Below are 114,592 nucleotides of genomic sequence, written 5' to 3'. Positions count from 1 at the left end.
CATATTTCAGCAATTTTATCAATATTTTGAATAACGCCACACTCATTATTTGCATGCATTACAGAAATTAGCGATGGGGCTTGGGTTTTTATCAAATTTTCCATTGCGATATAGTCAATTTCACCATTTTGCAATACCGGAATTTCACAGGATTTATCGGCATTTTTACCCATCATAATTGGCTTTTTGATAGATTTGTGTTCAAGGCTTGAATATAGAATTGTTTTACTTGAAAAAGAATTAATCGCAAGATTATTTGCCTCAGTGCCGCTTGATGTGAAAATAAGTCGATATTTACTATGGTTTTTAGGGAAAATTGCCTGCAAAATCCCATGACGCGCATCTTCAATTACAGTTCGTGCCATACGTCCATAATAATGTGTGCTTGAGGCATTAAGTGGCAAATTTTGAAACTTTTTCATTTCATCTAAAATTTCTGGCAAAACTGGCGTTGTTGCGTTGTAATCCATGTAAATTTTTGCCATAAATACGAGTTTTATTATAAAAATCTATAACCAGCACCTATTGAAATTATATTTCCGCCGTTTGCTATACCTTCATATTTTAATGTTTGTTTTCTGATTTCAAATTTAGCAAATAAATTATTTCCGTGATCAACCATTACACCTATTCCGTATTCTGGGGCAAAGTCATATCCGCCTTGTTTAAATCTACTATCTATAGTAGTTGAAGAAGATTGGATGCTTGCTGTGTTAAACCCTTGTGCCATACCAAGGATAAATAGGAATTTTACATCAAGAAAAAGTGGTATTTTCCCTATAAAATCATATCTTGTTGTATTTAATTTTCCAGAAGTGTGGGTAATTCCATATTCACCGCTTGTATTTTTGCCGCTTCTTGAAATGTTTTGATCGTAATTGAATTCAAAACTTATATATGGATTTATATCAAGTCCAAAGAAAAATCCATACATGTTGTAATTTGAATTTAACATATTGTTGTAATTTACGCCATTATTTGTTACATAATCTATTGAATATCTTGACAAAGAGCCACCGGCATAAGGTGTAACAATAGTAACTGCAGATGAAGATTCAACAAAGAATAAAAAAGATAACGCAAATAAAAATGACCGCATCTAAAAAATAAAAAATACATACTATGTTACATACTAAAAAATAAAAATCAAGTTCTTTATAATTAAATTTATAAAAAAATATATCTTGCTTTTTAAAAAAAGACATGTAAAGTTCTGTTGGAGGAATGGCCGAGCGGTCAAAGGCGGCTGACTGTAAATCAGCTCTCGTACGAGTTCGTAGGTTCGATTCCTACTTCCTCCACCACTTCGCTTTCCTATTTTTTATTACTATGTTAGAAAAAAAGAAATACAATATAGCTGTTGTTGGTGCAAGTGGTAATGTTGGTAGAGAGATTTTAGAAATACTTCATGAAGAAAAATTTCCATTTAATGATGTTTACGCTCTTGCTTCGCAAAATTCTTTTGGCAAGCAAATGTCATTTGGTGAAAAGATAATAACAGTTGACTTACTTGAAAACTTTGATTTTTCAAAAGTTGATATTGCATTTTTTTCAGCAGGATCGGCGGTTTCTGAAGTTTATGTTCCAATTGCAACTTCAAAAGGTTGCTATGTGATAGATAATACATCATTTTTTCGAATGCAAGATGGCGTTCCTTTGATAATTCCAGAGGTTAATCCAAAAGATATAAAATTGGCAGAAAAAACTAAAATTATTGCAAATCCGAATTGCTCTACTATACAAATGCTTGTTGCACTTGCAAAATTGCATAAAGATTATAAAATAAAAAGAATTGTAGCAAGTACATATCAAGCTGTGTCTGGAAAGGGTAGGGCAGCAATGGATGAGCTTTATTATCAAACTAAGGCGATTTACGAGACATCATCTGTTGCTCCGGAGCAATTTACTCGCCAGATTGCTTTTAATTGTATACCGCATATTGACGAATTTTTAGAAGATGGTAAAACAAAAGAGGAGTGGAAAATGGAAGTTGAAACAAAGAAAATTTTAGATAATTCTATAGAAGTTTCAGCAACTTGTGTAAGAGTTCCTGTATTTAATTGTCATGCGGTATCTGTAAATGTTGAGTTTTTGGAAGACTTTGACATGGACGATATAAATATGATTTTTTCCGATTCTGATGATTTAATACTTCTTGACAGAGTTAGTGAAAATATTTACGCAACGCAAGTTGAATGCAGTAAAAGTGATGCTGTTTTTGTCTCGCGCCTTCGTCGTGATACATCTGTTAAAAGTGGACTAAATATGTGGGTAGTTGCTGATAATTTAAGAAAAGGTGCGGCCTTAAATGCGGTTCAAATAGCATTTTTAATGATAGAAAGTAAAATAATATAAAATAGATTACTGCATTTTTGTCATTTCAAGCCAATCGTCTTCGCTTAAAATTTTTACACCAAGATTTTGTGCATCTTTTAATTTTGACCCACAATCCATGCCGGCAACTAAAAAATTTGTATTCTTAGATACAGCGGAAGAGACCTCAAAACCAAGTTTTAATGCGGTATTTTTGGCTTCCTGCCTTGTCATTTTTGTAAGCGTTCCGGTAAAAACTATTTTCATTCCAGAATATTTTGTGCTATTTTTCTCGATATAATCTGCGATATTTAATATTTCACAAAGCTTTTTTATCATTTCTACATTTGATTCAATTTTTATAAAATTACATAGCTCAATAACCATTTTTTCACCTATTCCATCTACGTTTTTTAATTTTTCATACATTTCTTTGTGGTTTGTGATTTGATTTAAAAAATTGTTTATATTTTGAAAATATTTTGCTAAAATCTCAGACACAGTTTCGCCAATATGACGAATGGAAAGGCTATAAAAAAACTTTGCAAGTGATGTATTTTTTGCCTTATCTATTGAGTTTATCATGTTTGAAAAAGATTTTTCACCCGTTCTATCAAGGCTTAAAATTGTCTCTTTTTTTTCAAAAAGCCTAAAAATACTTGGTAAATCTGTTATAATTTTTAAATCATAAAAGCGTTCAATTTGTTTTTTTCCAAGTCCTTCAATGTTTAGTGCATCTTTGCTTGCAAAGTGAATGATTTTTTGAATAATTTGCTCATCACAGCTAGGATTTTCGCATTTTATCGCAACTAAATCTTCGTCTTTTACTAAAACACTATTGCAACATGGGCAGTTTTGTGGAATTTGCGTTATTTTATCGGACTTTTTTTCAATTACCTCTACCACTCTTGGAACAACATCGCCGGCTCTAGTGACCTTCACTAAATCGCCATCAGAAACGCCAAGTCTTGCGATTTCATCGTAGTTATGCAGGGTTGCGCGCGATACAACGACTCCGCCTATGTTAATTGGCGTAAGATTTGCAACGGGAGTTATATTTCCAAGTCTTCCAACTTGGTTTGTTATCGATAAAATCTGAGAAATTGCGTAGTTTCCAGCGAATTTATGAGCAATTGCCCATCTTGGACTTTTACTGGTATTACCAAGTCTATTTTGTAATATAAATTCATCAACTTTATACACTATTCCATCAATATCATAGTCAATTTCATATCGTTTTTTATTTATTTCATCGTAAAATTTTAAACATTCATCAATTTTTGCTTTACCTAAAAATACATCATTTACTCTAAAGCCTAATTTTTTTAATAATTCAAGGGATTCTGACTGCGATTGAATAGCAAAATCATCCGATATTTGTGCGATATTATAAGCAAAATAGCTGAGATTTCTGTTTTTTGTAATTTGACTATCCAAGACCCTAAGTGATCCGGATGCTGCATTTCTGCTGTTTGCAAAAGGCTTTTCTCCATTTTCAATTTGCGTTTGTATGAGTTTTTCAAAGTTTGATCGTGATAAATAAATTTCGCCACGAATTTCTAAAAATTCTGGAGGGTTATCAAGTTTTTGCGGAAAATTATCGATTGTGATTGCATTTTTTGTAATATCTTCGCCAATTTTTCCATCACCACGAGTGGAAACTTTATCTAAAATTCCATTTTTATAAATTGCACAAAACGAAAGACCGTCTATTTTAAGCTCAGCTGTATAGAATAAATCTTCGTCGTGGCCTAAGAATTTTCGTATTTTTTTCTCAAATTCCATAACATCATTTTCGTCAAATGCGTTGTCTAGCGAAAGCATTGGAATTTTATGCTCAATTTTTGCAAAATTATTCGATGGAGTATAGCCAATTTCCATGTATGTCTTTCCAAATAAATCTTCATCACCTGCCAGTAAATTTTCAAGCTTTTTTTTAAGTAAATCGTAGTCATAATCTGATATTTCTGGGCTATTTTCGCTGTAATAAAGTCTGTTATGTTTTTCAATTTCCGCCTTTAATTTGCTAATTTCTTTATTTTTTTGCTTCATAAATATCAAATTTAATGCTGTTTTTTTATATTTTAAAAAAAATAACTTGCAAATAGTTTTTTTTGTTTTAGTGATTTTTAAATTTTTGTTTTTATTTATGGCGAAAGCTGAAACAAGTAAATCTGAATTTAAGGGTTTACGGGCACTTTTGTGGCCAATTCATAACTACGAGCTGAAGAAATTCATTCCGCTTGCTTTGTTAATGTTTTGTATTTTGTTTAACTACACTGCGTTTCGAAACACGAAAGATACGCTGATTTTGACAGCTGCTGACGCTGGAACTATCACTTTCTTAAAGACTTATTGCGTAACTCCAATGGCGATTTTATTCGTTGTTCTTTATGTAAAAATGAGTAATGTGTTTAATGCGGAAAAGATTTTTTACGCAACAATGATACCATTTTTGGCATTTTTTGGTCTTTTTGCTTTTGTTTTGAATCCAAATTTATCAGCAATTCAACCATCTGCTGAAAGCGTTGAAGTTTTAATCGCATCTTATCCAAGGCTTGCTGGATTTATTAAAATCTATCAAAACTGGGCATATTCATTATTCTTTATAATGTCTGAACTTTGGGGATCTATGCTTTTATCTCTTTCATTTTGGCAATTTGCCAACTATATAGTTAGAATGAACGAAGCTAAAAGATTTTACGGCTTATTCGTTGTTGTTGCAAATATTTCAACAATTTTGTCTGGAATTACAGTAAAATATTCTGCTGAGCTTGCAAGAAATTTTACTCCAGCAGGAAGCGATCAATGGGACTGGTCACTTAAAACTTTAATATCTATCGCAATTGTTATGGGTGTTATTTGTATGGGTATATTCAGATGGATGCACACTAGCGTTTTAACTGATCCAAAATATTTCGAACCACCAAAGGAAACCAAAGGTAAAAAGAAAAAACCTGGTCTTGTTGAAAGTGCGAAAATCGTTTTCACTTCACCAGAACTTGGTCTTATCGCATCGCTTATTATCTGTTATGGTATAACAATTAATTTAGTTGAGGTTCAATGGAAAAACCAAGTAAAACTATTCTTTGGAACTGATAAAAACGCAATGAATGCATTCATGGGAAGCTACTCTGCATGGACTGGCGTTGCAACTATTATATTTGCATTATTCTTTGGTTCAAACATCTTAAGAAGACTTGGATGGTTCTTTAGTGCTGCATTTACTCCAGTTGTAATACTTGCTCTTGGCGGTTTATTCTTTGGATTTATATTTGCAAAAGGTGCAATGGAACACTTGATTTCAAATCCAATTTACGCAGCAGCTTTAGTTGGTGCTGGTGTTATTATTGCTTCAAAAGCAGCAAAATACTGCCTATTTGATCCAACAAAGGAAATGGCTTATATTCCACTTGACCCTGAGCTTAAATCAAAAGGTAAAGCAGCAGTTGATGTTATAGGTGGACGCCTTGGAAAATCTGGTGGCGCATTAACTCAGACTATACTTCTTATGGTAATGGGAACAACAAATGTTCTTTCAATTGCACCTATTGCATCTGGAGTTTTTGTTGTAATGTGTATAGTTTGGCTATATGCTGTAAAAGGGCTTTCAAATAAACTAAAAGTTCTTGATAAAAATATATAGCAATATATTAAATATTGGGCAAGGTGATATAATTTTATATTGCCTTGCTTAAAAAATAAAACACTTGACTTTTATTTGTTTTATTTTAAGGTAAAAATACATAAAGGGTGACTAGCTCAGCTGGTTAGAGCGCTTCCCTTACAAGGAAGATGTCGGGGGTTCGAATCCCTCGTCACCCACCATTCTAATTTGCAAATTAATAAAAATTACCAAAGTTTATTTTTGAGATTGGAACTTTGACATTTAATAAAAAATTCACGATATCGAATTCCTTGGTAAGTATTTTTATTATTACACTTCAAAATAGCATGCTTTAACGTAAGCTCTTGATTCGTATATTTGGGAAAAATCTTATGCAATTTTTAAAATTTCTTTAAAATATTCTATAGTCCTGAAAATGCCATCTTCAAAAGAAACTAAAGGCTTCCAATTCAATAAATTTTTCGCAAGTGTTATATCTGGTTTTCTTTGAACTGGGTCGTCCCCTCTTTTTTCTTTAAAAATAATTTTTGATTTTGACGATGTTTTTTCTACTATCATGGTTGCAAAATATAATATATTTCTTTCGTTTGTGTTTCCAAGATTTACAGGCCCTGTTATTGTTTTATCTGAAGACATTAATTTTATAAATCCATCAATCATATCGTCAACATAGCACACGCTTCTTGTTGCCTTGCCGTCTCCATATATTTCAATATCGTCATTTTGTAAAGATTTTACAACAAAATTACTAATCATTCTGCCATCTTTGATATTCATTTTTGGCCCATATGTATTAAAAATTCTAGCGACTTTTATTTCAAGTCCATCATTTCTGTGATAGTCAAAAAGTATTGATTCTGCACATCTTTTACCTTCGTCGTAACACGATCTAATTCCACATGGATTTACATTTCCAAAATATGTTTCTTTTTGAGGATGTTCTTTTGGGTCTCCGTATACCTCTGATGTGCTGGTTTGAAGTATTTTCGATCCATGTTTTTTGGCAAGTTCGCATAAATTTAAAACACCGATAACATTTGTTTTTGTTGTAAATATTGCGTTTTTAAATTGATAATGATCTGGCGAAGCAGGGCATGCAAGGTTGTATATTTCGTCAATCTTGAAATCAAAATCTATTGGATTTATTATATCGTGATTTATAAAAGTAAATCTTTCCTTGTTTAGTAAATCTTTAACATTTATTATATCCCCTGTAAAATTGCAATCGACACAGATTATATTGTTTTCTTTGTTTTGATATAATTTGTGGCACAAATGCGAACCAAGAAAGCCTGTTCCACCAGTAATTAGAATATTTTTTTTCATTTAACTTGCAAATTATTTTTAAATGTAAATTGATATTTTATGAAAGTCAAATATTTTTTATGCTAAATATTGTTGTCATTGGTTGTGGATATGTGGGCTTGCCATCTGGTTTTGCATTTGCAAGCTTTGGTCATAATGTAACATTTATTGAAAAAGATACAAAAAAATTGGACGATCTTAAAAACGGAAAAATGCCAATTTACGAGCCAAAACTTGATGATTTATTTAGTAAAAATAAGAAAAATATAGCATTTATAGAGAAATTTTCAGATATTACAGATCCAAAAGTGATAGATATATATGTAATAGCCGTTGGCACACCAACTTTAAATGACTGCCAAAATGCAGACTTAAGTTATGTTTTTAAAGCTGTTGATGAAATTGCATCTATTGCTCATAATAATGCGATAGTGATTACAAAATCCACAGTTCCAGTTGGAACAAATGCAAAAATAAAAGAAAAAATTCCACATTTAACCGTTGTTTCCAGTCCTGAATTTTTAAGAGAGGGTAGTGCGGTTGATGATTTTTTATACCCAGATAGAGTTGTTATTGGCTGCGATTCTCTTGAGTTTGATAAGAGTAAATTAATTAATCTTTACGGTGGTATATTAAGTGAAAAAATTGTTTTTATGGATACTAAAGGTGCGGAGCTTGTAAAATATGCATCAAATACATTTCTTGCTGCAAAAATTGCATTTGCAAACGAAATATCTAGATTTTGCGATAAAGAAGGAATTTTTTCACAAGGCGTTTTAAAGGCCGTTGGAATGGATAAAAGAATTGGAGATAAATTTTTAAACCCAGGTCCTGGATTTGGTGGCTCTTGTTTTCCAAAAGACATTGATGCAATGGAATATCAGGTGGAACAATCCGGTCTTGATTTAAAAATTATAAAGAATATTAAAAAATCTAATGACGATCAAAAGAAATTTGTTTTAGATAAAATTGAAGATGAATTAAAAAATAAAAACGCAAAAAACATTGCATTACTAGGTCTTGCGTTTAAGGCAAATACTTCAGATATTAGATGTTCTATCGCTATTGATGTTGTAAAGAAATTAACCGACAATAAGAATATTACAATAACAGCTTACGATCCAGAGGCGATGGATGAAATGCGTCACTTAATAGGTAGCGATAGGGTAAAATATTCAGATAATGCCAAAGATTGCATTAAAGATGCTCGAATTGTTGTTGTTTTAACAGAATGGGCTGAATTTCATGAAATAAAATGGTCTAGTCTGCCTGATTGTAAAATTGTTCTTGATTTTAGAAATATTTGCAATAAAAATGAGATTATAAATAATAAAATTGAATATTATCACTTATGAAAACAAAGATTAATACAGTTGTTATACCGGCAGCAGGAACTGGGTCAAGGCTTGATCCATTTACGAGATTTTTGCCAAAAGAGTTGCTTGGCATAAATGGTAAGCCAATATTGCAAATTATAATTGATGAATGCTTGGAAGCTGGTATTGAGAGATTTATTTTTGTAACAAACTCGAAAAAAGGCTTAATAACAAGAGATTTAATTAAATGTGATAAAAAAAATGTTGAATTTATATATGTTATACAAGACGAGAGTAACGGTCTTGGTGATGCAGTTTTAAGAGCAAAATCATTAATAAATGATGATTTTTTTGCTATTTGTCTGCCAGATGAATTTTTATTTAATCAAAATGGAATGAAATTGGTTGTAGATGAGTTTTATAAAAATGGTAAAAATATTATACTTACAACAAAAGAAGACGCTCAAGATATATCAAAATATGGCGTTGTAACGGGAAATGATGTACTCAGTAGTGATGAAAAAATGTCAATATATAAAGCAGTTTCGGTTATAGAAAAGCCAAAAAATTTGGAAGAAAGCCGCAGCTCTGATCGTTGTATTATTGGAAGATATGTTTTAAGTAGAAAAATATTTGACCTTCTTTCATCTGGAAATGTAGGTAAAAACGGCGAAATTCAATTAACAGATTCCATTGCTTCATTACTTAAAGAAGAAGATATTTTAAATATAGATATTAAATCAAGTAGACTTGACTGCGGTAATTATATGGGTTTTATACTCGCAAATGCAGCTTGCTATATCAAAGATGAAAATCAAGATTTTATAAAGAAAATTAATGTAATATTAAATGATGGAAAAAATACTAACAAATAAAAATAAGTCATTTTTCTGGCTACTTTTATATATTTTATTTTGGAGCTTAGTTCCATGTATTTTGAGAAATTCCTTACCACTTGATACCGTTGAGGCTATATCTTGGGGTCATGAATGGCAAATGAGTTACAATAAACATCCACCTTTATCGGCATGGATTGCAGAGATATTCTTTCTTGCAATGGGAAGCTTTGGATTGTATTTTCTTTCAACATTATGTATTACAATTGCGTTATATTTTGTAAAAAAAACTTCCGATTTATTGTTTTTTAATTCCAAAAATAATATACCTTATTATCTTTTTTTACTTTCTCCGGTTTTTAGCATTTATGCAGTTGAATTTAATGTAAATATATTACTTATTCCACTAATTAGCGCATCTATTTACTTTTATCTGTTATCAATTACAAAAAATGAAGCTAAATATTGGATTTTACTTGCAGTGTTTTCAACTTTGTGTGTTTTGGCAAAATATACCAGCATTCTTTTTATCGGTATATTTTTCATACATTCAATATTTTACGCAAATGCTATAAAAAACTGGAAATTTTATTTAAGCGGTGCTATTTTTTTAATGTTACTTACTCCGCACTTAATATGGCTATATAATAATGATTTTATAACAATTAAATATGCAATGGCAAGATCTGTAAATACACAAAACAATAGAATATATCAGGCTTTATTGACATTTTGTGGTGAAATGTTTTTATTATTGCCAATTTTGCCACTATTGATTGTTAAAAGATTAAAATTTAATAAAGAAGCTTTGTCGCTAAATTTTGTAAAGTTTATATGCGTTTTGCCACTTTTTGTATTTCCATTATACGCACTTGTAACTGGAAATTCAACTAAAACAATGTGGTCGATTATTTGTTGTATTTTTATTGGATTGATTTTTCAGGAAAGGAAAAATATTGTAAATATAATTATTATACTTAATATAATATATGCAGGAATGTATTCTTTGATTACAGCATTTAGACCATTTACAAGAAGTGATTTTGATTCAGAGAAATTTGTTGAAATCGTAAACAGTGATGCTAAATTAACATATGAAAATGACAGCAAAAATATATACGTTGCAGGTGAAATTTGGCTTGGATCTATTATAAATGTATATCACAAGAAAAGACCATCATTTTTTATTAATGCAAATGAAGAGGAAAATGCATGGTTTACCTTAGATAAACAAAATGATTTTCCAAAAAGTGCAATTATAGTTGTTGCAAATTCTGAAAGTGAAATGAATAAGTTTATTAAAAAAGTATCAAAATATAAATCAATATCTAGTGTTGAAATTAAAGATTATAACTATTGCAAAGTACAGGAAAAAGATTTTGTATTCAAGTTTAAAAAATGTAAGCCAGAAAAAGTTTTATATACAGTTTTATGAAAAAAGAATCACTTGCAATTGTTGTTCCGTTTTATAATGAAAATCAAGACGGCGTTATAGATAATTTTTTTAAACAAGCGATAAAAACAGCCAATGATATAACTGATGATTGGGAAATTATCTGTGTAGATGATGGAAGCCGTGACGAAACTTACGGAGAATTGTTAAAATATGCAAAAACAGATTCACGCATCAAAACTATACAGCTTGCAAGGAACTTTGGTAAAGAAATTGCTTTATCATGCGGATTATGTCATGTAACAAAAGATTATGCAGTTCCAATTGACTGTGATTTACAAGATCCACTAGAGTTAATACCCATAATGCTTACTGAGATAAAAACAGGAGACTTTGATAGCATTGTTGCGGTAAGGTCTGCGCGTGATGAATCTTTTGTTAAAAGATTTTTTTGTAAAATATTTTATAAATTAATGAATTTCTTTTCAGATAGGCCAATAATAGAAAATGCAGGAGATTTTAGGCTTGTAAATAGAAAAATGCTCGATACTTTTAAGCAAATGAGTGAAACAAATCGCTATGTTAGAGGTATTTGGGGGTGGATGGGCTTTAAGGTGAAAAAAATCTATTTTAAAAGACCTGATCGCTTATCTGGAAATCCAACTCAGAGTTACAAAAAACTCTTTACTCTTGGCTTTGACGCAATTATTTCATCATCATCAAAGCCCCTGCGTCTTAGCCTTGTAAGTGGATTTTTATTATCACTATTTGCGATGATATTCCTTGTTTTTGTTGTTATTAAGACATTATTGTATGGCTTTTCTGAAACAAAAGGTCTTGCAACTATACTCTCAATTGTATTATTTTTTAATGGCTTTATACTAATTCACATTGGAATTTTAAGTGAATATGTAGGTAGAATTTATACAGAAACAAAAGATAGAATGTTGTATGTTGTTAAAAATAAAGAAAATATATAGTCTTTTATCGCTTTTAATGAAAAGTGAAAAAATAAGATTTATCATAGGTGGGGCTTTTAATTCATTTTGCAATGTATTAATTTTTAATGTTATTTATTTTTCTAAATTAACTCTTAACATTGATTTAATATTTTATATATCATCTCTTTTATCAATATTGATAAGTATTTTTGTAATAAGATTTTTTGTTTTTAGAAAACATTTTGAAATTTTTGCACTTTGTAAGATTTTTATAACTCAAATTTTTATAATGTTTATTGGATCTTATTTGTTTGATATGTTTCTTGTTAGTGTAAAAAATCCATCAATATCTCAAATTTGCAGTATTATTATTTGTGCCTTCTTGAGTTTTTTTATAAATAGATTTATTAACAAATAGAGAAAATAGTATTTGCAAATAAAAAAAATATTTTTACAGTAAAAGAAACTTTTTTTATGCAGTACACAAATCGAAATACAGTTGTCGAAATTGACAAAATACTTGGCGAAAAAAAACAAGTTCTAGACCACGGGTTCGTCTGCGTCGTAGATTACATGGGTTGCGACAGCGATATAGCAAATGCAGCAAGGGTTTCCTATGGGCAAGGCACAAAAACAGTCAACCAAGACGAGGGATTGATAAGATATTTAATGCGTCATCACCACACAACACCTTTTGAAATGTGCGAAATAAAGCTGCATTTAAAGATGCCAATTTTTATCGCTCGTCAGTGGATGCGTCATAGAACGGCAAATATAAACGAGATTTCGGCGCGATATTCAATTATTAAAGACGAATTTTATGTTCCCGAGCTTGATAGAATGGCTATGCAATCTGCAATTAATAATCAAGGCAGTGGTGAAAAATTGTCAGATGATATAGCCCAAAAATGCCAAAATATAATACAAGAAAACTGCCTTAATGCTTTTGAAAGTTACGATGATTTAATTAATAAAAAACTACTTGCAAGAGAGCTTTCAAGAACAATTTTGCCACAAAATACATATACTGAGTTTTTTTGGAAGATAGATCTTCATAACCTTCTTCACTTCCTTCGCCTCAGAGCAGATAGCCATGCACAAAAGGAAATTCAGCAATTCGCCTTTGCAATTTTGGATATAGTTAAAATCTGGGTTCCGGTTGTTTATCAAGCATTTATGGACTATAGAGTAAAGTCTGAAAACATGTCAGCAATAGATCTTGAGGTGATAAAATCTTGCTTAAATATAGACAAAGTCAAAGATTACATCGAGCAAAATAAAGACTCAAAAAAGGGCGATATTAAAGAATTAATTACAAAGCTTGAAAAATTTATTCGGTAGTTTTTGGTGAATTAAAAATTATTTTTTCAATAACATTCTTCGTTATATGGAAATAAAGATTTTCATTATTTAATATATACTTAAAAAATATAATTGTTAAAAAAGAAAAAGAATTTAAAATTTTATAAGAATTAAATAATAAAAAAAACTTGACAAATAAAAATAATACTCTCTGATGTAGTGAATTACGATTTTGTTTTTGTTTGAAAATGAGTTCTTCTGCTGAAAAAATATACTCTTTTGAGGATGTTGTTAAAATGTTTAAGCGTCATGAAAATGATTCCGGTTCTTCTGAAATCCAGATAGTTATGATGACTTATCAAATATCATATCTTACTAGACACCTTCGTGAATTTCCAATGGATCATGACGCAAAAAGAAGGCTTATACAAATTGTTCATCGTAGAAGAAAGTTGTTAAAGTATCTAAGGAATTCTGGTGAAATTGCCCAATTCCAAAAGTTAATTGATGTTCTAAATATAAGATATAGTAGTAAAGTTTAATTAATAATATGTCGACGACTTATAAAAAATCCGCAAATGAAACTAAGCACGCAAATAACTCCGAGCACAGGAGGTTTGTTTTAATTGACGCATCTGGAATTGTTGTTGGTAGATTGGCGGCTTATGTTGCATCTCTTTTGCGTGGTAAAAATAAAACAGTTTTTACGACACATTGTATAACTGGTGATTTTGTAATTATTACAAATGCTTCAAAGGCTATTTTTACGTCAGATAAGTATAACACAAAAAAATACCATAGACATACAGGATTTCCTGGTGGACTAAAAACTCTAACTCCAAAACAACTTTGTTATAAAAATCAAGCTTACAAGATTTTGGAAGATGCTATAAGAGGAATGTTGCCACATAATACGCTTGGTAGGGAAATGTTTAGAAATCTCAGAGTTTTCAATGAAAGCAATCATGGTCATGATGCGCAAAATCCAATTCTTATAGATTTTGCAACTTTAAATAGAAAAAATTCGGTAAAATAATTTTATATCTATATGCCAAAAACAGTAAAAACAGAAGACAATGCATCACAAGTTGTTGCAACCAAACCAGCAAAAAAAACTCCTACATCTTCAAACTCTGTAGCAACAAAAAAAATTGCAACATCGACTAAAACGGCAAAAGCCACACTTCTTGCAAAGCCTTCACAAAAGGTTAGTTCTGTATCCGAAAAATCTATTTCTTCAGACAATATAAGTGTTAAAAACAAGACGGTTGTCAAAAAAACAATTAAAAATTCATTTTCTTCCTTTCATGCTGTTGGCAAAAGAAAAGCTTGCGTTGCAAGGGTATGGTTGTCTATCGCAGATCAAAAGGGTTCTGGTGTTATAACTATTAATGGAAGAAATTTTGTTGACTTTTTTGGTCCTAGGTCTGTTTATAGTAAAAAACTTGAGATACCTTTTGCCACTTCTCTTTTAAATATATCCGATTTTAATCTCTCGATCTCAACAAACGGCGGAGGAATGACTGGATGTATAGATGCTATATCTCTTGGTTTGTCAAGGGCTTTAATTTTATTTGATGCAAAGTTATCTATGGATTTAAAACATGCTGGACTTCTTACAAGAGACTCAAGGGTTGTTGAGTCAAAGAAGTATGGTCTTCGCAAGGCGAGAAAAAGAGAACAATATTCAAAGAGGTAATATGTTTTTTGTATATAAGAATAATAAAAATTTTTTAATCTTTTCTTTTTATTTAACACTATGAGACATATGGTAAAATCTAGGAAGCTTGGTAGAAATACGCCGCATAGAATGTCTATGCTTAGAAATTTAGCTTCATCTCTTTTTGAACATGGAACTATATCAACAACACTTGGTAGAGCGAAGGAGTTGAGATCTTTTGCTGAAAAAATGATAACAATTGCAAAAACAAAAGACAAGTTGAATGCAATTAGATTGTTAAAGTCAAAGCTTTATACAAAAGTTGCCATACAAAAGTGTATCGAAATGGCTGAAAAAGACTTCAAAGAAAGAAATGGTGGTTACACTAGGGTTGTAAAAAATGGCTTTAGATATGGTGACTGTGCTCCAGTTGGGGTTATACAATTTGTTCTTGAAAGTAAAACGAAAAAACAGTCCAGCAAAATTAGTTAGTAATATTTTGTAGATTTTTTCCTTATTTTTATGTCAAATCCAGCTATTTCTGATTTTCTAAAAATTGTTGAAAATTCAATTTCATCTTTTAATAAACTTGATGATTTAGAGGAGTCTGGAGAGGTTCTTTCTGTATCCGATGGAATTGTTAATATTTTTGGATTAAATAAAGTTGCAATTGGTGAAATGATTTCTTTTTCATCTGGTGCAAAGGGCATGGTTTTAAATATTGAATCTGACAAAATATCAGCGGTTTTGTTTGGGAAAGACTCGGATGTTTCCCAGTCTGATATCGTCAAAAGATCTGGTTCTCAACTATCCGTAAAGGTTGGATTTGATTTACTTGGAAGAATTGTGGATGCAATAGGAAATCCAATAGATGGCTTGGGTGAGATAAAATCAAATATATTTTCCAATGTTGAAATAAAAGCACCTGGTATAATAGATAGAAAGTCAGTACACGAACCTTTGCAAACAGGAATTAAGCTAATAGATGCGTTAATACCAATAGGAAGAGGGCAGAGAGAGCTTGTAATAGGCGACAGAAAAACAGGAAGAACTGCAATTGCAATAGACACTATTATAAATCAAGCAAAAATTAATAAAAATCTTCCGGAAAAAGAAAGAATGTATTGCGTTTATGTTGCAATAGGGCAAAAAATGTCAAATGTTGCAAGAATAGCTGAGATTTTAAAAGAAAATGATGCTATGCAATATACAACTATAGTATTTGCAAGTGCTTCCGATGTTGCTTCTATGCAATTTATATCACCATACACTGGATGCTCTATTGCTGAATATTTCAGGGATAACGGAATGCATTCATTGATTGTATATGATGATTTAACAAAGCATGCCATTGCATATAGACAAATGTCTTTGCTTTTGAAAAGACCGCCGGCGCGCGAAGCTTATCCAGGGGATGTGTTTTATTTGCATTCAAGATTACTTGAAAGGGCAGCTAAAATGTGTGATAATAAAGGTTCTGGATCGCTTACAGCACTTCCAATGATTGAAACTCAAGCAAACGATGTTTCCGCTTATATACCAACGAATGTAATTTCAATTACAGATGGTCAAATTTTCCTTGAAACGGATTTGTTTTTAAAGGGTGTGAGACCTGCTGTAAATATCGGGCTTTCTGTTTCAAGAGTTGGCTCGGCAGCTCAAACGAAAGCTATGAAAAAAGTTTCTGGTAGGTTAAAAATAGATCTTGCGCAGTTTAGAGAATTGGAGGCATTTGCCCAATTTTCATCAGACTTAGATGATGTTACAAAAAAGACAATTGAAAATGGTCAAAAATTAGTTCAAATTTTAAAACAAGATCAATTAAGTCCTTTACAGATGGCTGAGCAAGTGTGTCTTTTGTATGCAACTAAAGATGAATTTATATCAAAAATTCCTATTGATAAAATTAGGATTTTTGAACAAAAACTGTTGGATAATTTCCAAAATAATCAAGATCTTTTTGCTTCAATTACAAAAGAATTAGACATAACAAAAGATATTGAATTAAAAATAGTTAATTTAATAAATACAACAATCAATGATATATAGAGCAATTATTTTAACATTTATTATATCATCTTGCTCATTTTTTAATCGCTACGAAGATGATAAAATGAAAGATATTGCAGGTGAGGTCTCATCTATTGTTAAAAATAAGTATATAAAACCTGTAAATCAAGAAAAAATATCACATGCAATGGTTAGAGCTATTACATCTGAACTTGATGAGTATTCTGATTTTTTTGATGTAGATGATTATAAATATTTTTCCGACAGTGTAACAAATTCAATAGGCGGTATAGGCGTTGAAATAAATAAACATCAAGATGGGGCGATGATTATGTCAGTTTTGCAAGATTCACCAGCTCAGAAATCTGGATTAAAAACAAATGACATTATAATAAATATTAATGGTAAAGAAATTAGCAGTTTTAATTTACTTGAAATATCAAAATTAATGAAAGGAGAAGTTGGTGCAAAAATAACTTTGACTGTCATGAATAACGATGTAAATAGAATAATATCGATCAGAAGAGACAAGATATCTCATCAAACAGTGGAAATTGATAAAATGAGCAGAATGCCAATAATAAAAATTAAATCTTTTACCGCTTCAACATCTTTTCAAATGAAAGAAGTGTTGGATAAATTAAAAAAATATAAACCCCTTGGATTGATAATTGATTTACAGGGAAATCCAGGTGGCCTTATGGAGCCAGCTTTGGATTTGGCTTCATTTTTTTTACATAATAATGAAGTAATCGCTCAAATACTTTATAAAAATCGTAAAATGGATAAAATTTTTTCAGATAGTGAATTTTTTGATCCATTTTATTCAAAAATACCAATTGTTATAATATCTGACGAAGGAACGGCTTCCGCAAGTGAGTTGTTTATAGCAGCCATGATGGATAATAATCGTGCAGTTTTAATAGGGTCAAAAACTTTTGGTAAGGGGGTTATTCAGGATATTATACCGCTAAATTCAATACCTGGAACAGCAATTAAGCTTACAATTGCCGAGTATTTAACGCCAAATGGAAATAAAATTAATAAAGTTGGAATTAATCCGGCTGTTATATGTAGTCGGGACTCATGTAATCAAAAAGAGGTTGCAGAGAAAATAATAACATCTTATTATTAGATTGTAAATTTATTTTATATAAGTTGGTTAATCTATTTTCACTTGACTTTTATTTTTTATAGTTAGAGATTTAATCATTATTTTTTTTTACATGAAAAAAATTTTTCTGTTACTTGCATTTCTATTAATTATTTGTGCATATTTTATTTTTACAATAAGGATAGAAATTGGAAAAAAAATTCACAATATTGAACCTGAAAAACACGGTAATGCTGGCTGCATAATTGCAAATAAAGATGGCTATATTCTAATGTCAAAGGGGGTAAAAACAAAAAAATATCATATACCTGGCGGAACTGCTATGGGATATGAATCTCCAGAAGATACAGCAATGCGTGAAACTTTTGAAGAAATCGGTATAAAGCCAACAATAGTGAAGCTTTTTGCTCTGAAAGAAAATAATTTTTATATATTTTTTTGCAAGATTAACGAAGAATATTTAGACCATGAGCATGTTTTTGAAGATGAAATTTCCGGTAATGAATGGGTTGATGTAAAAAATATTGATAGCAAATTATTAAGATATCCTAGCGAGTATAAATCAATAGTAGAAAGTGAAGAATTTAAATCTTTTGTTTTGGAAAATGATTAATTTAAAAAACTTAATAAACAAAATTAAAAATACAAAATATATACAAAATATACTTCACAGTTTTTTATACGCATTTAATATTTTTTATAAAGTACCTTTTGTTGGTACATTGTTGCTAAAATTTATCAATTTAATTAAGTTTTTTTACAAAGCAATATACAATAAATTATCAAAATTTATAAAATTCTTTCAAATTAGTAAAAATAATACAATTCCATTGTTAAATACTGATCCAAATATAGTTTCCGTTTTGATAAACACGTCTCAAGAAAATCAAAAATTTAAAAAACTTTTCACCATTTCTTTTATACTAATTGTGATACTTTTATGTCTAATTGGTTTTAAAAAATTTCACTTTTATAATTCATCATCAATGCCGGATATAAAAATATCAAAGGGCTTCGTTGCACATATTGCAATTGAAGGCGTTATACACAAAGATAAAGATATATACGATTCACTTGTAAAAATAGAAAGCAATGATAGCATAAAAGCTGTTATTTTAAGCATAAATTCCCCAGGTGGATCGGTTGAGCCTAGTGAAAGAATTTTTCAATTGATTAGAAAAATTGATGAAAAAAAACCGGTTGTTGTATGCATGGAAAGCGTTGCTGCATCTGGTGGTTACATGATTGCTGTGGCTGGAAGGCATATTTTTGCAATGAATAGTACCATAACAGGCTCAATTGGGGTTTATACTCAGTCTCTTGAAATAGTTGAGCTTGCTCAAAAACTTGGCATAAAAATGAACTATATAAAGACAAGTCCAATTAAAGGATCTCCGCATATGTTTGAGAAAATATCAGATGATGTAATAAAAATGGAGCAAGATTTAATAACGCAAATGCATGATTTATTTAAAAATATCGTTGCCGAAAGAAGAGGTATGACAAAGCAGGAGGTTGATTTTATTTCCCAGGGTCAGATTTTCACTGGAATGTCAGCTTTAAAATATAGGCTAATAGATGAAATAGGAAACGAAAATGATGCGTTAAAGTGGTTAATTGATCAAAAATTGGTATCAAAAGATATTAAAATGTCTGAAATTCATTTAAAACCAGAAAAAGATAGTACAAAATTTTTCTCATTTGCAAAACACATTGGTCAAAATTTTACAGAAGGACTTCTTTTGTCATTTAAAGAAAAAGAATTTAAAGAATTTATGTATTAAGTATGCAAAAACAACATTTAAAACTTCCAAAATTAATAATATACGACTGGGATAATACACTTGCAGACACTGCAGATGTTATAACACGAGTTATCAATAGATTAAGAGCTGATTGCTCAAAATCACCACTTTCAACAAGTGAAATTTTAAGCTCAACTGGCGATCCAGATTGTGATTGGGTAATTGAATTATTCGGTAAATATTCTAATGAAAATGCTGATAAATATATAGAATATTATAATGAGGAAAATTTTGGCTTTGAAGCACAATTGCTACTTGGGGCAAAAGATTTGGTTGAAAAAGCAGCAAAATTAAACATAAAACAGGGGGTTGTAACGAATAAAGAGTCTGTCATAGCTCATGGGGAATGTGCCGAGCTTGGAATGAGAGATAATTTTTTAGATTTCGTTGGAAGATGTGATGTTGAAAATAAAAAACCAAGCCCAGATGGTGTAATTAAGATTGTTGATCAATATAAAAAAATGTTCAATGATTTTATAGAAAAAGATGATATTTGGTTTGTTGGTGATACAATGATAGACATGGCATGTGCTGGAAATTACGGCTGCCCAGGTCTTTTTGTTGGAATGCCGGAGTGGATAACCGATAAATACAAAGATTATATATATTTTATTGGAAATTTACACAATATATCAGATTTACTTGATGAGCTAAGTAGATAAATGCCATAAGTAAAGAGAGTAGGGCGATGATTTTATTGTATTTACAGGGTTGCCGAATTTTTAAACTTCTTATCTATTTTGACCTTCAATTTTAACAAAAGCGGCATCTTCTTTTTTATCTTTTCATATTCTTTTTCAAGGATTTCAAAATATTTACTTGGAAATTTATCACTAGAAATATTTTTACCATTATAATAGCACATATTTATATTCTTGCCGCTTACAAAATGAGCAACTTTTTCAATATCATCGCTCCAGATTCCAATTTTGGTATTAATGCTTTTTTCATTGATAAAATATTTTGTCATTCCGGAAAAATGTTTCATAATTTTACCATCTTTATTTTTTAGACCATGGCCGAGGTAATATTCAATGCTATTATGATTGCTTTTTTTAACAGAAACTAAAAAACCTTTTTCAAGAGATTCATTTGTCATGCCGTTTGAAATAAAAATACGCAACTCTTGGTTGTATTTTTGCAATATAACTTTATTTTCCTCTTTTGGATTGGAATCGTAAGCTCGGGCAGGGCTATCTTTTATCACATTATGCAACTTTTGTAGTTTTTGCATTTTATTAAAATGCTCAGATACCGAAAAGGTGAATCTTTCTTCATTTTCTGGGTAGTTATTTTTAAAAAATATTTTATCATCATCTATTTTATCAAGATATCTATTTCTATAAAAGATATTTTTATCAATTTTTGCTATATCAAATAAAGTATCTTCGTGCATTTTTGACCTATATCGCATGTTATTTATCTGCATTTCTATTTTTGATAATTGATTTATTTTTGTAAAATCAATGTAGTCTTTTTTGATACCTTTATATTGAAAATATTGAATTTTTCCGGTTTCTAGATTTTTCTCTCTTACGATGCCGTACATATTAGAACCCCAATGGATACCTTGGTAAATTATAAATTGATTATTCTCAGATTTTGAGATTTTAAAGCAAATGCCAGATGGATAAATTAAATCCAATGTCTGTCCGTAAAAAGGTCCAAAATATACTTGATCATACGATCTTATTACGCCAGAAAAATTGTTATTTTCTCCAATAAAACAAGTGAAATGAAACCCATAATCTATGTATTGAGTTATTTCATTTGAAGTAGTTAAATTCATTACAGCATAACAAAGACAACTGATTATATGAAGTAAAAAATATTTTTCAAGTTTTTTTTATATAAAGGTAGTGAAATTTTAGTTAAGGCTTGACAATAAAAAAAATATACTTATAATAAAATGTTAATTTTTATTTTATTTACCAAAATATGCAAAAAAATGAAGTTCAAAAAACAAAAGAAAAACTATTGTTACTATCAGATGCACAACGAAGAGAAAATATTATTACAGGAAACAATGACCTGATATCGACTTTCCGAACACAAAAGGAAGAAAAAATACAAAAGACAGCGATTGTAATGGAAAAAATTAAAGCATTGGATGATAGGATTAGCATGAAAATTGTAGACAATAAACAAATTCAAATATGTTGTGGCGGATTAGATCAACGATTTCACGCTCTTAATATGAAGAATCTTGATCTTCATATACAAGGTAATCAAGATAAAATACGTGCTTTGACTAAAGAAGATTTTAATTATTACGAAGGACAAATAAATACACACGGAGAAAAATGTCAATACTTCAAGATATTTATCTTATGTGCAGCACTCCTGATGATAATACAGCATTAAAGATTATTGATTTTATTAATGATAATAAACACAATATTATTTTCAATGATGCTTTTGTTGATAAAATAGTTGAATTGGAAAAAATAAGGAAAGAAATAATTGAAAGTGAAAGAAAAAGTATTCTTGATAGAAATGAGATAGAAGAGTTGACAAAAAAAATAATAAGTTGACAAAAAAAAATAATGATTTAAATAATAGGTTAAATAAGGAGTTGACTGAACGTATGTCAATATACCTTGTTAATAATTTAGAAGCAAATAGATCAATGTATGATAGATTTAGAGATTTCCTATGTTGTGGAGGAAATCAACCTGAAGTAGTAGTAGTACAAAGAAAAGAAAATGAAGGCAATACAAAAGATATTTTTCTTATAACAGCGTCACATTCAGTTCTTTCTCGCGTATTTCAAGAATTACAAGGAGGACAAGGAAGACAACAAGTGTCAACATTGCATCGTAATGCAGTAAATATAGAATTAACGCAAGATCAACTGTTGCATTATTTACTCAATAATAATCAATCCAATTATAATTATGATACTATCAAACAAGAGATTATCGAAAACAAAGATGAAGAGAGTAAAAACAATAAAAATATTGAAAAATTGACAGAAGATTTGAAAGCCAGTGAAAAGGCATTATCGGAGAAAAAAAATAGTTTTGGTATTATGCTATCGAAATTATCATCAGTTAATAACCACAATACAGCAGTATCAGATAGAGATATCCAAATCAAGATGAAGAATAATAGTTACCAACAACAAATTCTTCAAAAAAAAACAACAAAAACAACAACATTCTCCAGATTGATAATTTGAAACAGAGAGAAGCGGAATTATCGGAGAGAAAAAAGCAGTTTATTTATCATAATATTTATTATGCGATAATTTGCCAGATCTTTATTGATGTCAAGTTGATTCGCTATTGATTGTCATTGTCTTGATTAAATAGGATCTTTACAAAAGATTCATTTGTTCATTTATTGGTGGATTTTGTTTTATTTTTTCTTGATTAAATAGCTTTATATTATATTTTTTGCAAAAATTGATAAATTTTTCACTATTTTTATTAAATTTTCCAAAATAATCTATATTTTTATCAATACCCTCTTCTTCTATTATAATCAAACTTGCCAGTTTTTTTGACAAAAATGCATTATCTCTATCATTTATTAGTGCTAACTTGATTACATTATTATCAATTTCATCAATTTTTTCATAAATTTCCTCTATATTTTTGTATTTATTAAGCAAAAATTGAGCTTTTTTCCTTCCTATGCCATTTACACCTGGTATATTATCAGATGTATCGCCAATTAATGCAAGGTAATCAACAATTTGAGAAGGTTTAACTCCAAAATTGTCAAATACTTGCTCTGTATGAATAAACCCCCTATCCTTCTGACTGTAAACCGAAACCCCATCTCCTACAAGCTGCATTAAATCTTTATCGCTTGTTGAAATCACAACATTAGCATTATTTTCCTTTCCAATTTTTGTATAAGTTGCAATTATATCATCGGCCTCGTAACCATTTATCCGTAATGATTTTAGGTCAGATGAAGCTATAAATTCATCTAAAATTGCAAATTGCGGAATTAAATCTTCTGGGCATTTAATCCTATTTGCTTTATATTCAGAAAACATTTCATGCCTAATGCCCTTTCCAGATCCATCTAGGGCAAGAATTACCCAATCATGGCTGACATAATCAAATAAACTTATAAGAGATTTTATGACGCCATAAACGGCATTTATATTTATTCCAGATTCAGTTGGCATATAGCTTAAAGCGTAGTAAGATCTAAAAAGTAGACCGTATAAATCAATTATTAATAAAGTTTTCTTGTTCATTTTAGTTTATAATAAAACCTATCTTTTATTCTTGCATCAAGATATTCGACACCTGCATTATCTGAAAATAAATTTAATTTTGTACTTCCAATTTCGCAAATATTTGCAATATAATCATTGTCTAAATTTGATGGCAACATAATGGTTGCACCATTTTGCAAAACTAAATCCCATCTACGATTTCCAACATTAATATACTCTTTTATTTTGATTTTATCGCAATTTTGTATTTTTTTATACATATCCATGTAAAAGTCAATTTCTTCAATGGAAAAATTTGTAATTTGGGCAAATTTATAACTTTCAATTTTTTGATTTTCATAGTAGACGTATTTTCCAATATTGTCTATTAAATATTTTTCACCAGAAAATTTGTCTTGCGCAAAAGAAACAACGTTAATTTCCTCGATATATATTAATAAAGATCGAAATGGCATTCTTTTTATGTAAATTGATTTTACAAAAGGATTTTTTAATATTTGATATGAGATTTCTTGAATTTTTGATTTATTTGTATCTGAGTTAATAATATTTACTATCAAGTTTTTTATATCTTCATTTTCTATATAATTTAAGTTGTTTATTCTTATTTTTACTCCATTTAATAGGTAATTATCAAAAATATTAACAACGTATATTAAATTTATTGCATTTTTTTGTAATAATGATGAGACTTTTGCTAAATTATCTTCTTTAGATTTTATAACAAATAAAGAAAATAATATAGACGTAATTAGCATGAAAAATTTAATGTAGTAATACAATATTCTAATTTTTCGCTGCAATTTGATACTTTTTGCAGAAATTTTGTAATTATCCGCAATGTGCATCATATTTTATAAATTTAATATTATGTATTAAAAATAATGGCAAAAAAACCAGTTTTAATCTGTGTTTTAAATAATTGAAAAGTTCATATTCATTGTTAAATTTTGCATATCTAATAACAAATGTTAAAAAAAATAACAAAAAAAGCTTTATATAAAAGGCTTTTGCAATGTAAGAAAGGTGATTTTTATTCACAATATGCATCATAAACCATTAACTTTAACAAAGTTTCAAATTCAATTCCGTTTTTAGCCGCAACTTCTGGGAAGATTGACAGTTTTGTAAAACCTGGGTGGGTATTTGTCTCTAAGATTATAATTTTTCCCGTGCTAAGTTCAACTTTAAAGTCCGATCTAGACAGTGTTTTACAACCCAAAGCAAGATGTGCAGTTTCGGCAAAACCAAGAAGTTTGTTATAAATATCACTTGGAAGCTCAGCTGGGTAAATATGCTCGGTTTTATTGTCTGTGTATTTATTTTCGTAGTTATAAAAGCCATTTTTTGGGTTTAATTGCAAAATTCCAAGTGCTTTTCCAAGTAAAACCGGAACTGAAACCTCAAGCCCTCCAACAAATTCCTGAACGAAAAAGTTTTGAGATTTACATTTTAAAGACTCGCTAATATCAAAACCACCCCCCTGCTCTATTATCGAAACGCCTATTGAAGACCCGCCATCTACAGGCTTAATGACTAGCTTTTTTGCGTCAAAATCTAAGAATAGTTTTGAGATTTTGTCGAAGTCTTTAATTTCGCTTCGTGTGGCAACAATTCCTTTTGCAATAGGTATATTATGTTTTACAAAAATGCTTTCTGCAAGGGGTTTTTGCATGGCTATAATGGATGCCAAATAGCCGCTGTGAGTATATTTTATGTCCAAAAAATCAAGTATCGCAGGCAGTCTTCCATCTTCACCAAACTCCCCGTGCATAGCGTTTAAAACAACGTCTGGCTTAATTTTTTTAAGATTGTCTATTAAATTTTCATCACATTCAAGTGCATCAATGCTTAAAAAGTCGCTTTTTTGTAGGTTTTCAAGAATTGAACGAGCAGACGACCTTGAGACCTCAGATTCCTCAAAATTTCCACCATAAACAACAGCAAGCTTAATTTTTGTAAAATCAAATTTTTTTACTTTACTAATAATTTCTTCAAAAAGCATATAAATTTTACAAGTTATGTGATGCACGAAATATCAAAAAGAATTATTTAAAAATCAAGACTTTTTTATCAATATTTTCGTGTTTATTAAGAAAATTTCAACTCAACTCACGGTAATAATATTTTTTATATTTTGTATATTAATTATACCTTCTTTAATGGAAATTATATCTCTTGAATCAACGAATAAAAAACCATTTTTATCTATATTTCCGCGTGAAAAATTTTTATCGCATAATTCAATTTTTAACATTTTTGTAGATTTAAAATGCAAAAATTCAACTAATTTACCAATTTTAACAGAGTTTTCAACAATATCGTAGCCAATAACTTCAAATTCATAAAATTCATTGTTTTTTAATTTTGGAAAATCACTTTGATAGCAAAAAATTTCTGTTTTTACTAATTTTTCAATATCATTTCTTGATGCAAAACCTTCTATTTGAGAAATCCATATATCATTTTTATGTTTTTTACAAGATTTTAGCTCAAAAATATCTCCATTTGCAAATTTTGTCAGTTTTGAAAATTGATCTAAATCGTTCACCTCTGAGTAAATTTTAACTTGACCTTTAATACCAAAGGCAGATATAATCGTTCCTATTTTTACCAATTTCGTCATATATTATTGTATAATTACAAATGGTGGATGATATTGGGCTCGAACCAACGACCTCTACGATGTCAACGTAACGCTCTAACCAACTGAGCTAATCATCCAATATCAAATTTTGGTATGCCCGATAGGATTCGAACCTATGACCCACGGTTTAGAAAACCGTTGCTCTATCCAGCTGAGCTACGGGCACTCCTAATGAGTGCAATCCATTTTATTTTCAAAAGTCAAGTATTTTTTTGTTGCATATAAAAAATATTACTTTTTAATGATTCAAATTTTTATTTAAGCTTGAAAAATCCTACGCATATATCTTTTATAATGGATGGAAATAGGAGATGGGCGAAAAAAAGATTTTTACCAGACATTGCAGGTCATAGATCTGGTGCATTAAATATTGAAAAAATATTAATATGTGCAAGCGAGCTTGAAATACCTTATGTAACTTTTTATACTTTTTCTACGGAAAATTGGTCCAGGAATGAAGTAGAGGTTAGCGATCTTTTTAATTTAATGAGAGAGTATGTATTATCAAATTTATCAAAATTTCAGGAAGATGAAAGATTTATATTTAAAATAATTGGCGATGTAGAAAAACTCCCAATTGACTTGCAAGATAGCTTAAAAAAGCTCGAATCTATATCAAAAGAAAAAAAGCAATATACAACAACTGCAATTTTTGCAATAAATTATGGCGGAAGGGATGAAATTGTTAGATCTGTAAATAAAATACTTAGTCAAAAATCTGAGAATAATTATCAAATTTCTGAAGATGATATATTAGATAATCTCGATACAAAAGGCATTCCAGATGTTGATATTATGATAAGAACCGGTGGAAATCAAAGAATTAGCAATTTTCTAATATTTCAGTCAATTTACGCTGAGTTATTTTTCACAGACACGCTTTGGCCTGATTTTTCAAAAAACGAATTACATTTAATAATTGATGAATATAAAAAAAGAGTTAGAAAATATGGAAAATAATTTTTTACTTGAATATTAAGAAGAATGTATTTTAATTAAATTAATTAAACTTGTTTTATGAGTAATTATATTAAAACTTTTCTTGGCATATTGGCTGCGTTATGTATTAAATTTGTTAATTTTGTAAAGGAAATATCAATTATTTTGCAAAAAACTATAGCAGCAGATGAAAACATGCAAAAAAGAATTTATAGCGGAGGAGTTTTTGGATTAATCTTTGTTATATGTATATTAGTTGGGGGAATAGCGTTTAACTGCTTAATGCTTCTTTTGACCTTGGTAGCTTATCATGAATGGCTTGAAATTATATCTATACTAAAAAATAATGTAAAAAAATATCAAACATGGCTTTTCATGGGCGTTGCATATATTGGAATTCCAGTAGCCTGCCTTGTTACAATATCTGGTTATACCAAAGGTTCATCGATAATATTTTGGTATTTTTGTGTTATTTGGGCTACAGATTGCGGTGCTTATTTTGTTGGCAAAAGATTTGGAGGTAGAAAACTTGCACCAAAAATTAGCCCAGGAAAAACCTTGTCAGGTGCAATTGGTGGTTTGATATCAGGTATTGTGGTTGGTGTGTTTATGTATTTTACTCTAATAAAAACCCCGTTTAATATAGGAATTTTTAATGCTGGAGTTGCAGCCTTATTTATATCAATTTTTGCCCAAATGAGTGATTTACTTGAGTCTTATATTAAAAGGAAATTTAACATCAAAGACAGTGGAAATATTATACCAGGTCATGGCGGAATAATGGATAGAATGGATAGCATTACACTATCGGCTCCATTTCTATTTATAATACTAAATAATGTTGGTGCTCAGTATTTTTAATTTTTTTAAAATATTTACTTGAAAAATAAAAAAATACTTTTACGCTAGTTTTTAAGTATTATTATTTTGTATAATGTCTTTCATAAGTAACGTCAAAAATGAGCTTTTAAAAATTAAAACTCCTACAAAAAGCGAGGTTATTCAGTCAAGTATTATGCTTATTGTGGTATTATTTGTAACTGCAATTTTACTTTCATTGTTAGATTATTTATTGTCATTTATTTCATTATTATTTAGTTAATATGTCGCAAGATTTTAATTGGTACACAATATGCGTTCAGCCTAAAACTGAAGACTTGGTTGTAAAAAAAATTGAAACCATACTTGGAAAATCACTTGGTGAAGAGTATCAGTCATATGTTGAAGAATTATTTGTTCCAAAAACAACATCTATGATTATACAAGATGGAGAAAAGAAAGAAGTTCAAACTAATGCATACCCTGGCTATATTTTTGCCAAATTACGCATGTCGGACTTTTTAAAAATGATGCTTTTGGGTGTAGACGGAGTGCGTAATTTTCTTGTTGGGAGTGATAAAGAGCCAAAGAAAATTTCTCAACGCGAATACCAAGATATTATAACTTCAGTGCAAAATATATCTAAATCCGAGTCTGCAAATAGAATATTTGTAATAGGAGATAAAATTAAAGTTAAAGAAGGGTCCTTTCAGGAATTTGATGGAATTGTATCAGGTGTTGACTTAGAAAATTCAATTGCTGAAATTAAGGTTTCGGTTTTTGGAAAAGAGGTTGATGTAAATATTCCATTTTCTGGAATAGTTAAAATTTAATACGATTTTTTATATCCAAAATAACTTTAATATTTAACGATATTTATAGTAATTCTCGGAAGCTAGTATTTTTAATTAATAATTTTATTATCAGATTTGTTGGTGAAGCTGATTGTATTTTTTGATTCAACTTCTGACAAACTTTCTGATATTAATTCCTTTTGAATTGTTTTTATTTCGTCCTGTTTGAGATTGGTCATTAATGTGTCAATATCTTTTTTACGATTAACATAATATTCGTCCATTTTACTCAATTCCGTTTTTAAGAATTCATCAGCTTTCTTTCTAGTTTTTTTAATTTCATCTATTGATTTTTTGTTTTTTTCAGACAACAAATCCTTTGCTGTTTTTAATTTTTTTTCTAGATTTTCTATCTTGTTATCAATTTCAATTCTATCATTTTCAATTTGCAAAATATTATTATTCAAAAACTTGGAAATAATTTTTGTAACAATAAAACCAAATAAGCAAATACCAATAAAAGAAGAAAAATGGGCAATATGATCAATATGCATAAACTCAACATTTATTGCTTATGGTAATTTAATAAAAATTATATGCAAGTTTTTATTTACTTTTATAAAATATATGATATAAGGTAGAAGTTCTTATAGATAATATGAACCAATTGGTTACAGTTTTTTGCAATTCAGACGAGTTAAGTAAGTATATTGTATGGGAATTTGCTAATAACGGATACAATGTAAATGTTGTTGTTGATGATATAAAAAAAGCAAATTATATGAAATCTTATGGACTTCCAGGTAGAATATCGATAGTTACAGGGGATATAGTAAATTATACACAAATCACATCCTTTATAAAAATATCTGACATTGTCGTCAATTGCTTTGATTTAAAAATTGGTAATAAAAAATATTTAAATCTTGTCAACTCTTTTTTTCCTGACTTTTTAGCGGAATGCGCGGCAAAATATAATATTAAGAAGTATATACATATATCTTCAATATCTGCTGAGCTAGACTCAAAATCAAGCTATGGAGCTATGAAGAAGAATGCAGAAAATAACATTATTGAAAAAGCAAAACATTGTTCAACAATTTTAAGAATTGGAAATTTAATTTCAAATGAGTCAAAATATATTTCATGTATATGTCAATTTGCAAATTTACCATTTATTGTGCTGCCAAAATCTATAAAAAATAATTTTTTATATCTAACAAATGCAATTGATATTGCAAAAAGTATAATAAATACAGTAAATGATAACAAAACAAATGGTAAAATTTACAACTTAGTAAATCAGGAAATAAATCAATTAGATTTTGTAAAATCAATTTTAACAACAGTAAATAAAAATCCAAAAATTGTTTTCATACCAAACAAATTATCAAAAATTAAATATTCATTTATGCAAAAAATACCAAGTGATTTTTTGTGCTTTGCGTCTCAGATTTTATATTCAAGTGATATAGTGAATTCAAATAAAATTAATGTAAATATGTTTGAAAAATTAGGAATTAAGTCTTTAAACTGGAACGAATATTCAGAAAAAATATGCCTTAGAAACGAAGATTTTGGAATTTACGATGAAAATATTGATATAAAAAATTACTACTAATTTGCTTTTTATATGGCAGAAATTGAAAAACCAGACTGGATAAGGGTAAAAGCGCCAATTTCTGGTGGTTTTAACGACACAAACGAGCTAATGCGCAAAAAAGGGCTTCACACAGTTTGCGAAGAGGCGGCATGCCCAAACATAGGCCAGTGCTGGGAAAAAAAGCATGCAACCTTCATGATTTTAGGCTCAATTTGCACCCGTGCATGTAAATTTTGCAATGTTGCAACTGGAACGCCACTTAAAATTGACCCACATGAACCGCAGAAAGTCGCAGAATCTGTGCAGGTTTTGGGACTAAAACACGTCGTGATAACGTCGGTTGACAGAGACGATTTGGACGACGGCGGGGCTGATCATTTTGCAAAAACCATCGATTGTATAAGGAATTTATCGCCCCAGACGACTATTGAAATTTTGACGCCAGATTTTTTACGCAAGGACGAAAAAATCACGCTAAATAAACTGGCAATTGATTTTCCGCCAGATGTTTTTAACCACAATATAGAAACCGTTCCATCGCTTTATCAATCAATTCGCCCTGGAAGTCGTTATTTTAACTCGTTATTTTTACTTCGGCGGGTCAAGGAATTAAACGAAAATTTATTCACAAAATCGGGAATTATGGTTGGACTTGGCGAAGAAAAAGAGGAAATTTTACAGGTTATGGACGATTTACGCTCGGCAAATGTTGATTTTATAACTATTGGTCAGTATTTGCGACCAACTCAAAAACACGCTGAAGTGAAAAAATATTACACACCGGACGAGTTTCGCTACCTTGAAAGAATGGCTTATATAAAGGGATTTTTGATGGTTTCAAGCTCACCACTAACGCGTTCATCATTTCATGCTGGAGATGATTTTGAGAAGTTAAAAGCAAATAAGTTAAAAAATAACAAAATACTTAAAAACTAGATTATATTCATTTCGGAATTCTAAAGAAACTTAATAGATATGAAACTTTATGGAATTGCAATTATAAAAAAGACTAAATATAGATAAATATCTTATAATTTTAAGATATTATATTGATTATATAGCTATACTGTGTCTACCTTTTCTTCTTCTATTTGACAAAACTTTTCTTCCACCTTTTGTAGACATTCTAGCCCTAAATCCGTGAGAGTTTCTCCTCTTTCTTTTACTAGGTTGATAAGTTCTAAGCATACATTTTAATCAAAGCTTACTTCATCCTTACAACTTTTTTTTAATAGTCAAGAAAAAAATAATAATTGTTTCTAAATTAATTATTGGCATTTAAGAGTTATAATTTTGAGTAAAAAATATATAATTTTTATAAAATGATTTTTAATTTTTTATTTTTGTAATTTCGTATTCATTTTTATCTATATCTCGTATTATATATCCATAGTCTTTAATTTTGCTCTTTATTTCGTCTGCAAGTTGAAAATTTTTCTCATTTTTAGCAGATTTTCTCATTTTTGCAAGCTCTAAAACCTCACTTGGAATGTCAATTTTTTCATTATAACTGGACAAAAAATCAGACGGCTTGGAAGAAAAAAGACCTATCAAACGCCCCATAGAATAAAGCTGAAATGCTGTTTTTTTTGCTCCATCTTCGCTACGATTATATATTATGTCATGTGTCAAAGAGTGCATAATTGCTATGTATTTTGCAGTATTTAGGTTTTCCAAAATCGCATCAACGGCAAGAGGCGGGATGTCAAAATTATCGTCCGTAAAATCGTATTTTTCAAGAAGTGTATAAAATCGTTTCATAGCAATTTCACTGTCTACAATTAGTTTTTTTGTAAAATCAAGCGGCTTTGAATAAGACGCGGAAAGAAGGGAAAAGCGTATAATCTCAGGGTGAACACCATTTTCCATTAAATTATACGGCGTTATGAAATTTCCTAGCGATTTACTCATTTTTTCACCGTCAACAAGCAAAAAGCCATTATGTATCCAGTATTTTGCAAAATTTTTGCCACTTGCACACACGCTTTGAGCAATTTCGTTGTCGTGATGCGGGAATTTTAAGTCCGCGCCGCCGCCGTGAATGTCGAATTCGTCGCCCAAATATTTTGCCGCCATGGCCGAACATTCTATATGCCAACCCGGTCTTCCATAACCAAATTTTGTGTCAAATCCATTGGCATCAACCGGTTTCCAAAGCACAAAATCTCCATCGTCTATCTTGTAATTTTCAACTTCAACTCTTGCACCAGCTATTAAATCTTCTTGATTTTTTTTAGATAAAATGCAGTATTTATCGAAGGTTTTTACTGAAAATAAAACATGTCCGTCTTTTATATAGGCATACCCTTTTTCAAGTAATTTGTCTATTATTTTTATCATTTCGTCGATATGCTGGGTTGCTTTTGGCTCAACGGTTGGCGAAAGGCAACCAAGTTTTTCAGTGTCTTGATGAAATTGAGATATAGTATTTTTTGTAATTTCGGCAATACTGATGCTGGTTTTTTCACTTTCCGCTATAATTTTGTCATCAACATCTGTGATATTGCGAACATATGTAACATTTGGATAAATGTGCTTTAAAATACGATATAAAACATCGTAAAAAATAAAACTTCTTGCATTACCAAGGTGTGGACGAGAATAAACTGTTGGACCGCAAACATACATGCGAATATTTTCTTTGTCAATCGGCTCAAAATCAACCATTTTCGCAGACAAGGAGTCGTAAAACTTTAAAACCTTACCTGCGAAAATCATATATTAAATAGAGAAGCGAATAAAAGCTTTAACTTTAATTTCACCGCCATTTTCTTTGCCAAATTTTTCAACAAATTCCTTGACTTTAATTGAGGAATCTATTGCAAATGCTTGTTCAAGTAATACATTTTCTTGTAGTGATTTTTGAAGCTTACCATCTACAATTTTAGCAATTATATCAGCAGGTTTTCCAGAATCTTTCATTTGGTTCGTAAAGATTTCTCTTTCAGATTTTATAAATTCCTCGGAAACATCGTCAGTTGATAAAAATGCAGGATTGAAAGCTGCTATATGCATGCCAATTTGTCTTCCGCATTCCTCAAGTTTGTCTTTTGCAATTGAAGATTCAAGTGCAACTGCAACTGCGATTTTACCAAAATTTTCACAAGCTTTAGTGTGTATGTAACTTGCAACAACGCCGTTTGAAACTGATAATTTGCTGTAAGCAAGGAATAAAACATTTTCGCCAACATTTCCAACACTTGCGGAAATTTCATCTGCAATTGTTAGACCTGAACTAATCATCTTAACGTTTTTTGCCGATTCAAAATCTACTGGTTTTTCCTTGGCAAGGGTATTTAAAATAGTTGAAACAAGAGATTGAAATTTTTCGTTTCTTGCGACAAAATCAGTTTCGCATGCAATTTTTACTAATACAGCTTCATTTCCTAAAGAAATAACGCCAGCAAGACCTTCTTTTGCATCTCTATCTGCTTTTTTCGAGGCTTGGGCTATACCCTTTTCACGCAAAAGCTTCATTGCTGCATCGATATCGTTATTAGTTTGAGCAAGAGCGTCTTTACATGCAGAAAGACCAGCACCACTTATATCTCTTAATTTTTTTAAATTTTCCATATATTTATATATAATTATGCCTCAACATTAACAACTGTTTTTCCAGCTTTGTTTTGAAATGCTATCTTTCCGTCAATTAGTGAAAAAATAGTGTGATCTTTTCCAAGTCCAACATTTTTTCCTGGGTGCCATTTTGTACCACGCTGTCTAACAATAATATTTCCAGCCACAACGCTTTCACCACCAAATTTCTTAACGCCAAGCCTTCTGCCTGCTGAATCTCTTCCATTTCGTGAACTACCACCAGCTTTTTTCGATGCCATAAAAGAATAAAATTGTAGACTAGTGAAACATAATTTTTTTAATAGTCAACTATTTTTTTTTATTGACTTTTATTTTTTAATCCCAGCCTCTTATATTAATAGGGGTGTGGCTCAATTGGTAGAGTAGCGGTCTCCAAAACCGCGGGTTGCAGGTTCGAGTCCTGTCGCCCCTGCCACAAAAATTGCCTTTTATTTAAATTCTATCACTGCATGCTATTTCGTAAAATCTATTCATACAAGAATTATTTTTTTGCTTAGATTTTTAGCAGTTTTGTTCATTTTTTTGATTATAGTATTTCAATTATACAAATCTTTGAAAACAAGCTTACAAGCGTGATAGAGAAATATGTATAGTTTTGTCAATTATTTCATGCTCTCTATAAGATTTTAAATTTTCAAGCGGGACGATTTCAAAGCTATCCGCAAGACATTGCTCCATAAGAGTTGTTTTATGTAGATTTAAAGCGTTTACTATTTCATCACAATGAGTTGCTATTTGAATTGAAATTCTATCAGTTACATTATAACCATTTGCCTTTCTATCTTGTTGAATTAGCCTATTAATATCACGCATTATGCCTTCAGAAATCAAGTCTTGAGTAAGCTCGACATCAAGTTTTACCGCAACATCGGCACCTTTTGAAAACTGCGTTGCAATCTTATCATTTGGCAAGAAAGACAAGTCAAAATCGCATTTTTCAATTTCAATATCGGCGATTTTAACATTACCACTGGGCATTTTTTCATATTCACCATTTTTTTGAGCATTTAAAACTTTTTGGATATCTTTTCCAATTTTTGGGCCAAGGGTTTTAAAGTTTATCTGTAAAACCTCTTTACCTATGCTTGAAATATCGCTTGAAAGCTCGATTGATTTTACATTAATTTCATCCAAAATAATGTCTCTATATTTACCTATAAAATCGACATTTTTTCCATAAATCCACATTTTTGCAAGAGGAAGGCGAACACGAAGATTTGCCTCTTTTCTAATGGAAAGCGCCGTACTACAAATATGCCTAATTTTCGCGATTTCATCAATTAAAGCCGAGTCAATTTTTGCATTTATTTGCGGGAAATTTTGAAGATGTATAGAGTTCATATTAAAATCAAAATGCAAAAATCTACTTAAAACTGTTAAATTTTTTCAAAATATTTCCGCCGTTATACTCAAAAAATCCGTTACTTTCTATGCGAATTAAAGAGTTATATTTTGCGGTTCTGTCTGTTCTGCAAAGTGAGCCAGTTTTAATTTGACCAGCATTTACGCCAACTGCAAGGTGTGATATAAAATCATCTTCAGTTTCACCTGAGCGATGAGAAATAATTGTTTGATAGCCTGTGTTTTTTGCAATATTTATCGCCTTTAAAGTCTGGGAGAAGGTTCCAATTTGATTCGGCTTTACAAGAAGTGCATTCGCCATTTTTTTCTCTATTCCATTTGATAAAATGTCAGGATTTGTGCAAAATAGATCGTCACCGACAATCTGCAATTTATTTCCCAAGACCTGCGTCATTTTAACAAAACCATCATGATCATGTTCACAAAGTGCGTCTTCTATTGAAAAAATTGGGTATTTTGATATTAATTTAGTGTATTTTTCGATCATTTCGTCAGATGTAAGCTGCACCCCCTCCCCTATCAAATTGTATTTTTTGCTTTTTTCGTCATAAAATTCACTTGCCGCGCAGTCAAGTGCCAAAAGAAAGTCAATACCAGGTTTAAATCCAGATTTCTCAATAGCAGTCAGTAATAATTCAATTGCCTCGTCAGTGGACCCAATTTGGGGTGCAAACCCGCCCTCGTCACCAACATTTGTCGAAAGTCCTTTATCGACAAGAATTTTCTTTAAAGTGTGAAATACAGTTGCACCGTTCATTATAGCCTGTTTCATATTTTCCGCACCAACTGGCATTATCATAAATTCCTGAATATCAAGCTTATTATCGGCATGTTTTCCGCCATTAATCACATTCATCATAGGGCATGGCATTAAATTTGCGTTTGCGCCGCCTATATATTCAAACAATTCAAGCCCACTTTGAAGAGCAAACAATTTGCTTGCCGCAAGAGATGTCGCAAGCACGGCATTAGCACCAAGTTTTGACTTATTTTCCGTTCCATCAAGCTCTATTAGGCATTCATCAATGTCTTTAATTGACGAAGTTTCAAGCCCTAAAAGCTCTTCTGCAATTATAGTATTTACATTTTCGACAGCTTTTAAAACACCTTTTCCGTGGCAGTAATTTTTATCGCCATCACGAAGCTCGCAAGCCTCTTTTTCGCCAGTTGATGCACCAGATGGCACAGATGCTCTTGCTGTATTTCCATCTGAATCGCCAATTTCAACTTCAACAGTTGGAAAGCCTCTGGAATCTAAAATTTCTATTGCTTTAATCGATGTTATAAACATATTGAATTGACATTTTAACTAACAATAAATATCTGATTTTTAAAAATGCAAGAAAAATATTACAAATATCTTTATTAAGATAATTATTTAAAAAATATTGATGCAATTGATAGAAACATTAAAAATCCAAGGAAATCTGTCATTGTTGTAAGGAAAATGGACGAAGTTGGGGCTGGGTCTATGTTTAGCCTTCTTACCGTCATTGGTATTGCAAAGCCAAGAATTGAAGAAAGTAGTATATTACATGCAAGGGCAACGGCAAAAACCTGTGCAACATGTAAGTCGTGAGACACAAAATAGCCAAAAACAAGCCCAACAATAAGAAATAATAGCGAATTTACAACACCAATCATAATTTCTCGTGTCATTATATATCTTGCATTCAGCTTGTTTATTGTCTTTAAAGCTATCATGCGTATTATCAAAATAACGGTTTGATTACCAGAATTCCCACCAATTGAGGCAACAACTGGCAAAAATATCGCAAGAATTGAATATTTTGAAATTGTATGGCTAAATTTTCCTATCACGCTTGCAGAAATGAAGGCTGCACACAAATTAAAAAACAGCCATATAAACCTTGAATAAGCCTTTTTAAAGATGTTTATATCCTCGTAATTTTCCGCAACCCCTCCAAGTTTAAGTAAGTCTTCATCGCTTTCGCTTTGCAAAATTTCCAAAGCGGAATCAGATGATATAGAGCCGATAATCCTTTGATCTCTTGCAATAACCGGAAGTGACGTAAGATTATATTTACGAAATGTATATGCAACCTCAGATTTATCGTCTGTATCGTATACAGTTTTAAAATCGTGATTTAAAACAGACATTACTGATTGCTCTTCATCTGTTGTTAAAATTGAAAAAAGGCTTACCATTCCAATTAAAACATCATCATCGCCAACTATAAAAACATCGCGAGTATCTTCCGAAAGATCGTCACCAATGTTATTTAAATGAACTTTAATATCTAAAATTGTAGCGTCTTTTTTAAATTTAAGTATATCAACATCCATCAAACGCCCAACTTGATCTTTTGTGTATGTAAGAGCAAGGCGGATTAATTTTCGCTCAGATCTTGGCAGTGCATTTACTATACTTTCGCAGTATTCATGAGGAAGGGCTGAAACAAAATATACAATATCGTCATTTTCAAGACGAGAAAGAGACGCTGCAATGCCATCTGTTCCAACTTCCTCAACAACCATTAATCTTTTATGCTCTGAAAGCTCAACCAAAGCCTCAGCCTCAACTAAATCATATACGCTTTTTATAACCAAAATAAAGTCGTCATTTGATATACTGTTGAAAATTTCTGCTTTATCGTATGGGTTTAAAGATGTTATAAGATGGCGAAATTTTTCAATATCACTTTCACGAATTGCATGTAAAATATCGTGCATGTTGTAGTTATGCTCTTTTATATGATTCATTCCTTTGCGTTTAAAAACGTTTTTTAAAGATGAATAAGATGACATAAACGCAATGAAATCTATATAACACTAATGAGGCAAAAAAAAATGTCAAGTTATTTATTACAAAATATTTGTTCCACTTGCAATATTGATAATCTCTCCTGTTATTGATGTATTATTTTCAAGAAATTCTATAGCATTTATAATTTGCGTAAAACTTGCAAGGCTTGTTGTTAATTTCAATTTTTCCATGGCATTTTTACCATTTGCAATGTGATCAAGCGGCTTGTAGTCTTCTATCCAAGTTGGCGATATTCCGTTTACTCTTGATTGATTTTTTAAATGAAATGAAGAATATTTAACACTTTCTATAAGCATTTTTTTGCCAAAATTATAAGATAGATATTCGCTGCGATATTTCAAATTTGCATCTATAATTGCTATCATATTTGTTTTAGCGTCAATTTTTTTAATATATTGAGCCATTTGTAAAAAGGAAAAAGCATGTATATTTAGTGATTTTTGAAGCTCATTTATATCAAAATTTTCCAAATTATCTTCAATAATCCTCGATGCACAATGTATAATCAGAGAAATAGAGCCATTTTCAAACACTTTTTCGATAAAGCCTTGAATTTTGTCAGTTTTAGATAAATCTTCCTGTATAACAATACATCTTTCATTATATAAATTTGCAAAAGCCTTAGCCTTATCAAAAGATGAATTGCAGTGCAGCACAACATCATGCCCAAGGTTTAAAAAATGTTTTGCAATATCAGACCCAAGTCTATCTGCTCCGCCAGTAATTAATATCTTTTTTTTATCTTGCATTTTATTTATTTACATCTATAATTTACATAGGTCTGTTTATTTTTTAAATGTCAAGAGAAGTATATTTACAAGGACCATCCGGTATCATCGAGGGAAAAGTCCAAGATGGTATGCAAAATGGCATTATAGATCCATCTGCTCCAACCGTATTGGTGTTGCATCCAGATCCACTTGCTGGGGGAACTATGAATAATAAGGTTTCATATACTATATTTAAGGCATTTGCCGACACTGGGTTTAATACACTGCGAATAAATTTTCGTGGAGTTGGCAAGTCAAAAGGAAACATAAATGATTTTATAAAATATCCAGAGCAATCTGGAATAGCAGATGCAAGTGCAGCTCTAGATTGGTTGCATGATCAATATCCAAGCACTTCACATTATTGGATAGCAGGATTTTCATTTGGCTCATGGATTGCAATGCATATGTTAATGCGCAGACCAGAAATTGAAGGCTTTATATCAGTTGCGCCGCCTGCTACAAACAGAAATTTTAACTTTGTTGATCCATGTCCTGTATCTGGAATGTTTGTGCAACCTGAAAAAGATTCAATAGCTAAACTTGAAGACGTTGATAAGATGGTTAGAAGTCTTGATTATAGCGATGTAGAAGTAGATTATAGAATTGTTCCTGATGCAGATCACTTCTTTCAAAATTGGAAAAATCCATCTGTAAATTACTTAAATCAATTATATGATATAGTTTACGAATTTATAAATATTCGCCTTGCTACAAGAATATCAAAGCCAATTCGTAAAAAACGTAGAAGAAGGAAGAAAAAAGATGACTATGATAATGATTAAAAATTAATTTTTTACATTATTTCCTTTTTACAAAACTCTTCTGATCCAATACAATATATCTGTCCATTTTCGCCTATTTGGTAGTATTCTCTTGAGCCTACTTCTTCTTCAGAAAATGTTATATGTATATCTTTTTCCTGTTTTGCAATTTTTCTAGCAATTTCAAAACATTTTTTTTCATTTGAAGAGCAAAGTATATTTATCATATCACTATTTTTATTGTAATTAGCATCATTTTGCTTAACATACTCAATTGCACAATAAACAAAATACAAGGCAACAAAGGCAATTGCTAAAAGGCTAAATAGCTTATTTTTTTGCATATAAAAAAATTATTTACAATTAAAATAAATATGAAATAGTTTTTTGCAAGCATTTTTTTTCAATTTATGAAAGAAGTTAATATACACCTAATTTCAGACTTTACATGCGACATGTTAATGAATATCTCAAGCGTCCTTGGAAGTCAATTTCCAAATGTAAAAATTAATAGATTTTTCCATCAATTTATAAGAAGTATTGACCAAGCAGATGACATCATATTATCATTAAAGGCAAATCCAGGTATAATTTTATTTTCTGTTTTATCAGATGAAATCGAAGAGGTAATATCAAAAGCTTCAAGTGAAATTCAAAATTGCAAAATAATACCTCTTATGGATTATATGCTATCTGAAATGTCATCACATATAGGAATTAAAAGTGAAAAAATCTCAAGAAGTGCTGCAATATCTCAAGACTATTTCGCACGCATGAATGCCATGAGTTTTACAATAAATCACGACGATGGAAGGCTTGCAGAAGAATCTGACGAGGCGGATATTGTATTAATTGGTGTATCACGAACATCAAAATCTCCAACAAGTATATACCTTGCCCATAAAGGTTATAAAGTTGCAAATATACCTTTTGTTGCTGAAAATCTTATGCCAAAAAATTTACTACTTGCAAAAAATCCTCTGATAATAGGGTTAAATATAGATCATGAAAGATTAATCTGGCTTCGTGAAAGCAGAATGCAAACAGACGGAACATTTGGAATGAGTATGCAGTACAACGACACTGAAAGTGTAATAGATGAGTTAAGAGAATTTCGAAGATATTGCGGCAAGCTTGGTTGTGTAACTATAGATGTAACAAAAAAATCAATAGAGGAAGTTGCGGCTTATATAATCAAAATATATCAAACTCATAAAGAATAATCTGATAATTATTGTAATACATTTTTGAGTTTTTTTAACAATATTTCTAAACTATATTCTAGAAAATAAACCATCTTTACAAAGCAATGAATAAATTGGAGTGCGGAGGTTAAATTCATTTATAATCTCTTCTGGCAATCTATTTTCAACATAAAATTCCAATACTTCGTCATTTTTGTCTGTTATTATTACCTCGATCTCTTTTCTTCCTATGCAGCAACCTATTTGACATTTTATGTAGTCTTTATTACTTGATTTTAAATAATCTAATGCCTTTTTTCTTGCGTAGAGATTTAGGGTTAAATCTGCCTTGGTTCCATCTTTTGTCCATGGAGATCCACCACCTATATTGCAGCCACTTCCGTAAAAATCAACTACAAGTTTTCTTCCTGTTATCCCGCAATCAGCTATACTTGAATGCGAAATGTAACTTCCTGTTCCATTAACTATTAATTCATAATTACCTTTATAATTTTGTCTTACAAATTCCTCAACATTTTTGGTGTCATTGTTTAAAAGAGGTATTGCAACGATGATTTTTGTAATATCATTACCCTTTGTAACAACTTGAGTTTTTATATCAAGCCCTCCAAGATTGGATGCAAAAAGTTTTTTATTTATGTCCTTTGCAAGAAAGTAATCAAATGGCATATAATCTGTACTTTCATTTCTAACTGCCATTCCAAAGAAAATTCCTTGATCTCCCCAGCCACTTAAACCTTGTGCTATAGTTTGACTTTGCTTTGAAATAAAAGTATTTACATGAATTTCTTCGTAGTTTATAACATTTTCACCACCCCATTTTGCTATATAATCTTTGTTATATCCAATATCAATTAATGCTTTTTGACACAAAGCTTTGTAGTCAATATCTTCACATTTAGACGACACTTCTCCAGCAAGATTAATGGTATTATCTTTTACCTGAACCTCTAGGGCATATTTTGTATAAGGGTCTTGTTTTATAAATTCATCTAAAATATAACAAGATATGTAATCAGCAATTTTATCTGGATGACCAAGAGAAACGCATTCGCTAATTTTAACTGACATAAAATACAAAATTTTGACTATAAAAAGATCTATAAAATAAAAAAGTAAAGATATTTTTACAAAATTATAAAAAAATAAAAAAATAATGCTTGACATTGTTTCAAAAATCAGTATATTGATTTTACATTATATTATAAATATATGGCAAAAACAGGAAAAATCCAAAAATTATGTATCTTTAACACAGGTGAATTTGTTGTACTTCCCGCTCACGGCGTTGGCAAATTTGTTGACTATGTTGAGCTTGAAACGTCAGCAGGTTTGCAATATTTTTATAAAATCCACTTTGAAAAAAATAAATCCGATGTTTTAATTCCAGAAAGCAATCTTACAAATTCTGGTCTTAGAAAAATAGCATCAAAAGAAATTGCTGATAAAGTTTTCGATGTTATTGTAAAAGCACCAAGAAATCAGCGCGGTATATGGAACAAAAGAATGCAAGAATATGATGCAAAAATATATTCTGGAGTTTTAATGAATCTTGCAGAAGTTGTTCGTGATGGATTTATTTGTTCAATCGATCCAAATAAATCTTATACAGAAAGATCAAAATACAAAACTGCCCTTGATAGAGTTTGCAGCGAACTTTCTGTTGTATTTAATGAAAGCTATGAAGATGTTGAAAAAAGGCTTCTATCTGTATTAAAAAGCAAGCATGCCAAATTACCTGAAAACGACTCATTTGATTTGGAATTTGATGCAGGTGATGCATCTGAAGACAGTAGATCTTTAGACGAAGATTTTGCAATTGAAGAGGAAAAAAGTAACGTTAAAAAAGTTGCATTTTAATCTTGTGTTAGGATATTTTTGTGTAGATAGAGTCTCCAGATAAAATTTTAGATAGTGGGCTTTCCTTATCTTTGATGGAAAAAATGTAAATTGGCATGTTATTATCCCTTGCCATAGAAACTGCAGATATATCCATTACTTTAAGATTTTTTCCAATAACTTCTTCGTAGGAAACTGCGTCGTATCTTGTTGCATCTGGGTTTTTCTTTGGATCTGCCGAATAGACACCATCTACACTTGTACCTTTGAAAACTCCGTCACAGTTCATTTCAATCGCGCGAAGAACAGCTCCGGTGTCAGTTGTAAAAAATGGATTTCCAGTTCCCGCAGCAAAGATAATAATACGCCCTTTTGATAAGTGTCTCATGGCTTTTCTTCTGATGTAAACCTCACACATTGCAGAAATGTTAATTCCCGACATAACGCGGGTGTCAATTCCAAGGTTTTCAATAGCACTTTGAAGGGCAAGTGCGTTCATGACAGTTGCAAGCATTCCTATATAATCACCAGTTACTCTATCAATTCCAGCTTCCGCACATTTTATTCCACGAAAAATATTACCACCACCAACGGTTATGCAAACTTCAACTCCGCTGTCATAAACAGCCTTGATGTCTTTTGCAATTGAGCAGATTTTAACTGCATCTTGACCATATTCACGGCTGCCCATTAAAACCTCTCCTGAAATCTTATACAAAACACGCTTCATTATAATAATAAAAAATTAATATACATTCTAGCTAACCTTCTTTGCGTTTTAAAATCATATTCAATTGGTGTTGATGTTGATGGTATTATATAATTTGAAATTTTTCTATCATAATCTGTAATAGAGTATTCAACTCCAATCAACATACTATCTTCAAAAACATTTGCGGCAAGTCCTGCTCCAATTTTTTTATAATTATCATCACCCTTATATAAATCATAAAATATGGTTTTCCCAGATGTATCAATTGATTGCAAACTGGATTGCGTTAAACTTGAATTTACCACACCAAATGTTCCGTATAGCATAACCTTGTCGCCAAATCCAATACCAATTTTACCACCAATATAATATTTATCTTTAATTGCCTGATTCAACTGCTCATTCATTGTAACTTCTATTTGACTGGGATTTGTATATATTGTTGCAACTCTATTATACCCAGTGTCATTTTTATTACCCCTGCCCTGAAATACACTTACCTCTGGACCAAAAACAAAAGATATTAAAGATTGCCGTACTTTTACATTAATTAGATAGCTAAAATTAAGATCATAGTAAAAAGCTTGAGAATTTGATATACCAATAACGTTTCTATAGTATGTATATTTTGATCCAGTTTGAGGACCTGTGGTAGAGCCATCAGTTGTAATTATGGTTATAGGAACATCACCAACATAACCACCTTTCAATTCCATTGCTGTATTACTAGATCCAAGCCCAAATCCAAGGTATAATCCTCCAAGTTTAGCTTTTGCGTCAAGTGTAAATACTGCAATAAAATAAAAACATAAAAATATCTTAATCAATAGAGCCATTGTTATAAAATTTTCCATTTCTCAATATAATATCGAGAAGTGAAAAATATAAAATTCCAGTTTTTTTTATAAAAAAATATTTTTTATATAAAGCATTAATTCTTGACATTTAGAATTATCTGTTTAAACATGAGGTATTGAATACAGTATTATGATATTTGGCACTAGTATATCTGAAAATTTAGGAAGAAAGCTTGGGCTTTTTGTGAGAAATTCTTTTCAAAATTTTTTTAAAATAATTTTAAATATATCATTTAGTGAAAAAATAAATCGTAAAAATATAGTGATATTTTTAATTTTTGTTGTAATGTTTTTTGTTGCAGGAATAATTTACAATATGCATAAAAACTCCAAAATACAAGACCAGATTGTAAAATATTATTACATTCAAAATGAAATTACCGATAGCAAAGCAATGAGTTTACAGGATATAAAATCAAACTTTTTAACTAATTTTGATAGTATTTTAAGGGTAAATAACGGTTTTAAAGTTGTAAATGAATTATATCTATCTGAAACAAGGTATAAAGATGCGATAGATATTTTAAAATTTATTCAAAATCGCTCAAATTTAAAACATATAAATCAAATTATAGATATCGATATACTTACTATTGAGCTTTTGCATAAAGTTGAAAATCCAAAAATAGAAAAGGTTAAAAAAATAGCAAATAGTCAAAGTTTTTTATCTCCAATTGCAAAGGAATTGATTGCCGAAATTGAACTTGGTAGAAAAAATTACGAAGAATATTATAAAATGATGAGAAATATGTATGAATACGCAAACATAGAGTCTCGATATATGAAAGATAGAGTTGAAGAAGCAACATATATTGGATCTTATTATTAAAAAATGATAAAAAAAATTTATATAATAATTGCTTTTATATTATTTACATCGTGCTCTAAAAAGCTTCCATTAAAAAAAGACCGAAATAATATTTTTAACTCAGGTGATGAGAAAAATTATGTAACAGAGTCAAGAATTGCAAATCTTGCAAATCAAAACAGTGACGCATTTTCAAGATTTTATAATACAAAACTTGAATCTTCGATGCATCATTTTTCATATGAAGGAAAATATAAATTAAACATTGCTAAGATAATTGATATTTTGCCTAAATTTTCTTACTTTAATTCTGAAAATGGAATTATATCTTATAAAGATATGCTATTTTTAGCAGATTTAAAAGGAAATGTGTGGAAAATTGAAAATAATAAAAAAATAAAGATTTTTCGCTCAAAAAGCAAAAAAGATATTTTATTTGCAAACTTAACACTATACGGGGATAAATTAATATTATCAGACAGCAATGGTCTTCTTGTTTCAATTGATACAAGTGATAATAATAAAATCATATGGAGTGTTCAAAATGATAAATTTGGATTTCACTCTGGTTTTACTATAGATGGTATTTTTGGATACGGTATATCAAAATCTCTTGAATTATATAAAATTAACCTAGAAACTGGTGATATAATTTGGTCTACAAAAAAGCAATCTAATGATTTTTTTGATATGAAAAAATCGACAATTGTTTACCCAAGGCCAGTTGTTAACGGTAATTCAATTATAATGTTTGATAAAAATGGTAATGTTACGGCATTAAATAAAAACAGTGGCTATGAAGATTTTGTAATGCAAGGCACCGCCGAGACAAGCGAATCTTTATCAAACTACGCACTATTTTCACATATTAATGTAGGTGGTGTATTATTTGGTGGCCCTTTATATGGTCCATTTAATATTGTTCTTGAAAATAACAGAACATCAACATTGCTTGATATTGGCGTTAATTCTCCAATTGGCGGATCAAAAAACTTCATGTATTTTGTATCAAATACCAATGATTTAATTGCAATGAGTATACCTTATGCCCCAGCTATAAAATGGACAAAAAAATTAGATAACATAAATACACAAATTATACCGAAATATTTATCAAATGGGGTTGGGTATAGAAAAAATAAAATTAATTGGAGGGGTCCAGTTTTAATAAATGATGAAATAATGCTAATATCTCCATTTGGTAAAGCTATTTTTGTAGACATCGAAACAGGAGATGTAAAACGGGATATTAAAATTCCAAAATGCATAATGCATGCTCCAGTTGTTACAAATGACTCAATATACCTATATTCTTCATGCAATGGTATATTGTATGCATTGAGATAAAGTAAAAACTTCTTGTAATTTAAAAAATCATTATAACTCTATTGTATATTTTCTATTTTTATGGCATACAGTAATAAAGTTATCGATCATTATGAAAACCCTAGAAATGTTGGATCTTTGGAAAAAGAAGATAAAAATGTTGGAACTGCAATGGTTGGTGCACCATCTTGTGGCGATGTAATGAAATTACAAATTAAAGTTAACAATGAGGGAATAATAGAAGACGCTAAATTTAAAACATACGGTTGCGGCTCTGCAATTGCATCAAGTTCACTTGCAACTGAGATGTTAAAAGGAAAAACATTAGATGAAGCTCTTAATATACAAAATACAAATATTGCACAGGAATTGGAACTACCACCAGTTAAAATACACTGCTCAGTTCTTGCAGAAGATGCAATAAAAGCAGCAATTGAAGATTATAAACAAAAAAACAGCAATAATTAGGAAATTATTTTTGTAGCCGTTATATAAACCTCAACAATTAGACAATTAAACTACACACCAACTTGGTCAATATTTTATAAGGACGCTAATTTTGATATAAGATTTTTATTATTTGGACTTTGATAAATCTTTAGATTTTCCAGTTTTAACATAATCAAGCAGCGCCTCTAAGCCATGCTTATCGGCATATTCTGTAAATTGAATATTGTACGTTCTTGCCATGTCTACGCCTTCTGCTATAACATTTAATATTTTAAATTTATCATCAAATTTCCTTACCCTAAAAGATAAATTTATTTTAATACCATCATGTTTGACAATTTCAACATTAACAATAAAATCTCCGTTATCCATAGTCTCGTACTTTTCCAAAACAGAATATTTCTCATCTTTGTAGCCGCTAAATTTAGGCATCCAAATTTTTATTAAAAAATTTTTATAATATTTTACAAAATCACCTCTTTGTTCTTCGTTCATTTGCCTCCAATATATTCCAGATGCAGCTCTTGCGTTCCAGTTAAAATCTATTTCATCAATAAAATTTTCAACAAGCATCTTTCTTTGGTTTTCTATTGATATTTTTTTATTTGATACTACTGCAAATATATCGTTAGCAATCTTTACAACATAATCTCTTGGATTACTTTCACTTGCTAAGACGTTACCTTGAGCGAAGAAAATTAATAATAAAAAGGAAAATAATATTTTTTTCATATTTATCTAAAAAACTCTTCTTAATGTAACATCAAATATATTAAATTCAAGTATTTTATTGCTTTTTATTTTTTGAACATTTAGCTTTCTAACAGCTTGTTATTTTTAAACAAATTTTTGTGCTATTTATTTGCAAATATTTAACATTTTGCCTATTGCTATTTGCGATATTTTGCAATAAAGCAAGATCTGACGATCTAGCCCAGAATGCTGAAAATGGTACACAGTTAGCGGCCGATCAGGCGGATGGGGGGTTTGTTTATGATGATGGAAGTGACAAAAATCAATCAAAACCAGCAAAGTCTGCAACTGAAAATCGTTTTGTAAATTCTCAAGATGAATTAAGTTATATTGATTCCGATCCGTATTCTGATTTTCAACAGTTGAAAAGCAAATCTTCCGCTTATTTACCTAAAAAATATCGTCCAAATCCAAGATATGGTGTATTTGGCCATGGAAAATTGTATGTTAAAGATCCAACAACTGCCAATGTATTACTATCCTTTGCTAAATATAATGTTAAATCATCTGAATTTAACTTAACACCTTCAGATGAACTTAAAATTAGAACAAATGATACAAGTTATGCACCAACTGGAGTAAGTAATAATGCAGGATCTGCAAGTGGAACGAGTATTGGGCTTAAGTATATTGATCACCTGTATTTTTTTGGACCAACTTCCCTTGATTATGGTGCATATATAGACTACGATTCAGCAACTTCTAATGTTGATAGATATTCCAAAGATGTAGGTGGAGCATCAACTATAACAAAGTTTACATATAGTGGGCCACATCTTTCTGCTGGTGCTCATCTTGGTATTACTTTATTTGACAGGATTTCAATTTACGGCTTTGCTGGGCCTGCAATATCTAGGATGCAGACTTTTGGGGCAAGTGGGTATGATAAAAAACAACTTTCTTTATCAGTTGTCTATCCATCTTATGTTAAAGATAGCACGCTCTCAAAAACAAAAGTAGTATTTAAAAATCCACAAATAGATGCAGATTTTAATCAAGATGGCGTTGTATCAAGCCAGGAAAAAGATTTTTTAAACAATGTTTTTCAAGGATACATTAGTGGAAAATTTACAGACAATAAAATAATGAATAACTATTACAATACAAATGAAATTTCATCAAGTGGAATTTTATTAAATGAATACTATAACATATATGGTATAAGTAATTTTAAAAGATTAGGTCTAGAAATACCGGCATCAAGCATTTACAATGTCAATGTAAAAGCTGCACAAGACTTCTCTCCATATTTTATAAACAATGGGTCAGTAATAAATTTCAATACTAATGGATCATTTTTAAGCATGTCTGGGCAAAATTATGCGACTAATGCAACTGATGCAAATAAAACAGATATTAACCTAATCAATACAAATGTTGGTGAGAATGTTGCAAAGACGTTAAATGAAGTTTTAAACAATTATATAGATTTAAGAATGGAGTATGAAAAAAATCCATCCTCGCTTATTAGTGAGACTTTAATTAAGAATATAGAAACATTCTTTACGCATTATGGTGGTAGCGCTGACATGAGTATTATTTCAGGTAATTTTTCAAATTTGAGATTTAAACTTGAATACACAGATGATAGTGGCGAAAAGCACAATTTAATGACAAAATTAAATTTATCTGATGATTATATATATGGCAGTAAATTGACAGATATTATGACACTTGTTAGAAATATATTTAATGGCTACAATCTTGAGTTATATGATAACATAGATGGTTATTTCACATCAATTACATTAAATGGTGATAAAAATAGTACCAATGATGATTTATCGCACCCTATTTTTTATCTGATTGGTGGCGGATATACTCCAGGAACTCAATTAACAGCACATGCTCTTTATTACCTTGATATGTCGAGTTACAAACCAATTACAAATGATAGTGGGAAATATTTAATTGCTCCAGTGTCTTTTATGACAACAAATTTTACAGGTCCTGGTTCAAATGATAGCTATAAAGGAGTTCTTGGTGGAAGTATACTTCTTCAGGGTTTGTCTGATAAATCATCGGAAATTGCTGATTCTGATAGAATATCATATAATTTTATTACATCAAGTATTTTCAACAGTGAAAAAACATTATCTTTTGCACTGGGTTACAACGCAGAAACAGAATTGAAAAATAAAATAGATGTAAAAACTGCCGATGTAGAATCATTTCAAGTTTTTACATCAAGCAATGCAAATGTTGTTGTCTCCTACGACATCCTCTCCTACCTCGCAAAACAACAAACCCAGTACTCCCTAACAGCCCAAAATAACTACATGGAACTCTCATCCCGCAATCTCGTTGGCGTAAAATATGGCATGGGAGCAATGCTAAACCTTGGAAACTACTTCTCAATCGGCGTAGAATACGCAAATTACAGCTACAACTACAAAGACAGCCCGTCCTACATATACGATTTTGCCGCATTAAATGGCTCATCTGTGGCAGTTGACGTGTACAAAGGCCTGAGTTTTGACAACAGCATCAACATGAAAACGTCCAAGGTTATGCTGATGGTTAATTTGTTTTAGATGGGGGTTTTGGTGTTTTGAGTTGGTGGCAAGAGTTCTTGACTTTAAAAAAATCTCTTTTAGATAATGTATTAAAAAGATACCAAAAATTCTTTAATAGAAAATCATATATGAAACTTTTAATATATCTTGTTTTGCTATTTATTGCCGAGGCGGAAATAGAAATTTGCGTTCCAGCGTTTCCAATAATTAAGTCCTATTTTAATTTGAGTGAGTTTGAAGTTGAGTGGCTTTTTGGCGCAAATGTTTTGGCCCATTGCATTGGTGCAATTTTTGCCGGAATTATTGGTGATAAATACGGAAAAAAGAAGACTATGCTATATGGTTTTATAATTTTATCAATTGGCAGTTTAGTCACTGTCATTGCAAATAGTTATCCAATTTTAATTTTAGGGCGAATAATTCAAGGGCTTGGAATGTCTGGCCCTGTTGTTGTTTGCTATCCTATGTTTATTGAATCTGTCAAAGATGGAGCTCAGAGGTTAAAGATTATAGGCTATTTTAATGCAGCTTTTGCCTTTGCAGTTGGCTTTGCACCAAGTATTGGAAGCTTTGCAACGATTTTATTTGGAGCAAATGGAAGCTTTAAATTAATGCTATTTTTAAGCGTAATTGCTGTGTTTATAACGCATTTTATTTTAAAATATGATGATATAAAGTCTGAAAATACCGATAATATTGGTGGATATTTACCGATTTTAAAGTCAAAAGATGCGATGCTTCCGACGATTTTTAATAATTGCACCATATATTTACCATATATTACGATGATTCCGCTTGTATTTGTAAATGAAATGGGAGTAAGTCAGGAAAAACTTGGATTTTACGCAGGTTTCGGAGCTATGACTTGGGGTCTTGGAAATATATTCCTTGGGCACTTGACGAAATTCATTAAGATACAAAATATTATTAAAATAAGCCTATCTATCTTGTGTTTTGGAGGTCTGATGCTATTATTTTTAGCGCTTTTCCCACATTTTGCAAGCCCCGTTATAATTACTGCGGTTTTTTGCTTTACGATATCAGGATTTATCATTCCAGCAAACGAATTTTACCTGCATTCACTTGACAAAATGCCTGATGCAAAAGCAAAAATCGGCACTATTGGAATAGTTGTAAGATTTGTCACAGGGTCAATTGCAACTCAAATTGCAAGTTATTTTTATACAAGTAATTTTACCTCAACCGCGTTTGTAATGTGCTTTATGTTGCTTATAATTATTCCAAGTGGCATTTTAATGTATAGAAGGAAATTTTTGCACTTGAAAAATGTGTAATATCAATATACAACTATTAAATTGACATTTGATGCAATTTATTGTATAATAGTAAAATTATTTTTTTATTATTATGAAAAACAAACACACTTTAAGACAGTCAGGAAGTTCAAATTACGCCACTAATCAAAGAAATACATCTAAGATTGGTGAAGGGAACGAGGCATTTTTAAAAAAAATAGATAAACAAAAAAAAGATGAAATTTCTAAACGGCTTAATTTATTAAAAGATATTCCATGCGATAAAGAGCAAGCTGAAACAATATTAGCAGTTGCAAATTTATTTAACATTGCAAGCACTTCTTCAAATATGCCAAATTTGCAGATAAAATCACTCAAAGATGCAGTTATATTTATGATGGTTATATTTGCCACAGTAGGTTGCGGCGTTAAAGCAGAAGGTGTTCGTGATGATCATAGATTTCAACATGCCGTAGACATGATTGCACAACAAGACCCTCAATTGGCGGAACAATTTTCCCATTGCGTTACATCAATTGATGATAAGAGCAATGGCTGCACATTTGACTTTGGAATAGAAAATATAATGAAAGCCTGCTCTGGTGAGTATGTAATAGAAATTACACAAGATGAATGTTGGGATGGTGTTCGTTTTGGAATTAGACGGAATGTAGTAAGGAATATAGTTTGTTCCGTTGATAACAAAACATTACACATTTACCCAGACAATATAAAAGAATTAAATTATTATGATAGGCTATACGCTGTCTTGATTCACGAACTTAAACATTTTCAACAATCATGGAAAGAATATGGATGTGAAGAAAATATATTGCATGGGGAAAGATCGCAATTTTCGGATGAAAAAATTATAAATGACTGTTTTAACACTTTAGATCATAGGTTGCAAAGCAGACTTATTGATAATCTTGAGAAAAAATATCCAGAACATCAACATCCAATAGAAAAAGAGGCGTTTTTGGCAGGATCATTATTTGAGAATGGGTGGAGCGAAGGAAAGAAAATACCGCCACAATGCAGAGAAATAATAGAAATTAATCCAATAATTGCGGAAGCAGTACAAAGTGCAATAAGTCTTACAAATGATGACGATAGAGGGAAGCATGAAGTGTTAAAAAAGCAAGGATTTACAAAAAAAGAGTTAGAAGAAAGAGAAAAGAATATAATATACGCAGATCTCTAATTTTATAATGTTATTTACATTTAATATGTGTCAGATTTATATCAAGTCTGGCACATAAATTGTGTTATTTTAAGTTTATGCAAACAACATAAATTTCAGATGATGACTGACGAGAGGCTTCAGGCTTAAAAATTTTAACCGTTTTAAAAAGCGAACGTAAGTTTTTCATTAAATCACTTGAAACGCAGTCATGAAAGCCTTTAAATACAAGATTTCCTTTGCTTTTAAGATGCAATTTTGTAAAAGATATTATATTATCTAATATATTTTCCATAATTAAGCTATCCATTGATGAAATACCAGAGATATTTGCCGCTATATCGCTTAAAATTAAATCAATCTTTTTTTCATTAAAATAAGATATTATTTCATCTTGAATTTTTATATCTGTAAAGTCACCTTGAATAAAATGAACATTTTCACCTTCAATTTTGGTTTTTAATTCAAGTAAATCAACCATTACGAGATTTATTTTATCACCAAAGTGACGAATAATAACTTCAGACCAACTTCCTGGCGCAGCCCCAAGATCTACGATATTTATTGTATTTTGTTTATCAAAAACCTTGAATTTCTCTGCTATTTCGATAATTTTATACGCAGCCCTTGAGATATAGCCGTCTTTTTTTGCCGCCGCAACAAATCTATCATTAATATGACGAAGCAACCACTGTTTTGATGAATCTTTTAACTTTTTATTTTCAATATTAACAGTTTTTTTGGATCGAATTGCACGAATGTTGCTGATATTTTCTTTTTTCTTTTTTTCACTCTTGACTTTCAAATTAACCCCAGATATAGTTCTTTTTGCCCGAGTTTGTGCGTCTTTTTTATATTTTTCTATCATTTTGATATGAGCAAAATTAAGTTCACTATAACAACAAAAGATGAAATGTCAAGCATTAGTGAAAAAATTTCCGAAATATGCCAAAATTCAGTTATTTTTCTCAAAGGAGATCTTGGCGCAGGTAAAACTTTTTTTGCAAAATGCTTAATCTCAAAACTGTGTGAAATCTCGCAAGACGCAATAGACAGCCCAACTTTTTCAATCTGCAACGAGTATTTTTCAAAAAATGGTGATAAAATCTTACATTACGACCTATATCGCATTAAAAACATCGATGAAATCTACGAAATTGGGCTTTTTGATGAAATCGGCAATACTATGCTAATCGAATGGCCACAAATTATCGAAAATCACATTAAAAAAATCGCAAAAAGCTATATAGAAATTGACATTACATGCAATGAATTTAATGAACGAATCGTTACAGTCGAAAAATTATAAAAGATTAATTCTTGACAATAAAAAAACAACATTTACTTTCCATCTAAATTATTATTTTCCCTTATGTCAATTAATGTTTATTACGATAAAGACTGTGATTTTGCTCTAATTAAATCAAAAACTGTGGCAATTATTGGATATGGATCTCAAGGTCACGCGCATGCACAAAATCTTCGTGATAGCGGTGTAAATGTTATAATTGGCTCTCGTGAAAATTCACCAAGCGGTCAAAAAGCAAAAAACGCAGGATTTGAAGTCTTAAATACGGCAGATGCAACAAAAAAAGCCGATTTAATAATGATTTTACTTCCTGATGAACTTCAAGCCGATGTATACAAAAAAGACATTGAACCAAATTTAACATCTGGAAAAACCCTTGCTTTTGCGCATGGTTTAAATATTCATTTTAGCCTAATTGAAGCGAAAAAAGATGTTGATGTTGTGATGATAGCGCCAAAAGGCCCAGGGCATACAGTTCGCTCTGAATACAAAATTGGCGGCGGAGTTCCAACTTTAATCGCAGTTCATCAAGATGTAACTGGCAAGGCAAAGCAAATAGCCCTTGCATATGCATCTGGAATTGGCGGCGGAAAAGCTGGGATAATTGAAACAAACTTTAAAGATGAATGTGAAACAGATTTATTTGGCGAGCAAGCAGTTTTATGCGGTGGAGCTGTTGGTCTTGTAAAAGCTGGCTTTGAAACTCTTGTTGAGGCGGGCTATCCAGCAGAAATGGCATATTTTGAATGCTTACACGAATTAAAGCTAATCGTTGACTTAATGTATCAAGATGGAATAGCAAATATGCACTACTCTATTTCAAATACTGCAGAATATGGCTCATATATAACTCAAGATAAAGTTGCAACTGACGAAGTTAAAAAGAACATGAAACAAGTTTTAAAAGACATACAAAATGGAACTTTTGTTTCAAACTGGATGTCAGAATGCAAAGCAGGAGCACCTCGTCTTAAAACCGAAAGAAAACTTCTTGACGATACTGAAATTGAAAAAGTTGGTAAAAAACTTCGCGCTATGATGCCTTGGATTGCCAAAAATAAATTCGTAAATAAGGAAGAAAATTAAGAAACATTTTGCATAACGGAAGGCTTATCTACTGGTTTGTCTTCCGTTTATCGATTTTGCATTAAAAATGACTAAAAAATAATGTTATATAAATACCCAAGAATAATAAAGGAAAAAAGCAAAAATAAAGTAAATTTTACTATCATTTTCATTTTAAACACCCTTTTTAACATCATAAGCTCTGGAAGAGATACGCCAACTATGCTCATCATGACGACCAAAACCGTTCCAATTGGAACGCCTTTTTCAAATAAAACCTGTGCAAATGGAATAACACCTGTTGCATTCATGTAAAGCGGTATGCCTGATAAAACAGCGATTGGAACTGTAAAAATATTATTTGCACTAAAGTGATTAATAAAAAACTCTCTTGGAATATATCCATGCAAAAATGCACCAACGCCAACCCCTATTGCAACATAAATCCATATAGATTCAATTGTTGAAATCGCATAATTTAAAGCATATTGAAAGTGATTTTCCTTGCTATTTTTCAGCTTGCGAGTATCTCCAAGATCTCGTCTTTCAAGTATATCTTGCGCAATGTGGTCTTTATTGTAAAATCTTTGCATTAAAATGCCGCCCAATATACCAACTCCAAAACCAGTTAGAATGTAAATAAGTGTGATTTTAAAGCCAAAAACTGGCAGCAAAAGTGCAACTGCAACCTCGTTAATAAGTGGGGATGTAATTAAAAAAGACATTGCAATTCCAAATGGAATTTTTGCCTGCATAAAGCCAATGAATATCGAAATTGAAGAGCAAGAGCAAAAAGGCGTGACGGCGCCAAGAAAGCTTGCTAAAAAATAAGCCATAAATTTTGACTTTTTCTCAAGATATTTAGCCATTTTTTCAAAATCAATTTGATGACGAAAATATGAGACAACAATCATCATCAAAAACAAAACTGTTAAGATTTTAATGAAATCGTATATAAAAAAATGAAGCGCATCATAAAGCTTCGTCCCTTGCTGGATTTGAAGATTTTCTAATACAAAATCGGCTATTTTTAAAAACATAAGCAAAGTAAATAATCACAAGATATTATAAATTACTAATATAAAAGTCAAGCTGTTTTTAAATTAACTCCCAAATAATTACTGACAAATCACATTTTCATCATGAAATTTTTTCAAAAGGCAGTACTCTTGATCACGAAGAGAAATTTCAACAATATTTTTATTAAATTAGAATTTAATAGCCTTGCCCAACGCATCACAAAGCCCCCGTGCCATCTCAATTGTATGCAGTGGAGAGGCGGTTATGCGAAGGCGTTCGCTTCCTTTTGGAACGGTTGGATAGTTAATATTTTGCACGTAAATTCCGTATTCATCTTGCAAAATGTGCGATATTTGCTCAGCTTTTTTCGCATCGCCTATGATTACTGGTATAATGTGTGTATTTATGCTTTCATTTTGCAAAAATTCAATGCCCATGGACACAAGGTTTGATTTAATGAAATCCACGATTGTAAAATGCTTTTTTCGAAGCTCGTCGCCAAGACTTGAGGAAGCTATGTCAATTGATTTTGAAATTGCGGCGCAAATTGCAGGTGGAAGTGATGTTGTGAAGATAAAACTTGAGCCATTTAGCCTTATTGCATCGCATATTTCCGCTTTTGCGGTTATGTATCCGCCGATAACACCGAATGCCTTTGCAAATGTTCCTTCGATTATGTCAATTTCGTCTTCTATGCCGTAAAATTGTGCGATTCCGCCTCCAGTTTTTCCATAAAGCCCTACTGCGTGAACTTCGTCAATGTATGTCATTGCGTTGTATTTTTTTGCAATTTCGACTATTTTGACAATATTTGGCGTTGAGCCATCCATTGAATAAACGCCCTCAAATACTATTAATTTTGGGGTTTCTTTTGGATACTCGGATATTAAATCTTCCAGATTTTTTACATCATTGTGCGCAAAAATGTGGCGTTTTGCCTTGTTGTGCCTTATTCCGGAGATTATTGACGCATGATTTTTTTCATCGGAAAAGATTACAATATCTGGGATTATCGCAACAATTGCCGATAAAGACGCAAGATTTGAGACATAGCCCGATGTAAAAACAAGCCCCGATTCCTTGCCGTGAAATTTGGCAATTTTTGCCTCCAGAGTCGCAATTTCCCCGCTTGTGCCTGATATATTTCGAGTTCCGCCGCTTCCAACGCCGCTTTCTTGAGCGGTTTTGACAAAAGCATCGATTACATCGGCATTTACGCTCATTCCAAGGTAGTCATTACTGCACCATATAGTTAAATCTTTTCCATTTTTGGCATTTTTTGCAATTGGATAGGCGCTTTGTTGCTTTTCAACAACGCGAAAATCTCTGTATCTTCCCTGTTTCTTTATGTCTTCAATATTTTTGCAAAAAAAATCCAGATAACAGCTCATATTTGCTAAGAAAGTTACAACATAGATATTTACAAATAATTATTATGCAAGAAAAAAATTATAAGATAAATAAAAACACTAAATCTACTTCAAATGATATTCTTGTTACATCGTAAAGAATATCCGAAGAAATAAATAAAATTCAAGAGATTTTTAACGCATGTTTTTTACACCTTCAAATTTTTTAAGATGTTGTAAATGTGTGCCATTATTTTTCGTTTCTGTTTTTGTTTTATAAAGTTGATCTTTTAGTTCATTTCGTGTTTTATAAAAAACATCTTGCCGAAGCACTTTTAAAACAACATGTGAATTGTTTTCATCTGTAAAAAACCTTGTATACATCTCCTTTGTATACTCCGTATCGCCACCTAAATATCTATTGTAATACAATTTAAATGCAGATTCTATGCTGCCATTACGGTTATTTTGATACACAATTTCATCTGCCTGATCTAAATTTAGAATAGAAGAAATATCTGAAAACTCCTGCCTCTGTTGAAATTGATCAATCTCAACCTCTTCGTCATCATAGCCATTATTGTCCACAAAATTTATTAAAAATTCTCGTTAAAACTAAATCGCCTCAAGATTTTCGTCAACTGCAATTCTGTTATCAAAAACAAAGCAATAGCCTTTCCATTTTTTGTTTTTATTCCTAGTTTTTTCAAAATAATTTAAAATTCCACCCTCTAAATGATAGGTTTCTTCGTAAAAATCTTGAACCATCCAAGCTGTCAGCTTTTCGCATCTCATGCCACCTGTGCAAAATGTTGCAAGTTTTTTACCTTCGTATAAATGTTTGTTGTCTTCAAGCCATTTTGGAAGATCTCGGAAAGCATCAATTTCAGGATTAACAGATCCAACGAAGTGTCCGATGTGAAACTCATAATCGTTACGAGTGTCTAAAATAACCACATCATCACGAGAGATAAATTCGTCCCAATCTTCAGGTTTTACATAAGGTCCTTTCTTACCAGTGAAGTCAAAATTTGCATCGCAACGCATTGTAACCGTTTCTTTTTTGATTTTAACCTTGATTTTTTCAAATGGGTTTCTGTCGTACCAAGATTCTTTCCATTCTGTATTGCTAATTAAAGGATTTGAGCGAATAAATTCGTAAAATTTATCGATAGATTCTGGAAGACCTGCTATTGTTCCGTTAATTCCCTCGTTTACGCCAAGTAGCATTGTTCCCTTAATGCCGTTTTCCTCCATAACCTTGCGAATTGCTTTTTGCAAAGGCTCGATGTCAGATTCCGATAGCTTGAATATATTATACATCGCTGTAATTTTGTAAATGTGAGCGTATCTCATAAACACGAAACTATATTTTCCTAGCATTTAAAACAAATAAAATAAAAATCAAGAAAAAACTTGCAAAATAAAGTTTTTATTTTACTCTCCTTTTAGATTTTGTGCAAAACATGATTGACATAAAAGAAATAATCTCGATGCTACCTCATAGATACCCATTTTTACTTGTTGACAAAGTAACGGCCATAACGCCAAAAGAAAGTATTACTGCTATAAAAAATGTCACTATAAATGAAGAGTTTTTTCAAGGACATTTTCCAAATGACCCAGTTATGCCTGGGGTTTTGATAGTTGAATCAATTGCCCAGGCGGCAGCATTACTTGCCATAAAAAGCTTTGATTTGGTTGATCACTCGGTTTATTTTATGTCGATTGACTCTGCGAAATTTCGTAAAATCGTTCGCCCTGGAGACACCCTTGTTCACAAGGTGAAATTTTTAAAGGTTCGAGGCAGTGTATATAAATTTGCCGCCGAAAGCTTTGTTGACGATGTTCTTGCATGTGAGGCTGAAATAACAGCCATGGTTCCACCAAAATCTTCTGATAAATAAATATGTTTATACATCAAACTGCAATTATTGGAAAAGATGTCAAGCTTGCAGAAGGAGTAAATATCGGACCTTATTGCGTGCTTGATGGAAATATAGAAATTGGCGAAAATACCACATTAAAATCGCATGTTTGTATATCGGGAAATACAAAAATCGGCAAAAATAATACAATTTACCCCTTTAGTTCCATCGGTTTTGCACCACAAGATAAAAAATATAAAAACGAAATTACCTTTGTCGAAATCGGAGATAACAACATAATACGAGAAAGCTCAACTATAAATTCTGGCAGTAATTTTGAAGATAATACAACAAAAATAGGCTCAAATAATCTTATAATGTCTCAAACTCATGTTGCGCATGATTGTAAAATTGGAAACAATATAATCCTTGCAAATGGTGCGATGATTGCAGGGCATTGCATAATTGAAGACAATGTAATAATTGGCGGTCTGTCTGGAATTCATCAATTTTGCCACATCGGAAAAAACGCAATGATAGGCGGGATGTCGGCTATTCGTGGACATGTTTTGCCTTTTGCACTTGTGAAAATCGATGAAATAATAGGGGTCAATATAATAGGTCTTAAAAGGGGAAGTTTCACAAATCAAGAAATTCGCAATATTTTGGCTGGATTTAACATTATTGGCAGTAAAAATCACATATTCAAAAACGCCGTAATAAAGCTAAAAAACGACTTTCCAGACGATAAAAATATTGATGTAATAATTAAATTTATTGAAAAACTAAATGATAATAAAATAGGTATTTGTCCGTTTAATTTATAAAATGTTTAGCTTTATTCCAGCATATTTGATATACACAATGATAATAGTCGTTGGGCTAATTGGTATTGTTGTTTCTGACAATTTAATCAAAAAAGTCATGTCACTTAACATTACGCAAGCCGGAATTTTGCTTTTCTACATTTCAATTTGTTATAAACATACTTTAAATCCGCCTATTATAAAAGATGGACTTTTGCCTGAAAATTATATAAATCCAATTCCGCAAGTTTTAATGTTAACTGCAATAGTCGTCGGGCTTTCAATTACATCTATTGCTCTTGCGTTGATTATAAAAATATCAAAACTTTATGAAACAATTTATCAATCTCAAATTGATGAAATCGACCACAATGATGCAAAAAACTAAAACTTGCATATTAAAAAAAACATTTTAACGTAAGTAATAACTTTTTATTACATGTTTTTAAACATAGCTATAATATCAATTTATATACTAAATATATTTTTCAATACCTTTGTAAAAACACTTAAAGATTCTGTAATGAGAAATATATTTATCGCAACATCAGTTTCAATATTTCTTTTAACAATCTGCTCTTTTTTGACTCTTGATAAATTTTCAATTATTTTGCAATTAAAAAATATTCCAATACTGCAAATTCAAGAAACAAAACTTGGGAATATTTTCCTTCTTTTAACAACCCTAGTCTCGATTTTTGTTGCAATTGACATAAAAACAAGCATCAAGGAAAAAACAAGTCTTTATATAAACCTTCTAATTGCAACAAATATCGCTTTACGCCTGTGTTTTTTGTCAAAAGATATTCTTTCTTTTTTCGTCTTTTTTGAATTTTCAATAATCCCTGTATTTTTCATGATTTTACTTTGGGGTGGGAAGAAAAAAATCATTGCAGCAAAGCAATTTTTGATATACACAATATTTGGATCTTCATTTATCTTGGCTGCAATAATTTACCTTTATGCAAAAACTGGATCAAGCCTTCCTTTGCAAATCGCAAATTCAGGGGCATTTGCGGTAATACCGGAAAATGTAAAAATCACCCTGCTTTGTATGATGTGTATTGGGTTTTTCGTTAAAATTCCAACATTTCCTTTCCACACTTGGCTTCCTCTTGCTCACGTTCAAGCGCCAACTGGCGGATCTATGCTTCTTGCGGGGATATTAATTAAACTCGGCGGATTTGGAATAATACAGTATCTTTTGCCAATTTTCACACCACAAATACACATTATTCAAAATTACGCAATAATAATCGGACTTATTTCCCTAATTTACGGCTCTTTCGTTGCCATGGGTCAAACAGACGTAAAAAAAATGATAGCATATTCATCAATAGCACACATGTCTTATGTTGTATGCGGAATATTTTCTCTAAACGAAAATGGAATAAACGGAGCAATTTTTCAAATGATAAGCCATGGAATAGTGTCTGCGGGACTATTTTACATGATAGGAATCGTCTATTCACGAAGCCACACTCGTGACATAAACGCATATGGCGATTTATACACCATTTGCCCATTTTACGCAAAAGTTTTCATCCTTCTTTCAATGGCAAGCGTTGGACTGCCTGGAACAATAGGCTTTATCGGCGAAATTATGACCATCACATCCCTTTCAAAAATCTCAGGAATTTACACAATTCTTTTGGCATCGGGGGCTATACTTGGGGCAACATACATGCTTCACCTTTGCAGAAAATTGCTATTTGGAGACAAGGCGAATTTTACAAATCTTGAGCTTTCAAGTAATGAAAAAATCAATCTCTATCTACTTTCTGCACTTACCATAATTCTTGGCATTTATCCAAAAATTATACTTGGGCTTTTTGCATAGATCGCTTAACGCAATTTGAAGTTAGAACTCAAAATACTCAAATTTTGCATTAAGAAGCTGTTCAAATTGTCTAAATTATAACGCTATATAACTACTTTCAAAATTGTTGCAATAATACTTGGCTATTTATTAAATAAATTGATAGCATGTTTATACAACCCTAAATTTCTTTTTTATATTCATGAGATTTTTAACCACATCTTTCAAATGAATTACCCCTACATCTGACACCTTTCAAGCATTTCGTCTTTGAAATGGCGGATTAGACCTTGAATTGGCCATGCTGCAGCGTCAGCGAGTGCGCATATTGTATTGCCTTCAATTTGCTTGGTGAGTGCAAAAAGCCTGTCTACATCTGATTTTTTTGCCTTTCCGTCACGAATATCGCACATTATGTAATACATCCAACTTGTCCCTTCACGACACGGAGTGCACTGTCCGCATGATTCATGCTTGTAAAAATGCGCCAAATTGCATATTGCATCAATTACATCGCAGTCTTTGTTAATAACGATTATGCCTGCCGTTCCAAAGCTTGAACCTGCCGCGCGAAGTGCATCGTAGTCCATTAAAACATCATTACAACTGGACGCTGGAAGCATTGGGCATGAAGAGCCACCTGGAATAACAGCTTTTAGATTTTCCCATCCACCAATAACCCCGCCTGCATATTCTTCTATTAAATATTTCATTGGAACAGACATTTCCTCTTCAATTACGCATGGATTATTCACACAGCCCGAAATTCCATAAAGCTTTGTTCCTCTATTGTTTTCACGACCCATTGATTGATACCAAGCGGCGCCACGCTTTAAAATCGCAGGCACAGAGGCAATTGATTCAACATTGTTAATTACAGTTGGGCAGCCATATAGCCCAGATACCGCTGGAAATGGAGGCTTTAATCTTGGCATTCCTTTTTTACCCTCAAGGCTTTCAAGAAGAGCTGTTTCTTCACCGCAAATATATGCCCCTGCCCCACGATGAACAAAAACATCAATATTTGAGCCTAAAATTCCAGCTTTATAGCACTCTTGTACTGCATTTTCAAGAATTTGCCATTCTTTGTAAAATTCACCACGAATATAAATATATGCGGTTTTCGCCGAAATTGCAGCTGCAGCGTATATAATCCCTTCTATTAGTTTATAAGGCTCCCAAGTTATAATTTGCCTATCTTTGCAAGTTCCCGGCTCAGATTCATCAGCGTTGACTACTAAATAATGTGGTTTTTTTGACACTTCAGGCTTTGGAACAAAAGACCATTTAACGCCCGTTGCAAAACCAGCACCCCCACGACCACGAAGCCCAGAATTTTTCACCTCATCAATAATCCATGCGCTTCCTTTTGCTAAAATATCGCTAACTCCTTTAAAGTCGCCGTTTTTAACAGCAGCAGGAAGAGAAATTTCATCCCTTCGCGCGATATTTGGAAAAACCCTATTTTCATCTTTTATAATCGGCATGCTTGCATCAAAATTAACCCACTATAACAACAAAAAACTAAAATTCAAGTAAAGTTTTAAGATTTATTACTGCTGGAAATTATTGCCTCCTTGTTGTTGGTTCTGTTTATTTTGCAAACGATTCAAATGTAAAGCAGTGCGTTGAACAAGTTTGTTTTTGTCTTCTGTGGAAATTTTTTCTTCCTGAATTTGAAATGTTTTTGACATTGACGGAGTATTGTTGTCAAGGACATATTCCAGCTTTGTTTGTGGACCTATTAGTTCTGGCTTTTTCAAACACGAAAGATCCATTTTTGGATAAACTATTTTTGATATTTGTATATTGCTTTTTTCTTCAGATTTCAAACGATACGAACATTTTGTAAAATGCATATTGACATCTTTATTGTTGATATTGTTTTCAAAAAGATATTTTGAATGAGATAAATTTGCAATTGTACAAGACGATAGATTTTTGAAAGGAAGTAATTCACAAGCGTTATTTTGTAAAGTATTTAAAATATTAAACATCATGAATAGTGCCACCATCTTTTAAATATTTGCATACATCATTCATAGTGACATCAAAATGAACCTCTATTTTACATTTTTGTTTATATTTATTCATTAAAACAAGAATATACTAATGATATTGAGGAGGACTTATATCAATCTCGGTACTTATCTTGGTACTTTTCATCTCAATATTCCATCCATTTTCTTGTAACGCAGAAATAAATTTTCATAATCTTGTTTATGTGGTTTGTAATTTTTATTCATAAAAATAAAAAATATTTAACAAACCACTATAACCAAAGAAAATTAAAAGTCAACTAAAAAGCGATTTCCTGCGAAAACTACAATGCAAGTAGAATGTTTTAGAAAGATTAACTATTTTTTCATACTCTGTCCTAATCCTATTTGAGATTTTCTTTCTTCTCCTTGTTGATAAAATTGCGATTGTTGACCTTGATCTTTAAACTGATTACCCTCTTCTTCCTGACGAGGTGCAACATATTGCCTCTGTCTGCTATAAGAACTCCCGTAAACACCCTGCCCTTTTTGACTCTTAGGAGTTTGGCTTTCTTCTTTATCTTCTGAAACAATAATTTCATCTTCTTGACCTTGCTCGTTATTCTGGTTGAGATTTTGACCTTCTTGATGTTTATTTGTATCAAGAATAGCAGCATTATTAAGATTATCCACAATCTTATCTACTTCACCTTCTTTTGTAACAAAATTAGCAAAATCATCACCAATTACATCATTCTTACCCTTGCAGCAATTTAAATTTTGAATAACTTTACTAAAAGTTGTACAAAGTTGTTGACAAGTATTTTTTATTTCAGGCAAAATACGATCAGCATGAAAACCATTCCACTTCACAAATGGAAAAGATGATTTTGAAGATACTGGAACAACATTTGATAAAACATCTTGAGCAATTTGAGGTATAATTGTGAAAAATTGCACAAAAGATGAAGCAAGTGAAACACCGAAAGACGCATCATCGGATTGAATTCCAGTTTTTCTTTTGTAAGAATCAATTTCAGAAATTAAAGCCTGAATGTATTTGTTCTTTCCACCATCTTTTCCACTTAAAGCCTCAGTCCATTGACGCTCAATATCTTTTAGCATAAATGCAAGATCTTTTGTTATTTGATGATTGCTCATTTCAAGTTTGACAATATTTTGAGCAAACAAAGCAAACATGTACAAAGAGTACATAATAGGAACTGCATATAAACCAGTTTGTTCAATTGCATTTTTATATTTTGAATCTGGTAAATTAAAATTTTCAAGATAAACAGCGCAAGAGGTAATAAAAGTATAAAGTAAAGACATTTGTTTTCGGTTTAAAATCTTTAAGTACTCTTGATTTTTCCTTATAAAATCTTTTTCTTTATCCAAAACACCACCGTCATCTATTGCCTTTTGCGATGTTGAGTTTAAAAATAAACCAAGAGAGCCAAGGAATAAGAAAAGCAAACCATATTCGTCAGACATATCCGGTGTTATTGAAGTATCATTATCAAACAAACGATCTTCTTTTGTTCTGTTAATTTCAGATTTCAACAATTCATTCATTTTATTGCTAAAATTGCCTAATTCATCTCGTGATAATTGGATTTGTCTATTCGTTTCTCCCGAAATTAACTGATCTTGATAAACCCTTGCAAGCATGTTACAGTCATCATCTAAAGACATTGTTTTGTCAAGACCACATCTTTTTATAAAGTAAGCATTGTTTTGGTCGTTACGAAAAAATTCAGAAAAATTACTTGATCTCCTATCAAAGTTAGGATTCAAATCATACTGAGTATCGTTTAATGTTTTAATAATGCCTGGAATAGTACTATTAACATAGTTCATAATTTGTTCAATATTGTTAGCATTTTCAGCATTGCTTTGATACATTACTTCCTTTATGTTTAATATGTCGTTATTGACATCATCAATTACATCTTTACCAAGGTCAAAATAAGAATAAAAAGATGCAAGTGCCAAAAAGCCATTTAGGGAAATATTTGCTAATTGCTTTAGCCTTGAATCTTTCGAATTTTCAAAACTTTTCATCATTGTGTCAAATTGAGATTTTAAATCATTAATTCTATTTTGATTATTAGAAATAATTACTTCTTCTTGATTAGGTTGATTCATAAAATAAATAAAAAAATTTCAACATTATATCATAAATTTAATATTTTGTCAAGTGAAATATTAAAACTTTTCTTGACATTTTAATAATTATCCAACAAGTATCTTTGAATTATTGGCAAAAATAATGATATTTTTTAATGAAAGTGAAATTTTATTAATTCCATCCCAAGATGAGTTTTTGAGCGAATATGTAAATCCTGATCGCAGTTTATTAAAATTCGTGACCAATTTTTCTGGCTCAAACGGAATTGCTGCAATTAGAAAAAAAGGTAAAAATTTCCTGTTTACAGACGCAAGATATACGATTTCGGCAAAAAATGAACTAAACATCGATACTTTTGAGGTAATTGACATGGCTCAAACTTCCATAATGGAAAAATTAAAATCCGAAAATATCACTAAAATCGCTATAATTTCTGACTATTTTTCTCACTCTTTTGTAGAAAAATTAAAACTGCATTTTACAGTTAATTTAATTTCAAAACTTGATGTCTTTAGAGAATTTAATTTTAATCCAGAAATACAAAATAGTAAAATATTTCATCACGAAAATCAGTTTAGCGGCATGCAGGCTTGTGAAAAAATAGAAAAAATTCGTAATAAATTAAACAAAAAGCCATATTTTATAACAGATCCCGCATCAATTTGCTGGCTTTTAAACATACGAGGTAGAGATCAAAACTGCACGCCAATTGTAAATTGTTTTGCAATAATTGATGAAAAAAATATACATTTAATCGGCAATTTTGAAAATGAAATAGACATCCCTGTATTGTTTTGGCGCTTTACAGATATTGAAAAAATTGTAAAAAACTACGATGAAATATTGATAACAAAAAATCAAGCAAACAGCCAAATTGTAGATTTAATATCCAAAAATTGTAAAATTACTGACACGCAAAACCCAATATTAATCGAAAAAGCCGTCAAAAACCCAATTGAAATCGCAAATATCAAGATTGCCCATCAAAAAGATGCAATTGCGATGCGAAAATTAATAGCATGGACTCGTGAAAACGCAGGAAGTATAACGGAAATTGATGTTGCTCAAAAATCTATAGAATTTCGGGCCGAGGATAAAGACTTCATCTGCCCTAGCTTTGAAACAATAGCAGGTTTTAATGAAAATGGGGCAATAATACACTATAAACCATCTTTACAGACGAATAAAAAAATCGAAAAAGACGGAATTTTGCTAATCGATTCAGGCGGGCAGTATAAATTTGGAACCACAGATATAACGCGAACTTTACTGCTTGGAGACTATAATAGTCAATTTCCACAGGCTGATTTTCACTATGAACTTGCTCAAAAGTCACTTGAAATGCTGCAAAATTTACACTTTCCAAATGGCACGACAGGCGGTCAAATTGACGCAATCGCAAGATACAACTTATGGCAAAACGGGCTTGACTTTGCACACGGAACAGGTCATGGAGTTGGGCAATTTTTATCAGTACACGAGGGCCCATGCAGCATTTCAAAGTCGTCAAATGTGCCGCTTATGGCTGGCATGGTGCTTTCAATTGAGCCGGGTCTTTATTTTGAAGGACTTTACGGCATACGCCTTGAAAATCTAGTGGTGGTGAAAAAATCCGACAAATACGAAGATTTTCTCTGCTTTGAGGTTTTAACAAGTGTTAATTTTGAATAGCAAATCTAATATTAGATATTAAAATTATTAAATACAAAAATTAACAATGAATATTAAATTTTATAATACTAAACATCATGAATGCGAGCGTAATCCGCTATATTTTCGAGCATTTTTGAAATAGTTTTAGTTGCTATATCACGATCTTTGATTTCATCACTTATTTCAGATAAAAAACGCTTTCTTGAGTGAGCAAGATAAAGCTTACATCCAAGAGATTTAAATTTTTCAAAATTCCTTAATATTTCCCAATTTTGATCTACATTTTTACCAAACCCTATACCAGGGTCTATAACAACCCTACTCTTTTCAATTTTTTTACAAATAATCTTTAATTTATCATTGAATAAATCTAATAACTGTTCTATAATATTTCTATCAAAAGATAAGCATTCATCGCGTTTTACAGGAATAGATAAACTATGAGTTAATATATATTTTACATTGATAAATTCCTCTAAAATGCCAAGCATTTCTTCGTTACGGCAAAAATTAACATCATTTATATACGAGAATCCCAACTCACATGCAAATCTTGCAACACTTGGATAAAATGTATCAATAGAAAGATTAATTCCTTTTAAAATATGCATTATTTGAGGCAAAATCTCAGAAGAATTATTAAATTCTACATCTTCATCAACCAAAGACGTAGATGGATTTGTAGCATGAAACCCAATATCGATTCCATATACATTTTTTGACTTAAAATTTAATATTCGTTCTTCAATTTTGTCGATTTCAACCAAGCCATCTTGTGAAAAAGAATTTTTCGTAATATTCAATATTGCAAAAATTTTCATATTTTGATAAAATTATTAAATACTTTGAAAGTAAATTGATAGATTAAAATAATGTCAATAAAAAAAAATAATTAAAAATACCTTGCATATTAAAAAAAAATTTTTACAATTGTTTAGTTTTTTTATCTTTATGGACAAATCAAGATTAGTTATTAAACAAGAATCAAATTTAGACTTATATAAATCTAGGTATAAACCCTTAGAAAAGGAAGCTGAAATAGATTTTACCAAAGAAGACAATGAAATTTACGAAAGTTTTACAGAAATTATCGACGATAATAATAACGAAGGGGAACAAGAGAATTCTAAACTTCAGGAAAGCATAATCAAATATATCGACGATAATGATATAAATATTTACAGTGATAATAATAAACACGAAAATTTACTTACTCCAGATGATGTAGATATTTATAAAGATGATAAGTATAAAAATAAAGATCCATTGTATCTCAAAACTTCTACCACTTTCAATAATATCAAAAATAATAATATAAAGGGAATTTTATATTCAATAGAGGAAGAGATGTCAGATGATATTGATAGTAAAAAAGGCACTCCATGCAATACGATTAATCGTTTCAATCAAAGCCCAGAAATACTAACAGAATTCGACATTAGTAACGAAGAAGGATATACTAGCCCTTATGAGCGCATTCGACCTCTAGAAGAATTATATAGTGGCATTGAACATACATCATATGACGAAATTCGCCCTTTTAAAGAAAGCAATCAGCTTGATTCATTAATTCAAGAGAGAAAAAATATTAAGGAGAGATTTAACACAATTGGTAAAAAAATTAACAATACTGGAAACGAATTCAATGATTTAGAAAAAAAAGTAAATAAAATGTACTATCGAATGCTTAAAATCAAAAACAAAAAACCTAATGTTATTAAAACAAATGCAAACCCATACGCAACTCAACCTCTACGCCCTAGTAGTCATATAAACACCAAACCAATTTTTATTACAACAAAAGCAAACCCATACGCAACTCAACCTCTACGCCATAGTATTAGTTATATAAAAACTAAACAAATTGATCAAGATATATCTTCAACAGGCGGAACGGCATCTTTGTATAACACTTGTAGTAATAAAGGTATATTTTCAACAGGTTTAACAACAAATACCTTGGAAGCTAGATCTTACAATAATCGTAAAAAATTAACAGACAAAGATATTGTAAAACAAGCATCAAAGGTTTTTAGTAGATAAATTTTTATACTTGACAAATAAATTATATCTATATTTATATTTGGTATAAATGATATTATATAATAATATGTCAGGAAAAAATCAACAAATAAGTAAAGTTACAAAAGAGGAAGCATTGGAATTTCACAGAAGTGGAAAGCCTGGTAAGCTTGAAGTAAGCCCGATTAAACAGCTTGCAACGGTTAGAGATTTATCTCTTGCCTACTCTCCTGGTGTTGGTTTTCCATGTCTTGAAATTGAAAAAGACCCTGATTTGGCATACGAATATACATCAAAAGGAAATTTTGTCGCGGTTATTTCAAATGGAACAGCAGTTTTGGGTTTCGGAGACATTGGCGCTCTAGCTGGAAAGCCGGTTATGGAAGGAAAATCTGTTCTTTTTAAAAGATTTGCAGATATTGACTCTATCGATGTTGAGGTTGAAACGCGCGATTCTGACGAGCTTATAAATGTTGTAAAGAATATCGGACGCACTTGGGGTGGTATAAATCTTGAAGATATCAGAGGTCCTGAATGCTTTTATATAGAAAAAAAATTACAGGAATTACTTGACATTCCAGTCTTTCACGATGATCAACACGGAACCGCTATAATATCACTTGCCGCAGTTATTAATGCTGCAAAAGTAACGGGTCGAAAATTTTCTGACATGAAAATGGTTGTAAATGGCGCTGGAGCTGCTGGAATTTCATGCTATAAAATGATTCGTGACTATGGACTAAAGCCTGAAAATTGCATACTTTGCGATCAAAAAGGTCCTATATATAAAGGCAGAACAGATTCAATGACAGAGCTTAAAGAGCAATTTGCTGTTGAAACAAGTGCAAGAACCCTAACTGAGGCTTTAAAAGGTGCTGATTTAGTACTTGGTCTTTCTGTAAAGGGTGCGTTTACTCAAGAAATGATTAAAGGAATGGCACCAAATCCAATAGTTTTTGCCATGGCAAATCCAGAACCTGAGATAACTCCTGAAGAAATATTTGAAGTAAGACCAGACGCTATAATTGCAACAGGAAGAAGTGACTATCCAAATCAAGTAAATAATGTTATGTGTTTCCCATTTTTATTCCGTGGAGCACTCGATGTTCGTGCGACGCAAATTAATCAAGACATGAAAATGGCAGCTGCTGAAGCAATTGCAAAACTTGCAGAACTTGCTGTTCCTGACGAAGTTCTGGCAGCCTACCCTGGTAGAAAACTTGAATTTGGAAGACAATACATTCTCCCTACCCCATTTGATCCAAGACTTATTATAGAAGTTGCATCAGAAGTTGCAAAAGCTGCGATGAAAACTGGAGTTGCTCGTAAAAAAATTGACGATATAGAAAAATACAAAAAAGCTCTTCGTTCAAGGCTTGACCCATCTGTTAATGCAATAACTTTAATCTCGGAAAGTGTAAAAAGTAATAAAAAAGTTTGCTTTGCTGAAGGTGAAGAAATTGAGTCAATTAAGGCTGCCGTTATGTGGCGTGATGGCGGACATGGTAAAGCATTGCTGCTTGGAAAACGCGATAGAATTGATCAGGTTGCAACTGAAAATTCAATAAATCTATCCGATATTGAAATAGTAAACGCAAGTGAAAAAAAAGACGATATTGAAAAATATATCGATTTACTATACTCAAAGCTACAAAGAAAAGGAATGCTTCGCTCTGACTGTGAAAGTTTAGTAAAAAAAGATAGAGACGCTTTTGCATCCCTGCTTCTTGAAACAAAAGAGGTTGACTCTGTAATTTGCGGCGTTGGAAGATCTTACACAAACGTTATATCAAATGTTGAGAAATTCTCACCAATTAAAAAAGATAGCAAACTTACTGGAATTTCTATACTTGTGCATAAAAATCACATGCTGTTTATATCAGATACAGCAAATTCAGAACTTGCAAGCTCTGAAGAGCTAGTCCAAAATGCTATTCAAACAGCGCAATTTGTAACAAAAATGGGCATAAAACCTCGTGTTGCCTTTATGTCTTATTCAAATTTTGGCTCAAATGTTAGAAAAGAATCAGAGCGTGTTGCAAATGCTGTGAAAATTTTAGATAAAATGAAAGTTGATTTTGAATACGAAGGCGAAATGCTTCCATCAACTGCCCTTACCAAAAACGGCAAAGATGCTTATCCATTTTCACGACTTACTGAATCTGCAAATATATTGATAATGCCAGGGCTTCACTCTGCCGCTATATCATCGAGTCTTGCGGAATCGCTTGGTAATTGTATTTTAATCGGCCCTATACTTAGCGGTTTTGAAAATTCAATTCAAATTGTTTCACCATACGCAAAAGCCCGCGATATATTCAATATGGCTTTGATTTCTGGATTGTAATATATTTTATACTGGTAGCGAAAAAGGAAAGATATTAGTTGTGGCATCATTCAAATTACTTGAGCCACTCTACTCAATTCCAATTATTTTATTTATTGCATTTACTCTATTTTGTATTTCATTTATTGTGATTAATTTTGTATCGCCAATTTTTTGATACATCTTTATTGCTTCTTGATATTGAATCATTGCTGAAATATATTGATTTGCGTTAAAATACGTGTCTCCAGCTATAATTTTTGATATAGTTATGAATAAATAAATTTTTTGCAAACGCCACGATATATCACTTCTATAGTCTTCATTCTTAATTTTTGGTAAATTATTTCCAATATACCCAGCAAGCTGCAATGCAACATCAACGCCAGCATCTACATCTTTTATGCCTTTATACATTCCCATTATCGTCATGTAATGTGCATACTCAACTCCAATATTATCAATTGCATAAAGCTTAATATACATATCAGAAAGCGCAATTGATTCCTTATATTTTTCTGCTACATATTGCAAAAATATCTCCATTTGAAGGCTTTGCTTTGCAATTGGATTTACAGAATATTGTTTTGTGAATTTTTCAAAACTTTGCAATGCTAAATTATAGTTCTCATTATCAAACTCGCGCATTATTTTGTAATACTCTTTATTTATTTTATCTTGTGAAGCAATCTTGACATCCTTTTTACCACAAGACATCAAAAACAAAAAAATAAAAACAATACTAAACTTGGAAAAAACTTGCATTTTATTTATTAATTTATACCTATGAAGAGTGTAAAATAATTTTTTACCAAAAAGCAAGCTTTTTTTACAAAAGTTATATGAAAAATTTTATTAAAATAAATATTGTATTATTTTTTTTAATCATACTAAACTGTGTTGCAAGCATAAATGTATCGTTTGCAAAAAATATAGAAAAACAAGCACAAAAAGACGGTATAATGGATAAATTAAAAAACGCACTAAATTCACTTGGAAATAAAGTAAATAATGTAGTAACAGGAGTTCAAAATATCTTTAAAAAAGGTAGAATAAAAACAGTTGAATCCGATGATTCAAAAAACGGTAATAAAAAAATCATAAAATATTATATAGATGTACCACCGCCTGATGCAGAAATTTTTAAACAAAATCCAATAGATATAACGGCATCAAGGCCTTTTGCTGTAAAATCTGACAATGGTTACATGATAAATGATGTTTGGATATATCAAAATTCTGGCGACAGCATTGAAGAATCTATGAGTCTTGCATTTTACGATGCAGTTGATATATCATTTTCCAATTTAATTGTTGAATTGGGATTGAATCACATAAAATACACAATATCAGACGCCGCAAACTGCATAAGGGATTTCTACATAGACAATGAAAGATTTTTTGAAAATGAGTATATAGCAAGGTTTTCAGTTACATATGACTCAGAAAAGCTCAGAAAAACAACCCAAATGAAAATTGAATCTCTTCTTGTAAACGGCTTTGACGAATATTCAAGAATGTTAAACAAAATTCCAGTGAAAATAATCATAAATAATAAAAATCATTGGCTTGAAATTGAAAAACTTCTTGATAAATCTAGTCTTCCTTATATAATAAATGGCTTTTCAAGCAACCTTGCAATAGTTACAATAGGAAGTAACGGCGAAAATATCGCAAAAACCTTAGCGCAAAATAATTTAAAATTATATGTTGAAAATAAAAAATACTACATTAAATTGATAACAAATGAGGAAAAACAGAGGTTTGAAGATTATTATGAGAAATAATAAAGAGTATATATCTATAACACTTGCAGCCGGAAATGGAACAAGAATGCGGTCAAAAATGCCAAAACCACTTCATAAAATAGCTGGTATTTCACTTCTTGACTCATCATGCAAATGCGTGGATATGGCAGTAAAAAAAATCCTTGTTGCATCAAACGATTTGATTTTTTTTGACAAAACGCTTGAAAATCGCTTTGAAATCGTGATACAAAAAGAAAAACTTGGAACAGGTCACGCAGTTCTTTCGTGTATAGATAAAATTCCAGACTCTGTAAATGTTGTAATAAATTATGGCGACACGCCTTTTGTAAAGCCCGAGACTGTTGAAAAGATGCTTGCTAAAATTTCAGATTTCGACTGCGTATTCCTTGGCTTTGAGGTAAAAGATATAAACCAAAAATATGGAAGATTAATTACAGATGGTGAAAAATTAAAAGAAATAGTTGAATACAAAGATGCAAACCCAGCTCAAAAAGCTATAACTTTATGCAACAGCGGCATTATTGCAGTAAAATCTGACATCTTAAAAAAAGCCCTTGTAAAAATAGAAAACAAAAACGCAAGTGGTGAATATTATTTAACAGACATAGCAAAAATCATCAATCAAGATAATGGGAAATGCTCTTTTGTTAAATGCGAAGAATCAGAAGTTATGGGCATAAATTCAAGAGTTGAACTTGCCGAGGCGGAGAAATTTTACCAAAAAATCCTACGCAATAAACACATGGAGGCAGGTGTTACCTTGATAAATCCAAAAACCGTTTATTTTTCACACGATACAAAAATTGAGCAAGATGTTGTAATAGAGGAAAATGTGCATATTGGGCTAAATGTTGAAATTCATGAAGGTGTTTTAATAAAAGCCTTTTCATATCTTGAAAATTGTAAAATAGGAAAAAACTGTATAATCGGACCTTTCGCAAGAATCCGCCCAGGAACAACGCTTGATGAAAATGTTCGTATAGGAAACTTTGTTGAAGTAAAAAATTCGCAAATTGGAAATAACACCAAAATTAACCACTTAACATATATAGGCGATAGTGAAATTGGCGAAAATACAAATATAGGAGCTGGAACAATAACAGCAAATCATGATGGGTTTAAAAAACAGAGAACAAAAATAGGAAAAAATTGCAGCATAGGAATTGGAACCTATACAATCGCACCGATTGAAATTGAAGATAATGCCATGACAGCCGCCGGAAGTGTAATCACTAAAAATGTTTCAAACGGCTGCCTTGGAATAGCGCGTCAAAAACAAATCAATATTGATGGATTTGTTGAAAAATATAAGAAAAAAATAAGAAATAAAGATGAAAAATAATCGCTTTACAAGCAAAAACTACATATCTTCTAGATAATCAAGATTATCAAATTGGGTATAAATATAAATTATTATCTTTTTTTAATATTTTAGCTTTATTATATCGCCACCAATCCCACCAGAACTTACTTCTATGACATGCTGTATCGTCATATACAAGATTTGAAGCCTAATTAACTGTTGGTTTTCTTTTTATATTTAATAGTTTTTTACTAGATATGCATTGAAGGTTCAGCAACTAATTGACCACTTCCTTGTATCGTGTGCCATATTCCATCATTTCTTATTATGTTTGGTATTAATCTATTATCATATTTGCATAAATAATGATTATTGTCATTTAATGTAAACCTAATATTGCACTAAAAAAATTAAAGCCTTCAGTTGCAATCTTATTTAAAATTTGTTGATTTAATAAAGTTGGCATTTGTTGTAGATGATTTATTAAATAATGAGCAAATTGTAAGGCAATTTTTTGAGGCAAAGAGTGAATATCTTTTTCATTTTTATATTCTTCTCTTATTGAATTATAAAATATATTTAAAAAATTTATAAATTTTGACATCAAATTATCATCTCCATCGCAGGCAATAATAAGGGTATTATCTATTGTTGTAATTTTGTTATTATCACAACACCTACAAAATTTGTATTACCTAAATTTAAAGAAGCCATGCTGTCAGCACCGATCACAAGACCATCTTCACATAACGCTGAAACTAAAATAGTCATATATTTTTATTTTTAAAATACACTATTTTCCGCCATTTCTGGAAATTTCTCATAAATTAACGTACACAACTCTTTAAAAGATAAGCTCTTTATAAAATCACCAAGTTTAATGATAAAATTTCTTTTTTGTCATCAAAAAAACATCTGTATTTTGTATATTATTTTCAGCAATTTTATAATGATTAATACAAATCTTTAAAAATATTTCTTTATTTTATCTAGTATTTATAAGTGTTTTAGTTAGTGGTTTTACAAAGTATACAATCGCGATAAATTTACTCCATTTGTTTGTAAGAATTATCTCGGCTTTTATTATTTACGCAATTGATTTTTTCTTTAAAAACATCTGTATTTAATACTCAGTGAATAAGTGCAATTAAATTTTTATACACGGTATCCACGATTTATTGCATATAAACCTTCTTTGCAAGGAGTTTGGTAGGATGTAGTGAAGAGCAAAAGGAATGAATTTTTTTAGAAAATTTTTAGAAAAATAGAAACTTTGACAAAAAACGCAACTTTATAAGCGAGAGAAAGGATGTAAAATCCTACGTTGTAACAATTTGGAAAAGTGGATATATTATCTAAAGTCTAAAAGACTTGTTATTTAATTGTAATCCAGCCCCAGATTCCCCTAGGGCTACCTTGTTACGACTTAAGCCCAGTCACCGAAACTGCCGTAAACAGCTGCCTCCTTGCGGTTAGCGCACTGTTTTCTAGCAAATTCAGCTCCCATGCCTTGACGGGCAGTGTGTACAAGACCCAGGAACAAATTCACCGCAACATGCTGATTTGCGATTACTAGCGATTCCAACTTCATGCAGTCGAGTTGCAGACTGCAATCTGAACTGAGATGCTCTTTAAGGGATTAGCTTCACCTCGCGGTGTTGCGACCCGTTGTCAGCACCATTGTAGCACGTGTGTAGCCCAAAACATAAGGGACATGATGACTTGACGTCATCCCCTCCTTCCTCCCGCTTATCACGGGCAGTATCCATATAGTTCCCGACATTACTCGCTGGCAAATATGGAAGGGGGTTGCGCTCGTTGCGGGACTTAACCCAACATCTCACGACACGAGCTGACGACAGCCGTGCATCACCTGTGACACCTAGATTGCTCACACGCTCCACTGCTGGATGCGCTTAAGGTGCCATGTCAAGTTTTGGTAAGGTTTCTCGGTTAGCGTCGAATTAAACCACATGCTCCACCGCTTGTGTGGGTCCCCGTCAATTCCTTTGAGTTTTAATCTTGCGATCGTACTACTCAGGCGGATCACTTAACGCGTTAGCTGTGCCCACCGAAACCGAAGTCCCGACAGGTAGTGATCATCGTTTACGGTGTGGACTACCAGGGTATCTAATCCTGTTTGCTCCCCACACTGTCATGTCTCAGCGTCAGTTATGGCCCAGGGAATCGCTTTCGCCTCCGGCGTTCCTCCTAATATCTATGGATTTTACCCCTACACTAGGAATTCCATTCCCCTCTACCAAACTCTAGTCAAGCAGTATTAATAGCAGCACCGAAGTTGAGCCCCGGTATTTCACCATTAACTTACAAGACAGCCTACACATGCTTTACGCCCAATAATTCCGAGTAACGCTTGGACTCCACGTATTACCGCGACTGCTGGCACGAAGTTAGTCAGTCCTTATTCTCCGGGTACCGTCATAATCGTCCCCGGCAAAAGAGTTTTACAATCTTTCGACCTTCATCACTCACGCGGTATTGCTGGATCAGGCTTGCGCCCATTGTCCAATATTCCCCACTGCTGCCTCCCGTAGGAGTTTGGGCCGTGTCTCAGTCCCAATGTGGCCGGCCATCCTCTAAGACCGGCTACTGATCTTTGCCTTGGTAGGCATTTACCCTACCAACTAGCTAATCAGATATAGGCTCATCCAATAGTGGATTGCTCCTTTCCCCTTTCGGGCGTATGCGGTATTAGTCACCATTTCTGATGATTATTCCCCGCTACTGGGTAGATTCCTATATATTACTCACCCGTTCGCCACTAAATTTTTTAAAGTATTGCTACTTCAAAAAACTCCGTTCGACTTGCATGTGTTAAGCATACCGCCAGCGTTCACTCTGAGCTAGGATCAAACTCTAATAGTTTAATCATTTTAACGTGTTTTACCACGCCACTCTCGAAATTAACGAAAACATATATATGTTTTTTCTCTCGCTTATAAAAAAGCGAAATCTTGACAAAGTTTCTATATTCACGATTTAAGCTTTGACTGATACTTAAAAATCAGACAAAGACAAATCACTAGAAACACAATAATTTTAATTGTCAAGAAAAAAAATAATTTTTTTTATTTCAAGGCAAAAAGTATATATTATATAGGGATTTTAGATAAATTGTGATATACGGAAAAATAATTTTTATAAATAATTATTTTTTTAATCTACTTAATTTTTAAACACGCGGAAAAATAAGCAATAATTGACGCCATTATAATATCGCAATTACAACCACTTCCATGCTCGATTTTTTCACCATTTTTCACCACCACACTTGCAATTCCTTGTGCGTCTGCGTCCATACTAATTGCCTTTAATTCGTATTTTTCAAGGCTTGGATTTATTTTTAAAATTTCGTTTATACACTTAAGACTTGCATTCAAAATGCCCGATGAAACTTGAGTTTCTTGGATTTCTACTCCGCCAATTTTAGCCACAACGCTTACCTGTTTATCGCCATTTTCAAGGGAATTTACACTATAAGACAAGATTTCATCGCTACTTTCATCTGTTTTACTTGTTAAAAGCGAGATAATATCGCTATCGTAAATAGTTTTTTTAATATCACAAAGTGCTTTAAATTTTATAAAAACTGCGTCAAGCTCTTCTTTAGAAAGGTTGAAATTTAACTGCTTTAGTTTGTCATTTAATGCGTTCCTGCCTGATAATTTTCCAAGTGTAAGGGTTGTTTTTTCAAATCCAACATCTTCTGGAGTCATGATTTCATAAGTTTGGCGATTTTTAAGCATTCCATCTTGATGAATTCCAGATTCATGCGAAAACGCATTTTTACCAATTATAGCCTTATTTGCTTGCACGAAAAATCCAGTTACATTAGATACAAGCTCAGAAATTTTTACGAACTGCCGAGTGTCAATAGATGTTGCGTAATTTAGCAAATCTTTGCGTGTTTTAATCGCCATTACAACCTCTTCCATAGCGCAGTTTCCAGCGCGCTCTCCAATTCCGTTTATTGTGCATTCAACCTGCCCTGCCCCGCCCATTATCGCAGCTATAGAATTTGCAGAAGCCATGCCAAGATCGTCATGACAATGGCATGAAAAAATTACATCCTTTGACCGAAATTCCGCAGTTAATTTTTTAAACAACTCGCTATATTCAAATGGCGTAAAATATCCGACTGTATCTGGAATATTGATTGTTTTTGCACCATTTTCAATCGCAACACTTACACATCTTGCCAAAAAATCGTAATCAGTTCGTGTTGCATCTTCTGCCGACCATTCAACATCGTCAAACAAAGTTTTTGCAAACGCAACGCTTACTTTAATCATTTCTAAAACCTCGTCATGAGTTTTTCCAAGCTTGTGTTTTATGTGAATTTCACTAGTTGAAATAAAGGTATGAAGGCGTTTTTTACTGGCATTTTTAAGAGCGTTATATGTAGTTAATATATCCTCTTTTTTCGCCCTTGCAAGGGAACATATTGTTGATTTTTCAAGAATTTTCGATATTTGTGAAAGTGTTTCAAATTCACCATCAGATGACGCGGCAAAGCCTGCTTCAATAACATCAACCCCCATCCCATCTAGGTTTTTTGCAACTAAAATCTTTTCCTGCATACTCATTTTTGCACCAGGGGCTTGCTCGCCATCACGAAGAGTTGTGTCGAAAATTATGATTTTTTTTGCCATATATTCCTACTTTTGTTTATTTTATACAATCTTTTTTAATTGTCAATATTACATATATAAATATTACTTGATTTTTATTTCCATTTAATATAACTTCATATAAGATTGAATACTATTGCTATGAGTCAAATTAACCCCGTATCAGATATTAACAGTGGCGATGGAAGAGGAATATCTGAAATTCTAGATATAATGCGTAAAAATGCCAACAAGCTTCAGCCAATTTCGGAAATTGCATTTTTCGACAAAACAGGTCCAGCCAATAAAGAGTATAAAAGGAAACACACTAAAGATCTTGAAAATCAGAGAAATCAGCCAACTTCTTCACTTTTACAAATCTAACTATAAAAATTGTATATTGTATTTTTCGTACCAGTTGATATATCGGTTATTTTACCAGAATCAAAATCAAGCAACTCTTTTTTAATACCAGATCCAAAGATAAAATTGCCAATTTCACCACTTTTTCTAATCACTCTATGACATGGAATAATAACTGGAAATGGATTTTTTCCAATCAGGCTTGCAATGTTTCTTGTTTGAATATCAAAACCACATTTCTTTGCAAAATCACTATAAGAAACAACCTCTCCTTTATTTATATCAAGTAAATTACGCAATACAATTTTATGTTTTTCTGTTACTTCTGCAAGATTGACTAACTTTATCAATTCACCACAATTCAAAACTCTTTTATCAAAAAAATCATTTAATATATCTTTGTAATTCATAATAAAATAAAGCATTTTTTCAGTATATTTGTATAAAAAACATTATTTTCAATATTTTTCTTGACATTATCCAAAATTTGTGATATAATAACAAAATTATTATTTTTTTTATGAACCAACCAAACAACGAACAAAATATTGAAATGATTAACATAAACAACAACATCAACGACACAGAGATGCAACAACTAAACGACGCAATGGCACAGCAACAAGTTCAGCAACAAGTTCAGCAAAAAGTTCAGCAACAAGTTCAACAGCAACCAAATAACCCTGGTAGATTTTGGAATTATGTCAGCACTAATAGAATTATTAAAGGTCTTGCATATATTGCGGCTGCGGGATTTGTTGGCAAAGGTGTGTACATTATAACAAATGGAGTTATTGCCAAGATAAAAGATTCTTATCATGCTTTCGTTGATGTACACGAACAGCCATATAAAGACATCTTTGGTGCAGACACAGTTGATGAATCGGGTGTAGCATTTAAAAACTATGATGAGTATGATGAAAATGGGAAAACAGTGACCAAATGGGCAACTAAGAATGGAAATGAGTGAATAATTATCCAATGGAAAACTAAGTATGATGAAAATGGGAAAATATTGATCCAATGGACAACTGAGTATGATGAAAATGGGAAAATATTGATCAAATGGACAGATAAGTATGATCAAAATGAGAAAATTGTTGAAACGACGCAGGAAGATGAGTATAGATATGATGGAAATGGGCGCGTACTTAAAAATACATCGAAAAAATTTGATGAAAATAATAAATTTGTTGAAATGCAGGAAAATGAGTATGATAAATATGATGAAAAGGGGCGCGTACTTAAAAAGACATCAAAAAAATATAATAAATTTGTGAACATTGTTGAAATACAGGAAAATGAGTATGAATATGATAAAAAAGAGGTGATTATTGTAAAGACACAGAAAACTGAATTTATATATAATAAAAATGGGAAAGTGGTTGGAGAAATAAAGATATGGTATGATGAAAATGATATAATAACTCAAAAAACAGACACATGGCATGGTAATGAAAATGATATAATAACTCAAGAAACAAAGACATTGTATTATAAAGGTCAAGAGACTGAAGAAACAAAGACACGATATAATGAAAAAGGGGTGATTTTAAACACACAGAAAACTGAATTTATAAATAATAAAAATGGGGAAGTGGTTGAAATGATAAAAACATTATATAATAAAAATGGGGAAAAGACTGAAGAAACAAAGACACTATATAGTAAAAACGGTGGGGCTATTTGCACTCAAGTCAGTAAATGCAAATTTAATCCTATAAACAACAATAGCAACTGCAAGGATTTCAAAGAGAATTGCAATAGATTATTATTAGAAAAAAGGGAAGAATTCCAAGAAAAAGTTGGGCAATTCCCAAAAAAATTGACACAATTCCAAGAAAAGAAAATACCTTCTTTTATCGCAGTCCCAGATGGTCATCAACCTAAAACTCCTGAATATTTGCAAACTTATTTACGCAAAAGCATCCCTAGCAAAACACAGCAAGAGTATCAAAGTATTGCAGAACAAAAAAGCGATGTTCTTCGTGCAAAGAAAGAAGATGGGAAAGAGAAACAAGGTAAAAAAGGTAATTTTCGTTTCAAATAAGTAAACAAAATTAACCTATCCCTTGACTTTTCCAAAAATGCGACTATATATAGTTAAGTATGTATAGTTGCATTTATGTCTATTAACTTTGAAAAATACACAAATTCCGCTCGTGATTTAGTAAATGAAGCCGTTAAAATCGCAACTTCAATGCAACACAGCAGCACCGGCCCTGAGCATATTTTACAAGCGATGCTTACAAATCGTGAGTCAATCGTTCCAAATTTGCTTTTCTCGGCAAAATGCAGCGTATCGCTTCTTCGTGAGAAATTACAGGAAATCCTAGATAATAACAGCGTTTTAAGCAACGGAGGCTCTACCCCATATCTATCAAGAGAAGCGGTAATTTGCCTTACAAAAGCAGAGCAAATTGCAAAACAACGCAGCGATGAATATACAACTGTTGAGAGTATTTTGCACGGAATGCTTGCATCAAAAGAGCTTAAAATATCGAAGATTTTACAAGAATCTGGACTTGTAGAGCCATCACTCAAAGCCGCAATTGACGAAATGAGAAAGGGCGGAAGCGCTAATTCGCAAGACGCAGAAAATCAATACAACGCGCTAAAAAAATACACTCGCAATTTAACAGAGCTTGCAAAAAATGGCAAAATTGACCCCGTAATTGGGCGTGACGAGGAAATTCGCAGAACAATTCAAGTTTTATCACGCAGAATTAAGAATAATCCACTATTAATTGGTGAACCAGGGGTGGGTAAAACCGCAATAATTGAAGGTCTTGCAATGAGAATTTCAAAAGGCGATGTTCCCGAAAACTTAAAAAATAAAACACTTTTAGAGCTTGACATGGCTTTAGTTGTTGCAGGTGCCAAGTACAAAGGTGAATTTGAAGAGCGTTTTAAGGCAATAATTAACGAAGTTGAAAAAGCGGACGGCGATATAGTCTTGTTTATAGACGAAATACACATTTTAATGGGTGCTGGCGGCGGTGGAGGAGCTATGGATGCGTCAAATATGCTAAAACCCGCACTTGCTCGTGGGCAAATGCACTGCATAGGCGCAACAACGCTGAATGAATACAAGAAATACATAGAAAAAGACCCAGCTTTCGCGCGCCGCTTACAAACCGTTTTTGTCTCTCAGCCAAATGTTGAGGATGCAATTACGATTTTGCGTGGAATTAAGGAAAAATATGAAATGCACCATGGCGTTCGTATTACAGACTCGGCAATTATAGCCGCAGTTATGATGTCAAACAAGTATATAACAGATAGATTTTTGCCAGATAAAGCAATAGATTTAATGGACGAAGCTGCGTCAAGGTTGAAGATGCAAATTGACAGTAAGCCTGAAAAAATTGATAACCTTGATCGAAAAATCTTACAACTAAAAATTGAAATTGAAGCCCTAAAGAAAGAGGATGACAATGCGTCAAAAAAGCGTATGGATGCGGCAAATATAGAGCTTGACACCCTTCAAAGAGAGCTTGTTGAATTTACATCAATATGGCAAAGTGAAAAGCTAAAATTAAACAAGATTAAAGAGCTAAAAATGAAGCTTGAAGACGCAAAATTTGAACTTGAAAAATGCCAACAAAGCGGAAATCTTGCAAGAGCCGGTGAACTTCGCTATTCTGTTATACCTCATCTTGAAAATGAAATAAAAACCAACCAAGGTGAAGACGGAACATCTTTTATTCGTGAAACAATTACCTCAGATGACATAGCCGCAGTAATTTCAAAAGCAACAGGCATTCCTCTTGAAAAAATGCTAACAAGCGAAAAAGAAAAATTGTTACACCTTGAAGACGACCTAAAAGCTCGCGTTGTCGGGCAAGATCAAGCAGTTGAGATTATTGCAAATGCAATTCGCCGCTCGCGATCTGGGCTTTCGTCAGACAACAAACCTATTGGATCATTTTTATTCCTTGGTCCAACAGGCGTTGGTAAAACGGAGCTCACAAAAGCCGTTGCAAATATGCTATTTAATGACGATAAGGCAATGCTTCGCCTTGATATGTCAGAGTACATGGAAAAACATTCAGTTTCAAGGCTAATTGGCGCGCCTCCAGGATACGTTGGCTATGATGAAGGCGGGGTTTTAACCGAAAGTATACGCAGACGACCATATCAAGTTGTGTTATTTGACGAAGTTGAAAAAGCTCATCCTGATGTATTTAACATACTTTTACAACTGTTAGATGATGGAAGGCTTACAGACTCTCAAGGCAGAACAGCAGATTTCACAAACACAATAGTAATTTTAACATCAAATCTTGGTGCGCAGTTTATAAATAGCAACGATGCAGTAAACAATTTTGACAAAATGAAAGAAAGCGTTATGTCTGAAGTTCAAAGATTTTTTAGACCCGAGTTCCTAAATCGTCTTGATGAAATAATATTCTTTAATCGCCTCAAAAAAGAAAATATAGCTGGAATTTTAGACATTCAAATTCGCGAAATAGAGGAAAAACTTCGCCGGCAAGAGCTTTCAATTATCTTCCAACAAAAAGCAAAAGATTTGCTTTGCGACATGGGTTATGACGAAATCTTCGGTGCAAGACCGCTTAAAAGAGTGCTTCAAAAGCAAATTTATGACAGCCTTGCAAATATAATCCTTCAGGGAAACTTCAAACCTGGAGACAAAATCGGCGTTGGCACAAAAGATGGCTCGATAATTCTTGGTAAAGTGAAGGATAAAACGGAGTAATTGTACACCACTCTGTTTTTTGCATAAAACGTAAGACTTTTATTAATATTGTTGCGAATTATTAAGACTACTATTTTTTTGCTCTAAATACTGTGATTGATGTTTTTTTAGTGTTTGGAACGCATCTCCTGTTTTCTTATTTAAATGATTTTGAAAGGTATAACACATATTTTTAAGAACAGCCCTCTGACCAGGGGTAAAAGATGCATTATTCTTGTTTTCTCGTTCCCCTTTTAACCTTTGTTCCTCTGCAAGTTTTTTTTCTTGCATAAGGTTTTCTTTTATAGCGCGCAATTCAATATATTGATTTTTCAAACCATTCACAGAGTGATTAATGGAACACTCTGCCCTTTTATTCTCATTCTGCAATGCCAATATTTCTTTTTGTTTTTGCTCTATAGTCTGTTTATTTTCATTGATTTTAGCATTAACTTCTAACATATTAGCTCTATATTCGTCAACCCTTTGTTTCTCCTCCTGGGGATTAAATTTACCCTTCATTTGTGAAATTTCATCTATAAGACTACTACATTCTTCAGCAATATCGCGATCTTTTAAATCTTGAAAATTGCTGCCAATTACAACGCCATTTCCAAAAATCGGTTGATTAGCTTCATTTGGTTTTTTAACCACAAAATTTCCACTAATACTTGTATCTTCCAGATATTGCTCATAATTCTTTTTTATTATCTCTGGTGGTGTCATTAGTATATTGTAAATACGATTAAATCCTTCTTCCATTGAAGGAAGTTTGTTACAACTATCTATAATATGTTTTTTGTAAACAAACAAATTATCAGACCTATCATTAAATTGCACACCTTTCATTGATAATAATAATGTATTTACGTGAATAATCTTTTCATAATTTTCATTATAAAGTGTAAAGTTTGAAATACCTTTGAAATACCTAAGATAGTAAACTTTGTCATCTTTTTTCACAACATATAAATCAATATGATCTCCATAAAATTCAACTTTGTTGTTAAACTCTTGATTAACTTTATCATATTTCAACTTAACAATTTGATCGTTTTGCAAACCATTGATGATGTCTTGATAATTCATATAAACAATAAAACTAAAGGCATAATACAACTAATAATGTAATTGTCAAATTATATTTTATTAATTTAGTTATCAATATACTTGACTTTTAAAAAATACAGCATATATTCTTTATAGAAGTTTTTTATTTTATATGGCAGAAACAAGATTTAATGCGTTTAGTGCTTTTGGCTCACAAAAAGCTACATCTTTTAATCAAGGACTTCGCGAATATATGCTAAATGTCTATAATTATATGACTATAGCTCTTGGAATATCAGGCGTTGTCGCGTTTTTTATGGCATATTCAGGTCTTGCATATGCACTTTTCTCAAGCCCACTGGGACTTATTGTGTCATTTGCACCACTTATAATGTCTTTTTATTTGGGATTTAAATTCCATAAAATGGACTACCAATCCGTTCGCAATTTCCTGTTAATTTACTCAGTATTAATGGGGGTTTCTCTATCTTCAGTATTTTTAGTTTACAGCTCAACTAGTATAGCAATTTCATTCTTCATTACAGCTGGAATGTTTGGATCCATGAGTATTTACGGTTACACAACGAAAAAAGACTTAACAGCAATGGGCTCTTTCTTGATTATGGGTGCAATGGGATTGCTAATTGCAATGCTTGTAAACATGTTTATGCACAGCTCAGCAATGTCTTTCATGATTTCCGTTCTTTCTGTAATAATTTTCACAGGACTTACAGCTTACGATACTCAAAAAATCAAGGAAATGTACTATGTTGTTGGACAAGATTATAAATCTGCACAAAAAGTCGCAGTTTTTGGCGCATTCCAATTATATATGGACTTCATTGTAATCTTCGTTCACATGTTAAGATTCGTTGAGTCAATGAGAAGGGATTAATTTTTTTCAATATGGGCGCGCAAAAAGTAAAGATTATAGCAGGTCCTTGTTCAATTGACTTACAAAATAAAGCCGAAGTATTTGATATGTTAAATATCAAAATTTCTGGAAAATCTGCACTTTTTGGCGTTCGTGTGGTTGGGCTTAAATCAAGAACGAATTTTGATCCAAAAAACGCATTTATCGGCATAGATCTTGAAAGTTATGAGGCAAATGTTGCAAAATTAATGCGTGGCGATTTTGGAATTATAACCTGCCCAAGTGTTGAAATTGCAAATGAAATTCAAAGCAAAAATCCCGAAATTTTCATAGCAACTGAAGTTGTCGACCCATGGGTACAATGCAGCGTTTTAGCTGATTTTTTAAAGTCCAGCAAAGCAATTGTCTGGAACCCGGCAGTAAATCACCTTGGTTTTCCAATTCAAATAATGGCAAAATTTGCAAAAGAAAATGGCTGGAAAGTCGGCATTAAAAACGGTAAGGCACTTGGTGCGCCGGTTGCAATTTCCGAGTCAAAAAATGCAGAAACCCCGCTTGATAAATCATGGTCAGGACTTTCAACCTATGCATCAAATCTTGAAAAATCCGATATTTACATGATACACCGCGGCGTTGACAGCGAAGATAACATGGGCTTTCGCAACTACCCAATCCACAATATGTGCATTCGCGTTAAACAAAAAACCGGCAACCCAATGTTCCTTGACCCAAGCCACATCGCCGGCCCAAAAAAACGCAGTGAAATCGTTGATTTTACAATAGATGCAATGAAAATCAAATGCGGTGATGACTTTTTATACGACGGAATTTTGCTTGAATGCGGCACTTCAAAAAGCGACACAGACCAACACATAACCATCGCAGAACTTGAGCAAATTATTGTAAAACTCAGCGAATTTAGGCAAATTTAATGAAAAAAACTTTTAAAATACCAATAAATGTTATTACTAAATTTTGTGTTTGATTTATGAAAACTTGTTTAAAACTATTTCTAATTTGCGTATTACTCGCAAGCTGTTTTACAAAAAAGCAAAATGAATTCAAAATTGCAAAAGACGAAAAACTAACCTTCATCTTCGACTTTGACGCAACTATGTATAATTTTAATAAAGATTCTGCATATTTTGATCAAATATATTACAGCATTGTAGGTGGTGATGAGAAAAAAATGGCCAAATATCAAGCATTCGTTAGCGATTTAATAAAAACGCAGAAGGAGCATGATGTTGTCAAGAATATCGCGGCAAAATATTACAAAAATGTGTCTAAAAAAGATTTAAATTTTGCAATCGGAAAAATCATAAAACATCAAACACCTGGGCTTGGAAATGTCATTAAAAAACTAAAATCGCAGGGGCATCAGGTTTTAATAATTGGCGGCTCAGCTTTCGGCTGTGGCATAATCCCAGATTTTGTAAAAGAATTTGGAACTTCAAAAAGCGATATTTACTCGGGATATTTTAAAGATTTTTCAAAACAATCTCTTCAAACTGCTTTCAAATTTGATACTACAAACTTTGAATATGTAAATTGTGCAAACCCAGATAGCCATACAGTCTATTCAAAAAAGAAAAGCGACTTAATTAAATTACTCAAAAAAGAAGGTAAAATCAAAGGAAAAGTCGTACACATAGGCGATGGAGAAAACGATTTGGAAGTCTGGAAGGCAAAAGAGGCAGACATTTTCATCGGCTTTGGCGTCAATAGATACAGCAAAAAAGTTGAGGCTGGAAGCGAGATTTATGTAAAGACGATGGATGAATTTGAGACGGAAATTAAAAAGATATTGCATAATTGACAAACTTGACTTTTAAAAAAATCAAATGCTTAAAAAGATAGCCACTTTGTTCTTTGATGAAAAATAGCTTTCACAAAAAGAGTTTTAATAGTGATTGATTTTGGGTTTTTTATGGAAGCTTTTATTAAAAAACATTTATCAAAAATTCAAGCCAAACATTGGATTTGGATTGTAGTAATAATTGCAATAGCAACCCTGATTATCTGTTTTATATGCGACATTATTGGCAGCGATAATTGGATGGGCGTTGAAGCGATTTTTACAATTACAACCTTTATTATATCGGCAATTGTCTTTTTAGGGCAAAGAAAAGAATTAATCTATCAAAACACAACGCAAGAGCTTAGGAATGAGATGTATGTTTTTTTGAATTCGAAAGAAAATTTTGATAACACTTATCATGTAAAGATATTTATGTTTACAAACAATTTCTTTAAATTATATAAAAAAATAAAAAAACATAATAATGAATCTTTAATAAATGAATTTGCTCTTCATCAATCGACTAGAGATTTAATAGGATATATCGCAACTGAAACTTTTACACAAGATATAAAAGAATATTTCACAGAAGATAAAATAAAAGAAATTAAAAATCTCGCACGTGAAATAGCTAAATTATACATAACATATTGTAGTAACTATAGCATATTATAACTATTATGACCAATAAAAACAAATTAATCTCAAAAATCACAGATTTTACCACAAAAACCGCGCAAATTCCGGGCTCAAAAAGCATTGCAAATCGCGCTTTAATGATTTCATCAATTGCAAACGGCGTCTCAAAATTATCAAATATCCCAGAGTGCGACGATGTTTTGGCATTCGTAGACGCCCTTGAAAATCTTGGAATTAAATGCGAAAAAGATGGAGATAAAATGCAAATTTTTGGCAACTCTGGCAAATTTGAAAACATAAAAAACACAGTTCTAAACTGCAAAATCGCAGGAACAACAAGCAGATTTTTAACAGCCCTTGCAAGCCTTTGCAAACGCGAAATTGTAGTCACAGGCGAGGGAAAATTGCTTGAAAGACCAATAAAAGACCTCTGCAACGCACTTTTAGCCTTAAATGTCGATGTAAAATACCTAAAAAATGACGGATGCGTGCCAGTTAGCGTGTCTTCATCTTGCAATTTCGCATCTGAAGTTTTGATAAACGGAGCCATAAGCAGCCAGTATACATCGGCACTTTTGATGATTGCGCCATACTTTTCAAGCGGATTACAGCTTCGCGCGTCAAGCCCTGTTTCAAAGCCTTACATCGACTTAACTATAGATATAATGGGCACTTTTGGCGTAAAAGTTGAAAATAATGAGTATTTATCGTATAATATTCCAAAATCTCAATATACATCGCAAGATTTTGCCATAGAGGGCGACTGGTCTTCTGCCTCGTATTTTTTTGGAATTTCCATGTTAACTGGAATGAAAATTGAAATTTCTGGCTTAAAAACCACATCATTACAGGGCGATAGAAGAATTTTAGACATATTTAAACAGCTTGGAGCAAAAATCGAAGAAAATAACAATATTATATCCCTAATCGCGCCTAAAACGATAAAGGCGCTAAAAATAAACATGGAAAACATGCCAGATTCCGCCATGACTATAATTTGCACCCTTGCTTTCGCAGACGGAATATCCGAAATTTCCGGCCTATCAACCCTTAAAAACAAGGAAACCGACCGCCTTGCCGCCCTACACAACGAACTGCAAAAAATCGGCATAAACACTGAAGTTTTTACAGATAAAATCGTAATTTACGGCAATAGCGAATTAAAACTCGAAAATTGCGTCGAAATTGAAACCTATCACGACCACAGAATGGCGATGTGCTTTGCAATGATCGCATCCCGCCTAGGAAATTTAGCAATTTTAGACCCAAAAGTCGTGTCAAAATCCATGCCGGAATTTTGGGATATTTGCAAAAAAATAGGTTTAAATTTTAATGTTTGCTAGTAAAATATGTCGATAAAATGGGCAAATATTGCACTAATTGGGATGCGATGCACGGGAAAAAGTGGCATAGGAAAGGAGGTTGCGCGAAAACTTGGATGGGAATTCGTCGATCTTGACGAAGAAATCATAGCATTTTGCGGCAAAACCATCGATGAAATCACAAAAAGTGGACAAAATTGGCACGATTTTCGCGAAATTGAAACAAAAATCCTTGAAAAACTACTTTTGCGCGAAAAATGCGTTATTTCATGCGGCGGCGGCGTTGGTGTAAACGATATAGTTTCAAAAAATGGCGATGAATACGGCGAAATTCAAGCGCAAATTCTAAAAAATGCCGATAAAACCTTTAAAATTTTACTTCACAGCGACATTAATGTCATAATAAAACGCTTTAAAAATGACGTCAAAAATCTTGCAAATCGCCCGATTTTATCGAGTAAAACAAACTTTGAAGAGGATCTTGTAATGCAAAATTTTTACCGCACGCCAAAATATAAAAAAATTGCGCACACAATAGTCGAAACCAGCGATGCAGAGTGGAATTTTAGCAAAATCATCGCAGAAATAATTCAAAAAACCTCGATTAAAACTAATGCAGTCATTGGCCATCCCGTAAAACACTCGATGTCTCCTCATATTCATCAAGCCTGCTATCAAAAACTTGCCATTAAATCGGAGTTTTCCTTCATTCACCTTGAAATAAAGCCGATGGAGATTGAGAAATTGCGTGACTATATATTGCAATACAACCTCTGGGGAATAAGCGTTACCACGCCACACAAAGATGCGGTGATGAAAATATGCGATAAAATCGACGATTTTGCTAAAAAATGCAATGCAGTCAACACCATCGTTCGCACGGCAAAAAACGAACTAATCGGCTATAACACAGACTACATCGGGGTTTTTAATTCCCTGCCAAGTGAAATAGAGGGTAAAAAAATAGCCATTTTAGGCGCAGGCGGAGCGGCAAGAGCGTGCCTTGTTGCACTTGAAAAACATGCGATAAATACTACAGTTTTCGTAAGAGACGCACGAAAATCATCAGATTTAATCGACAGTTTTAGCGTGCAAATCGCAAATATTGCAGATTTTAACGCAGATTTTTTTGACATCATAATCAATGCAACATCCTGTGGACATAAAAGCGAAGAATGCCCAATCGATACCTCAAAAATATCCGATAAACACACGGTTTTTGACTTAATTTACAGCCCACTTTATACAAAATTACTATGCGATTCACAAAAAAACGGCGCAAAAATAATACTTGGAACGCAAATGTTAATCAACCAGGCAATGCGACAATTTGAGCTGTATACAGGCTATTTTGCCGACTTTAAAACCATGGAAAGCGCGATAAATACTGAGATTTTAAGGCAAAATGAAGTGTCTAAAATGCTTTCACGAATTTTTGTCTCAATCTTTGGTCACGGCGTCGAAGAAATAGCAAAAAAACTAGATTTAATCGACAAAAATGCACAAAATATTGAAATAAGAGCCGATTACATCGAAAATCTATCACTCTTTGATATTGAAAATTTAGCGCAAATCATGAGTAAATATCGAACAATTTTCACCGCACGTAAAAAAGAACACGGCGGTAATGGAAGATTTAAAAACTACGACGAAATAATGAAAAAAGCCGCATCTTTATTCGACTTTATCGATATAGACGTATCAGATTTCGCATTAATGGGAGATTTATCATCACAAAAAGCCAAAATTATCGCCTCTTATCACGATTTTAACGACATGATATCACAGGAAAAACTCGATGAAATCTACGAAAATTGTAAAAAAGCCGACATCATTAAAATCGCCATCACACCACAAAGCACAAAAGATTGTATAAAATGCCTATCCTTGCTTGAAAAATACGACAATTTAGCAATAATTGCCATGGGCGAAAACTGCAAAAGCATGAGAATTGACGCGCTTAAATACGGCTCTAAACTTGCCTTCGCCGCAGCCTTTGAATCTGAAAAAACCGCACCAGGTCAAGTTACTTTAAATGATTATGTTATTTACTGAAGATATATTTATTATCACCTAGATTATAATTCATTTGTTTAAGATACCCTTGTAACCTAGACTCACCGCTAGATTGATTAAAATACCCAATATTATCCAAGTTATTATTTTTTAAAATACTAACAAATTCTAATGCATTATATAGCTTTACATCATTTGGAACATCTGCTCCTTTCTCTTCTCTTGTTTTTCTTAAATTTTTCAATCTTTCATAATACTGCTGATTAGCTGGTAAAGCTTTTTGATATATTTCAGTTTTATACAATTTACCACTATTAACTTTATCTGTTACTCTTTGCACTGGTTGCGTTTGATAAATATTGTTAGATACTGGAGTAATGTCATGTATTTCTCGTGAAACGGGAACCTGAAAACCAGAGATTCCATTTTTTAATATATTATAATAATTTTCATTTTTTTGTTTTCCATATTGATAATGCTTTTTATCTCGCAGAGGGATATTATTAACAGCTTTACTTTTCACAAAAACTAATGGTTTATCTTTTGTTCTTGGTATTATTGGTAACTCACGCTGCTCTTGTTCGTCTTGTTTTTTTGTCTTAGTTGCAATTATGTCTTGTGCCATATTATAAATTAAAAGTTAGTTCAATATTTTTAATAGATTTTTCAAAACTGTTTAAAACAAGTGATGAAGTTGTAAAGTTTTCGTCAATTTCAAAGACTCCATCGCATAAATCTCCATCTGAAACACCAGTTATCGCAAAAACAACATCGCCTTTTATCATGTCTGAAATTGTATATTTTTTCGCAAAATCAACAACTCCCATTTTACTTGCTCGCTGTTTTTTTTCGTCTGTATCGCATATTAAGCGAGTTTGCATATAGCCATCTATAGTTTTAAGCGCAGCTGCAGCCAAAACGCCCTCAGGAGCGCCGCCAATTCCAATATATAAATCGCTATTTCCAAGCGCAACGCTTATAACCGCGCTTACGTCGCCGTCTTGAATGAGCGATACACTTGCACCAAAAGCCCTTGCCCTGTCTATCATTTCCTTGTGTCTTGGTCTGTCAAGAATTGTAATTGTAACATCCGCTACATCTTTTTCAAGAGTTCTTGCAACTGCCGTTATATTTTCCTCAATAGTTTTATCAAGATCGATTTTTCCTGCAAGCATTTGTCCGCCTGCAATTTTTTCCATATAGACATCTGGTGCGTGCAAAATTGAACCAGATTGCCCGATTGCAATTGCCGTTATAGAGTTTTTCTTATTATCTGCGCAAAGCGCCGTGCCTTCAAGTGGGTCAACCGCTATGTCAAAATCATGACTTCCAGAGCCCAAAACTTCACCTATATATAGCATTGGAGCCTCGTCTCTTTCGCCCTCCCCTATTACGATTTTACCACGAATTACATCTTGTTTTGCAAGAAAATCACGCATTGCAAATACCGCTGCTTGATCTGCGGCATTAGAATCGCCCTTTCCAAGCCATTTATAAGATGCAATAGCGGCCTTTACACTTGTCTGTAAAGCAATTTCTTCAACTAGAGTAAATAAAATTTTGTTATTCATAAACGAAAATATAGATACAGATTGTAATACATTGTATTTTATTGTCAAGTTTTTTTCTTGACTATTACTTTTTCAAATTTTAAGCTAAATTAGCATTTAAGGCAATATTATGACATGTGTATTTCAAAATCTAAAGCAAATTATAGATAAAATATGCCTTGAAAAAACGAGCGTAAAAGAAGAAATCATTGCAAAATGCGACGCAAGTTATGTCTCACCAAAATTTGCAGATAAATTCGATATAAGTGCAAATCACGCCATGATAATTGCATCAAACATGCGCGAAAACCCAAATCAAATCGCCGAAAATATCATAGAAAACCTTAAAAAACACGAATTTTCCGAAAATATTGCCGATATTCAAAATATTTCCGGCTTTATAAATATAAAAATGCAGGATAAATTCTGGCAAAAAATCGCATTATCCGTCATGAAAGATCAAAATTATGGATTTGAAAACATCGGAAAAGGTGAAATTGTAAATGTTGAGTATGTATCGGCAAATCCAACTGGTCCTATGCACATTGGCCATGCAAGAGGCGCGGTTTATGGTGATATTATCGCAAATTTACTGCAAAAATGCGGATTTTCCGTCATTCGTGAATACTATATAAACGACGCCGGCGCACAAATTGATAAAGTTATATCATCCGTCCAGTTTCGCATAAAACAGGTTATAAATAACGATTTTTCGGAAAATTTACCCGATAAATGCTATCCAGGGGAATATGTTATAGACTGTGCAAAAGCTGCAATTGAAAAATTTGGAAAAGATGCACAAAACGCAGATTTACGCAAATTCATAATAGACTACATGATGTCTTTAATTAAGGAAGATCTTGCAAAACTTGGTGTTTATCACTCGGTTTTTACCTCCGAGCAGGCAATTACTGATGCAAATTTAGTTGAAAAAGCCGTAAGCGTTTTAAAGGAAAAAGGCTTGATTTACACTGGAATTTTGGAAAAACCAAAACACGATAGCAATAAAGAATGGGAAGATCGCGAGCAACTTTTGTTTGCATCTAGCAAATTTGGCGACGAAAGCGATAGAGCAATTCAAAAATCTGATGGCTCATGGGCATATTTCACGCCAGACATAGCATATCACTTTGACAAATTCAACCGTGGAGCAAGGAAAATGATTCTTGTCCTTGGCGCTGACCACAAGGGGTATAAAAAACGCATTTGCGCTGCAGTAAGCGCTATTTCAGACAGTCTTGCAAGTGTTGATGTAAAGCTTTGTGAACTCGTTAATTTCGTCAAAAATGGAGCGCCTGTAAAGATGTCAAAGCGCGCCGGAAATTTCCTTACTTTATCAGATGTTTTAGACGAAATTGACCCACAAATCTTGCGATTTTTCTTAATTACCAAAAAATGCGATACAGTGGTAGATTTTGATTTTGAAAAAGTTCTTGAGCAATCAAAAGAAAACCCAATTTTCTATATACAATACGCAAATTCTCGTTGTAATTCACTAATCGCCAAAGCAAAAACCGAAGGCTTTGACATGCCAAGCGACTTTGAAGCCTTTGCACGCCTCATAAACCATCCAAAACAAATCGAAATCCTTGCAAAAATCGGGCAATTTCCAAGGCTAATATCCCACTGCGCAAAAAATGCCGAGCCACACCTTGTTGCAACCTATTTAATAGACCTCGTCGGCGCTTTCCACAGCCTTTGGAACATCGCAGATTTCAGATTTATAGACAAAAATAACCAAGATCAAACCAAAGCAAACCTTGTCTTTATCGCCTGCGTGCAGCAAATTATCAAGTCATGCCTTGATCTTTTTGGGGTTCGGGTGATGGAGAAAATGTAAATCTGCAAAAAAGATTCTTGACAATTATTTTTTTTATCACCTGCTATAAGAAGCGGGTTTATAGCTCAGTTGGTTAGAGCGCTTCTCTGATAAGGAAGAGGTCCCTGGTTCAAGTCCAGGTAGACCCACCACTATTTGATATACGAAGTGGATAAAATCTGCATCATTTATTTTTTTAAATTATACAGTTCAAAAAAGCTTGACAATTAAAAAAAATGTTATAAAAAGAGAAAAACGCGGGTATAGCTTAGTGGTAAAGTTCTAGCCTTCCAAGCTAGCCAGGCGGGTTCGATTCCCGCTACCCGCTCCACTTGCAAGATTTATCCAAATTTACCAATAGATTTAACGTTTTTCATGTAAATATCAAATTAATGTGAATTGAAATAAAACTCGGGATATATTGTATCGCTTGTGTGAGTTAATAAATTGATTTACAAAGCAGCAAAACTCAAAAAAACTTGATTTATAAAATGGCGCATGTTTAATTGATTGGCGAAGTGGTTTGTGCTTGATTTTTATGTCAGAGTGTAAGTGTTTTGATTTCTGTTTTATCAAATGGGTAAAAAATATTGCAAGAAAGAAACGAATTGGCAATACGCTAATTTATCTATTTTTCCTATTACTACTAATAAACGGATTAGAGATTAATTTTCAAAAGGATTTTACAGGTATTTATAATTTATTGCATAACAGCTTTGTGCATGACTTTTATAAGTTTTTTTCAAGGTTTTTTCCAAAGGGTTGCTCTTTTCTGTGCGAATTGCTTCCAACCGTGTATATCTTCCTTTACGGCATTCGGTCAAACCAATATGATCATAGGCGAAATATGATAGTTGGTCTTGCGCAAAATGCTTGTGAAAAATTACAGCAAAAAGCCTCTAAAGATGAAGAGAAAAAGGAAAATAAGAATGCAAATCCGCGAAGTTCATCTTTAATTGGAACAATAGGAAACATGGAGCTAATCCCCCTTCCAAAAGTTTTTGATATTATTGGGGTTTTGCGGTATAAGCCAAATAATAATACAAGCTCGTATATAGCGCCAAAAGTTTTACCAGATGACTGGTGGATGGAAGAAGATGAGGAAAAGCTAGATGCAATGCGGCGAAAAATAAGAAGCAAAGAAGAGTGGACAAAGGCTTATCCAAAGGCAAATCTTTGCGCTCAGGCAATAGAAATGATGAAACTTTTTGTTGAGGCAAACAGAAAATATCTTAATAATTTAGATTTAAACAATGCACATCTTCAAGGTGCTGATTTAGAGAGGGCTAATCTTCAAGGTGCTGATTTATCGTGGGCTAATTTTCAAGGTGCTGATTTACGGGAGGCTAATTTTCAAGGTGCTTCTTTACAGGGGGCTAATTTTCAAGGTGCTGATTTACGGGAGGCTAATCTTCAAGGTGCTGATTTACGGGAGGCTAATCTTCAAGGTGCTGATTTACGGATTGCTAATCTTAAAGATGTAAAAAATCTAGAATGGGCTTATTGTGACAAAAACAAAGCAAAAGACAGGGAAATAAAAATTGCAATTGCAAAGGAAAATGGCTTAGCTTTGGATGAAGGGAAAATTCATGTTCAACACGTAATAAACGACCAAGACTTCTTCACAGATTAAAACTTTTTAAACCCCAACCCCCATAGCGCAAAAGTCCTCCTTGCTAAATTTTAGCCTTGCTTGATGTTACTTTACTATCTTTAAAAATCCCTTTAAAACATCTTGATTTAAGTTAATCGAGTTATATTTATTCAGATACTTCTTCTGATTTACATCGCTTTTATTGAGTAAAAATCCGTGAACTTTACATTTTATATCCGCAAAAGCGTTGTACTGATCAACCGAAACAAATTGCTTTTGCTCGCACATTTGCAATTCATTAATTGCGTATAAAACGCCATTATAAGGAGGTGACAATTGAATATTAAAACCAGAAAACAGTCCTGAATTTTCCTTTGCATTTAGAATATCATATAAATTCTTTGGCACAAAAAAGTGCATATTTTTATTCAACTTGCCATCTTTTGTCAGCAGTAGTAATCTTTTTTTAATCTGCATTGGTTTATCAATTACATCTTTAAATGTTCTTGGGTGAACAATTACTGAAACATGGTTTTTACTAGTTAAATTCAAGTCTTTTGGAATGCTTTGAAATTGACTATCGGTTATTATAACATCTTGATTTTGTGCATTTTTATACAAGCCACCAAGGTGAATTGTTGCGCGTGAAAGTAGCTCGTGTATCACTTTTTTATTATCTTCGTATGCTTGAACTGACTCAGATTTTAAATAAGTTGGAATTGCAAGAGGAATTGAAATAACATTACTGGAAATAGTTTTTTTATTGAGATTTTTTTCAGATTCCGTTGTAATAATCGTGATATTTTGATTATTTTTTGCAAAATCAATTATTTCCGGTGAAATTATATGCAAGTAGAAAGATATGTTGTCCATTACCTCACTATGTTTATTTTTAACAAATTCATCAACTGCAGATTGTCCAACAAAAATATAATAAGAAGGGCTGCTTTTAAAAGTTAAACCATCAATTGACGAGATAACATCTGATTTTATATCCTTTTTATTAAAATATTTCCCGATGTCCCATTAATTAGTAAAAAAGTTCTTGACATTTAAAAAGATTATGTTTATAAAATATATAACAAATGATTAATAAAAAGTTTATGGATATAGTTAGTGTTTTTCAAAAGTTTAAAATTCAAAAGCAAGCTATAAAGCACCTTGAAAAAGTTAGATGGAATAAAAAACCAGTATGCCCTTATTGTGGCTCTGTTGGAGCAACAAAAGTAAAAGATAGTGATAGATACCACCACTGCGGAGCTTGTAATAAGCAATTTTCCGTTACAGTTAATACAATATTTCACGATACACGCTTGCCACTTCAAAAATGGTTGCTTGCAATTGCTATAATTACAAATGCAAAGAAAGGTATATCAAGCCGTGAACTTGCAAGACAGCTTGATGTCAACAAAGATACTGCATGGAGAATGCAAATGAAAATTCGTCAGGCTATGCAAGACAAGGAGCAGGCAACTTTATTCACAGGTATTGTAGAGTGTGATGAATGCTATATTGGTGGCAAGAAAAAGAAAGGAGATAAGAAAAAAGATGACAATGATGATTTCACAAATAAAAGAGGTCGTGGCACGGATAAACAAGGTGTAATTGGAGCAGTTGAGCGTGAAAGTGGAAAAGTAATAGCTCAAAAACAAGATAAATTCACTTTTGAAGAGTTAAAAGCTTTCTTAATGCAAAATACCGATTTTGAAAAAGCTACTCTATACACTGATGACTTTACAGGATACAAACCTTTTAAAAAGATTGTAAGCCACGCTGTTATTAATCATGGCAAAAGAGAATATGCTAAAAATGGTATTCATACGAATACAATTGAAGGGTTTTGGGGCATTTTTAAAAGAGCAATAGTTGGAAGTTATCATAAATTAAGTGTAAAACACTTAGACGCTTATATTCAAGAATGTTGTTTTAAATATAACAATAGAGGGCTTGATATGTTCTCAATGATTATAGTAAATGGCATTAAGAATTGCTAATTAGATTGAATAATTCCGTTCTAATATGATCTCTAAAATTTTCTATTTTTTTTACTTCTGTGGTTAATTTATCTATTTCTAATTTAGTAAGTTTCGGCACGATATTTTCTAAATAATCATCTGCACTGATTGATGGCATAATAGTGCCAGAAACTTTACATCTAACTTGAAAAATATTGTTTTGCTGTTTTAATAAAACATATAATGCTTCTGGTGTTATAATGTTTGGCTTTGCCCTAAATACAACAAAACCAGTGCTAGCAATTACATTGTCTTTATTGTTTGGTATAATTGCAATATTTTCTTCGCTATCTTTAACACTTGCACAAACAATATCGCCAGCTTTAACAACTCTTTTGGCTCTATCAGGTGCATTTTCGCCAGTTAAAACTTCATAATCAGTGACACTTCCTAATTTAGTATCTATATTGCTAAATTGAATATAGTTAAACATTTTACTATTTAATGGGACATTGGGAAATATTTTTGAAGTAAAATGGCACCATTTCTATCACCACCCTGCCCTTTTGCAATTAAAGTTATATTGGATTGTTTCTTGCAACTTACTATTGTTAGCATAAAAAATACTAGAAAAATATATATAAAGCGACTTTGTTTCATCTTCAAAAATAATATTTTAACAAGACATAAATATTATATATTGTAAAAATATATTTATAAATATCAATCAAAATTTTATATTTCATTAAAAATACTTGCAAAATTAATTTTACATTTATTTATTTAGAAAAAGTAATAAAAAATGAAGGTTATAATACTTACAGGGCCGACTGCGTCTGGGAAATCGAGGCTTGCGATAAATCACGCAGCTTGGCATGGTAATATTGACATCATAAATGCAGATAGCATGCAGGTTTATCGTGAAATTCCAATTACATCAGCACAGCCAAATCTAAAGGATTTACAAGACGCAAGCCATAAAATGTATGGTTTTTTAAACGGAAATGAACAGCTTTCGGCTGGAAAATGGATAGATTTGATATTGAGTGAGATAAAAAATAGCCATAAAAACGGCAGAATTCCAATGCTTGTTGGCGGAAGTGCAATGTATATAAGGCTTTTAATTGACGGCATGGCAAATATTTGCGATGTAGAGCCTAAAATATCCCAAGAAAATCGAAATCTTCTGGAAAAAATTGGAAAAGCTGAGTTTTTTAAGCTTTTAGCTGAAAAAGACCCCATGGCAGCTGACAAAATCAAGGAAACTGATAGCCAGAGAATGCTGCGAGCATATGATGTTATTTGCCAAAGTGGCAGAAGTATTTACGACTGGCAAAAGCAGAAAACACAAGGTTTTTTAGACGATTTTGAGGTATCAAAATGGCTATTAATGCCAGATAGACAGGTTATTTACAAATCTTGTAATGAGAGATTTTTGCAGCAGATTGAAAATGGCGCAGTTGATGAGGTTGAAAACTTGCTAAAACTCAAATATGATCGCAGTTTTACGGTTCATAAAGCCATCGGTACTGCTGAAATTATTGACTATATCGAAGGAAGGCTAAAATACAGTGAAATGATCGAAAAAGCCCAGCAGGCAACGCGAAATTACGCAAAACGCCAGTCAACTTGGTTTAGGAATAAATTTAAAGATTTTACAAACATAACATCTTAGTGCACATGTGCAACGCAAAACACATTAAAATATTACCTTTTTCTTTCAATGAATTGATAAATCTAGCAAAAATCATTGATTACTAAACACAAAATGATTTTTCTTATAATAAAACTTGCATAATAAAATTTTATTGTTAAAAGGCTATGTAATATTTGATTTTAATTATGGCAAGAGAAATTTCTCAAACAGATTTCCGATCGGAAGTTTTGGAAAATGAAAAACCGGTTTTGGTAGACTTTTGGGCACCTTGGTGCGGGCCATGCAGAGCAATTGCTCCAGCTTTAAACGAGCTTTCACAAGAACAAAATGAATTCGAAGTAATTAAGATTAATATCGATGAAAATCCAGAAATCGCTGGACATTACAGAATTCAAAGTATACCGGCTATGATGGTTTTTAAAGACGGCAAAGTGGTTGCAAATAGAGTTGGAGGACTTCCAAAAGCTCAGATTTTATCATGGGTTAAAGAAAATATATAACACAATTTTTTTATTATAAATATGACTGAAAAAAAGAAAATAGCTCTTATTGGAGCAGGACAAATTGGCGGAACAATGGCACATTTGCTATCATTAAAAGGCGATGCAGACATTGTTTTATTTGACATACAAGCAGACAGCGCAAAAGGCAAGGCACTTGATATATCTCAAACCTGCTACTTGCACGGCTCTGATGCAAAAATAATTGGAACTGGGGACTATAAAGACATTGAAGGCAGTGACGCAATAGTAGTTACCGCAGGCCTTCCTCGCAAACCTGGAATGTCTCGTGACGATTTAATCGAAACTAACTACAAAATCATTAAAGAAGTTGCTGAAAATGTCAAAAAATACGCACCAAATGCATTTGTGGTAATCGTGACAAATCCACTTGATGCAATGGTTTACGCCTTTCAAAAAGTGAGCGGCTTACCTGCAAACAAAGTGCTTGGAATGGCTGGAATTTTAGATACAGCAAGATTTTGCACATTCCTTGCTGAAAAATTCAATTTATCACGCAAACTCGTAAGAGCAACAGTACTTGGCGGACATGGAGACACTATGGTTCCGGTTACAAGCGGCTCAACAAATTGCGTTGTTGCAGGTGTTCCTCTTCATGAATACGCAAAAATATGCGATGTAACCGAAGAAGAACTTGAAAAAATCATCCAAAGAACAAGAGATGGCGGCGCAGAAATCGTAAAATTACTAGGTAACGGATCGGCATACTACGCACCGGCTGCATCTGCTTTGCAAATGGTTGAAGCATATTTAACAGATAGCAAAAAAACCCTTCCATGCTGCGCTAAATTAAATGGCGAATATGGAATTTCTGGTTTATACATCGGCGTTCAAGTTGTAGTTGGGAAAAACGGATGCGAGAAAATCGTTGAAACTTCCATGACTAAAGATGAAAAAGCTATGTTTGATAAATCTGTAAAAGCTGTCGAAGAACTTTCAAAAATCATCGATAAAATGTAACAACTATATCCATACACAGTAAGTAATCTTGCTGTGTATTTTTTTAATTTTATGAAACCTTTTGTAATCAAAAATCCCAAACTTAACAAAACTAACCAAACAGCAACTAAAGCAAGTCAGGTGCCACAATTGAGACAATTGAAGTTACCAACAAAGTTAGATCTTAAAAAAGGATTAACCAACCAAATACCTATATCACAAATACAACCAACAATGCAACAATTTAGTCGCCATAATAATATTATTGCACAAAAATCAAAACAGCAGATTTTAACGGATGAAAAAATGCAAAAAGCTATACAAAAAAAATTAAATACAGACAAAACAACATCAACACGATATGAAGAAGAGGAAATATATATCAAACCTTTAGCGCAATCTGAAGTAAATATAAATAATTTTGATGATTATGTTAAGCAAATTGAACAAAAAAATGGTAAAAATGCAGTAAATGGTCAATTAGACAATTTATGTAGAAATAAATTGGCAAAAGTCGCTAACACCACATATGATATAAATGAAATAATTAATAAATTTCGCAATATATATTACGAATTAATACAACTTGCAAAATCTAATCTAAACACAAGTAACGAAGATACAGCAATGTATAAATTTCTATTTGAATTTATCACAATGCTTTCATCAAATATTACAAAATCTAATAATATAGATGAACAACTTATTTACCCTTTTATTATATCAAAAATACCAAACATTACAAATGAATGGGCAAAAAGAATACAAATATTAATGCAAGATAAAATAACAAACGTACAACGTAAGATTTACAAGCTAGTAGCTTTAAAAAATGCAAAAGAAAAATATTTTACAGACACATTAAATCAAGAAATCGAAAAAAATACAGCAAAAATAAATACTGATTTACTGAAAGAGATACAAAAATTTACTTCAAATACAAAAATTGATGCATTTGGGCGATATGCTAAAAATTATATTATAAATGAGATGTTATTGTTTAGTGCAAATGACAAAGATGCTATGCAAAATCTTCAAACTCATTTCAATCATGCCTTTGAAAACTTTATAAACTCATCACAGTATAACAAAATTAAAAAAATGGAATCAGATATTCGAGAATTACGTAAGCATGAATTGATGTTAGAAAAGATAAATTATGATATTCAAGACAAGCTAATAGAACGAGATTTTAAGTTAATAAAAGATCCTATTAAAAAAAACTCAACAATCACAAGGCATTGACACAACAACAAACTCAGGCCATTTTTCTTTTGCACGCAAAATAAAAAAACTTACACAACAAGATGACAAAGTAAAAAGTTAATTTTTTACTTTTTTACTTGAATTATATTATTTTGTTATTATATATATATAAAGATTTTACTATATGACTGAAAAATTTACTGACAAGATACTAAAAGATAGAAAACCTGAGGAAAGGAATGAAACAAACTCAAATATTGAATCTGAAATGCAAGCTTTAAAACAAGAAAACGCAGATCTAAAAGACTCTTTACTGCGTGCAATTGCAGAAACAGAAAATACAAGAAAGCGACTCATGACCGATAAAGATAACTCAGTTAAATTCGCACTTACATCTGTTATAAAAGATTTAGCACTAGTTTTAGACAATTTATATCTTTCAATCTCAAATATCAATAGTGAAAATCTTGAAAATAACCCAGATTTAAAAAACTTTTACAACGCAATAAATATAATATTAATAGATGTATCAAAATTCTTGGAAAAAAATAATGTCAAAAGGATAAACCCAATTGGCGAAAAATTCGACCCAGAGAAACATGAGGCTGTGTCACAAGTCAAGGTTGAAGATGAAAATCAAAAAGGTGTCATAATAAATGTTTTATCAAGTGGATACATGATACATGATAGAATCATCAAACCAGCAAATGTTATAGTTGGATTCTAGACCAACGGTTACACAAGCCAAAAATTTATAAAGCTTTAAAAAATATTATACTTCTTTTACTTTGAATCATTTTTCTTGCTACCCTTTTTAAGAGATGAAATACTACTAAAACTCTTACTAGAATGAAAAAGATTTAACTTATTGCATTCAGTAGTTTTGCTATTTTTACTATTAAATTGAATTAATTTACCTCGCCCCCCAGAATTGCAATCTTTATTTTCTATATTAACACAGCTAGACCTAGATGAAGTTTTTGTGCCATTGGCAACCTTATTTAAAGACCAATCAGCAATGTTAACTACAACAGAGTTGTCACTGTCAAGATTTCCATTATTACCAGACATGTTATAAAAAAAATAACTCTCACAACAAAAAAAATAAATATTTTATTATTACTAAATCATAACAAAATACCCACCACACACATCAATTTTCTGCTCAATAGTCAATTTTCGCACACCAGATTTTAAACAATCAGAATCATTTTTTGTTAATGAATCTCTATATTTCTTACGATTTTTAAACATCTTATCAACAATATTAAATGACTTTTTATCATCTGTCGCAATAGCAAGATCTTTATAATCAATTAAACCTTTTTTGCTAAACATTCTAGCAGACTCGGCTGTAACAAGACCAAAATGATCCGATACAAGCTTATCATCCTTCAAGCTTATACAAAACAGCTTTGCGTTTTCTATAGCTTTGTTTACAGCGTTTAATTCACATGAATTCATCTTTTGAGTAGAAATCTTACCACTTTTCCAATAATTTCTGTATCTAACACCCTTGACACGTGAAATACCTCCAGAACAAAAAGAATAAGTGACTAAAATCAAAAAAATCAAAGCCAAAGAAATGAAATAGTGGTATTTATTTTTAACAAAAAAGAACATATTACATCAGATTAAAATTAATCATCTTTCAACTTAAAGCCATATTCACTGAGCTTTTGTATTACTTCATTTAAAGACTTCTTACCAAAATTTTTCATTGATAATAACTGCATTGGACTCATGGCGGCAAGATCACTAAGAAACTTAATGGACATTTTTTTCAAACAATTGCTTGTTCTAACACTAAATTCAACATACTCAATAGGAGTGGCATCGCTTTTGTTATTTTGATAACCTGAATCTGTAAAAGATTTAGTTCCACCAGATAAAGAAGATGAACCTTTTTGAGAGACAGTATTACCCTGTACCTTATTATCCTTCAAAACAGATACAGATTGATCAAAATTAATAAATGGTAATAATATTTCCCTCATAACAGAAGATGCTATACCAACAGCATCAACGGGAGAAATTGATCCATTTGTTTCAACTTTCAACATTAACTTTTCATAGTCAGTTCTACCATTATAGGTAACTTGAGAAATTTCCATGGATACATTTTTAATTGGTGTATATATCTTATTGAGGTAAATTCTACCGATTTTATGATCTACAAAATCATCGTCAGCAACAATATCAATACCAAAACCAGGTTTAATGCATATGGTTAAACTTAGATCAACAGTCTCAGATGAAACTGTAAAAAGATAGCATTCTTTATTAACAACCTCTACTCCATCGGGGCATTTTATATCTCCAGCAGTAAAAGATCCAGACTTCGATATTTTAATCGTAAACATCCTTGATTCTGACAGATTATCAGCTTTTAAGACAATGTTTTTAAAATTCAAAGCTATATTAACAACATCCTCAGATATACCGTGTATCGATGAAAATTCATGCCTATTACCATCAAAAGAAATCCAATCAATACAAACACCCCTTATCGAAGAAAGTAAAACTCTTCTTAAAGAATTGCCAATTGTAACACCATAACCTATCTCAATAGGATGAAGGGTAAAAACATCTGTATTCTTCGAAACATTTACCCTTTCCATATTAAACGGCCTAACAAAAGATGAATAAACGGAAAAATCCAAAGTACTAGACATAACTAAATAAAATCTCTAAATTAAAAACAAAACATATTAAATTCTTCTCTTTTTCTTTGACCTACATCCATTATGCGGCAAAGATGTGACGTCTTTAAGAAAAGTTATTTTCAATCCAGATTCATGGATTGCTTTTACCGCACTTTCACGACCAGCACCAGGACCTTTCAAGATAATGCCAACCGTTTTAATGCCTTTAGCTATAGCTTTTTTTGAAACATTTTCAGCAGCAACTGCTCCAGCGTAAGGTGTACTTTTTTTTGAACCTTTAAAACCACATTGACCAGAGCTAGACCAAGCAATCACAGCACCACTCAAAGTGTGAACAGATATATGGGTATTATTAAATGTTGCTCTTATTAAAGCTATAGCAACATTAGACTTCAGAGAAGATGAATCAGTAGCATCTTTTTTTGCATTATTCATAAAAAAATAAAATTACATTATTTAACCTTCTTTTTTCCACCCCTTCCCTTTCTAGTTCTTGCATTTGTCTTGGTTCTCTGACCGCGCACAGGAAGTCCCAGTTTGTGACGCAAACCTTTGTAACATTTTATAAGCAAGAAGCGTTTTATATTACGGGAAATTTCTTGTCTTAATTCACCCTCAACAATATAATTGGCTTCTATATATTTTCTAATTTTATCAATCTCAAGATCAGATAAATCTTTAATCCTTTTGTTACAATCTATATCGTTTTTTGCACAAATATTTCTTGCTAAAGTATAACCAATGCCATATATATATGCAAGTGAACACCAGGCAACTTTATTCGCTGGAACATCAACACCAACAATCTTTATAGTAGAAGACATATTATATAAAATTAAATAACAGAATAACCAACAGAAAGTAATTTATCTTTTAAAGACTTAGAAAACAATATACCAGAAAATGATATTTTGTGAGTCTTTTTAATTTCGAATCTATTATCATCAATAATTTTCAAATCTTGATTTCTTTTAACAATACCAAGAGATGCCATCTTTTCAATAGAGACAATTCCGTCTGAAACAATATGATCAATATTAAAAATAGATTGAAAAACAGAAAATTTCATAGAGATTGTCTCACAACCAGTTTTTACAGGCTTAAAACCACGTTTTGGCAAAAATCTAGCAACAGAAGTTTGGCTACCGTAACCACGAACTTTCAAATTATACTTACCAGATCTTGCTTTCTGACCTTTATGACCCTTACCGGCAGTTTTTCCGCAACCAGAACCCACACCCCTTCCCTTTCTAAAACCTTTTTCACAAGTTTTAGATGGTGCAAAAAAATTAAAACTATTCTTATTCATATCAAACATCAGAAGACAAATTTAACATCAACTTTGAGTAATAGCTCTTGGTCTTTATCTTCATCAATGCCGACAAAAATGCCTTCGAAACATTGTGCGGGTTTGACGAACCATGAACCTTAGAAACCAAGTCAGTTATTCCAATACATTCACACATAGCACGTATAACGGGTCCTCCGATTACCGAAGTTGCCCCTTTGGCTGAAAAAATATCAACATTTGTACTGCACCAAGATCCATTTACAAAATGACAAACGGTGACCCTTTCGCCAGATGATGTCATTTGTCTTTTAAGAGGTATGGAAAACAAATTATTTTGAGCTATTTTTAAAGCCTTGGACTCAGCTAACTTCATCTCAACATCATTACCCAATCCAATACCGATAACGCCATTTTGATTGCCTATAACAACAAGAACAGAAATCGACATTCTTCTGCCACCAGATCTCGTGTTTGAAACACGAGAAACATTTATTACCCTGTAAACAAATTCAGAATCTCTGACATTTTTCCTAGCAATTCTTTTAGAAAAAGACATATATAAAAAATTCAAACCTAAACACCAAAAAAACCATCATTAAAAGCCTTAACTTTACCATGAAATATAAAACCAGATCTGTTAAAATAAGTATTACTAGAGTTAATTTTAAACTTCTTATCAAATAATTCTCTGCAATATTTACCAAAACTGTATACCGCGTCAACATTTACAGAAGATTTCTTGTCAATCAAGTCTCTAAATACCTTTGCCGATGTCGACGATGAAGTAAGAATTTTTTGTGCCGCCATATCGTACAAATATGCAGAAAAATTCTTGTTACCCTTAAAAATAAACACCTCATAATCCTTGGCAAGCCCAGATTTGCATCTAATTTTCAAAATCGCAGCAGTTCTTTTTTTATTTTTCATATACAACAAAAAAATTTATTTACCTTTTTTTCCATCTTTCACTATGCGGAATGCACCATCTCTTACAATACCCTTGCCCTTGTATGGATCATATCTTTTTACATTGCAAAGCAAAGCGGCAAAATTTGAAACAGCATGAATATCAACGCCAGATATATTAATCAAATCTCCAGAAACACTAATAGTTACACCTTGTGGAATTTCAACACAAATCATGTGACTAAATCCCAAGCTTAAAACTAAAAACTTCTTATCCGAAGTTACATCTACCTTGAAGCCAACCCCAGAAAATTTAAGAGAGACTTTATGACCATCTAGGACACCTTTTATTGCAGCCGATACAATTCTAACATAAGTCCCAAGAATTGCTCCAAGCTTTAAATTTTCATCAATTAACTTCACGGCCAATAAGCCATCATCAATTAAAATAGAAATCTCGGTTGGTATAGCAACTTTGACAGAAGTAGATCCAGATGAAATATTCAAATTTCCATCAGAAAAAACAACATTAATAGAAGATGGTATTTGAATCTTCTTTTTAGATATTCTTGACAACATAATTACACAACAAACAGAATCTCGCCACCAATATTCATTTTTATAGCATCATAACCAGAAAGTAAACCTTTGGAAGTAGAAACTACAACTAATCTAAACGGTATTTTTTTCATCATCAAACGAATCTGGTCAACTGATTTATATATTTTTTTTGAAGGCTTGGTAACAGCATAAGCTGACATCATTGGATTTTTTCCATCCGAGTCTATGTTTATACAAACATCTATTATGCGGGAATTATCAGATTGTTTGTACCACAATATAAATCCAGACTTAATCAAAATATCCAAGGAAGCTTTTACGATATTTGAATTCTTAACGCTACAAACGGAAAATGCGTCCGATTTGTGATTTTTCAATCTAACAACAAAATCAGATATACTCATTGAACAAGACATAAAAATAAAATATAATCAATTTTTTATAACACCAGGCAAAAAGCAACTAGAACAAGCATCGCGAAGAACATTTCTACTAACACCAAAAGATCCAATAAAGCCCCTTGGTCTACCAGTAATAAGACATCTATTCTTCAGACGTACAACGGAGTATGATTTTGTTTTAGCAAGATAAATAGAAGATTTAATATCGCCAGATTTGACCATGTCAGATTTTAAACGTCTTTGCTTTTGAGCTGAGATAATCTTGGCATTCCAATACACTGTTTTTGCAATTTTAGATTTTTTCGCCATATTATTAATTATAAAAACTAGGAAACAAAAGGTACACTGATACTTGATAACAATTTTTTTGAAATAGTCGGGTTACTATTACTTATAACAATATTTATATTAAGGTCTTGTGAGAAATTAGATTCATACATAACGGATGACTGACCAGATATAGTAAAAGTAAAATTACCACCAAAATCAAAAGAGTCTCTTAAGCCCCTAAAGTCTCTTATCCTAGGCAATGCGCCATATATAAGCATATCAAGAAAGTAAAATAATTTTTTCCCTCTAAGCGTCGCTAAAATTGAAACAGGCTGACCATCTCTAATTTTAAAATTGGCATCAGAGAATTTCGCATTCTTTATAACAGGAATCGAACCTGATACACAAACCATGTCAGTAAAGACAGATTCAACGAATTTTTTATCATTCCCAGAGCTACCCAGATTAAAAGACAAGACAATTTTCTCAATTTTTGGTAATGAATGAACATTTTTTACACCAGAAGACTCCGATATTTCACGAAGAAAATCTTTATATTTTTGCAAAGTAGAAAATTCCATAATAAAATCAAACCGGCAATACATTCGAAACAGATATAGGTAAGCACTTTTCAGTCATGGTCTTTGAGCCATCAGCAGATATCTCAATATTAGAAGAATAAAAAATTCCATCAAGCAAAACAATTGATGATCTCCTATCAACTGTTTTAATGAGAGCCTTACGACCCTTGAATTTCCCAGATATAACAACAACATTTACACCTTTTTTTATTCTTTTTGTAAGCTTGTTACTCTTTATTACAGACATAAATCAAAATTAAACAACTTCATACGACAAAGATACAATCTTTAAACAATTCGGATTTCTACGCAACTCACTTGGAACTGGACCAAAAACTCTAGTTGCAGTCATTTCAAGTTTTTCATTTAACAAAACAACAGCATTACTAGAAAACGAGACAGATCCACTATCTCTACTAACCAAACTTCTTGTTCTAACAACTATCGCATTAAACTTGGCACCTTTCTTCAACTTGCCATTGGGCAAAACCTTTTTAACAGAAACTTTAACCAGTACACCAACTCCAACACTACTTTTACCAGAATAAACATGTATGCACTGTGCAACGATTGCACCAGAATTATCACAAACATTTACGACAGTCTCTTTTTGAATACCCATAAAAAATACTAACAATGAACCTTAACAGCGCAAAATTTTTTCATCTTCGATATTGGTCTAGTTGAATAAACTTTTACCTCATCACCAATTTCAAAAGAAGAGCCATTTGCGTGACACAATAACTCAAAACGGATGTTTCTTATCTTTCCAGTCATATGCACAACACGTCTAACACAAGCAACCTTTACAGTCGCAATGTCTATTACCTTAGAAACACTTCCAAGAAAAAGAGGAGTTTTGTTGTCAAAATTCAATACCATAAAAAACTAAAACCTATTTATAATAAATAAAAAACTAAATTTATATTTTGCAAGAACTTTTTTTCAAAATCGCAATATTTTTTTTCAAAAACCTTTTTTTTGCAATAAAATCCTTGCCATTGCTACTAAAAACAATTTTAAACAACTCTGCACAAGATAACGATATATCTGAAATAAATCTGTCATCTTTACTTTTGTCTTTTGGAGAGCTTTTTTTAACTACGGACTTCATACAAGAAAAACTAATTATTATTTATAAACTTCTTTTTTACAATAGTGCATTTAGCAGGGATTTTTGAAAATGCCATCAAAAAAGCTTTTTGAGCAATATTATCTGGAATTCCATCAATCTCAAACATAACCATAAATTTCTTCACATTGTAAACATATTCACTAACAGCACCCTTACCAGATCCCATACGAACAGATAAAGGCTTTTCAGTACGAGGCATCTTATGCATCATCTTCACATAAAGAACTCCACCATGAGGCTTAATATATCTAGTTATAACTTTTCTTGTTGCCTCAAGTGCCTTTTCTGAAAATCTAAACCCGTCAAGCGCAACCAAACCATACGAACCAAAAGATATAGATGTTGATGTCGAAACACCAGAGCTAATAATTTTTTGACATTTTCTAAATTTCTTTGCTGGCATACAATCTATATAATAACATTATTTGACCTATTTATCCAAACTTTAATACCTATCATACCGTACTTCGTCTTTACTGCTTTATAGGAATAATCTATATCAGCACGAATTGTATGAAGAGGAATTGATCCCTGTTTAAAAGTTTCCGTCCTTGCTATCTCGGCACCATTCAATCTACCAGAAATAGTTACCTTTATCCCAGATGCTCCGCCTTTCATAGCAGAATCCATTCCATGCTTTACAGCCTTTTTATAAGATTTTAGCATTGAAACAGAAGATGCTATTAATATTGCAGCTATATTTGCATCAAGCTCTGGTTTTTTTACAGCTTTTACAGAAAGAGAAATCTTTCTATTTGGACTACAAAGCTTCAATAATGCAGAATTAATCCCTCCAAGAATATCACTTTTTCCAGAGATAATAGAAGATGCTTTTGCAGAAAAAATAACAATATCAAGCCTTTCTCCAGCTCTAGATATCTTGACAGATGAAATGTAGCACTGAAAATCATAAGAAGAAAGAAACTTTCTAATTTTTAAATCCTCCACCGCAAAATCAACATACTCTTTGCCAGTCGCAAACCAATTTGCAAGCCAATTCTTCTTTGAACCTACAGTAAAAAGCAATCTACTAGATTTCTGACCCATATTAATTATTAAAATTAGAAACAACAATACTAACCTTTGAGTAAAACTTCCTATACCCAGAAGATCTACCCCTACCCCTTGCCATAAATCTCTTAAGAATTTGAGCCTTCCCAACAAAAACTTTAGAAACAAATAGAGAAGATATTTCCATACCTAAATTATTTTCAGCATTAGCAACAGCAGACTTAAGACATTCCAAAATAGAATTTGATGATCTTTTCTTTGAAAATCTAAGCAACAAAAAAGCCTCATCAATAGATTTTCCCCTTATAAGGTCACAAATACTATTTATTTTCAAGACACTGCCCCTTATACTAGACAAGGTTGCCGATGCTGAATTTACATTATTCTTATTATTTTTCATATAAAAATCAAACTTTGCTATTCTTCTTATGACCCTTAAAAGTTCTTGTAATTGAAAACTCACCCAACTTATGACCTATCATACTCTCTGTAATTAAAACAGATATACCAATTTTACCATTGTGAACAATAAAAGTTAATCCTACGAAGTCAGGCAAGATTGTAGCCCTTCTTGCATTAGTCTTTATTGCGTGAGTTAAAGATAAAGAGCCACTTTTAATCTTTTTTACAACCTTTAATATCTTCTCATCAACAACAGGTCCTTTTTTAACTGATCTAGCCATATAAAAATATTAACAAAAACTACTTTCTCTTTTTCCTAGACAAAATAAAGGCACTAGTTCTTTTATTAACCCTAGTTTTCTTACCTTTACAATTCTTACCCCAAGGGCTTCTAGGGTGTCCGCCGCCAGATGTCTTACCCTCTCCACCTCCATGTGGGTGATCCACTGGATTCATGGCAACACCACGAACAGATGGTCTGATCCCCTTCCATCTATTTCTACCAGCCTTACCTATTGAAACATTAACCATATCTTTATTAGCAACCTCTCCAATTGCAGCCAAGCAATCTTTGTGAATCTTTCTAATTTCACCAGAAGGAAGTTTTACTATAACATAATCACCATCTTTACCAGATATCTTGACAAATGTTCCAGCAGATCTAGCCATTTGAAAACCCTTATAAGGCTTTAACTCAACGCAATAAACACTAAGACCAGAAGGCATGTTACCTATAGGAATTATACTACCAGGTAAATTTTCAATAAAAGAGTCATTAAAATACATCTTTCCACCAGGTTGCATACCTTCACAGCTAATAACATATTTTAATTCACCAAGAGATTTCCCAGATGTAGACTTAATTAAGGCTATTGGCACATTTCTATTTGGATCATATTGAATGTTGAGAATTTCAAACCAAGTACCTATCTCAGACCTAGACCACTTAAATGATATCTTTCTATAAGCCCTCTTCGCTCCACCACCCCTTCTCCTGGATGTTATTCTACCATGATTGTCTCTACCAGATGATCTCTTTTTATTTGAAATTAAACATGCAGCCCTCTCAACACCATTATCCTCATAATGTTTTATAACAGGAATAAAGAACCTATTTGACGGAGTAGTAGGATTTATTTTTTTTCTATTAAGCTTCATAAACATCACCAATTGAACCAGATTTTAACTTTACATAAGCAATTTTTATCTCCTTCTTAGATCTACGACCTTTAAAAGACCTAGATATAGAAAACTTTCTCATTGTATTCACGGTATCAACTTTTACAGCAAATATACTCTCAACTGCATTTTTAATTATACCTTTATCCGACTTTAAATCAACAACGAAAGTGTAAACCAAAGGATCCTGCTTATTAATCCTATAGGTTTTATCTGTAAGAACTCTTTTTTTTATAACAGAGTACAAACTTATCTTTTTTATAACTTGGACATTCATTATTTAGACAAAACAACACTAAATTCATTAAAACATTCACCAAATAGA

Annotated in this window: 128 protein-coding genes, 7 tRNA genes and 1 rRNA gene (2 of these 136 only partly in view); 68 read left to right on the top strand and 68 right to left on the bottom strand. The window is 31.9% G+C overall.

All coding sequences use genetic code 11. The features are described from left to right. Both deia_RS02550 and deia_RS02545 read right to left on the bottom strand, forming a co-directional pair. Positions 1 to 485, bottom strand: the beginning of a protein-coding gene (locus deia_RS02550) for a cysteine desulfurase family protein (RefSeq protein ID WP_146820598.1). The gene continues 610 nt to the left of window position 1, outside the view; 485 of the gene's 1,095 nt are visible here — the first part of the coding sequence; it begins with the start codon at positions 483 to 485; its stop codon lies off the left edge, out of view. 14 nt (positions 486 to 499) lie between these two features. Further along, complete coding sequence (locus deia_RS02545) at positions 500 to 1,099, bottom strand: outer membrane beta-barrel protein (RefSeq protein WP_146820597.1); 600 nt, start codon at positions 1,097 to 1,099, stop codon at positions 500 to 502. A 119-nt stretch (positions 1,100 to 1,218) separates the two neighbouring features. On the opposite strand from deia_RS02545, the gene deia_RS02540 reads away from it, so the two are divergent. Both deia_RS02540 and deia_RS02535 read left to right on the top strand, forming a co-directional pair. Further along, positions 1,219 to 1,304: transfer RNA gene (locus tag deia_RS02540), tRNA-Tyr, on the top strand. Positions 1,305 to 1,329: 25 nt separating this feature from the next. Beyond that, positions 1,330 to 2,355 (top strand): aspartate-semialdehyde dehydrogenase, encoded by a 1,026-nt coding sequence (locus deia_RS02535; protein ID WP_146820596.1) that lies wholly within the window; start codon positions 1,330 to 1,332, stop codon positions 2,353 to 2,355. A gap of 6 nt (positions 2,356 to 2,361) precedes the next feature. Here the strand turns inward: deia_RS02535 and ligA are convergent, their stop codons facing one another. Further along, positions 2,362 to 4,365, bottom strand: coding sequence for an NAD-dependent DNA ligase LigA (gene ligA, locus deia_RS02530; RefSeq protein WP_146820595.1), 2,004 nt, complete (start codon positions 4,363 to 4,365; stop codon positions 2,362 to 2,364). Positions 4,366 to 4,462: 97 nt separating this feature from the next. Here ligA and deia_RS02525 point away from each other — a divergent pair, with 97 nt between their 5' ends. Beyond that, complete coding sequence (locus deia_RS02525; RefSeq protein ID WP_146820594.1) at positions 4,463 to 5,959, top strand: Npt1/Npt2 family nucleotide transporter; 1,497 nt, start codon at positions 4,463 to 4,465, stop codon at positions 5,957 to 5,959. A gap of 105 nt (positions 5,960 to 6,064) precedes the next feature. Beyond that, positions 6,065 to 6,141 (top strand) — tRNA-Val (locus deia_RS02520). A gap of 169 nt (positions 6,142 to 6,310) precedes the next feature. On the opposite strand, the gene deia_RS02515 is transcribed toward deia_RS02520, so the two are convergent. Then, positions 6,311 to 7,267, bottom strand: a complete 957-nt coding sequence (locus deia_RS02515) for a UDP-glucuronic acid decarboxylase family protein (protein ID WP_146820593.1) — start codon at positions 7,265 to 7,267, stop codon at positions 6,311 to 6,313. 59 nt (positions 7,268 to 7,326) lie between these two features. Between deia_RS02515 and deia_RS02510 the strand changes: the two genes are divergently transcribed. The 14 genes from deia_RS02510 (at position 7,327) to deia_RS02445 (ending at position 20,285) form a co-directional block, all read left to right on the top strand. Continuing rightward, positions 7,327 to 8,601 (top strand): UDP-glucose dehydrogenase family protein, encoded by a 1,275-nt coding sequence (locus deia_RS02510; RefSeq protein ID WP_146820592.1) that lies wholly within the window; start codon positions 7,327 to 7,329, stop codon positions 8,599 to 8,601. Beyond that, positions 8,598 to 9,437 (top strand): sugar phosphate nucleotidyltransferase, encoded by an 840-nt coding sequence (locus tag deia_RS02505; RefSeq protein WP_146820591.1) that lies wholly within the window; start codon positions 8,598 to 8,600, stop codon positions 9,435 to 9,437. Before deia_RS02510 ends, deia_RS02505 begins: the two co-directional genes overlap by 4 nt. Continuing rightward, complete coding sequence (locus deia_RS02500) at positions 9,415 to 10,833, top strand: glycosyltransferase family 39 protein (RefSeq protein ID WP_222912641.1); 1,419 nt, start codon at positions 9,415 to 9,417, stop codon at positions 10,831 to 10,833. Before deia_RS02505 ends, deia_RS02500 begins: the two co-directional genes overlap by 23 nt. Further along, positions 10,830 to 11,771: a glycosyltransferase family 2 protein gene (locus deia_RS02495; RefSeq protein WP_146820589.1), complete on the top strand. Its 942-nt coding sequence runs from the start codon at positions 10,830 to 10,832 to the stop codon at positions 11,769 to 11,771. Before deia_RS02500 ends, deia_RS02495 begins: the two co-directional genes overlap by 4 nt. A gap of 435 nt (positions 11,772 to 12,206) precedes the next feature. Further along, positions 12,207 to 13,073, top strand: coding sequence for an FAD-dependent thymidylate synthase (gene thyX, locus deia_RS02490; protein WP_146820588.1), 867 nt, complete (start codon positions 12,207 to 12,209; stop codon positions 13,071 to 13,073). A 209-nt stretch (positions 13,074 to 13,282) separates the two neighbouring features. Next, the gene (gene rpsO, locus deia_RS02485; protein WP_146820587.1) at positions 13,283 to 13,576 is read left to right on the top strand and encodes a 30S ribosomal protein S15; all 294 of its coding nucleotides are present in this window, start codon (positions 13,283 to 13,285) and stop codon (positions 13,574 to 13,576) included. A gap of 8 nt (positions 13,577 to 13,584) precedes the next feature. After that, positions 13,585 to 14,070, top strand: a complete 486-nt coding sequence (gene rplM / locus deia_RS02480; RefSeq protein WP_146820586.1) for a 50S ribosomal protein L13 — start codon at positions 13,585 to 13,587, stop codon at positions 14,068 to 14,070. 12 nt (positions 14,071 to 14,082) lie between these two features. Next, on the top strand, positions 14,083 to 14,733 hold the full coding sequence (gene rpsI / locus deia_RS02475; protein ID WP_146820585.1) for a 30S ribosomal protein S9: 651 nt from the start codon (positions 14,083 to 14,085) through the stop codon (positions 14,731 to 14,733). A 60-nt stretch (positions 14,734 to 14,793) separates the two neighbouring features. Further along, a complete protein-coding gene (gene rplQ / locus deia_RS02470) occupies positions 14,794 to 15,186 on the top strand; it encodes a 50S ribosomal protein L17 (RefSeq protein ID WP_146820584.1) in 393 nt (130 codons plus the stop codon). A gap of 30 nt (positions 15,187 to 15,216) precedes the next feature. Then, positions 15,217 to 16,743, top strand: a complete 1,527-nt coding sequence (gene atpA / locus deia_RS02465; protein WP_146820583.1) for a F0F1 ATP synthase subunit alpha — start codon at positions 15,217 to 15,219, stop codon at positions 16,741 to 16,743. Then, on the top strand, positions 16,733 to 17,839 hold the full coding sequence (locus deia_RS02460) for a S41 family peptidase (RefSeq protein WP_146820582.1): 1,107 nt from the start codon (positions 16,733 to 16,735) through the stop codon (positions 17,837 to 17,839). The genes atpA and deia_RS02460 overlap by 11 nt, the downstream gene beginning before the upstream one ends. 91 nt (positions 17,840 to 17,930) lie before the next feature. Further along, positions 17,931 to 18,431, top strand: coding sequence for an NUDIX hydrolase (locus tag deia_RS02455; protein ID WP_146820581.1), 501 nt, complete (start codon positions 17,931 to 17,933; stop codon positions 18,429 to 18,431). A 316-nt stretch (positions 18,432 to 18,747) separates the two neighbouring features. Then, positions 18,748 to 19,602 carry a signal peptide peptidase SppA gene (sppA, locus tag deia_RS02450; protein ID WP_161982818.1) on the top strand — a complete coding sequence of 285 codons (855 nt, stop codon included), beginning with the start codon at positions 18,748 to 18,750 and terminating at the stop codon, positions 19,600 to 19,602. Positions 19,603 to 19,604: 2 nt separating this feature from the next. Then, complete coding sequence (locus deia_RS02445) at positions 19,605 to 20,285, top strand: HAD family hydrolase (protein WP_146820579.1); 681 nt, start codon at positions 19,605 to 19,607, stop codon at positions 20,283 to 20,285. Positions 20,286 to 20,326: 41 nt separating this feature from the next. Here the strand turns inward: deia_RS02445 and deia_RS02440 are convergent, their stop codons facing one another. Further along, positions 20,327 to 21,412 (bottom strand): hypothetical protein, encoded by a 1,086-nt coding sequence (locus deia_RS02440; RefSeq protein ID WP_146820578.1) that lies wholly within the window; start codon positions 21,410 to 21,412, stop codon positions 20,327 to 20,329. Positions 21,413 to 21,561: 149 nt separating this feature from the next. Between deia_RS02440 and deia_RS02435 the strand changes: the two genes are divergently transcribed. From deia_RS02435 to deia_RS02425, 3 genes are read left to right on the top strand one after another with little or no spacing between them, the layout of a single operon-like run. After that, entirely contained in the window at positions 21,562 to 21,987 is a 426-nt protein-coding gene (locus tag deia_RS02435) for a hypothetical protein (protein ID WP_146820577.1), read from the top strand. Beyond that, a complete protein-coding gene (locus deia_RS05825) occupies positions 21,954 to 22,157 on the top strand; it encodes a hypothetical protein (protein ID WP_146820576.1) in 204 nt (67 codons plus the stop codon). The genes deia_RS02435 and deia_RS05825 overlap by 34 nt, the downstream gene beginning before the upstream one ends. A gap of 53 nt (positions 22,158 to 22,210) precedes the next feature. Beyond that, a complete protein-coding gene (locus deia_RS02425) occupies positions 22,211 to 22,804 on the top strand; it encodes a hypothetical protein (protein WP_146820575.1) in 594 nt (197 codons plus the stop codon). Positions 22,805 to 22,942: 138 nt separating this feature from the next. On the opposite strand, the gene deia_RS02420 is transcribed toward deia_RS02425, so the two are convergent. The 6 genes from deia_RS02420 to deia_RS02395 all read right to left on the bottom strand — a co-directional run bounded on the left by deia_RS02420 (position 22,943) and on the right by deia_RS02395 (position 26,634). After that, on the bottom strand, positions 22,943 to 23,839 hold the full coding sequence (locus deia_RS02420) for a 5'-3' exonuclease (RefSeq protein ID WP_146820574.1): 897 nt from the start codon (positions 23,837 to 23,839) through the stop codon (positions 22,943 to 22,945). Next, positions 23,836 to 24,672 carry a cell division protein FtsQ/DivIB gene (locus tag deia_RS02415; protein WP_146820573.1) on the bottom strand — a complete coding sequence of 279 codons (837 nt, stop codon included), beginning with the start codon at positions 24,670 to 24,672 and terminating at the stop codon, positions 23,836 to 23,838. Before deia_RS02415 ends, deia_RS02420 begins: the two co-directional genes overlap by 4 nt. 182 nt (positions 24,673 to 24,854) lie before the next feature. After that, positions 24,855 to 25,826: a D-alanine--D-alanine ligase gene (locus deia_RS02410; RefSeq protein ID WP_146820572.1), complete on the bottom strand. Its 972-nt coding sequence runs from the start codon at positions 25,824 to 25,826 to the stop codon at positions 24,855 to 24,857. Between the two features lie 102 nt (positions 25,827 to 25,928). Continuing rightward, positions 25,929 to 26,447: a ribosome maturation factor RimM gene (rimM, locus tag deia_RS02405; RefSeq protein WP_146820571.1), complete on the bottom strand. Its 519-nt coding sequence runs from the start codon at positions 26,445 to 26,447 to the stop codon at positions 25,929 to 25,931. Positions 26,448 to 26,468: 21 nt separating this feature from the next. Next, positions 26,469 to 26,545: transfer RNA gene (locus tag deia_RS02400), tRNA-Val, on the bottom strand. Between the two features lie 12 nt (positions 26,546 to 26,557). Continuing rightward, positions 26,558 to 26,634, bottom strand: a tRNA-Arg gene (locus deia_RS02395). A 98-nt stretch (positions 26,635 to 26,732) separates the two neighbouring features. Here deia_RS02395 and uppS point away from each other — a divergent pair. The 4 genes from uppS to nusG all read left to right on the top strand — a co-directional run bounded on the left by uppS (position 26,733) and on the right by nusG (position 29,059). Continuing rightward, positions 26,733 to 27,428 carry a polyprenyl diphosphate synthase gene (uppS, locus tag deia_RS02390; RefSeq protein ID WP_281284145.1) on the top strand — a complete coding sequence of 232 codons (696 nt, stop codon included), beginning with the start codon at positions 26,733 to 26,735 and terminating at the stop codon, positions 27,426 to 27,428. Between the two features lie 57 nt (positions 27,429 to 27,485). Further along, on the top strand, positions 27,486 to 28,268 hold the full coding sequence (locus deia_RS02385; protein WP_146820569.1) for a phosphatidate cytidylyltransferase: 783 nt from the start codon (positions 27,486 to 27,488) through the stop codon (positions 28,266 to 28,268). A 73-nt stretch (positions 28,269 to 28,341) separates the two neighbouring features. Continuing rightward, entirely contained in the window at positions 28,342 to 28,509 is a 168-nt protein-coding gene (gene secE / locus deia_RS02380; RefSeq protein WP_146820568.1) for a preprotein translocase subunit SecE, read from the top strand. A gap of 1 nt (position 28,510) precedes the next feature. Beyond that, the gene (nusG, locus tag deia_RS02375) at positions 28,511 to 29,059 is read left to right on the top strand and encodes a transcription termination/antitermination protein NusG (protein WP_146820567.1); all 549 of its coding nucleotides are present in this window, start codon (positions 28,511 to 28,513) and stop codon (positions 29,057 to 29,059) included. 71 nt (positions 29,060 to 29,130) lie between these two features. On the opposite strand, the gene deia_RS02370 is transcribed toward nusG, so the two are convergent. Continuing rightward, a complete protein-coding gene (locus deia_RS02370) occupies positions 29,131 to 29,487 on the bottom strand; it encodes a hypothetical protein (protein WP_146820566.1) in 357 nt (118 codons plus the stop codon). Between the two features lie 191 nt (positions 29,488 to 29,678). Between deia_RS02370 and deia_RS02365 the strand changes: the two genes are divergently transcribed. After that, a complete protein-coding gene (locus deia_RS02365; RefSeq protein ID WP_146820565.1) occupies positions 29,679 to 30,641 on the top strand; it encodes a Rossmann-fold NAD(P)-binding domain-containing protein in 963 nt (320 codons plus the stop codon). Positions 30,642 to 30,653: 12 nt separating this feature from the next. Beyond that, a complete protein-coding gene (lipA, locus tag deia_RS02360; RefSeq protein WP_146820564.1) occupies positions 30,654 to 31,559 on the top strand; it encodes a lipoyl synthase in 906 nt (301 codons plus the stop codon). 117 nt (positions 31,560 to 31,676) lie between these two features. On the opposite strand, the gene rpmH is transcribed toward lipA, so the two are convergent. From rpmH to rpmA, 4 genes are all read right to left on the bottom strand, one after another. Continuing rightward, the gene (gene rpmH, locus deia_RS02355; protein WP_146820563.1) at positions 31,677 to 31,811 is read right to left on the bottom strand and encodes a 50S ribosomal protein L34; all 135 of its coding nucleotides are present in this window, start codon (positions 31,809 to 31,811) and stop codon (positions 31,677 to 31,679) included. Between the two features lie 141 nt (positions 31,812 to 31,952). Then, on the bottom strand, positions 31,953 to 33,341 hold the full coding sequence (cysS, locus tag deia_RS02350; RefSeq protein WP_146820562.1) for a cysteine--tRNA ligase: 1,389 nt from the start codon (positions 33,339 to 33,341) through the stop codon (positions 31,953 to 31,955). 3 nt (positions 33,342 to 33,344) lie between these two features. Then, complete coding sequence (tsf, locus tag deia_RS02345) at positions 33,345 to 34,196, bottom strand: translation elongation factor Ts (RefSeq protein WP_146820561.1); 852 nt, start codon at positions 34,194 to 34,196, stop codon at positions 33,345 to 33,347. Between the two features lie 14 nt (positions 34,197 to 34,210). Continuing rightward, on the bottom strand, positions 34,211 to 34,459 hold the full coding sequence (gene rpmA / locus deia_RS02340; protein WP_146820560.1) for a 50S ribosomal protein L27: 249 nt from the start codon (positions 34,457 to 34,459) through the stop codon (positions 34,211 to 34,213). A 100-nt stretch (positions 34,460 to 34,559) separates the two neighbouring features. Here rpmA and deia_RS02335 point away from each other — a divergent pair. Then, positions 34,560 to 34,635 (top strand) — tRNA-Trp (locus deia_RS02335). Positions 34,636 to 34,784: 149 nt separating this feature from the next. On the opposite strand, the gene deia_RS02330 is transcribed toward deia_RS02335, so the two are convergent. The 4 genes from deia_RS02330 to deia_RS02315 all read right to left on the bottom strand — a co-directional run bounded on the left by deia_RS02330 (position 34,785) and on the right by deia_RS02315 (position 39,119). Continuing rightward, positions 34,785 to 35,561 (bottom strand): DUF5915 domain-containing protein, encoded by a 777-nt coding sequence (locus deia_RS02330; protein WP_146820559.1) that lies wholly within the window; start codon positions 35,559 to 35,561, stop codon positions 34,785 to 34,787. Between the two features lie 22 nt (positions 35,562 to 35,583). Then, complete coding sequence (eno, locus tag deia_RS02325) at positions 35,584 to 36,873, bottom strand: phosphopyruvate hydratase (protein ID WP_146820558.1); 1,290 nt, start codon at positions 36,871 to 36,873, stop codon at positions 35,584 to 35,586. 83 nt (positions 36,874 to 36,956) lie between these two features. After that, entirely contained in the window at positions 36,957 to 38,306 is a 1,350-nt protein-coding gene (gene mgtE / locus deia_RS02320; RefSeq protein WP_161982815.1) for a magnesium transporter, read from the bottom strand. Positions 38,307 to 38,408: 102 nt separating this feature from the next. Beyond that, on the bottom strand, positions 38,409 to 39,119 hold the full coding sequence (locus deia_RS02315) for an SDR family oxidoreductase (protein ID WP_146820556.1): 711 nt from the start codon (positions 39,117 to 39,119) through the stop codon (positions 38,409 to 38,411). 47 nt (positions 39,120 to 39,166) lie between these two features. On the opposite strand from deia_RS02315, the gene deia_RS02310 reads away from it, so the two are divergent. Next, entirely contained in the window at positions 39,167 to 39,925 is a 759-nt protein-coding gene (locus deia_RS02310; RefSeq protein WP_146820555.1) for an alpha/beta hydrolase, read from the top strand. A gap of 11 nt (positions 39,926 to 39,936) precedes the next feature. Here the strand turns inward: deia_RS02310 and deia_RS02305 are convergent, their stop codons facing one another. Next, on the bottom strand, positions 39,937 to 40,248 hold the full coding sequence (locus tag deia_RS02305; protein ID WP_146820554.1) for a hypothetical protein: 312 nt from the start codon (positions 40,246 to 40,248) through the stop codon (positions 39,937 to 39,939). A gap of 66 nt (positions 40,249 to 40,314) precedes the next feature. Here deia_RS02305 and ppsR point away from each other — a divergent pair, with 66 nt between their 5' ends. Then, complete coding sequence (gene ppsR, locus deia_RS02300; RefSeq protein WP_146820553.1) at positions 40,315 to 41,127, top strand: pyruvate, phosphate dikinase/phosphoenolpyruvate synthase regulator; 813 nt, start codon at positions 40,315 to 40,317, stop codon at positions 41,125 to 41,127. A 51-nt stretch (positions 41,128 to 41,178) separates the two neighbouring features. Here ppsR and deia_RS02295 read toward each other — a convergent pair whose 3' ends face one another. After that, positions 41,179 to 42,180, bottom strand: coding sequence for a methionine adenosyltransferase domain-containing protein (locus deia_RS02295; protein WP_161982813.1), 1,002 nt, complete (start codon positions 42,178 to 42,180; stop codon positions 41,179 to 41,181). A gap of 141 nt (positions 42,181 to 42,321) precedes the next feature. Here deia_RS02295 and deia_RS02290 point away from each other — a divergent pair, with 141 nt between their 5' ends. Then, entirely contained in the window at positions 42,322 to 42,969 is a 648-nt protein-coding gene (locus deia_RS02290; protein WP_146820551.1) for a CarD family transcriptional regulator, read from the top strand. 7 nt (positions 42,970 to 42,976) lie between these two features. Here the strand turns inward: deia_RS02290 and pyrH are convergent, their stop codons facing one another. Both pyrH and deia_RS02280 read right to left on the bottom strand, forming a co-directional pair. Next, positions 42,977 to 43,678 (bottom strand): UMP kinase, encoded by a 702-nt coding sequence (gene pyrH, locus deia_RS02285; protein WP_146820550.1) that lies wholly within the window; start codon positions 43,676 to 43,678, stop codon positions 42,977 to 42,979. After that, positions 43,678 to 44,514 (bottom strand): hypothetical protein, encoded by an 837-nt coding sequence (locus tag deia_RS02280; protein WP_146820549.1) that lies wholly within the window; start codon positions 44,512 to 44,514, stop codon positions 43,678 to 43,680. Before deia_RS02280 ends, pyrH begins: the two co-directional genes overlap by 1 nt. Before the next feature lie 133 nt (positions 44,515 to 44,647). Here deia_RS02280 and deia_RS02275 point away from each other — a divergent pair, with 133 nt between their 5' ends. Genes deia_RS02275 through iscU form a run of 3 tightly spaced genes read left to right on the top strand, consistent with a single transcriptional unit; the run spans position 44,648 to position 47,119 of the window. After that, positions 44,648 to 45,346 (top strand): hypothetical protein, encoded by a 699-nt coding sequence (locus deia_RS02275; protein WP_146820548.1) that lies wholly within the window; start codon positions 44,648 to 44,650, stop codon positions 45,344 to 45,346. Between the two features lie 3 nt (positions 45,347 to 45,349). Continuing rightward, positions 45,350 to 46,672 carry an outer membrane protein assembly factor BamB family protein gene (locus deia_RS02270; protein ID WP_146820547.1) on the top strand — a complete coding sequence of 441 codons (1,323 nt, stop codon included), beginning with the start codon at positions 45,350 to 45,352 and terminating at the stop codon, positions 46,670 to 46,672. A 60-nt stretch (positions 46,673 to 46,732) separates the two neighbouring features. Next, a complete protein-coding gene (gene iscU / locus deia_RS02265) occupies positions 46,733 to 47,119 on the top strand; it encodes a Fe-S cluster assembly scaffold IscU (protein ID WP_146820546.1) in 387 nt (128 codons plus the stop codon). Positions 47,120 to 47,227: 108 nt separating this feature from the next. Here the strand turns inward: iscU and deia_RS02260 are convergent, their stop codons facing one another. Continuing rightward, positions 47,228 to 47,833, bottom strand: coding sequence for an MlaC/ttg2D family ABC transporter substrate-binding protein (locus deia_RS02260; RefSeq protein ID WP_146820545.1), 606 nt, complete (start codon positions 47,831 to 47,833; stop codon positions 47,228 to 47,230). A 119-nt stretch (positions 47,834 to 47,952) separates the two neighbouring features. Between deia_RS02260 and deia_RS02255 the strand changes: the two genes are divergently transcribed. From deia_RS02255 to deia_RS02245, 3 genes are all read left to right on the top strand, one after another. After that, complete coding sequence (locus deia_RS02255) at positions 47,953 to 50,388, top strand: hypothetical protein (RefSeq protein ID WP_146820417.1); 2,436 nt, start codon at positions 47,953 to 47,955, stop codon at positions 50,386 to 50,388. 110 nt (positions 50,389 to 50,498) lie between these two features. Beyond that, on the top strand, positions 50,499 to 51,665 hold the full coding sequence (locus tag deia_RS02250; protein ID WP_146820544.1) for an MFS transporter: 1,167 nt from the start codon (positions 50,499 to 50,501) through the stop codon (positions 51,663 to 51,665). A gap of 73 nt (positions 51,666 to 51,738) precedes the next feature. Continuing rightward, entirely contained in the window at positions 51,739 to 52,830 is a 1,092-nt protein-coding gene (locus deia_RS02245) for a hypothetical protein (RefSeq protein ID WP_146820543.1), read from the top strand. Between the two features lie 64 nt (positions 52,831 to 52,894). Here the strand turns inward: deia_RS02245 and deia_RS02240 are convergent, their stop codons facing one another. Continuing rightward, positions 52,895 to 53,677 (bottom strand): RlmE family RNA methyltransferase, encoded by a 783-nt coding sequence (locus deia_RS02240; RefSeq protein ID WP_146820542.1) that lies wholly within the window; start codon positions 53,675 to 53,677, stop codon positions 52,895 to 52,897. Positions 53,678 to 53,683: 6 nt separating this feature from the next. Here deia_RS02240 and tsaE point away from each other — a divergent pair, with 6 nt between their 5' ends. Both tsaE and ilvC read left to right on the top strand, forming a co-directional pair. Beyond that, on the top strand, positions 53,684 to 54,118 hold the full coding sequence (gene tsaE / locus deia_RS02235) for a tRNA (adenosine(37)-N6)-threonylcarbamoyltransferase complex ATPase subunit type 1 TsaE (RefSeq protein ID WP_146820541.1): 435 nt from the start codon (positions 53,684 to 53,686) through the stop codon (positions 54,116 to 54,118). A gap of 63 nt (positions 54,119 to 54,181) precedes the next feature. Continuing rightward, positions 54,182 to 55,204 carry a ketol-acid reductoisomerase gene (gene ilvC, locus deia_RS02230; RefSeq protein WP_246117024.1) on the top strand — a complete coding sequence of 341 codons (1,023 nt, stop codon included), beginning with the start codon at positions 54,182 to 54,184 and terminating at the stop codon, positions 55,202 to 55,204. Between the two features lie 71 nt (positions 55,205 to 55,275). On the opposite strand, the gene deia_RS02225 is transcribed toward ilvC, so the two are convergent. The 4 genes from deia_RS02225 to trhO all read right to left on the bottom strand — a co-directional run bounded on the left by deia_RS02225 (position 55,276) and on the right by trhO (position 58,908). After that, positions 55,276 to 56,223 (bottom strand): permease, encoded by a 948-nt coding sequence (locus deia_RS02225; RefSeq protein ID WP_146820540.1) that lies wholly within the window; start codon positions 56,221 to 56,223, stop codon positions 55,276 to 55,278. Between the two features lie 168 nt (positions 56,224 to 56,391). After that, a complete protein-coding gene (gene hemA, locus deia_RS02220) occupies positions 56,392 to 57,594 on the bottom strand; it encodes a 5-aminolevulinate synthase (RefSeq protein WP_146820539.1) in 1,203 nt (400 codons plus the stop codon). A 153-nt stretch (positions 57,595 to 57,747) separates the two neighbouring features. Next, positions 57,748 to 58,140 (bottom strand): hypothetical protein, encoded by a 393-nt coding sequence (locus deia_RS02215; protein WP_146820538.1) that lies wholly within the window; start codon positions 58,138 to 58,140, stop codon positions 57,748 to 57,750. Between the two features lie 27 nt (positions 58,141 to 58,167). Further along, positions 58,168 to 58,908, bottom strand: coding sequence for an oxygen-dependent tRNA uridine(34) hydroxylase TrhO (trhO, locus tag deia_RS02210; RefSeq protein WP_161982811.1), 741 nt, complete (start codon positions 58,906 to 58,908; stop codon positions 58,168 to 58,170). A 110-nt stretch (positions 58,909 to 59,018) separates the two neighbouring features. Here trhO and fabZ point away from each other — a divergent pair, with 110 nt between their 5' ends. Genes fabZ through deia_RS02190 form a run of 4 tightly spaced genes read left to right on the top strand, consistent with a single transcriptional unit; the run spans position 59,019 to position 62,066 of the window. Further along, positions 59,019 to 59,459, top strand: coding sequence for a 3-hydroxyacyl-ACP dehydratase FabZ (gene fabZ, locus deia_RS02205; protein WP_146821492.1), 441 nt, complete (start codon positions 59,019 to 59,021; stop codon positions 59,457 to 59,459). 2 nt (positions 59,460 to 59,461) lie between these two features. Beyond that, positions 59,462 to 60,247: an acyl-ACP--UDP-N-acetylglucosamine O-acyltransferase gene (lpxA, locus tag deia_RS02200; protein WP_146820536.1), complete on the top strand. Its 786-nt coding sequence runs from the start codon at positions 59,462 to 59,464 to the stop codon at positions 60,245 to 60,247. A gap of 1 nt (position 60,248) precedes the next feature. Then, on the top strand, positions 60,249 to 60,614 hold the full coding sequence (locus deia_RS02195; RefSeq protein ID WP_146820535.1) for a cation:proton antiporter subunit C: 366 nt from the start codon (positions 60,249 to 60,251) through the stop codon (positions 60,612 to 60,614). 51 nt (positions 60,615 to 60,665) lie between these two features. Continuing rightward, a complete protein-coding gene (locus tag deia_RS02190) occupies positions 60,666 to 62,066 on the top strand; it encodes a complex I subunit 4 family protein (RefSeq protein WP_146820534.1) in 1,401 nt (466 codons plus the stop codon). 218 nt (positions 62,067 to 62,284) lie between these two features. On the opposite strand, the gene nuoF is transcribed toward deia_RS02190, so the two are convergent. From nuoF to deia_RS02175, 3 genes are all read right to left on the bottom strand, one after another. Further along, a complete protein-coding gene (gene nuoF, locus deia_RS02185) occupies positions 62,285 to 63,526 on the bottom strand; it encodes an NADH-quinone oxidoreductase subunit NuoF (RefSeq protein ID WP_146821490.1) in 1,242 nt (413 codons plus the stop codon). Positions 63,527 to 63,598: 72 nt separating this feature from the next. Next, complete coding sequence (locus deia_RS02180) at positions 63,599 to 64,060, bottom strand: hypothetical protein (RefSeq protein ID WP_146820533.1); 462 nt, start codon at positions 64,058 to 64,060, stop codon at positions 63,599 to 63,601. A gap of 342 nt (positions 64,061 to 64,402) precedes the next feature. Beyond that, a complete protein-coding gene (locus tag deia_RS02175; protein ID WP_146820532.1) occupies positions 64,403 to 66,172 on the bottom strand; it encodes a hypothetical protein in 1,770 nt (589 codons plus the stop codon). Between the two features lie 124 nt (positions 66,173 to 66,296). On the opposite strand from deia_RS02175, the gene deia_RS02170 reads away from it, so the two are divergent. Next, entirely contained in the window at positions 66,297 to 67,826 is a 1,530-nt protein-coding gene (locus deia_RS02170; protein ID WP_146820531.1) for an aminopeptidase P family protein, read from the top strand. Positions 67,827 to 67,894: 68 nt separating this feature from the next. Here deia_RS02170 and folP read toward each other — a convergent pair whose 3' ends face one another. After that, complete coding sequence (folP, locus tag deia_RS02165; RefSeq protein ID WP_146820530.1) at positions 67,895 to 68,629, bottom strand: dihydropteroate synthase; 735 nt, start codon at positions 68,627 to 68,629, stop codon at positions 67,895 to 67,897. Positions 68,630 to 68,759: 130 nt separating this feature from the next. Here folP and deia_RS02160 point away from each other — a divergent pair, with 130 nt between their 5' ends. After that, a complete protein-coding gene (locus tag deia_RS02160; protein ID WP_146820529.1) occupies positions 68,760 to 69,851 on the top strand; it encodes a hypothetical protein in 1,092 nt (363 codons plus the stop codon). Positions 69,852 to 69,918: 67 nt separating this feature from the next. After that, entirely contained in the window at positions 69,919 to 72,177 is a 2,259-nt protein-coding gene (locus tag deia_RS02155) for an NADP-dependent malic enzyme (protein WP_146820528.1), read from the top strand. Between the two features lie 69 nt (positions 72,178 to 72,246). Here the strand turns inward: deia_RS02155 and bamD are convergent, their stop codons facing one another. Beyond that, a complete protein-coding gene (gene bamD, locus deia_RS02150; RefSeq protein WP_161982808.1) occupies positions 72,247 to 72,873 on the bottom strand; it encodes an outer membrane protein assembly factor BamD in 627 nt (208 codons plus the stop codon). A gap of 125 nt (positions 72,874 to 72,998) precedes the next feature. Between bamD and deia_RS02145 the strand changes: the two genes are divergently transcribed. Then, a complete protein-coding gene (locus deia_RS02145) occupies positions 72,999 to 73,943 on the top strand; it encodes a hypothetical protein (protein WP_146820526.1) in 945 nt (314 codons plus the stop codon). After that, the gene (gene glmU, locus deia_RS02140) at positions 73,933 to 75,267 is read left to right on the top strand and encodes a bifunctional UDP-N-acetylglucosamine diphosphorylase/glucosamine-1-phosphate N-acetyltransferase GlmU (protein ID WP_161982806.1); all 1,335 of its coding nucleotides are present in this window, start codon (positions 73,933 to 73,935) and stop codon (positions 75,265 to 75,267) included. The genes deia_RS02145 and glmU overlap by 11 nt, the downstream gene beginning before the upstream one ends. 340 nt (positions 75,268 to 75,607) lie before the next feature. Here glmU and deia_RS02135 read toward each other — a convergent pair whose 3' ends face one another. The 4 genes from deia_RS02135 to deia_RS02125 all read right to left on the bottom strand — a co-directional run bounded on the left by deia_RS02135 (position 75,608) and on the right by deia_RS02125 (position 79,901). Further along, entirely contained in the window at positions 75,608 to 75,832 is a 225-nt protein-coding gene (locus tag deia_RS02135) for a hypothetical protein (protein ID WP_146820524.1), read from the bottom strand. A gap of 41 nt (positions 75,833 to 75,873) precedes the next feature. After that, positions 75,874 to 75,999, bottom strand: a complete 126-nt coding sequence (locus deia_RS05925) for a hypothetical protein (protein WP_281284142.1) — start codon at positions 75,997 to 75,999, stop codon at positions 75,874 to 75,876. Positions 76,000 to 76,605: 606 nt separating this feature from the next. Next, a 16S ribosomal RNA gene (locus deia_RS02130) occupies positions 76,606 to 78,114 on the bottom strand. Between the two features lie 296 nt (positions 78,115 to 78,410). After that, the gene (locus deia_RS02125; RefSeq protein ID WP_146820523.1) at positions 78,411 to 79,901 is read right to left on the bottom strand and encodes a 2-isopropylmalate synthase; all 1,491 of its coding nucleotides are present in this window, start codon (positions 79,899 to 79,901) and stop codon (positions 78,411 to 78,413) included. 120 nt (positions 79,902 to 80,021) lie between these two features. On the opposite strand from deia_RS02125, the gene deia_RS02120 reads away from it, so the two are divergent. Continuing rightward, positions 80,022 to 80,243 (top strand): hypothetical protein, encoded by a 222-nt coding sequence (locus deia_RS02120; RefSeq protein WP_146820522.1) that lies wholly within the window; start codon positions 80,022 to 80,024, stop codon positions 80,241 to 80,243. Here deia_RS02120 and deia_RS02115 read toward each other — a convergent pair. Then, the gene (locus deia_RS02115; protein ID WP_161982804.1) at positions 80,240 to 80,632 is read right to left on the bottom strand and encodes a methylated-DNA--[protein]-cysteine S-methyltransferase; all 393 of its coding nucleotides are present in this window, start codon (positions 80,630 to 80,632) and stop codon (positions 80,240 to 80,242) included. The genes deia_RS02120 and deia_RS02115 overlap by 4 nt on opposite strands. Before the next feature lie 110 nt (positions 80,633 to 80,742). Between deia_RS02115 and deia_RS02110 the strand changes: the two genes are divergently transcribed. The 3 genes from deia_RS02110 to clpB all read left to right on the top strand — a co-directional run bounded on the left by deia_RS02110 (position 80,743) and on the right by clpB (position 84,942). After that, a complete protein-coding gene (locus deia_RS02110; RefSeq protein ID WP_146820520.1) occupies positions 80,743 to 81,192 on the top strand; it encodes a hypothetical protein in 450 nt (149 codons plus the stop codon). Positions 81,193 to 81,237: 45 nt separating this feature from the next. Beyond that, a complete protein-coding gene (locus tag deia_RS02105; protein ID WP_146820519.1) occupies positions 81,238 to 82,272 on the top strand; it encodes a hypothetical protein in 1,035 nt (344 codons plus the stop codon). An 81-nt stretch (positions 82,273 to 82,353) separates the two neighbouring features. Further along, positions 82,354 to 84,942 carry an ATP-dependent chaperone ClpB gene (gene clpB / locus deia_RS02100; protein ID WP_146821488.1) on the top strand — a complete coding sequence of 863 codons (2,589 nt, stop codon included), beginning with the start codon at positions 82,354 to 82,356 and terminating at the stop codon, positions 84,940 to 84,942. Between the two features lie 42 nt (positions 84,943 to 84,984). Here clpB and deia_RS02095 read toward each other — a convergent pair whose 3' ends face one another. Continuing rightward, complete coding sequence (locus deia_RS02095) at positions 84,985 to 86,010, bottom strand: coiled-coil domain-containing protein (RefSeq protein WP_146820518.1); 1,026 nt, start codon at positions 86,008 to 86,010, stop codon at positions 84,985 to 84,987. A gap of 133 nt (positions 86,011 to 86,143) precedes the next feature. Between deia_RS02095 and deia_RS02090 the strand changes: the two genes are divergently transcribed. From deia_RS02090 to aroE, 6 genes are all read left to right on the top strand, one after another. Further along, on the top strand, positions 86,144 to 86,866 hold the full coding sequence (locus tag deia_RS02090) for a Bax inhibitor-1/YccA family protein (RefSeq protein WP_146820517.1): 723 nt from the start codon (positions 86,144 to 86,146) through the stop codon (positions 86,864 to 86,866). Positions 86,867 to 86,877: 11 nt separating this feature from the next. Further along, positions 86,878 to 87,777 carry a hypothetical protein gene (locus tag deia_RS02085; RefSeq protein WP_146820516.1) on the top strand — a complete coding sequence of 300 codons (900 nt, stop codon included), beginning with the start codon at positions 86,878 to 86,880 and terminating at the stop codon, positions 87,775 to 87,777. Between the two features lie 56 nt (positions 87,778 to 87,833). After that, positions 87,834 to 88,664 (top strand): HAD family hydrolase, encoded by an 831-nt coding sequence (locus deia_RS02080; RefSeq protein ID WP_146820515.1) that lies wholly within the window; start codon positions 87,834 to 87,836, stop codon positions 88,662 to 88,664. Between the two features lie 111 nt (positions 88,665 to 88,775). After that, positions 88,776 to 89,321 (top strand): hypothetical protein, encoded by a 546-nt coding sequence (locus tag deia_RS02075; RefSeq protein ID WP_146820514.1) that lies wholly within the window; start codon positions 88,776 to 88,778, stop codon positions 89,319 to 89,321. Between the two features lie 5 nt (positions 89,322 to 89,326). Then, positions 89,327 to 90,628, top strand: coding sequence for a 3-phosphoshikimate 1-carboxyvinyltransferase (aroA, locus tag deia_RS02070; RefSeq protein ID WP_146820513.1), 1,302 nt, complete (start codon positions 89,327 to 89,329; stop codon positions 90,626 to 90,628). Between the two features lie 6 nt (positions 90,629 to 90,634). Next, positions 90,635 to 92,662: a shikimate dehydrogenase gene (gene aroE / locus deia_RS02065; protein ID WP_146820512.1), complete on the top strand. Its 2,028-nt coding sequence runs from the start codon at positions 90,635 to 90,637 to the stop codon at positions 92,660 to 92,662. Here the strand turns inward: aroE and deia_RS02060 are convergent. Both deia_RS02060 and glpX read right to left on the bottom strand, forming a co-directional pair. Further along, positions 92,652 to 93,248: a hypothetical protein gene (locus deia_RS02060; protein ID WP_146820511.1), complete on the bottom strand. Its 597-nt coding sequence runs from the start codon at positions 93,246 to 93,248 to the stop codon at positions 92,652 to 92,654. The genes aroE and deia_RS02060 overlap by 11 nt on opposite strands. Position 93,249: 1 nt before the next feature. Next, positions 93,250 to 94,194 (bottom strand): class II fructose-bisphosphatase, encoded by a 945-nt coding sequence (gene glpX / locus deia_RS02055; protein ID WP_146820510.1) that lies wholly within the window; start codon positions 94,192 to 94,194, stop codon positions 93,250 to 93,252. Between the two features lie 109 nt (positions 94,195 to 94,303). Between glpX and argS the strand changes: the two genes are divergently transcribed. The 4 genes from argS (at position 94,304) to deia_RS05820 (ending at position 97,625) form a co-directional block, all read left to right on the top strand. Further along, on the top strand, positions 94,304 to 96,013 hold the full coding sequence (gene argS, locus deia_RS02050; RefSeq protein WP_146820509.1) for an arginine--tRNA ligase: 1,710 nt from the start codon (positions 94,304 to 94,306) through the stop codon (positions 96,011 to 96,013). Between the two features lie 54 nt (positions 96,014 to 96,067). Continuing rightward, positions 96,068 to 96,144 (top strand) — tRNA-Ile (locus deia_RS02045). Between the two features lie 105 nt (positions 96,145 to 96,249). Further along, a tRNA-Gly gene (locus tag deia_RS02040) sits at positions 96,250 to 96,323 on the top strand. A gap of 207 nt (positions 96,324 to 96,530) precedes the next feature. Further along, entirely contained in the window at positions 96,531 to 97,625 is a 1,095-nt protein-coding gene (locus tag deia_RS05820; protein WP_222912639.1) for a pentapeptide repeat-containing protein, read from the top strand. Between the two features lie 66 nt (positions 97,626 to 97,691). Here deia_RS05820 and deia_RS02030 read toward each other — a convergent pair whose 3' ends face one another. After that, positions 97,692 to 98,459, bottom strand: a complete 768-nt coding sequence (locus deia_RS02030; protein WP_146820508.1) for a hypothetical protein — start codon at positions 98,457 to 98,459, stop codon at positions 97,692 to 97,694. A 230-nt stretch (positions 98,460 to 98,689) separates the two neighbouring features. Between deia_RS02030 and deia_RS02025 the strand changes: the two genes are divergently transcribed. Continuing rightward, positions 98,690 to 99,580: an IS1595 family transposase gene (locus deia_RS02025; RefSeq protein WP_222912638.1), complete on the top strand. Its 891-nt coding sequence runs from the start codon at positions 98,690 to 98,692 to the stop codon at positions 99,578 to 99,580. Here deia_RS02025 and deia_RS02020 read toward each other — a convergent pair. Continuing rightward, positions 99,567 to 100,034 (bottom strand): restriction endonuclease subunit S domain-containing protein, encoded by a 468-nt coding sequence (locus deia_RS02020; RefSeq protein ID WP_146820506.1) that lies wholly within the window; start codon positions 100,032 to 100,034, stop codon positions 99,567 to 99,569. The two genes, deia_RS02025 and deia_RS02020, sit on opposite strands and share 14 nt — an antisense overlap. A gap of 309 nt (positions 100,035 to 100,343) precedes the next feature. On the opposite strand from deia_RS02020, the gene miaA reads away from it, so the two are divergent. The 5 genes from miaA (at position 100,344) to deia_RS01995 (ending at position 104,591) form a co-directional block, all read left to right on the top strand. Continuing rightward, on the top strand, positions 100,344 to 101,216 hold the full coding sequence (gene miaA, locus deia_RS02015) for a tRNA (adenosine(37)-N6)-dimethylallyltransferase MiaA (RefSeq protein ID WP_146820505.1): 873 nt from the start codon (positions 100,344 to 100,346) through the stop codon (positions 101,214 to 101,216). Between the two features lie 167 nt (positions 101,217 to 101,383). After that, the gene (gene trxA, locus deia_RS02010) at positions 101,384 to 101,698 is read left to right on the top strand and encodes a thioredoxin (RefSeq protein ID WP_187694794.1); all 315 of its coding nucleotides are present in this window, start codon (positions 101,384 to 101,386) and stop codon (positions 101,696 to 101,698) included. 21 nt (positions 101,699 to 101,719) lie between these two features. Then, positions 101,720 to 102,679 (top strand): malate dehydrogenase, encoded by a 960-nt coding sequence (mdh, locus tag deia_RS02005; protein WP_146820504.1) that lies wholly within the window; start codon positions 101,720 to 101,722, stop codon positions 102,677 to 102,679. Positions 102,680 to 102,730: 51 nt separating this feature from the next. Next, the gene (locus deia_RS02000; protein WP_146820503.1) at positions 102,731 to 103,903 is read left to right on the top strand and encodes a hypothetical protein; all 1,173 of its coding nucleotides are present in this window, start codon (positions 102,731 to 102,733) and stop codon (positions 103,901 to 103,903) included. A gap of 145 nt (positions 103,904 to 104,048) precedes the next feature. Next, entirely contained in the window at positions 104,049 to 104,591 is a 543-nt protein-coding gene (locus deia_RS01995) for a nucleotide exchange factor GrpE (RefSeq protein ID WP_146820502.1), read from the top strand. A 56-nt stretch (positions 104,592 to 104,647) separates the two neighbouring features. On the opposite strand, the gene deia_RS01990 is transcribed toward deia_RS01995, so the two are convergent. The 23 genes from deia_RS01990 to rplD all read right to left on the bottom strand — a co-directional run. Beyond that, positions 104,648 to 104,935, bottom strand: coding sequence for a hypothetical protein (locus deia_RS01990; RefSeq protein ID WP_146820501.1), 288 nt, complete (start codon positions 104,933 to 104,935; stop codon positions 104,648 to 104,650). 51 nt (positions 104,936 to 104,986) lie between these two features. Further along, positions 104,987 to 105,328 (bottom strand): hypothetical protein, encoded by a 342-nt coding sequence (locus deia_RS01985; RefSeq protein WP_146820500.1) that lies wholly within the window; start codon positions 105,326 to 105,328, stop codon positions 104,987 to 104,989. Between the two features lie 176 nt (positions 105,329 to 105,504). Further along, positions 105,505 to 106,539, bottom strand: a complete 1,035-nt coding sequence (locus deia_RS01980; protein WP_146820499.1) for a DNA-directed RNA polymerase subunit alpha — start codon at positions 106,537 to 106,539, stop codon at positions 105,505 to 105,507. Between the two features lie 36 nt (positions 106,540 to 106,575). After that, entirely contained in the window at positions 106,576 to 106,965 is a 390-nt protein-coding gene (rpsK, locus tag deia_RS01975; protein WP_146820498.1) for a 30S ribosomal protein S11, read from the bottom strand. A 17-nt stretch (positions 106,966 to 106,982) separates the two neighbouring features. After that, positions 106,983 to 107,354: a 30S ribosomal protein S13 gene (gene rpsM / locus deia_RS01970; protein WP_146820497.1), complete on the bottom strand. Its 372-nt coding sequence runs from the start codon at positions 107,352 to 107,354 to the stop codon at positions 106,983 to 106,985. Between the two features lie 11 nt (positions 107,355 to 107,365). Further along, positions 107,366 to 107,839, bottom strand: a complete 474-nt coding sequence (locus tag deia_RS01965; RefSeq protein ID WP_161982802.1) for an uL15 family ribosomal protein — start codon at positions 107,837 to 107,839, stop codon at positions 107,366 to 107,368. Position 107,840: 1 nt separating this feature from the next. Beyond that, positions 107,841 to 108,377, bottom strand: coding sequence for an uS5 family small ribosomal subunit protein (locus deia_RS01960; protein WP_146820495.1), 537 nt, complete (start codon positions 108,375 to 108,377; stop codon positions 107,841 to 107,843). A 17-nt stretch (positions 108,378 to 108,394) separates the two neighbouring features. Further along, positions 108,395 to 108,748, bottom strand: coding sequence for a 50S ribosomal protein L18 (locus deia_RS01955; RefSeq protein WP_146820494.1), 354 nt, complete (start codon positions 108,746 to 108,748; stop codon positions 108,395 to 108,397). Positions 108,749 to 108,763: 15 nt separating this feature from the next. Next, entirely contained in the window at positions 108,764 to 109,306 is a 543-nt protein-coding gene (rplF, locus tag deia_RS01950) for a 50S ribosomal protein L6 (RefSeq protein WP_146820493.1), read from the bottom strand. Positions 109,307 to 109,308: 2 nt separating this feature from the next. Continuing rightward, positions 109,309 to 109,704 carry a 30S ribosomal protein S8 gene (rpsH, locus tag deia_RS01945; protein ID WP_146820492.1) on the bottom strand — a complete coding sequence of 132 codons (396 nt, stop codon included), beginning with the start codon at positions 109,702 to 109,704 and terminating at the stop codon, positions 109,309 to 109,311. 15 nt (positions 109,705 to 109,719) lie between these two features. Continuing rightward, on the bottom strand, positions 109,720 to 109,998 hold the full coding sequence (locus deia_RS01940; protein WP_146820491.1) for an uS14 family ribosomal protein: 279 nt from the start codon (positions 109,996 to 109,998) through the stop codon (positions 109,720 to 109,722). Positions 109,999 to 110,015: 17 nt separating this feature from the next. After that, a complete protein-coding gene (gene rplE / locus deia_RS01935) occupies positions 110,016 to 110,540 on the bottom strand; it encodes a 50S ribosomal protein L5 (protein WP_161982800.1) in 525 nt (174 codons plus the stop codon). A 7-nt stretch (positions 110,541 to 110,547) separates the two neighbouring features. Beyond that, positions 110,548 to 110,787 carry a KOW motif domain-containing protein gene (locus tag deia_RS01930; RefSeq protein ID WP_146820489.1) on the bottom strand — a complete coding sequence of 80 codons (240 nt, stop codon included), beginning with the start codon at positions 110,785 to 110,787 and terminating at the stop codon, positions 110,548 to 110,550. Positions 110,788 to 110,796: 9 nt separating this feature from the next. After that, the gene (locus deia_RS01925) at positions 110,797 to 111,162 is read right to left on the bottom strand and encodes an uL14 family ribosomal protein (RefSeq protein ID WP_146820488.1); all 366 of its coding nucleotides are present in this window, start codon (positions 111,160 to 111,162) and stop codon (positions 110,797 to 110,799) included. Positions 111,163 to 111,170: 8 nt separating this feature from the next. Further along, complete coding sequence (rpsQ, locus tag deia_RS01920; RefSeq protein ID WP_146820487.1) at positions 111,171 to 111,422, bottom strand: 30S ribosomal protein S17; 252 nt, start codon at positions 111,420 to 111,422, stop codon at positions 111,171 to 111,173. Between the two features lie 40 nt (positions 111,423 to 111,462). Then, positions 111,463 to 111,654 (bottom strand): hypothetical protein, encoded by a 192-nt coding sequence (locus tag deia_RS01915; RefSeq protein WP_146820486.1) that lies wholly within the window; start codon positions 111,652 to 111,654, stop codon positions 111,463 to 111,465. A gap of 10 nt (positions 111,655 to 111,664) precedes the next feature. Next, on the bottom strand, positions 111,665 to 112,078 hold the full coding sequence (gene rplP, locus deia_RS01910) for a 50S ribosomal protein L16 (RefSeq protein WP_146820485.1): 414 nt from the start codon (positions 112,076 to 112,078) through the stop codon (positions 111,665 to 111,667). 5 nt (positions 112,079 to 112,083) lie between these two features. Beyond that, a complete protein-coding gene (rpsC, locus tag deia_RS01905) occupies positions 112,084 to 112,722 on the bottom strand; it encodes a 30S ribosomal protein S3 (protein ID WP_146820484.1) in 639 nt (212 codons plus the stop codon). 1 nt (position 112,723) lies between these two features. Continuing rightward, the gene (gene rplV, locus deia_RS01900) at positions 112,724 to 113,086 is read right to left on the bottom strand and encodes a 50S ribosomal protein L22 (protein ID WP_146820483.1); all 363 of its coding nucleotides are present in this window, start codon (positions 113,084 to 113,086) and stop codon (positions 112,724 to 112,726) included. Positions 113,087 to 113,093: 7 nt separating this feature from the next. Next, a complete protein-coding gene (rpsS, locus tag deia_RS01895; protein ID WP_146820482.1) occupies positions 113,094 to 113,369 on the bottom strand; it encodes a 30S ribosomal protein S19 in 276 nt (91 codons plus the stop codon). 19 nt (positions 113,370 to 113,388) lie between these two features. Further along, positions 113,389 to 114,246 (bottom strand): 50S ribosomal protein L2, encoded by an 858-nt coding sequence (gene rplB, locus deia_RS01890; protein WP_146820481.1) that lies wholly within the window; start codon positions 114,244 to 114,246, stop codon positions 113,389 to 113,391. Beyond that, a complete protein-coding gene (rplW, locus tag deia_RS01885; protein ID WP_146820480.1) occupies positions 114,236 to 114,544 on the bottom strand; it encodes a 50S ribosomal protein L23 in 309 nt (102 codons plus the stop codon). Before rplW ends, rplB begins: the two co-directional genes overlap by 11 nt. Next, a protein-coding gene (rplD, locus tag deia_RS01880) for a 50S ribosomal protein L4 (RefSeq protein ID WP_146820479.1) crosses the window boundary here: on the bottom strand, positions 114,544 to 114,592 show its final stretch. The gene runs 578 nt beyond the window's last position; only the last 49 of its 627 coding nucleotides appear in the window; the start codon falls outside the window, past its right edge — the gene reads right to left on this strand; it ends in the stop codon at positions 114,544 to 114,546. The genes rplW and rplD overlap by 1 nt, the downstream gene beginning before the upstream one ends.

Source organism: Candidatus Deianiraea vastatrix (assembly GCF_007993655.1).
In the GTDB taxonomy this organism is placed as follows: Bacteria; Pseudomonadota; Alphaproteobacteria; order Rickettsiales; family Deianiraeaceae; genus Deianiraea; species Deianiraea vastatrix.
Note: the sequence above shows the minus strand (reverse complement) of the source record. Positions and strands in the feature narration are given on the sequence as shown.

What these genes read in the sequence shown, in the direction of transcription:
- deia_RS02545 (WP_146820597.1), bottom strand. Translation starts at nt 1,099, where the DNA reads ATGCGGTCATTTTTATTTGCGTTATCTTTTTTATTCTTTGTTGAATCT.
- deia_RS02535 (WP_146820596.1), top strand. Translation starts at nt 1,330, where the DNA reads ATGTTAGAAAAAAAGAAATACAATATAGCTGTTGTTGGTGCAAGTGGT.
- ligA (WP_146820595.1), bottom strand. Translation starts at nt 4,365, where the DNA reads ATGAAGCAAAAAAATAAAGAAATTAGCAAATTAAAGGCGGAAATTGAA.
- deia_RS02525 (WP_146820594.1), top strand. Translation starts at nt 4,463, where the DNA reads ATGGCGAAAGCTGAAACAAGTAAATCTGAATTTAAGGGTTTACGGGCA.
- deia_RS02515 (WP_146820593.1), bottom strand. Translation starts at nt 7,267, where the DNA reads ATGAAAAAAAATATTCTAATTACTGGTGGAACAGGCTTTCTTGGTTCG.
- deia_RS02510 (WP_146820592.1), top strand. Translation starts at nt 7,327, where the DNA reads ATGCTAAATATTGTTGTCATTGGTTGTGGATATGTGGGCTTGCCATCT.
- deia_RS02505 (WP_146820591.1), top strand. Translation starts at nt 8,598, where the DNA reads ATGAAAACAAAGATTAATACAGTTGTTATACCGGCAGCAGGAACTGGG.
- deia_RS02500 (WP_222912641.1), top strand. Translation starts at nt 9,415, where the DNA reads ATGGAAAAAATACTAACAAATAAAAATAAGTCATTTTTCTGGCTACTT.
- deia_RS02495 (WP_146820589.1), top strand. Translation starts at nt 10,830, where the DNA reads ATGAAAAAAGAATCACTTGCAATTGTTGTTCCGTTTTATAATGAAAAT.
- thyX (WP_146820588.1), top strand. Translation starts at nt 12,207, where the DNA reads ATGCAGTACACAAATCGAAATACAGTTGTCGAAATTGACAAAATACTT.
- rpsO (WP_146820587.1), top strand. Translation starts at nt 13,283, where the DNA reads ATGAGTTCTTCTGCTGAAAAAATATACTCTTTTGAGGATGTTGTTAAA.
- rplM (WP_146820586.1), top strand. Translation starts at nt 13,585, where the DNA reads ATGTCGACGACTTATAAAAAATCCGCAAATGAAACTAAGCACGCAAAT.
- rpsI (WP_146820585.1), top strand. Translation starts at nt 14,083, where the DNA reads ATGCCAAAAACAGTAAAAACAGAAGACAATGCATCACAAGTTGTTGCA.
- rplQ (WP_146820584.1), top strand. Translation starts at nt 14,794, where the DNA reads ATGAGACATATGGTAAAATCTAGGAAGCTTGGTAGAAATACGCCGCAT.
- atpA (WP_146820583.1), top strand. Translation starts at nt 15,217, where the DNA reads ATGTCAAATCCAGCTATTTCTGATTTTCTAAAAATTGTTGAAAATTCA.
- deia_RS02460 (WP_146820582.1), top strand. Translation starts at nt 16,733, where the DNA reads ATGATATATAGAGCAATTATTTTAACATTTATTATATCATCTTGCTCA.
- deia_RS02455 (WP_146820581.1), top strand. Translation starts at nt 17,931, where the DNA reads ATGAAAAAAATTTTTCTGTTACTTGCATTTCTATTAATTATTTGTGCA.
- deia_RS02445 (WP_146820579.1), top strand. Translation starts at nt 19,605, where the DNA reads ATGCAAAAACAACATTTAAAACTTCCAAAATTAATAATATACGACTGG.
- deia_RS02440 (WP_146820578.1), bottom strand. Translation starts at nt 21,412, where the DNA reads ATGAATTTAACTACTTCAAATGAAATAACTCAATACATAGATTATGGG.
- deia_RS02435 (WP_146820577.1), top strand. Translation starts at nt 21,562, where the DNA reads ATGCAAAAAAATGAAGTTCAAAAAACAAAAGAAAAACTATTGTTACTA.
- deia_RS05825 (WP_146820576.1), top strand. Translation starts at nt 21,954, where the DNA reads ATGTGCAGCACTCCTGATGATAATACAGCATTAAAGATTATTGATTTT.
- deia_RS02425 (WP_146820575.1), top strand. Translation starts at nt 22,211, where the DNA reads ATGTCAATATACCTTGTTAATAATTTAGAAGCAAATAGATCAATGTAT.
- deia_RS02420 (WP_146820574.1), bottom strand. Translation starts at nt 23,839, where the DNA reads ATGAACAAGAAAACTTTATTAATAATTGATTTATACGGTCTACTTTTT.
- deia_RS02415 (WP_146820573.1), bottom strand. Translation starts at nt 24,672, where the DNA reads ATGATGCACATTGCGGATAATTACAAAATTTCTGCAAAAAGTATCAAA.
- deia_RS02410 (WP_146820572.1), bottom strand. Translation starts at nt 25,826, where the DNA reads ATGCTTTTTGAAGAAATTATTAGTAAAGTAAAAAAATTTGATTTTACA.
- rimM (WP_146820571.1), bottom strand. Translation starts at nt 26,447, where the DNA reads ATGACGAAATTGGTAAAAATAGGAACGATTATATCTGCCTTTGGTATT.
- deia_RS02385 (WP_146820569.1), top strand. Translation starts at nt 27,486, where the DNA reads ATGAGTAATTATATTAAAACTTTTCTTGGCATATTGGCTGCGTTATGT.
- secE (WP_146820568.1), top strand. Translation starts at nt 28,342, where the DNA reads ATGTCTTTCATAAGTAACGTCAAAAATGAGCTTTTAAAAATTAAAACT.
- nusG (WP_146820567.1), top strand. Translation starts at nt 28,511, where the DNA reads ATGTCGCAAGATTTTAATTGGTACACAATATGCGTTCAGCCTAAAACT.
- deia_RS02365 (WP_146820565.1), top strand. Translation starts at nt 29,679, where the DNA reads ATGAACCAATTGGTTACAGTTTTTTGCAATTCAGACGAGTTAAGTAAG.
- lipA (WP_146820564.1), top strand. Translation starts at nt 30,654, where the DNA reads ATGGCAGAAATTGAAAAACCAGACTGGATAAGGGTAAAAGCGCCAATT.
- rpmH (WP_146820563.1), bottom strand. Translation starts at nt 31,811, where the DNA reads ATGCTTAGAACTTATCAACCTAGTAAAAGAAAGAGGAGAAACTCTCAC.
- cysS (WP_146820562.1), bottom strand. Translation starts at nt 33,341, where the DNA reads ATGATTTTCGCAGGTAAGGTTTTAAAGTTTTACGACTCCTTGTCTGCG.
- tsf (WP_146820561.1), bottom strand. Translation starts at nt 34,196, where the DNA reads ATGGAAAATTTAAAAAAATTAAGAGATATAAGTGGTGCTGGTCTTTCT.
- rpmA (WP_146820560.1), bottom strand. Translation starts at nt 34,459, where the DNA reads ATGGCATCGAAAAAAGCTGGTGGTAGTTCACGAAATGGAAGAGATTCA.
- deia_RS02330 (WP_146820559.1), bottom strand. Translation starts at nt 35,561, where the DNA reads ATGAACTCTATACATCTTCAAAATTTCCCGCAAATAAATGCAAAAATT.
- eno (WP_146820558.1), bottom strand. Translation starts at nt 36,873, where the DNA reads ATGTTTATAACATCGATTAAAGCAATAGAAATTTTAGATTCCAGAGGC.
- mgtE (WP_161982815.1), bottom strand. Translation starts at nt 38,306, where the DNA reads ATGAATCATATAAAAGAGCATAACTACAACATGCACGATATTTTACAT.
- deia_RS02315 (WP_146820556.1), bottom strand. Translation starts at nt 39,119, where the DNA reads ATGCAAGATAAAAAAAAGATATTAATTACTGGCGGAGCAGATAGACTT.
- deia_RS02310 (WP_146820555.1), top strand. Translation starts at nt 39,167, where the DNA reads ATGTCAAGAGAAGTATATTTACAAGGACCATCCGGTATCATCGAGGGA.
- deia_RS02305 (WP_146820554.1), bottom strand. Translation starts at nt 40,248, where the DNA reads ATGCAAAAAAATAAGCTATTTAGCCTTTTAGCAATTGCCTTTGTTGCC.
- ppsR (WP_146820553.1), top strand. Translation starts at nt 40,315, where the DNA reads ATGAAAGAAGTTAATATACACCTAATTTCAGACTTTACATGCGACATG.
- deia_RS02295 (WP_161982813.1), bottom strand. Translation starts at nt 42,180, where the DNA reads ATGTCAGTTAAAATTAGCGAATGCGTTTCTCTTGGTCATCCAGATAAA.
- deia_RS02290 (WP_146820551.1), top strand. Translation starts at nt 42,322, where the DNA reads ATGGCAAAAACAGGAAAAATCCAAAAATTATGTATCTTTAACACAGGT.
- pyrH (WP_146820550.1), bottom strand. Translation starts at nt 43,678, where the DNA reads ATGAAGCGTGTTTTGTATAAGATTTCAGGAGAGGTTTTAATGGGCAGC.
- deia_RS02280 (WP_146820549.1), bottom strand. Translation starts at nt 44,514, where the DNA reads ATGGAAAATTTTATAACAATGGCTCTATTGATTAAGATATTTTTATGT.
- deia_RS02275 (WP_146820548.1), top strand. Translation starts at nt 44,648, where the DNA reads ATGATATTTGGCACTAGTATATCTGAAAATTTAGGAAGAAAGCTTGGG.
- deia_RS02270 (WP_146820547.1), top strand. Translation starts at nt 45,350, where the DNA reads ATGATAAAAAAAATTTATATAATAATTGCTTTTATATTATTTACATCG.
- iscU (WP_146820546.1), top strand. Translation starts at nt 46,733, where the DNA reads ATGGCATACAGTAATAAAGTTATCGATCATTATGAAAACCCTAGAAAT.
- deia_RS02260 (WP_146820545.1), bottom strand. Translation starts at nt 47,833, where the DNA reads ATGAAAAAAATATTATTTTCCTTTTTATTATTAATTTTCTTCGCTCAA.
- deia_RS02250 (WP_146820544.1), top strand. Translation starts at nt 50,499, where the DNA reads ATGAAACTTTTAATATATCTTGTTTTGCTATTTATTGCCGAGGCGGAA.
- deia_RS02245 (WP_146820543.1), top strand. Translation starts at nt 51,739, where the DNA reads ATGAAAAACAAACACACTTTAAGACAGTCAGGAAGTTCAAATTACGCC.
- deia_RS02240 (WP_146820542.1), bottom strand. Translation starts at nt 53,677, where the DNA reads ATGATAGAAAAATATAAAAAAGACGCACAAACTCGGGCAAAAAGAACT.
- tsaE (WP_146820541.1), top strand. Translation starts at nt 53,684, where the DNA reads ATGAGCAAAATTAAGTTCACTATAACAACAAAAGATGAAATGTCAAGC.
- ilvC (WP_246117024.1), top strand. Translation starts at nt 54,182, where the DNA reads ATGTCAATTAATGTTTATTACGATAAAGACTGTGATTTTGCTCTAATT.
- deia_RS02225 (WP_146820540.1), bottom strand. Translation starts at nt 56,223, where the DNA reads ATGTTTTTAAAAATAGCCGATTTTGTATTAGAAAATCTTCAAATCCAG.
- hemA (WP_146820539.1), bottom strand. Translation starts at nt 57,594, where the DNA reads ATGAGCTGTTATCTGGATTTTTTTTGCAAAAATATTGAAGACATAAAG.
- trhO (WP_161982811.1), bottom strand. Translation starts at nt 58,908, where the DNA reads ATGAGATACGCTCACATTTACAAAATTACAGCGATGTATAATATATTC.
- fabZ (WP_146821492.1), top strand. Translation starts at nt 59,019, where the DNA reads ATGATTGACATAAAAGAAATAATCTCGATGCTACCTCATAGATACCCA.
- lpxA (WP_146820536.1), top strand. Translation starts at nt 59,462, where the DNA reads ATGTTTATACATCAAACTGCAATTATTGGAAAAGATGTCAAGCTTGCA.
- deia_RS02195 (WP_146820535.1), top strand. Translation starts at nt 60,249, where the DNA reads ATGTTTAGCTTTATTCCAGCATATTTGATATACACAATGATAATAGTC.
- deia_RS02190 (WP_146820534.1), top strand. Translation starts at nt 60,666, where the DNA reads ATGTTTTTAAACATAGCTATAATATCAATTTATATACTAAATATATTT.
- deia_RS02180 (WP_146820533.1), bottom strand. Translation starts at nt 64,060, where the DNA reads ATGGTGGCACTATTCATGATGTTTAATATTTTAAATACTTTACAAAAT.
- deia_RS02175 (WP_146820532.1), bottom strand. Translation starts at nt 66,172, where the DNA reads ATGAATCAACCTAATCAAGAAGAAGTAATTATTTCTAATAATCAAAAT.
- deia_RS02170 (WP_146820531.1), top strand. Translation starts at nt 66,297, where the DNA reads ATGATATTTTTTAATGAAAGTGAAATTTTATTAATTCCATCCCAAGAT.
- folP (WP_146820530.1), bottom strand. Translation starts at nt 68,629, where the DNA reads ATGAAAATTTTTGCAATATTGAATATTACGAAAAATTCTTTTTCACAA.
- deia_RS02160 (WP_146820529.1), top strand. Translation starts at nt 68,760, where the DNA reads ATGGACAAATCAAGATTAGTTATTAAACAAGAATCAAATTTAGACTTA.
- deia_RS02155 (WP_146820528.1), top strand. Translation starts at nt 69,919, where the DNA reads ATGTCAGGAAAAAATCAACAAATAAGTAAAGTTACAAAAGAGGAAGCA.
- bamD (WP_161982808.1), bottom strand. Translation starts at nt 72,873, where the DNA reads ATGTCTTGTGGTAAAAAGGATGTCAAGATTGCTTCACAAGATAAAATA.
- deia_RS02145 (WP_146820526.1), top strand. Translation starts at nt 72,999, where the DNA reads ATGAAAAATTTTATTAAAATAAATATTGTATTATTTTTTTTAATCATA.
- glmU (WP_161982806.1), top strand. Translation starts at nt 73,933, where the DNA reads ATGAGAAATAATAAAGAGTATATATCTATAACACTTGCAGCCGGAAAT.
- deia_RS02135 (WP_146820524.1), bottom strand. Translation starts at nt 75,832, where the DNA reads ATGTCAAAATTTATAAATTTTTTAAATATATTTTATAATTCAATAAGA.
- deia_RS05925 (WP_281284142.1), bottom strand. Translation starts at nt 75,999, where the DNA reads ATGACTATTTTAGTTTCAGCGTTATGTGAAGATGGTCTTGTGATCGGT.
- deia_RS02125 (WP_146820523.1), bottom strand. Translation starts at nt 79,901, where the DNA reads ATGGCAAAAAAAATCATAATTTTCGACACAACTCTTCGTGATGGCGAG.
- deia_RS02120 (WP_146820522.1), top strand. Translation starts at nt 80,022, where the DNA reads ATGAGTCAAATTAACCCCGTATCAGATATTAACAGTGGCGATGGAAGA.
- deia_RS02115 (WP_161982804.1), bottom strand. Translation starts at nt 80,632, where the DNA reads ATGAATTACAAAGATATATTAAATGATTTTTTTGATAAAAGAGTTTTG.
- deia_RS02110 (WP_146820520.1), top strand. Translation starts at nt 80,743, where the DNA reads ATGAACCAACCAAACAACGAACAAAATATTGAAATGATTAACATAAAC.
- deia_RS02095 (WP_146820518.1), bottom strand. Translation starts at nt 86,010, where the DNA reads ATGAATTATCAAGACATCATCAATGGTTTGCAAAACGATCAAATTGTT.
- deia_RS02090 (WP_146820517.1), top strand. Translation starts at nt 86,144, where the DNA reads ATGGCAGAAACAAGATTTAATGCGTTTAGTGCTTTTGGCTCACAAAAA.
- deia_RS02085 (WP_146820516.1), top strand. Translation starts at nt 86,878, where the DNA reads ATGGGCGCGCAAAAAGTAAAGATTATAGCAGGTCCTTGTTCAATTGAC.
- deia_RS02080 (WP_146820515.1), top strand. Translation starts at nt 87,834, where the DNA reads ATGAAAACTTGTTTAAAACTATTTCTAATTTGCGTATTACTCGCAAGC.
- deia_RS02075 (WP_146820514.1), top strand. Translation starts at nt 88,776, where the DNA reads ATGGAAGCTTTTATTAAAAAACATTTATCAAAAATTCAAGCCAAACAT.
- aroA (WP_146820513.1), top strand. Translation starts at nt 89,327, where the DNA reads ATGACCAATAAAAACAAATTAATCTCAAAAATCACAGATTTTACCACA.
- aroE (WP_146820512.1), top strand. Translation starts at nt 90,635, where the DNA reads ATGTCGATAAAATGGGCAAATATTGCACTAATTGGGATGCGATGCACG.
- deia_RS02060 (WP_146820511.1), bottom strand. Translation starts at nt 93,248, where the DNA reads ATGGCACAAGACATAATTGCAACTAAGACAAAAAAACAAGACGAACAA.
- glpX (WP_146820510.1), bottom strand. Translation starts at nt 94,194, where the DNA reads ATGAATAACAAAATTTTATTTACTCTAGTTGAAGAAATTGCTTTACAG.
- argS (WP_146820509.1), top strand. Translation starts at nt 94,304, where the DNA reads ATGACATGTGTATTTCAAAATCTAAAGCAAATTATAGATAAAATATGC.
- deia_RS05820 (WP_222912639.1), top strand. Translation starts at nt 96,531, where the DNA reads ATGTCAGAGTGTAAGTGTTTTGATTTCTGTTTTATCAAATGGGTAAAA.
- deia_RS02030 (WP_146820508.1), bottom strand. Translation starts at nt 98,459, where the DNA reads ATGGACAACATATCTTTCTACTTGCATATAATTTCACCGGAAATAATT.
- deia_RS02025 (WP_222912638.1), top strand. Translation starts at nt 98,690, where the DNA reads ATGGATATAGTTAGTGTTTTTCAAAAGTTTAAAATTCAAAAGCAAGCT.
- deia_RS02020 (WP_146820506.1), bottom strand. Translation starts at nt 100,034, where the DNA reads ATGTTTAACTATATTCAATTTAGCAATATAGATACTAAATTAGGAAGT.
- miaA (WP_146820505.1), top strand. Translation starts at nt 100,344, where the DNA reads ATGAAGGTTATAATACTTACAGGGCCGACTGCGTCTGGGAAATCGAGG.
- trxA (WP_187694794.1), top strand. Translation starts at nt 101,384, where the DNA reads ATGGCAAGAGAAATTTCTCAAACAGATTTCCGATCGGAAGTTTTGGAA.
- mdh (WP_146820504.1), top strand. Translation starts at nt 101,720, where the DNA reads ATGACTGAAAAAAAGAAAATAGCTCTTATTGGAGCAGGACAAATTGGC.
- deia_RS02000 (WP_146820503.1), top strand. Translation starts at nt 102,731, where the DNA reads ATGAAACCTTTTGTAATCAAAAATCCCAAACTTAACAAAACTAACCAA.
- deia_RS01995 (WP_146820502.1), top strand. Translation starts at nt 104,049, where the DNA reads ATGACTGAAAAATTTACTGACAAGATACTAAAAGATAGAAAACCTGAG.
- deia_RS01990 (WP_146820501.1), bottom strand. Translation starts at nt 104,935, where the DNA reads ATGTCTGGTAATAATGGAAATCTTGACAGTGACAACTCTGTTGTAGTT.
- deia_RS01985 (WP_146820500.1), bottom strand. Translation starts at nt 105,328, where the DNA reads ATGAATTCATGTGAATTAAACGCTGTAAACAAAGCTATAGAAAACGCA.
- deia_RS01980 (WP_146820499.1), bottom strand. Translation starts at nt 106,539, where the DNA reads ATGTCTAGTACTTTGGATTTTTCCGTTTATTCATCTTTTGTTAGGCCG.
- rpsK (WP_146820498.1), bottom strand. Translation starts at nt 106,965, where the DNA reads ATGAATAATGCAAAAAAAGATGCTACTGATTCATCTTCTCTGAAGTCT.
- rpsM (WP_146820497.1), bottom strand. Translation starts at nt 107,354, where the DNA reads ATGTCTTCTACTATAAAGATTGTTGGTGTTGATGTTCCAGCGAATAAA.
- deia_RS01965 (WP_161982802.1), bottom strand. Translation starts at nt 107,839, where the DNA reads ATGAATAAGAATAGTTTTAATTTTTTTGCACCATCTAAAACTTGTGAA.
- deia_RS01960 (WP_146820495.1), bottom strand. Translation starts at nt 108,377, where the DNA reads ATGTCTTTTTCTAAAAGAATTGCTAGGAAAAATGTCAGAGATTCTGAA.
- deia_RS01955 (WP_146820494.1), bottom strand. Translation starts at nt 108,748, where the DNA reads ATGAAAAATAAAAAAAGAACTGCTGCGATTTTGAAAATTAGATGCAAA.
- rplF (WP_146820493.1), bottom strand. Translation starts at nt 109,306, where the DNA reads ATGTTGTCAAGAATATCTAAAAAGAAGATTCAAATACCATCTTCTATT.
- rpsH (WP_146820492.1), bottom strand. Translation starts at nt 109,704, where the DNA reads ATGTCTTGTTCAATGAGTATATCTGATTTTGTTGTTAGATTGAAAAAT.
- deia_RS01940 (WP_146820491.1), bottom strand. Translation starts at nt 109,998, where the DNA reads ATGGCGAAAAAATCTAAAATTGCAAAAACAGTGTATTGGAATGCCAAG.
- rplE (WP_161982800.1), bottom strand. Translation starts at nt 110,540, where the DNA reads ATGGAATTTTCTACTTTGCAAAAATATAAAGATTTTCTTCGTGAAATA.
- deia_RS01930 (WP_146820489.1), bottom strand. Translation starts at nt 110,787, where the DNA reads ATGTCTGTAATAAAGAGTAACAAGCTTACAAAAAGAATAAAAAAAGGT.
- deia_RS01925 (WP_146820488.1), bottom strand. Translation starts at nt 111,162, where the DNA reads ATGGGTATTCAAAAAGAGACTGTCGTAAATGTTTGTGATAATTCTGGT.
- rpsQ (WP_146820487.1), bottom strand. Translation starts at nt 111,422, where the DNA reads ATGGTATTGAATTTTGACAACAAAACTCCTCTTTTTCTTGGAAGTGTT.
- deia_RS01915 (WP_146820486.1), bottom strand. Translation starts at nt 111,654, where the DNA reads ATGAAGTCCGTAGTTAAAAAAAGCTCTCCAAAAGACAAAAGTAAAGAT.
- rplP (WP_146820485.1), bottom strand. Translation starts at nt 112,078, where the DNA reads ATGCCAGCAAAGAAATTTAGAAAATGTCAAAAAATTATTAGCTCTGGT.
- rpsC (WP_146820484.1), bottom strand. Translation starts at nt 112,722, where the DNA reads ATGGGTCAGAAATCTAGTAGATTGCTTTTTACTGTAGGTTCAAAGAAG.
- rplV (WP_146820483.1), bottom strand. Translation starts at nt 113,086, where the DNA reads ATGAAAAATAATAAGAATAATGTAAATTCAGCATCGGCAACCTTGTCT.
- rpsS (WP_146820482.1), bottom strand. Translation starts at nt 113,369, where the DNA reads ATGGCTAGATCAGTTAAAAAAGGACCTGTTGTTGATGAGAAGATATTA.
- rplB (WP_146820481.1), bottom strand. Translation starts at nt 114,246, where the DNA reads ATGAAGCTTAATAGAAAAAAAATAAATCCTACTACTCCGTCAAATAGG.
- rplW (WP_146820480.1), bottom strand. Translation starts at nt 114,544, where the DNA reads ATGAATGTCCAAGTTATAAAAAAGATAAGTTTGTACTCTGTTATAAAA.